Origin of the sequence: Achromobacter sp. NPDC058515, assembly GCF_042721735.1 — a bacterium.
GTDB lineage: Bacteria > Pseudomonadota > Gammaproteobacteria > Burkholderiales > Burkholderiaceae_B > Achromobacter.
Genome location: NZ_JBHXNI010000001.1, coordinates 239,294 through 353,118, shown reverse-complemented (window position 1 = coordinate 353,118; position 113,825 = coordinate 239,294). Strand labels below are relative to the sequence as shown.

The following is a 113,825-nucleotide window of genomic DNA, read 5'->3' as shown; positions in this document are numbered from 1 at the left end:
GCTTTCTGGTGGTCTACGCGCACCAGATGGCGCTGGTGTCGGGCCTGCGCTTTTCATCGGCCGCCAACGGCACGCTCATCATGGCTACCAGTCCCCTGCTGTCCGCCTTGCTGGCCGCCATTTTCTACCGCGAAAGACTGACGCTCGTGCGCATCTCCGGCGCGCTGCTGGGCTTGCTTGGCGTGGGCATGGTGGTGGCGGGCAGCGGCGCGCAGTTCGGCTTGACCGGGTGGGGCGACGCAGTGGTTTTCGTGGCCGTGCTGGTGTTCGTGTGCGGCGGGCTGGTGATCCAGCGCATGTCGCGGATGATGGATCCGCTGGGGATGCTCTGGTACATGTATCTGGCCGGCGGCCTGATGCTGGTGGCGCATGCGGCGCTGACGCCGTCGTCCTATCAGGCCGGCACGTGGCAGATGGCGTGGTGGCCCTGGGCGGTCCTGATGTTCTCGGCCGTGATCGCCTCGGGCGTCAGCAACATCGTCTGGAACGCCGGCATCGCCCGGCTGGGCATCAGCCGCGCGGCCCTGTTCGTGAACTGGCTGCCGATCTTCGGCCTGCTGTTCGCGGCCTTGTTCCTGGACGAGCACGTCACGCCGACGCACGTGGCCGGACTAGCCTGCGTGCTGGGCGGGACCTGGCTGGGCCTGCGGCGCGGCGCGCCGTCCGCGCGCGCCAATGCCGTGAAGAGCTGAGGCCGGCCGCGCGTTGCGCAAGCGGCGGGATGGCCGGTCCGCAACGCTTGTTCAGCGCTGGTTCTTGAGCAGCTTTGCGGCTTCGATCGCGAAGTACGTCAGGATGCCGTCGGCGCCGGCGCGCTTGAACGCCAGCAGCGCTTCCATCATGACCTTGTCGTGGTCCAGCCAGCCGTTGGCGGCGGCCGCCTTGATCATCGCGTACTCGCCGCTGACCTGGTAGGCGAAGGTGGGCACGCGGAACGTGTCCTTGACCCGCCGCAGCACATCCAGATAGGGCATGCCGGGCTTGACCATGACCATGTCGGCGCCTTCCTGCAAGTCGGCCGCCACTTCGCGCAAGGCCTCGTCGAGGTTGCCCGGATCCATCTGGTAAGCCATTTTGTTGGACTTGCCCAGGTTGGTGGCCGAGCCCACGGCGTCGCGGAACGGGCCGTAGAAGGCGCTGGCGTATTTCGCCGAGTACGCCATGATCCGCGTGTGGATATGGCCGTTGGCCTCCAGCGCGCGGCGCACGGCGCCGATGCGGCCGTCCATCATGTCGCTGGGCGCCACCATGTCGACCCCGGCTTCGGCTTGCGCCAGCGCCTGCCTCACCAGGATTTCCACCGTGGGCTCGTTGATCACGTAGCCGTCTTCATCGATGACGCCGTCCTGGCCATGGCTGGTGTACGGGTCCAGCGCCACGTCGCACAGCACGCCCAGCTCGGGAAAGCGCGCCTTCAGTTCGCGGACCACGCGCGGGACCAGGCCGTCGGGGTTGACGGCTTCGATGCCGTCGGGCGTCTTCAGGGAGGGATCGATGGCGGGGAACAGGGACAGCACCGGGATGCCCAGCTCCACGCATTCTTCCGCCACCGGCAGCAGGGTGTCCAGCGAGTAGCGGACCACGCCAGGCAGGGACGGCACCGCTTGCCGCAGGCCGGAGCCTTCCGCCACGAAGACCGGGTAGATCAGGTCATTGACCGTCAGGGCGTTCTCACGCACCAGGCGCCGGGTGAAGTCGTCGCGGCGCAGGCGGCGGGGGCGGGAAACCGGAAAGTCAGGAGTGATGAGCTGCGGGTTCATGGTACGACCTTGGGAGAAATCCAATTTTCGATATGTTCGCCGGCCTCTTCCAGGCCGATGCGTTCGGGCGCCGAGAAGGGGATGGTGTGCAGGGCGCCGATATCCGCCAGGTCCTTGCGCACGGAGAAGACGGTGCGCATGCGCTGGCCGTAAGGCAGCTTGTCGGCCTTGGTGAGCAGCGCCAGCACGGGGCGTCCGGTGGGGGCGATGAAGTTGGCCAGGCGGCGGTCCAGTTCGGTCACGCCGCGGCGGATGTCGATGAGCAGCACGATGCCGGCCAGCGATTCGCGGTCGCGCAGATAGCCGCCGAGGATGTCCGCCCATTTTTCTTTCTCGTTGCGGGCCACGGACGCATAGCCGTAGCCGGGCAAGTCGACGAGAAAGCCGATGTGGCCTTCCGGATCCAGCGGGTCCGGCAAGCCGAACATGTTGATCAAGCGCGTGCGGCCCGGCGTCTTGCTGGAGAACGCAAGACGGCGCTGGTTGCACAGCACGTTGATGGCCGTGGATTTACCGGCGTTGGAGCGGCCGACAAAGCAGACCTCGGGAGCGCCGGCGGCCGGCAACTGGTCGAGGCGAGCTGCGGAGGTGAGAAAGGAGGCGCGATGTAGGAGGGACACGGATGGCTTTGGATACGGTTGGTTTCGAGCCCTATTGTATAATCCGGCGTTTGCTACAGTGGTCCCCGTGCGCGGAGCCGTCTTTTTTGCTTACTGTTTAGCTGCCTGATGCCCGTTATGGGCACGATCGGAGCAGCATCGCAGCAATATCGCAAGCAGGACAAGCAAAACAGGTTCGATACGGTTTTCCTGGGTGTGCGGGCAGGCGTGGGCGCCTTTTTGCGCCTTGATCGATGTGATCGTCGAGGTCTTCATGAAGCGTGTGCTGTCCCGGATGTTGGTTGCGAGCGGGCTGTTGCTCGGCGCCTCCGCCTTATCTGCTACGAGTTTCGCCGCCGACGGCGCTGCGGGCCCGGCCAAACCAGATGCCGCCAAGGGCGGTCAGCTGTTTGACCAGGGGGACGCGAGCCGCGGCATCATTGCCTGTGCCTCCTGTCACGGCGCGGCGGGTAATAGCACCATTCCGGTGAACCCGAACCTGGCCGCGCAGCCCCATGAGTATCTGGCCAAGCAACTTGCCGATTTTCAGGTGAAGCAGGGCGCCAAGCTGCCCGTGCGCAATGGCCCGGGCGGCAATCCGACCCCGATGACGGCCATGGCGCAGAACCTGACGCCGGCCGACATGCAGAACATCGCGCTGTACCTGGCGATCCAGCCGCTCAAGGAGCCCGCCACGGCCGGCCACGAGAAGCTGGTTGAGCTGGGTCAAAAGATCTGGCGCGGCGGTTTGCCCGAACGCAATGTTCCTGCGTGCGCGGCATGCCATTCTGCCAATGGCGCCGGGATTCCCGGCCAGTACCCCCGACTGTCGGGGCAGTTCCCCATGTACATCGAAGAGCAGCTGAAGCTTTTCCGCAGCGGCGACCGCAAGAACGACATCATGCACGCCATCGCGGATCGCATGTCGGATGCCGACATCAAGGCGGTGTCGGATTACGCGGCTGGACTTCGGTAGGCGATTGGCTGCAACGTGCGCGGCTGGTCCGCGTTGACGCAACTAGAGCGTGACGGAACCTCGTTCCGTCGCGCGCTGTCTATGAGGGGGGTAGCCGATCGCGCGGCCCCCCTTTTTTCATGAATTCGACTCGAACCCATACCCGTCCCTCTTTGCGCAGCCTGCCAGGCGACCTCTTTGAACTTCTGGGTTCGATGCGTTTTGCCGTCAGCCTGCTGATGTTCATCTGCGTGGCGAGCCTGGTGGGGACGGTACTGCAGCAGAACCGCTCGTCCAGCAACTACATCGACCAGTTCGGCCCTTTCTGGTTCGAAGTGTTCGACAAGTTCTCCATCTGGCACGTCTACAACAGCTGGTGGTTCCTGCTGATCATGGCCTTCCTGGTCGTGTCGACCTCGGTTTGCCTGATCCGCAACGCGCCCAAGATGCTGCGCGACGCGCGCTCGTTCCGCGAGCATGTCCGGGAAGGCAGCCTGCGCGCCTTTCCGCACCGCGTGGAAACCGAAGCGCCCGCCGATGTGCCGCAGACCGCGGCCGGCCTGAAGGCCCTGCTGGGCCGGCAGGGCTACGCAGTGCGCGAGCGCCGGGACGGAGACGGCGTGCTGCTGGCGGCCAAGAAGGGCAGCGCCAACCGGCTGGGCTATGTGTTCGCCCATGCGGCCATGGTGATCATCTGTATCGGCGGCCTGCTGGACAGCGAATTGCCGGTGCGCCTGCAGGTCATGTTCGGCGGCAAGCAGCCCATCGTCGAGAACATGCTGATCTCGGAAGTGCCGGAAAGCGGACGCCTGTCGGTCAATAACCCGAGTTTCCGCGCCAGCGTGCTGGTGCCTGAAAATGGCCAGGCCAGCACGGCCGTGGTGATGGTGGGCGACGGCGCGCTCGTGCAGCCGATGCCCTTCACGCTGAAACTCAAGAAGTTCATCGTGGACTATTACTCCACCGGCATGCCCAGCCGCTTCGCCAGCGAAGTCGAGGTGACCGACCCCGATACGGGCAAGACCTTTGATTCGACCATCGAGGTGAACGAGCCGCTGCGCTTCAAGGGCATGACGGTCTACCAGTCCAGCTTCGACGATGGCGGCAGCACGGTCGTGCTGAAAGGCTACCCGCTAGTAGGGTCCAGCGACATGACATTCGCGGTCGACGGCACGGTGGGCAAGACCAGCGAACTGACCGCCCAGACCGCGGCAGGCCCGCGCAGCATGGGGATCGAGATCACGGCCATGCGCCCGATCAACGTCGAAGACCTGACCCGCGGCGACCCCAAGGGCCCCGACCAGAGCTTTGCGGACCATGTCGCGTCGGTGTCCGGCAGCGCCGCCGGCAAGAAAAACGAGAACCTGCGCAACGTGGGTCCCAGCGTCGAATACAAGCTGATCGACGACGCCGGCCAGGCCCATGAATTCCAGAATTACATGCTGCCCGTCGAACTGGACGGCGCCAGCGTGTTCCTGGCCGGCGTGCGCAACAATGCCTCCGAATCCTTCCGCTATCTGCGCATTCCCGCGGACGACGACAGCTCGATCGGCGAATTCATGCGCTTGCGCGCGACCCTGGCCGATCCGGCCGCGCGCCAGGAGGCGGCCCGCCGCTTCGCCGAACGCAACAGCCCGTCCGGCACGGACCGCCAGCCCCTGCAGACCGCGGCCGAGCGGGCGCTGGAGACCTTTGCGTCCGGCGGCCTGCAAGCCGTGGCGGGTTTCCTGCAGGCCAACACGCCGGCCGCGGATCTGGAACGCGCCGCCGATGTCGTGATCCGGCTGATCGGCGCCAGCATGAACGAGCTGCGCGCCATTGCGCGCGAGCGAGCGGGGCAGCCCGCCGTGGCCGTCGAAGGCCCGGACGGAGAGCGCGCGGCGGTATGGTCGCGCCTGGCGGTGGCCGCGCTGTCCGACCTGACCGTCTATCCGGCGCCGGTGTTCCTGTCGCTGGCTGACTTCAACCATGTGCAGGCCAGCGTGTTCCAGGTCAGCCGCACGCCGGGCAAGAACACGGTCTACCTGGGCAGCCTGTTGCTGGTCCTGGGGGTTTTCTCGATGTTCTATATTCGAGACCGCCGCATCTGGATCTGGGTCAAGCCGCAAGGCGGGGGCAGCAGCATCCTGGCGGCCATGACGTCCCAGAAGCGTACACTCGACTTCAATCAGGAGTTCGAACGCTTCAAGCAGGCGCTGCTGCGCCAGAAGAGGTCTTAAGGTTTTTTATGTCCACTACGACCACCACGCATCCCTCGTCGCCTGAAACGCTCTGGCAGGACGGCATGTCCGAAACCGGCGACAGCCGCGCGCAGCGCGGCAAGCCCGATTGGACCGATATCGTCTTCTTCCTCTTGCTGGCGGTGGGCGCCGGATTCGCGCTGACCCGCTACGGCAACGCGATGGACTACTACGAGAAGATCATCCTGTGCGGCACGGTGCCCGCGCTGGCCTGGTTGGGCTGGCTGTGGCGTCCCTTGCGCCATCTGATGATCGCCTGTGCAATCGCGGCGGGGCTGGCGTTGGCGCTGTACGGCAACGACCTGGCCCGCGCCGAGCAGGTCTTCTTCCTGAAATACCTGTTCTCTTCGCAATCCGCCATTCTCTGGATGAGCGCGCTGTTCGCGCTGGCCATGGTCTGCTACTGGATCGGCGTCTTCAGTCCCACGGCCGCATGGCTGGGCACGGCGCTGACCTGGGGGGCGGTGTTCGCCGGCGTCACGGGCCTGCTCGTGCGCTGGCGCGAGGGCCACCTGATGGGACCTGACCTGGGCCACATCCCGGTCAGCAACCTGTATGAAGTGTTCGTACTGTTTTCCCTGATCACGGCGCTGTTCTACCTTTACTACGAACGCAAGTACGCCACGCGCGCGCTGGGCGGCTTCGTGCTGCTGGTCGTGACCTCGGCCGTCGTGTTCCTGCTCTGGTATTCGTTCACGCGCGACGCGGGTCAGATCCAGCCGCTGGTGCCGGCCTTGAAGAGCTGGTGGATGAAACTGCACGTGCCGGCCAACTTCATCGGCTACGGCACGTTCTCGCTGGCCGCCATGGTGGGCTTTGCGTACCTGGTCAAGCAGCACGGGCAGACCACGTCCTGGGCCAAGCTTGCCCCGCTGTTCATCCTGGGCGTGCTGCTGTGCGCGGAGCCTATGGTGTTCCGCACCGACGGCCTGTCGGCCACCTGGATGCTGTATTTCGGCGTGGGCGCCGTGATCGTGGGCGCCATTCTGCTGGGACGCCGCCGCATCGCCGCCGCGCTGCCGCCGCTGGAAGTGCTGGACGACATCATGTATCGCGCCATCGCGATCGGCTTCGCGTTCTTCACGGTGGCCACCATCCTGGGCGCGCTGTGGGCGGCGGACGCCTGGGGCGCGTACTGGCAGTGGGACCCGAAGGAAACCTGGGCGCTGATCGTCTGGCTGAACTACGCGGCCTGGCTGCACATGCGCCTGCTCAAGGGCCTGCGCGGCACCATGGCGGCCTACTGGGCGCTGATGGGCCTCCTGATCACCGGCTTCGCCTTCCTGGGCGTGAACATGTTCCTGTCGGGCCTGCACTCCTACGGCCAGCTGTAGCCGCCGACCGGAAGCTCACGCCGCCAGCGCGAACATCGATTTTTGCGGCGTGGCCACCTTGACGCCCGGCGCATTGACGGTGTTCTGCAGCGTCAGGCTGGTCACGCGGACAAGCGGCGCGGCGCGCACGAGCACGGTGAACGCCCCGGTCATGTAGCGCGCCCGGCCCATGAAGGTCTGAGAGATCACGCCTCCGCCCACGCCGGCGGTATCGCCCAGCGTCACGGGAATCATCGTGGCCATGTTGTGCATCGGCGCGCAGCTCAGCCACACGTTCCAGACCACGGGTATGCCCATCGACGAGGTCGACACGTCGATATGCGGCACTGGCGGCACCGGGGTCTTGCAGACATCGGGGAATCCAAGGCCTACGCTGGGCAACTGGCAGAGCACTTGCATGGTTTTTTCTCCTGGCGCGATGGCGATGCAGCGGCGCTGCACCGGGGTCAAATGGTTGCGCGTCCCGCCGACCACAATTCGGCTTCCAGCAGGGGCGCGTCGTTCTCGATGATGCCGTGGCGTTGCGTCCAGCGCACGCCGGGCGTCAGCGCGCGATGCATGCGCGTGCGCATGAAGGCGGCGCCGCGCAGGTCGGCGTGGTCCAGGTCGGCCAGCGAAAAATCGGCGTCGGCAAGATTGGCGCCGCGAAAGTCTGTGCCAGCGCAGCGCGCGCGCTGAAAGATGCACAGGTTCAGGCTGGCGCCTTGCAAGGAGGCGCCGTCCAGGGTCGCCTCGGCCCAGATGGCGCCGTCGAAGCGGCCCCCTTGCAGGTCGGCTCCGCTTAAATCGGCCTGGGGAAAAAGCGCTTGGGGCGCGGATGCGCCGGCAAAGCGCGCGCCGCGCAGGGACGACCCCTTGAAGCCCGCCTGGCGCAGGTCGGTATTGCGGAAGTCCGCCGAGTCCAGTTGGCAATCCGTGAAGTGGCACAGCGGGTAGGCCTGCCCGGCAAAGTCCTGTTCCGACAGATTGCATTCGATGAACATGGTGCTTGCCGCATTGGCGCCCGCCAACGCGGCGCTGCGCAGGTCCAGCTGATGGAACAGGGTGTAGCTGATCCGGGCTTGGGACAGGTCCGCGCCCGCCAATGCGCCACCCGAGAATACTGCGCGTTCCAGCCGGGCGGACCGCAGCGACGCGCCTTCGAGCGAGGTGGCGGTAAAGGTCGATTCATAGAGTTCGGCGTGGTCCAGCATGGCGCCGGCCAGGTCGCACTCCATGAAGCTGGCGCCATGGAACCGGCCGCCGCCGAGCATGGCGCCCGGCGCCTGGCAGCGGATCAGGCGCGCCGCGTCCAGGTTGGCGCCGCCGGCCTCCCAGCGCGTCAAGATGCAGTGGGTGAACTGGCTGTCCTGCAATTGGCAGTTGCTCATCCGCGCGCCGCTGAAGTCCACGTGATCGAAGAACCCGCCAGCCAGGTCCAGGCCGGAGAGATCCGCGCCTGCCAGGCTGATGTGCTGTATCGGTTCGCCATGGCGCACGCGGTCCATCAACTGGTCAAGGTTCATGCGGGGCTCTCCGGCTGTCTGGCGGGCCAGCGCTTCGCGCCCTGCGTGTAGGTGTGGTCCAGCCCGGTGCTGTCGTCCATGCGTGCTTGCGCGACATCGGCGCGGAAGAAATTCGCGCCCGTGAGGTCGGCGCGCAGAAAAATGGCCTTGCCCAGCAGGCTGTTGATGAGGTTGGCGTTGTGCAGGCGGGCGCCGGTGAAATCCGCGCGCACAAAGTGCGTGTCGGGCGCGGTCAGGCCGCTCAGGTCGGCGTCTTGCAGGCGGCATTCGGAGAAATCGCTGGCGCTCAGCGTGGCGGCGCGCATGTCGGCCCCCGTGAACGTGGCGCCGCGCGCGCTGCCTTGCTTGAACTGCATGCCGCGCAGGCAGGCGCCCGCCAGCTCGACGCGGCCGGCGAAGGCGCAGCCGTCCAGCGTTGCGTCCTCCATGCTGAAACGGCCGGAGAACGCCACGTCCATGAAGCTCACGCGCACCAGATTCGCGCCGGCAAAGTCGGCGTGCGCGAGCGCGCCCTGCATGAATATGCATTGGTCCAGCCGCGCTTCGCGAAAGCTGCAGTCTTCCAGCGTGGCGTTCATGGCCGCCCATTGGTCGAACGTTGCGCGGCCGAGGTCGCAGCGCAGCAGCCGCGCCTGCTGCAGGCGCCCCAGTTGCCATGCGCTGTCGAGAAAGCTGCTGTCTTCGCAGTGGGCATGGTCCCAGGTGGTTTCCTTGATCTGGCTCTGTGCAAAGTCCGTATGCAGGCACTGCGCGCGGCCCAGATTGGCGCGCGTCAGGTTGACGCCGCGCATGCCGGCCCGGGTCAGGTCGGCGCCGGTCAGCACGGCGTCGGTGAGATCGCTGCCGTCCAGCCGCGCATCGACGAGCCTGGCTCCGGCCAGGACCGCGCGCTGAAAGTTGACGCCGGAAAGATCCATGCCCGACAGGTCCGCGCCGGTGAGGTTCATGTCCTTGCAGTCGCGGCTATCTTTCAGGCGCGCATCCAGCTTCCGGCGGGTACGCTGCGCGCGCAACGGCGGCATGGGCGGGGGCGGGGCGAAATGGTGCGCCGATTGCTGGTAGGCCTGATGAACCTGCGGCCCCAGCGTTTCAGCCAGCGGAGGCGGCGCTCCATCGCCATCGGCCGATGCGCGCCGTGCCTGCGCATGGGGGCTGGCGTCGAACTCGGCCAGATGCCGCCTGATCTTGCGCGGATCGAAGCCGGCAGAGGGCTTGCCGTCGTCTTCCTGCCGGCGCAGCGCGTCCATATCCACGCCCGACACTTCGGCCATGAGCGCCAAGTTGGGATCGGCCAGCGCGCGCGCCGCGGGTCCGGTGGACAGTCGCCTGGCTTCTTCCATCTCTTGCCGCATGCGCAGAATCGCCTGCGGCAGGTCGGCGAGCCTGGGCGCCGCGGGCGGCGGATCCAGAGGCGCCATGTACAGGTCCGGGTCCAGGCCCTGCGCCAGCAGCGATTCGCGCTCGCGCGCGTGGCGCCGCGCCGCGCCGGCATGAACGTTCCGGTTGGAGGGGCGCTGGGCCCAGGCCTGCGCGTTGTCTTCCGGCAAGTCGCCGCAGACGTCTTCCGGCACCAGTTGCGAGTCGAGCAAGGCATGGACGGCGCCCATTTCCGGGTCCAGGCGTTGCCGCGCCACGTCTTCATAGTGGGCCGCATCCTTCGGCTGGCCGGCGTGTTCCAGCGCGGGCATGATGTGGCGGATGTCGGCCGCGTCGTCCTCGCGCACGTGCAGGGCGCCATGCCAGATCAGCACCACCCGCGACCAGTCGGGGAAGAACCAGGCGGTGTCCAGGCGCAGCGCAAGCTCTTCAAGCGCGCTGCCGTCAGCCTGGCGGCTGACGAAGCAGCGGGCGCGCCAGTCGGGCAGCCGGCCGCGCAGCACTGGATGTTCGGGGTGCATGTTCCACAGCTCGTATTCCGCGCCGCCGGCGAGCTCCGTGTTCGCAGGCCCCCATTGGTCGGGCTGCGCTGCGTTGAAGAAGCGCCAGTCCATATCGGATGCGAATCCGGGGAAGTCATGCTCCAGCCATTCCTGTCCGTACTCCCGGCCCATGTGGGCCGCGCGTTGCGGCCATTCCACGGGCAAGGCGGCAAAGCCCGCCGGCGCAACCTGTTGTCCGGGGGCGCCGACCCGCTGCAACGGATGTTCGATGTTGGGCAGCCGGCGCGCGCGCACGCCGTTGACGTCTTCTTCCTGCGCGCCGATGCCCAGCGGGTTTTCGGCGATGCCCGGCCCGCCATAGGCGCGGCTCCAGTCCAGGCGCATGCGCTCAAAAGGTTGTGGCTCGGTCGCCTTGCCATCCAGCCAAAAGCGGTCGCCGAACACCAGCAGCGACTTGTCTACCGGCCCGGCTTTCAGGCGCACGGCGCAGGCGCCCGGATGCGGAGAACCATGGGGGTAGGCGTGGCCCGAGACCAGGACTTCCGGATACTGCTTGGGCGTGGCCAGGTCCAGCGCGCCGATGCCTTCGGCGGCGGCCAGCTTCCACAGTTCCTGATCCGTGAGCAGCGTGGCCGTCCCTGAGATATCGACCAGCGCGAATACCGACACGCCCAGCATGTCGCGGCGTTGCCATCGGTAGGGCCGCGTGAGTATGCCCAGGCGAAACGGCTTGATGGTCTTCATAGGCTATCCGGTGGGCTGATCGATGGCGATCTCATGCGTGGCGGGATCCACGCGCACCTGCACCGTCTTGCCCACACCGAAGTCGGCCAGATGCAAGGGCGACAGCGGGACGGCGAGCTTGCGGCCAAAGGCGGGCGTGGCGGCAGTGGCGGCGACATCCAGGTCCAGTTCGACGACGAAATACAGGGTTTCGCCGATACGGGTGCGCGTGTCGCGCGCACCCGCGACGCGCGCCGTGCTGGCCAGCCCGCCTGCGCGTATGGCCTCCTGCCGCGCTACGTCCTTGCGCCCCGCCGCGCGGCGCTTCTGTTCGCGCCGGAGCATGAAGCCCGCCTGCGCGGCAGACAGCAGCAAGCCCAGCCATACCCATTTCGCCCAATCCGGCCAGGCATTCAGGAAGTCGGACATGGCGGCTTCAGATGATGGACCAGAGGCCGACCATCGAGGCGCCAAGTCCGACCTTCTTTGCCTCCACGGCATCGAATGAATAGCCGGCGTATGTGGTGCGGAAAGAGTACAGCTGTCCGATGTTGCTGACGAGGGCGTAGTTGGTGAAAGAGGTGTTCAACATGACCGTGGTGCGGAACAAGGCAACGCGGTGCATGCCGAATTCCGCCTTGGCCACCGCCAGGCCGATCGAGAATGGCGTGGCCTGCAGCCAGCTCTCCTTGGAAAGGTCCTTGACGTTGGCGGCGTCCATCACGACGTCCGCGGGCGTTTCCAAGGTGATGTTGCCCTTGGCCTTGATGAGCATGCTGGAGCTTTCGGACTCCACATGCATCTTGCCCTTGGACTTGACGTCCATCGTGGAGGTTTCGGACTGCACGAGCATCGCGGTCTTGGCCTTCACATCCATATCCGCGTCGGTCGACAGCAGCTCTACCTTGCCCTTGGCCTTCTCGGTGAGGGTGCCCGTCTTTACGTGGTGCAGCGAATTGCCTTCGTCGACATACACCTCCTGGCCGGTCTTCAGGGTTTCCTTGAACAGCCCCGTGACCTCGCGCTCCTCGCCCTTGGCGGCAACGGTCGTCTTCAGGCCGTTGTCGAACTTCTCGTCCATCAGGCCGTCCTTCACGTTGACGGTGCGCGAGGCCTTGACGGTGTATTCCTCATGCCCCGTGACGAAGACGTCGCGCCGCTTGCCGACCTTCAGGTTGTCGGTGCCGGTGATCTTGATGTCGCGGTTGCCGCAGATCGTGGTGGTGTCGTTCTCGCCGATGGTGGTGGTGCGGTTCAGGTCCGTCGTGTGGATCTCGTTGGCCTCGACTTCGGTGCAGAGCTCGCGTTCGGCGTGCAGCCAGATGCGCTCGCTGCCGCTCTTGTCTTCGAACATCAGCGCGTTCGCGGTGGCCGGCGTGCCGCTCTTGGAGCGGCTGAGGAATCCGCTCTGCGTGGCGTTGTCCGGCAGGTCCCAGGGCGGCAGGTTGTTCGCGTTGAAGACGCGGCCGATCACGATCGGACGGTCGGGCTGCCCGCCGATGAAGTCCACGATCACCTCGTCGCGCACGCGCGGCAGCTGGATGCCGCCGAAGCCGCCGCCGGCCCATGGGCTGGACACGCGCACCCAGCACGAGCTGTTCTCGTCCTTCTTGCCGTAGCGGTCCCAGTGGAACTGCACTTTGACGCGGCCCATCTTGTCCGTCCAGATCTCCTCGCCCTCTTTGCCCACAACCGTGGCGGTCTGAGGGCCGTGGGTGCGCGGGGCCGGCGTGACGCGCGGCGCGCGGAACTGCGTGCTGGAGGGCAGCACGACGAACTCCAGGTCGAAGTCGCCGGGGTCGGGCTGGCCGCTGGCATAGCCCGATTCGCGGATCCGGTAGTAGGTGCTGACGACGAGGTACTCGCGGTTTTCAGCCTGGCGCGGATGATTGCGCAGCGTGAAAAGATGGCCGGTGGAGAGCCCGCGCGCGTTTGAGGACCCGGCGCTCTGCTCCTGCCTGCACTGCAGGTCTTCCAGCCGGACGCGCGTGTAGTGCTCCGCGTCGTCGGGGTTGGTGTAGCCGCCCTGCCATTCGTACATCTCCAGGTCGCCGTGGTCGTAGGCGCCTGGATTGTTGCGGCGCGCCTCCAGGCTGGCGGCGGGCGTGAGGGGATGGTAGTCGGTGGTGGCGAACGCGCCAGGCGTGATCTGTTCGGCGACTTCCCATTTGTGGATGTAGTCTTCGCGCGGGACGGTGATGCGGTCCGGCCCGTAATAGGGAATCTGCTCGTAGTCGGGCACGGGCTCGTGCTGCGTGATGTCGTCGGTGAGGACCAGCGTGTGCTTGCCGTTGTCGTGCTTGAACCAGAAGTAGATGCCCTCGTGCTCCATCAGCCGGCAGATGAAGGCGTAGTCGGTCTCCTGGTACTGCACGCAGTATTCCCAGTTGCGGTAGGCGTCCACCAGCTTGAACTCGACCGGGTAGTTGTAGTCCTTGAGCACCTCGCGGATGACGTCGGGCACATTCTTGTTCTGGAAGATCTTGTTGTCCGAGGTCTGCGTCAGATACCAGAGCCAGGGCCGGACCGTCGCGCGGTAGATGGTGTAGCGCGATGTGTTGTTTTCGCGGCCGACCAGCGCGCAGCGGGTGATATGTCCGCTGAGGTAGCGCGGCGTGTCCGCGGTGGTCTCGATCTCCAGCGTCAGCGGTTTGCCGAGCAGCGATTTCATGTCGAGCGAATAGGATTCCGAGACCAGCTCGACCTCCAGCTCGAACAGCTGTGAAAGGCTCTCGGAGCCGTGCATGCCCCGGAACTTCAATTGTTCCGGCGGCAAGGGCGTATGCGCCCTGACGACACGTTCGCTCGGCACGTTGCGGTCCATCCCATCGTCTCCTTATGAGAATTCACCTGCTGCTGCGCTTGCTGTTTCCGGATTTCCGCGGGGCGCGAAAAGCGCGCGCCGAGGCGACTGCAAAGGGATTGCCGGCCACGCAATGGGGCCTCTTGCAAAGGGCGGGCTGAGCCGCCCGGGGGCGTTTTGTCTCTGATCTGAATACGCGCCGGTCTATCGCCGGCGTGAGCGCCGATTGTAGGCATCGCGCAAAGCGGCCGAGAAGCGGTATCACATGCTTTTGTGCTTTTTACGCTTCAGTAACACAGCCTCCGCGTAATCCCTATATCCGTAAGGAATATGTCAAAACATCAGTTTTACAGGCCAGAAAGTGTTCAATTATTTACGAGGTTGTTAGCTGTATGTAAGAACAATCTGGAGTTGTTAGTTATCGGTTTCATGCAGAAAGACGTGCCTAGAATTCAACCCTTCCGTGAAGCAGCGCGGAGCGTAGCGGTTGTATCCAGGCAGCATTCCCAGCCATTTAAGCAATGACTATGGACTTCGCCGATATCCTCAATACACTCGATTCACGTCTGCCCTGTGGGGAAGATCTCGAATACGACGCTGACTTCCTGCAGCTGCAGCAAGCCGCGGCCGGCCGGGACGAACAGCAGTTCGGCTCGACCATCATTGCCGCGCAGCCGCCTGACTGGCGCGAGGTCGAACGCCTGGCCCGCGCGCTGCTGGAGCGCACGCGGGACTTGCGGGTGATCGGCCTGCTGACTTGCGCATGGACCGAGATCCGCGGCTTGCCCGGCTACTGCGATGGGCTTGCGCTGGCCGTAGATACCCTGGAACGCTATTGGGAACCCGTCCATCCGCGCCTGGACAGCGTCGGCGAAGACGATCCGATGCCGCGCATGAATGCGCTGGCGGCCTTTGGCGACGTGCAGGGCTGTGCGCGCAGCGTACGCTCGGCCAGCCTGGTCAATGGCGTGCACGGGCAACTCTCCCTGCGCGATACCGAAGCCCTTCTTGATGGCAGCCGCCAGGATGCGGATTGCTATCCGGGCGGACGGCCCCGCGTCGTCGCGCGCCTGCGCCAGGCCTGGACGCAACGCGAAGGCGATCTGCTGGCGCTGGCGTCCTCCGCCGATGCGTTGCGGCGCATACAGAAACTGGTGACGGACAAGCTGGGCGGCACGTGGGCGCCCGACTACGCCGCCATCCTGCGAACCCTGACCCTCGTGCTGGACGCGGCGCGCGACGCGCAGCATGCGACGCCCGAGGCCTTGGAGGCTGTTATTCCCGATGATGCGTCGCCCGCGGCGGACGTGCCGGCCAGCGCCGCCATGCCGGACGCAGGCGTGCGCCGGCAGGAGGCGCCGGTCCGTTCGCGCGACGAGGCCGTAGCCCTGCTGGACCAGGTGTGCGCGTACTTCGAGGCCAACGAACCTGGCCATCCCGCGCCCTATCTCATCCGCCGCGCGCAGCAACTCATCCCTATGAGCTTTCACGACATCATCAGGAACCTGGCGCCCCAAGGCCTGGAGCAGTTCGAGGCATGGCTGCCGCGGGACGCGGGCAGCCAGCCGGATTCGTAGGACAGGCAGGCCCCAACCACCAGCAAGAGGAGATGACACCATGGCGACCAGCCTGAAAGGAAGCGGCCAGAAGTTCATTGCAAGAAACCGCGCGCCGCGTGTGCAGATCGAGTACGACGTGGAGATCTATGGCGCGGAACGCAAGATCCAGCTGCCTTTCGTGATGGGCGTGCTGGCGGACCTGGCGGGCAAATCCGAAACGCCGCAGCCGGACGTGGGCGAGCGCAAGTTCCTGGACATCGATATCGACAACTTCGATGAACGCATGCGTTCGATCCAGCCGCGCGCAGCGTTCCGGGTGGCCAACACGCTGACCGGCGAAGGCGATCTGAACGTGGACATCACGTTCGAGAGCATCGACGATTTTTCGCCGGCCACGGTGGCAAAAAAGGTTGGCGCGCTCAACGAACTGCTGAGCGCGCGGACCCAGCTGGCCAACCTGCTGACGTATATGGATGGCAAGACCGGGGCCGAGGAACTGATCGGCAACGTGCTCAAGAACCCCGCGCTGATGAACGCGCTGGCCGCCGCGCCGAAACCGGAAGCCAAGCCCGCATCCGACGCCGCCGGTACGGATCCGGCCTAGCGCCCCAAGTTTCCGCTCGAATCGCTTTTCGGAGAATGCCATGACCGCAGTGGCCAAACGCGCCGACGCGCGCGCTGTCGAGACCCTGGAGGCGGACGACCTGTCCGCGCTTCTGAAGAAAGAGTTCAAGCCCAAGACCGAGCAGGCGCGCGTGGCGGTGGAGCACGCCGTGCGCACCCTGGCGCATCAGGCGCTGGAGAACAGCGGCGTCGGCCTGTCATCGGACGCCTATCGCACCATTCAGGCGATCATCGCGGAGATCGACCGCAAGCTGTCCGAACAGATCAACGGGGTGATGCATCACCCCGATTTCCAGCAGCTCGAAGGCGCCTGGCGCGGCCTGCATTACCTCGTCACCAACACCGAGACCGACGAGCTCCTGAAGATCCGCGTGATGAACATGTCGAAGTCGGAGCTGGGCCGCACCCTCAAGCGCCACAAGGGCGTGGGCTGGGACCAGAGCCCCATCTTCAAGCGCGTGTACGAAGAGGAGTACGGCCAGTTCGGCGGCGAGCCGATAGGCTGCCTGGTGGGCGACTACCACTTCGACCACAGTCCGCCCGACGTGGAGCTGCTGGGCGAGATCGCCAAGATCTCGTCCGCCGCCCATTGCCCCTTCATCGCGGGCGCCTCGCCCAACGTGATGCAGATGGATTCCTGGCAGGAACTGGCCAACCCGCGCGACCTGACCAAGATCTTCACCAACACCGAGTACGCGGCGTGGCGCAGCCTGCGCGAGTCCGAGGACTCGCGCTATATCGGATTGGCGATGCCGCGCTTCCTGGCGCGCCTGCCTTACGGCGCGCGCACCAATCCGGTCGACGAGTTCGACTTCGAGGAAGACACCGACGGCGCGAACCACGACCGCTACACGTGGGCCAATTCCGCCTATGCGATGGCGGCCAACGTGAACCGCTCATTCAAGCTGTATGGCTGGTGCACATCCATCCGCGGCGTGGAGTCCGGGGGCGCTGTGGAAAACCTGCCGTGCCACAGCTTTCCCAGCGATGACGGCGGCGTGGACATGAAGTGCCCGACCGAGATCGCGATCAGCGACCGGCGCGAAGCGGAACTTGCCAAGAACGGCTTCATGCCGCTGGTGCATCGCAAGAGCTCCGATTTCGCGGCCTTCATCGGCGCGCAGTCCCTGCAGAAGCCGCATGAATACTACGAGGCCGACGCCTCGGCCAACGCCAAGCTGGCCGCGCGCCTGCCGTACCTGTTCGCGTGCTGCCGCTTCGCGCACTACCTGAAGTGCATCGTGCGCGACAAGATCGGCTCGTTCCGCGAACGCGACGACATGGAGCGCTGGCTGAACGACTGGATCATGAATTACGTGGATGGCGACCCGGTGAACTCTTCCCAGGAAACCAAGGCCCGCAAGCCGCTGGCGGCGGCCGAGGTGCAGGTGCAGGAGATCGAGGACAACCCGGGCTATTACTCCGCCAAGTTTTTCCTGCGGCCGCACTATCAGCTCGAAGGGCTGACGGTGTCGCTGCGGCTGGTGTCCAAGTTGCCTTCGCTCAAGCAGAACGAAGGCTGAGTGTCCGACAAGACGGGCGCAGCCGCGCCCGGCAACTCCAGGAGAAAGATGTGGCTGTGGATATGTTCATGAAGATCGATGGCGCCAACGGTGAATCCAAGGACGCCAACCATAAGGACTGGACCGACATCGTGTCGTTCTCGTGGGGCGCCACGCAGCCCGGCAACATGGCCAGCGGCGGCGGCCTGGGCGCGGGCAAGGCGAGCTTCAACGACCTGCACGTGGTTGCGCGCATCGACAAGGCGGCGCCCGCCGTGATGAAGCACTGCGCGAGCGGCAAGCACCTGGGCAAGATCGAGCTGTCCATGTGCAAGGCGGGCGGCGAGCAGGTCGAGTATTCGAAGATCACGCTGGAAGACGTGCTGGTGTCGTCGGTGCAGATATCCGGGGACCGCAGCGCCGAAGGCGTGGTGGTGAACTTCGCGTTCCAGGCCGCCAAGGTCAAGCAGCAGTACTGGGAGCAGACCGACAAGGGCGGCAAGGGCGCCGAAAGCCTGGTGGCCTGGGATATCAAGCAGAACAAGGAAGTGGGCTAGGGCGGATACTCCATGTCTATCGCTGCCGTTCCTTTCGGCGCCATCAGCCTGAGCGGCCAGTTGGACGAGGTGCAGGCGCAGATCCGGCTGCGCCCGGCCGATGCGGACTTGCGCGCCCAGCTGTTCCAGCTGCTGGTGGCGCAGGGCGATTGGGCGCGCGCCGGCGAACAGCTGAGCGTGTGCGGCCAGCTCAGCGCGCAGGCCCGCCCGATGATGGCGCTCTATGCGAGCGCCATCGCGGCGGAACGCGAGCGCGAAGCCGTGCTCGCGGGCAGGGGCGAGCCGGCCATGCTGGACGAACCCGAAGACTGGATGCGGGCGCTGATTTCGGCGCTGCGCCTGGATGGGAGGTCCGCCGCCCAGGCTGCCGCCCTGCGCGCCCAGGCCCTGCGGGACGCCGCCGCACGCGCGGGCTACTTGGGCGGGGCCATGCAGGATGCCCCGCTGCCGTTCCAGTGGATCTGCGACGGCGACAGCCGGCTGGGGCCTGTATTCGAGTTTTTCGGGGCAGGCCGGTACGTCTGGCTGCCGTTCGTGGCGCTCAAGCGGGTGCGCCTGCTCGCCCCGGAGGGCCTGTGCGATGTGGTCTGGGCGCAGGCCGAGATCGAGCTGGATGGCGGCCGGGTGCTGCAAGGCCTGGTGCCGGCGCGCTATCCGCCCGTGCCGGGCGAGCGTATGGTCGACCAGCCGGACCCGGTCAAGCTGGGACGGGTGACCGACTGGCGCGCGCTGTACGGCGACGCGTATGCGGGGGTGGGCCAGAAGATGTGGCTGACCGACGCGGGCGAGTTCGCCGTGCTCGACATACGCAGCCTGGAGCTGGCGTGATGGGCTACGCCGACGACGCCGCCAATTGGGAGCCGCTGGCGCGCAGCCGGCGCGCGGCGCGCGACCGGCTGCAGCCTTCGCTCCTGGATCGCCTGATGGACAACGATCCGGCCAGGCGCGAGGAGCCGCGCGACAGCGCCATGCTGACGCACGAGGAGCTGCGCGCGGCGGTGTTGCGGGACCTGCGCTGGCTGCTCAACACGGTCAATCTGCAGACGTCGCAGGACCTGTCGGCGCATCGGCCCGTCGCGGTGTCGACGGTGAATTTCGGCGTGCGCGCCATGGCCGGCAAGCGCATGTCGGAGATCGACTGGATCGACGTGGAAGAGTCGATCCGCAACGCGATTTCCGCATTTGAACCACGCATACTGGATTCATCGGTCGAGGTTCGCTGCGTGACCGACACCGGTTCGTTGGAGCATCACAACGTGCTGAGCCTGGAGATCAGGGGCATGCTGTGGTGCGTGCCGCATCCTCTTGAGTTCCTGTTCCGCACGGACATCGACCTGGAGAGCGGCCATATGGATTTGCGCGACTTGGGCGGCGTCTGATGGATGCCCGATTGCTCGACTACTACAACCGCGAGCTGGTGTACTTGCGCGAGCTGGGCGCGGAATTCGCGCAAGCCCATCCCAAGGTGGCCGGGCGCTTGGGCATGAACGCCACGGAAGTGGCCGATCCGTATGTCGAGCGCCTGCTCGAAGGCTTCAGTTTCCTGACCGCGCGCATCCAGATGAAGATGGATGCGGAGTTTCCGCGCTTTTCGCAACGCTTGCTGGAGGTGGTGTACCCCAACTACCTGGCTCCCACGCCCGCGATGGCGATTGTGCAGTTTGCCCCCAGCATGAATGAGGGCACGCTGGCCGGAGGCTTCGAGCTGCCGCGCGGCACGCTGCTGCGCGGCCGCGTGCCGCGCGGCGAACAGACGCCGTGCGAATTCACGACGGGCCATGCCGTGCGCCTGTGGCCCCTGCAGGTGACGCAGGCCGAGTTCACCGCCGCGCCGCAGGACCTGCCGCTGGCGCGGTTGGGCCTGGCGGGTCGGGCCGCGCGCGTGCTGAGCGCGCTGCGCATCCGGATGGAAGTCGGCGGCGGCCAGCGGCTGGAGGACCTGGATCTCGACCAGCTGGTCTTTCACCTGAACGGCCAGGACCTGCAGATGCAGCGCCTGCTGGAAATGGTGATGGGCCACACGGTGGCGGTGCTGGGTCATGACGCGGCGCGGCCGGTCGCGTGGATCAACAGGCTGCCGGCCAGCGCGGTGCGCCATGAAGGCTTTGCCGATGACCAGGCTCTTTTGCCCGGCGATGCGCGAGTGTTCCAGGGCTACCGCCTGTTGCAGGAGTACTTCGCGTTCGCGCAGCGCTACCTGTTCTTCAGCGTCAATGGATTGAAGGCGGGCTTGCGCAGTTCCGCGCAACCGCAAGGCGCGCCGCGCGACACGCGCGTGTTCGATCTGACCTTGCTGTTCTCCGTGGCGGCGCCGGAACTGGAGGGCGCGATATCGGCCGCCAACCTGGCCCTGCATTGCGCTCCGGTGATCAACCTGTTTCCCAAGCGGGCGGACCGTGTGGCCGTCACGCCGCGGACGTCCGAATATCACGTGGTGATCGACCGCAGCCGTCCGCTGGACTATGAAGTCTTCAGTGTGACCGGCGTCACCGGCCATGCCTCCGCGCAGCGGCAGGAGCAGGAGTTCCGTCCGTTCTATGGATCGCTGGGCAGCGATCCGGACGACTACGGCGCGTACTTCTCCGTGCGCCGCGAACCGCGGCTGATCTCCGACACGGCGCTGCGCAACGGCACCCGGACCGGCTACACGGGCAGCGAGGTGTTCCTGTCGCTGGTGGACCGGCAGGAGGCGCCTTTCTCCGGCCAGCTGCGCCACCTGACGGTGGAGACCCTGTGCTCGAACCGGGACATGGCGATGTTGCTGCCCTTGGGCACCGAAACCGACATGACGCTGCGCGTGTCGGCGCCCGTCCGCGCGGTGAGGGTGCTGCACGGGCCCACGCGCCCCAGCCCGGCGCTGGCCGAGAACGCCGCCACCTGGCATCTGATCAGCCACCTGGGCCTGAACTACCTGAGCCTGACGGACCTGGACGCCGAGCAGGGGGCGCAGACGCTGCGCGAGATGCTGCACGTCTACGGCAATCTGGCGGATCCCGCGATGCGCAAGCACATCTCCGGATTGCGGCACGTCAGCGCCGTGCCCGTGTTTCACCGCCTGCCCGTGCCGGGACCCATCGTGCATGGACGCGGCGTGCGGATTGCGCTGCAGGTGGACGAGGCGGCCTTTTCGGGCATCAGTCCTTATTTGTTTGGCGCCGTGCTCGAGCAGTTCTTCGCGCGCCACGTATCGATCAACATGATGTCGGAGCTGGTCCTGTCGACCCTGCAGCGCGGCGAGGTCGCCCGCTACAAGCCCCGCATCGGGCGCCGGCCCGCGGTCTAGTCCCGCAACCCGCCACGAACAGGAGAGCATGATGACGTCCGCCGCAAGCTTGAACCGCATGACCTATGACCCGGTCCACCTGCTGGGCGAGGTGCTGCGCCGCGAACCCGACGGCAGCTACGCCGTGGCCTGCGATGGCCGCGCGTGGTCCGCGCGGCGCGCCGCCAGCTGCCTGCTGGCGCCGCAGCCGGGCGACGAAGTGCTGATCAGCGGGCCGGACCCGGCGCGGGTATACCTGATCGCGGTTACCGTGCAGGCGGAGCCCGCGCGCACCATGCTGGAGGCGCAGGGCGAACTGGTGCTGCGGTCGCACGGCGGGAACGTGCTGCTGCAGAGCGCCGGCGAGGTCACGCTGCAGGGCGAGGGAGCCGTGCGCGTCCGCGCGCCGGAATACACGGTCGAGGCTGACGACGAACGCCATGCGTGCAAGCGCGTGCGCGTGGTCGCCGAGCAGTTGCATGCCACCGTGGGGGAAACCAGGCTCGTGGGCAGGACCTACGACGCGGTGCTGGACCGCCTGGCGTTGATGGCGCGCTTGTCGATGCGCAGCGTGAGCGAGGTCGAGCAGGTGCGCGCGGGGTCGATCGACTACCAGGCCGAGCAGAGCGCGCGGCTGCACGCGTCGTATACGCTGGTGACGGGCTCCGACCTGGTCAAGGTGGATGCCAAGCAGATCCATGTGGGGTGACGCGGTGGACGTCGCTCAGCCCGCAGCCGATTCCGCTCTCCCGACCGACGCCGATGTGTCCGACGCGCAGGCGCGGTGGTGGCGCGCGCTGGAGCGCGAGCCCTACGCGCACGACCTGTTCCATGCCTTGCGCTGGATCGACGCGCATTCGGGCGCGCGCAAGCCGCTGGGACGCGATACGGTGGCGCGCTACGAGCCGGTGCGGCTGCGGCAGGAGCCGTCGATGGCGTTCGCGCCGTCCACCGTGGCGCGTGCCCAGGCGGCCCGCGGCGGCCGGCCGGCGGAGCTGTCCATATATGGTTTCGGTTTGTTCGGCCCCAACGGCCCTTTGCCGCTGCACCTGACCGAGCACGCCCATGAACGCATGGCGCATTACGGCGACCGCACCCTGGCGGCATTCGCCGACGTGTTCCATCACCGGCTCATCCTGCTGTTCTACCGCGCCTGGGCCGACGCGCAGAGCACGGTCAGCCTGGACCGCAAGGAAGAGCGCTTCACGCGCTACATGGCCAGCCTGCTGCACATGGGCGAGCCCTCGATGCGGCGGCGGGACGCGGTGCTGGACCATGCCAAGTACTACATGGCGGGGCATCTGGTGCGCCAGACCCGCAACCCTGAAGGCCTCAAGCACATCCTGCAAGCGTTCTTCGCCTTGCCCGTGCGCATTTGCGAATTCGTGCCCCAATGGATCCGCCTGGAGCCCGAGCAGCGGCTGGGCCTGGGCAGCGCCGCGGGCCTGGGGCGCGACACGGTGCTGGGCGTCGCGGTGCGCGATGCGCAACACAAGTTCCGCATCGAGATCGGCCCGTTGACGCTGGAGGACTACACGAGTTTCCTGCCGGGCGGCCTGCGCGCCCGGCAGCTGACGCACTGGGTGCGCCAGTACATCGGCGTGGAGCTGGCCTGGGACCTGCGGCCGGTGCTGCGCGCGCAGGACGTGCGCGGCCTGGCCCTGGGCGCCTTGCGGCCGTTGGGCCTGTCGGCATGGCTCGGAAAGCGCCGGCCGGCGCAAGGCGAGGCGCGCGATCTCTTGCTGGACCTTGAACGCCGGGGCCAAACCCCGGCACGTGGCCGGCGGCCGGCCCAACCTTCTAGTACTTCGCGCGCTTGAACGCGCCATAACGCCATGTCGGATATCGGCCGCATCGATCTATTCGGAAAACTCAATCCGCTGCTCTACCAGTCGCTGGAGGGCGCCACCGCGTTCTGCAAGCTGCGCGGCAATCCTTATGTGGAACTGGTGCATTGGGTGCATCAGATCCTGCAGGCCCAGGACAGCGACCTGCATCGCATCGCGCGCCGCTTTGACCTGGACCTGGCGCGGTTGCAGGCCGATCTGACAGCCGAACTGGAGCGTCTGCCGGCCGGCGCGGGATCGGTGTCCGATCTGTCGGAGCACATCGATCATGCGGTCGAGCGAGCCTGGGTGCTGGGGTCCTTGCGCTACGGTGCGATGCGCATCCGCAGCGGCCATCTGCTGGCAGGCCTGGCCAGGACCTACGCCCTGCGCCACGTGCTGCTGGGCATGTCGCCGCAGTTCTCGCGCATCGCGCCGGACAGGCTGCTCGAGGAGATGGGCGAGATGCTGCGGGGATCGCCGGAGGACGACGACGCCACGGCCGGCGCCGCCGCCGAAGTGACGCAGGCGCAAGGGCAGGGCGGCGCCGCGCTGGAGCGGTTCGCGGTCGACCTGACGGCCAAGGCGCGCGAAGGCGCGATCGATCCCGTGTCTGGACGCGACGAGGAGATCCGCCAGATCGTCGATGTGCTGATGCGGCGCCGGCAGAACAATCCGCTGCTGGCCGGGGAGGCCGGCGTGGGCAAGACGGCGGTGGTGGAAGGCCTGGCGCTGCGCCTGGCGTCGGGCGATGTGCCGCCGCCCTTGCGCGAGGTGTCGCTATATCTGCTGGACATCGGCTTGCTGCAGGCCGGCGCGGGGGTGAAGGGCGAATTCGAGCAGCGGCTGCGCAGCGTGATCGACGAGGTGCAGGCCAGCGAGCGGCCCATCGTGCTGTTCATCGACGAGATCCACACGCTGGTGGGCGCGGGCGGGGCGGCGGGCACGGGCGACGCGGCCAACCTGCTCAAGCCGGCGCTGGCGCGCGGCCAACTGCGGACCATCGGCGCGACCACCTGGTCGGAATACAAGAAGTACATCGAGAAGGACCCCGCGCTGAGCCGCCGCTTCCAGCTGGTGCAGGTCCATGAACCGGACGAGGCGCGCGCATTCGGCATGCTGCGCGGCCTGGCGGAGACCTTGCAGGCCCATCACGGCGTGCTGCTGCTGGACGAGGCGATCACGGCCGCGGTCAGCCTGTCGCACCGCTACATCCCGGCACGCCAATTGCCGGACAAGGCTGTCGCCTTGCTGGATACGGCCTGCGCCCGCGTCGCGATCAGCCAGCACGCCGTGCCGCCCGCCCTGGAGGATGCGCGCCGTCGCATCCAGTCGCTGGAAACCGCGCAGCGGATTGCTCGGCGCGAGCTTCACCTTGGCGCGGGCGACGCGTCGCGCGTCGAACGCCTGGCCGCCGAACAGGCGGAGGCGACGCAAGCCGAGCAGGCGCTGGCGGCGCGGTGGGAGACCGAGCGCGCGCTGGCCGCGGATGTCTTGTCCTTGCGCGAGGCGCTGGACCAGGCGTCCGTGCCCGACCCCGCGGCCACGCGGCAGGCGCTGGCGCGGGCGGGGGAGGCATTGGCGCGCAGCCAGCGCGAGACGTCGATGATCCACGCCTCGGTCGACGCCGCGGCGGTGGCCGCCGTGGTGGCAGACTGGACCGGCATCCCCGTGGGCCGCATGGTGCGCGACGAGGCGCAGGCCGTCCTGGCGCTGGCGGACACGCTGGAGAAGCGGGTGATCGGCCAGCGCGGCGGCCTGGAAGCGGTGGCGCGCCGCATCCAGACATCGCGGGCCCGGCTGACCGATCCGGACAAGCCGGTGGGCGTGTTCCTCCTGTGCGGCCCCAGCGGCGTCGGCAAGACGGAGACCGCGCTGGCGCTGGCCGAAGCCCTGTACGGGGGCGAACAGAACCTCATCACCATCAACATGAGCGAGTTCCAGGAGCCGCACACCGTATCCACGCTCAAGGGCGCGCCGCCCGGTTATGTGGGCTATGGCGAGGGCGGCGTGCTGACCGAGGCAGTGCGGCGGCGGCCCTACAGCGTGGTGCTGCTGGATGAGGTGGAGAAGGCGCATGCGGACGTGCACGAGATCTTCTTCCAGGTCTTCGACAAGGGCTGGATGGAGGACGGCGAGGGGCGCTACATCGACTTCCGCAATACGGTCATCATCCTGACCTCCAACGTGGGCACGGAGCGCATCGCGGCCCTGTGCCGGGACCCGGCGCTGATGCCCGATGCGCAAGGGTTGGCGGCCGCGCTGCGGGAACCCCTGCTGCAGGCATTCCCGGCGGCGTTGCTGGGCCGGCTGGTCGCCGTGCCTTACCTGCCGCTGCCGGACGCCATGCTGGCGCGCATCGTGGATCTGCAGTTCGAGCGGGTGCGCCGCCGCCTGCTGGAGCACCACGGCATCGAACTGGAGGTGGCGCGCGACGCGACGGCGCTGGTGGTGGCGCGATGCACGGAGGTCGAGTCGGGCGCGCGCATGGTGGATGCCATCCTCACCAATGCCGTGCTGCCGCAGATCAGCCGCGAACTGCTGGGCGCGTCGATGCGGGACAGCCGGCTGCAGCGCTTGCGCCTGTCTGCGGCCGACGGGGAGTTTCGCTATGACTATGCGTGAACCGCTAGCGGTCCTTGTCAGGCGTCTTCTTCACGGGCGCGGGGCGCATGAAGCTGCCGAATTCGCGCACGTGATCGGACGCGCTGCGGCCGTCGGCCGCCTCCCGCGATCCGCGCAGGGCGTCATCCACGGGATGGGTCCGGTGCTCGGCCAGCGGGTCGTGGGCCGGCAGCGCGGACGGCGTGCCGTCGGCGAAGACACTGGGCGAGCCGTCGCTGGATATGTCGAACAGCGCCAGCGGATCGGTGACCGGGCGGGAAACCGCGGCGTCGCCGCGCGGCAGGTGCTGCAGGGGATCGTCGGGGTTGCGCGCCTGCGCGGATTCCAGGTCGAAGGGATGGGTGGACACGTCGGGCGCGCTGCCGACAGGCAAGGTGCCCGGTCCGATCAGGTCGCTGAAGATGTCATCGCCCGCCACGGCGGCCGGGGGCGGCGCGTCGACGGCGCGCGCGGCTGTTTCCGCCCGCAGCCGGTAGGCGCCGATCTCCAGCTCGTCGCCCGGATTCAGCGGCACTTCCTGATCGCGCGCGATGCGGCGACCGTTGACGCTGACGGCGCTCATGCCGCTCAGGTTGACCAGAAAGCCTGCGTCGTCGGCGTCATGGACGCGGACAGCCGCCTGCACGCGGCAGATCGCGCGCGTGGGATCGGGCAAGGCGAGATGGTTCTCGGGACTGCGGCCGAGCGTGCCGCCGGGCGCGGTGAACTCGGTGTGCATGGGTTCGAAGGCCGGATCGCCGGCGTGCTGGAACACGGTGAGCTTCATGCCTTTCTCCTTGGCGCCTTCGGCGCGTCAACCGACCTGGGCCGCCTTGGCCGACTGGAATGCCGGGCCCCATTGGGGATGCCCGGTTTCATTGGGGGCGAGTTCGAACGAGGGCTGCAGCTGCAGGATGCGGACGAAGCTGTCTTCGCAGAGCTGGCGGTAGCCGGTGACGCAGTAGCTGAAGGCCTGGAGCTTCAATGCCTCCACCCGCACGGGCGTGGGCGCGGTGTCCAGCGCGTCGGAGGTGGCCACGGTGCGCACCACGGCGCCGAAGCGGCTGGCGGCGTATTCGTCGCGGACCTGCTGCAAGGCATCGGCGGCCTGCGGCGACGGTGCGGAAGCACAGGCCGCAAGCGCCGCGAGGATGGACATCAAGCTGATACGGACGAGCTGTTTCATGGCGCGGGCGTGTTGGTTGCGGAAAAGGAGGTTCGGATATTCCGCCGATGATAGCGGCCCGGTGCGACAGGGGTGCGTCGTGGCGTAACAGACGTGTGTGTTTTTATTTCCGGGGTCTTATGAACGCTTTCCTTCACCGAACTGCCCTGACCGGATATCGCGCCAGAAGGCCTTTGCGGCGCGTTGCGCTGATCGCCGCGAGCCTGGCGGCGGGCGCGCTGCTCGCAGGGTGCTCGTCGACCGCCAAGCGCGTGCCGGCGCCCTACGCCATCGAACTGCGCGCGGATCCGAAGGTGAACCTGAACGCCAACGGCAGGCCCTCACCGGTGCAGGTGACCATCTACGAACTGAAATCGGCCAGCATCTTCGAATCGCGTGATTTCTTCACCTTGCAGGGCGATGCGCACGCGGCGCTGGGCGCGGAGCTGCTCAACACCGACCAGGTGATCCTGCGGCCGGGCGAGACGAAGGTGCTGCGGTACTCCGGCAACCCGGAGGCGCGCGTGGTGGGCGTGGTGGCCGCCTACCGGGATCTCGAGCAAAGCAAATGGCGCCTGCTGGTGCCCCTGCCCGAACCCCAGGACACCAACATCTACAAGGTCTGGCAGTTTTCGCCGAACGAGGAGACGGTGAAGGTCGCGGTCAAGCGCGACGGGCTGGAGGAAGTGGATCGCAGCCGTTCGTGGTGGCCCTTTTAGAAACAGAACAAGAGAACCGGACCCATGGTGAGCAAAGACAAAGTGATCTGGTCGGAGGGCATGTTCCTGCGGCCCCAGCATTTCCAGCAACTTGAGCGCCATCTGCTCCATGTCGCGCAGCAGCGCGCGGCCGCGGCGCAGGGCTTCTTTTGGGGGTTCAGCCATCTGTCGCTGGACCGCGACGCGCTGGCGATCGGCAAACTGGTGCTGACGCAAGCGCAGGGCGTAATGCCCGACGGCACGCCTTTCGACTTCTCGGAGCCGGACGCCGCACCCGCCGCGTTCGAGGTGCCCGCGCAGATCCGCGACGCGCGCGTGCTGCTGGCGGCGCCTCGCGTGCGCCCCGGCGCCACCGACGTCATCTACGAAGGCGAAGAGGACACCTTGGCGCGCTACCTGGTGCACGAGGCCGACGTGGAAGACAGCGGTTCGATGGGGCTGGAGCCGGCCTTGCTGCAACTGGGCCGGCTGCGGCTGCGCCTGATGCTGGAAGACGACCTCACCGACGATTGGCTGGGCCTGGGCGTGGCGCGCGTGGCGGAGCGCCGGCCGGACAACCGCGTGGTGTTGGACGAGGGCTACGTGGCGCCGTGGCTGGCGGCGGGCGAACACCCAGTCCTGCGGGGACTCGTCAACGAGCTGTACGGCCTGCTGGGCGCGCGCAGCGAGGCGCTGGCCGCACGCCTGTCGCAGCCCGGCCGCGGCGGCGTCTCCGAGGTTTCCGACTTCATGCTGCTGGAAACCGTCAACCGCTACGTGGGCGCGCTCTGGCATGCGCGCCAGAGCGCCGCCCTGCATCCGGAGCGGCTGTTCCACGACTGGCTGATGCTGGCCTGCGACCTATCCACCTTCACGTCCGCCACGCGGCGTCCGGACGTGTTGCCCGAGTACGTGCATGACGACCTGCAGGGCAGTTTCGAGCCCCTGATGAATGAGCTGCGCCGTTCGCTGTCGGCGGTGCTGGAGCAGCGCGCCTTGCAGATCCCGTTGCAGGACAGGGGCCAGGGCGTGCGGGTGGCGCAGATTACGGATGCCGAACTGCTGCAGACCGCCGGTTTCGTGCTGGCGGTGCAGGCGGACCTGGGCTCGGACACGGTGCGCGCGCGCTTTCCCGCGCAGGTCAAGATCGGTCCGGTCGAGCGCATCCGCGACCTGGTGCACCTGCAGCTGCCCGGCGTGGCGGTGCGCGCGCTGCCGGTGGCGCCGCGGCAGATTCCCTACAGCGCCGGGCATGTGTACTTCGAACTGGATAAAAGCGGTGAATTCTGGAAGCAGCTTGAGCGCACCGGCGCGCTCGCGCTGCACCTGGCCGGCGACTTTCCCGGACTGACGATGGAGTTCTGGGCGTTGCGCGATTGAGCGCGGAGACAGCTATGCATGCATCGGATCACACCCTGTCCGCGCCGCCGGGAGGCCTGGGCGACAGCCCCGCCCAGGCCTCCGGCCGGCTGCGGCCCCACGACTACGTCATCAGCGGCGCCAATCCGCTGGTGGCGGCGGCCAATCCCCTGCTGGACCTGATTCCGCAGATCCGCGCGACCGCGGCGCATCCGTCGGCCGCCATGCTGCGCGAGCATTTGCTGGACGAGGTGCGCCAGTTCGAGCTGCGCGCGCAGCAGGCGGGCATTTCCAACGAAACGATACTTGGCGCGCGCTACTGCCTGTGCACCGCGCTGGACGAGGCCGCGGCGCTCACGCCGTGGGGCGGGGGCGGGGTGTGGTCGGCGCACAGCCTTTTAGTCACCTTCCATAACGAGACCTGGGGCGGCGAGAAATTCTTCCAGCTGCTGGCCAAGCTGTCGCAAAACCCCGCGCAGCATCTGGACCTGCTGGAGCTGCTGTACTACTGCCTGTTGCTGGGCTTTGAAGGGCGCTACCGCGTGATCGACAACGGGCGCTCCCAGCTGGAAACGCTGCGCCAGCGGCTGCTGCGCATCCTGCGCGGCGCGCGCGGCGAATACGCGCTGGCCTTGTCGCCGCATTGGCGCGACGAGCCCGCGCAGACGCCCTTGCGCCGCTTGCCGGTGCCCTTGTGGGCATTCGGCGCATTGGCCGCCGTTCTGGCGCTGGCCCTGTACTGGGGGCTGGGCTGGAGGTTGGGCAGCCAGTCCGATGGCGTGTTCGCGTCGATCAGCCAGTTGAAGCCGCCCACCGTGCAGATCGCGCCGGCGGCTGCGCCGCGGCCGGCGCCGGCCCCGCGGCTGGCGTTGTTCCTGGCGCCCGAGATCCGCGACCAGCTGGTGAGCGTGCGCGACGAAGTGGACCGCAGCGTGGTGGTGCTGCGGGGCGACGGAGTGTTCGAATCCGGCGCCAGTTCCGTGCGCGACCAATACTTGCCGGTGCTCTCGCGCGTGGCGGACGCCTTGCGCGAGACGCGGGGCAACATCCTGGTGCGCGGCTATTCGGACAATACGCCGATGCGCAGCGCGCGCTTTCCGTCCAACTGGCACCTGTCGCAGGCGCGCGCCGATGCCGTCAAGGAGATGCTGGAGCAGCGCCTGGGGCAATCGGCGCGGGTGCGGGCGGAAGGCCGCGGCGACGCCGATCCGGTGGCGCCCAACGATACGGCCGCGGGCCGCGCGCTGAACCGGCGGGTGGAGATCACGGTGCTGGTGCCGCCCGCGCCGCACGAGGTTGCCGGACAGGGAGGCCAGGAATGATCTACAGGCTGTTCGGATGGTTCTTGAGCCGGCGCGTATGGAACTTCCTGGGGCTGGTGGCCCTGGCGCTGCTGATCTGGATCGCGGGGCCGCTTATTGCGGTCGGGACCGTGCGGCCGCTGGAAAGCGAGGTGGTGCGCATCATCGTGATCGTGGCGATATTCGCGATCTGGCTGCTGCGCTTCTTGTGGCGCAAGTGGCGGGAAGGGCGGCTGAACGCGCAGTTGCTGGGCCAGTTGCGGCCCCGGCCACGCGCCGAAAAGGCGGCCCCCGATGTTCCGGAGAACGACGAGATACGCCAGCTGGAAGCGCGATTCGACGAGGCTGTCGAGCTGCTGCGCAAAACGCGCTTCGAAAACGGCGGCAAGCGCCGCACGCTGGACCGCTTCTCCAAGCAGTACCTGTACCAGCTGCCTTGGTACGTGATCATCGGCGCGCCGGGAGCCGGCAAGACCACCGCGCTGGCGAACTCAGGTCTGAATTTTCCCTTGGCCGAGCGCTACGGGAAGGTGGCCCTGCGCGGCGTGGGCGGCACCCGCAACTGCGACTGGTGGTTCACCGACGATGCCGTGCTGCTGGACACGGCGGGACGCTACACCACGCACGAAAGCGATCCCACGGGCGACGAGGAAGAGTGGCGCGGGTTTCTCGGCCTGCTGACCAAGTACCGCGGGCGGCAGCCGATCAACGGCGCAATGCTGACGGTCAGCGTCGAAGACCTGTTGTCGGCGTCGGACGCGGAGCGGGCGCAGCACGCCGCGGTGCTGCGCCGCCGCCTGCAGGAACTGCGCGAGCAGCTGGGCATCGCGTTTCCCGTCTATGTGCTGGTGACCAAGACCGACCTGTTGTCCGGCTTCGAGGAGTATTTCGCCTCGTTCAGCCGCGACGAGCTGGCGCAGGTCTGGGGCTTTACCTTGCCGTATGCGCGCACGCAGGAGCCCGGCTTCGACCTGTATGAAGCCTTCCACGCGGAGTACGCCCTGCTGCAGCGGCGCCTGGACGATGCGCTGCCGGAGGTGGTGGCGGCCGAAGACAATCCTTCGCGGCGCGCGCTGGCCTACATGCTGCCGCAGCAATTCGCCGGCCTGCAGGCCATCCTGGGCCATTTCCTGAGCGATGTCTTCGCCACGTCGAAGTTCGAGGCCCGCGTCATTCCGCGCGGCGTGTACTTCACCAGCGGCACCCAGGGCGGCGAGACGTTCGACCAGGTGACCGGGCATCTCAAGCGCTACCTGCGCATTGACGGCGCCGCCGCGCCGGCGCCGAGCGTGCCGGGCGAGGGGGAGGGCCGCAGCTACTTCCTGAAGAACCTGCTGCGGGACGTGATCTTCCGCGAGGCGGGCCTGGCGGGCCGCAACCTGCGTTGGGAGCGCCGCTACCGGCAACTGCACTGGGCGGGCTACGGACTGGTCACTGCGATGTTCGTCGCGCTGATCGCGGGGTGGGCGGTGAGCTACGGCAACAACTCGGCCTATGTCGACGAAGTCGCGCGGCGCGTGCCCGCGGTGGAGAAGCTGACGCGCGACATCAAGATTACGCGCACGGGCGACCTGCTGGGCCTGATGCCGTTCCTGGACAGCCTCTGGTACCTGCCGCGGCACGAAGGCTTTGAAATCGACCAGCCGCCGCTCGGCTACCGCTTCGGCCTGTATCAGGGCCTGAAACTGCAGGCGGCGGCGCAGGGCGTATACGGCAATACGCTGGACCAGGTGCTGCTGCCGCAAGTGGCGCGCCGCGTCGAGGCCGCGCTGCGGGACGCGTCGGCCAGCGACCTGGAGTACTCCTACGAAGCGCTGCGCGCCTATCTGATGCTGTACGAGGCCGAACGCTACGACGCGGAGTTCATGCATGCGTGGCTGCTGTCGGACATGCAGGCCACCTTGCCGGAAGGCTATACGCGCCGTCAGTACGAGCAGTTGTCGCTGCATCTGCGCAACCTGACGCAGGGCCGCGTGCTGGCGTCGCCGTTCCCCAAGGACGATGCGCTGGTGGCGCAGGCGCGCGAGAAGCTGGCGCGCTATACGCTGGCGCAGCGCGCCTACAGCCGGCTGCGCCGCACCTTGGCCAATACCGATGCGGCGCCCGAGAACACGGTGGTGACGCTGGGCGGCGCGCAGGCCAGCGCCGTGTTCGTGCGCAAGAGCGGCAAGCCGCTGAGCCAGGGCGTCCCGGCGCTCTACAGCTATCGGGGCTATTGGGACGTGTTCAACAAGCGCGTCGCCAGCGTCGCGGAGGTGCTGAGGTCGGACGATGCGTGGATCCTGGACATCCCCGCGCCCGGCGTGCTGGACCAGGCGGCGCAGCGCCAGCTGGTGGCCGGCATCAAGCGCCTCTACATGAACGATTACGTGGCGCAGTGGGACGGCTACCTGAACGATCTGCAGCTCGCGCCCAGCAAATCCTTGCTGCAGAACATCCAGATGGCGCGCACCCTGTCGGCGCCGGAGTCGCCTTTGGTGCAGCTGGTGCGCGGCGTCGCGCGCGAGACCTCCTTGCTGCGCGACTCGGGCAAGGAGGACCGCTCGCTGGTGGACCAGGCGCGCGACCGCGTCAGCAGCACGCGCGAAGCGCTGGAGCAGATGTTCGGCCCCACGGGGCCCGGCGGCGCCGCGCGTCCCGATGCGTCGGACGACAAGCTGGAAGGCATCGTGGACCAGCACTTCGAGCCGTATCGCCGCCTGGCGCAGGGCGAAGGCGGGGCAGGGGGCGCGCCGGCGCCCATCGCCGCCACCACGGGCCTCATCAATGAGCTCTATACCTACCTGACCGCGGCGGACGCGGCCCTGCGCAGCGGCAGCCCGACGCCCAGCTCGGATTCGGTGACAAAGCTGCGCGCCGAGGCTGGTCGCCTGCCCGGGCCCCTGCGCGACGTGCTCAATTCGCTGTCCGTGAACGCGTCGGGCGAGGTGTCCGATGTGGCGAGGGCGCGCATGGGCGAGACCGTGTCCGCCACCATCGGCGTGTTCTGCGGCCAGTCGGTGGCGGGGCGCTACCCGTTTTCCAGCCGCTCGACGCGCGACGTGGCCCCCAACGACATGGCGCGCCTGTTCGCGCCCAACGGGCTGATGGATGACTTCTTTCAGAAGAACCTGGCGACGCAGATCGACGTATCCGGGCAGCGCTGGCGCTTCAAGCCCGGCGTCGACGGGCGGTCGGGCGCCAATTCGGCCACGCTGGACGCATTTCAGCGCGCCGGCGTCATTCGCGATGTGTACTTCATGGCGGGCAATCCCATGCCGTCCTATCGGGTGGCCATCCGGCCGGTGGAGATGGATGAGCGCATCACGCAGTTCGTGATGGACGTGGACGGCCAGCCGGTGCGCTACGCGCATGGGCCGCAGGTGGCGACCACGGTGCAGTGGCCGGGTCCCCGGGGCAGCAACCAGGTGCGCATCGAACTGACGCCGCAGGAAGGCGCGGCGGGCATGACGACCTCCGGCCCGTGGGCGCTGAACCGCATGCTGGACCGCGCGCAATTGCGGCGCGGCGCCTCGCCCGAGATCACCTTGGCCACGTTCGACCTGGGCGGGCGCAAGGTGGTGCTGGAGATCACTGCCAGCAGCGTAAAAAGCCCTTTTCATCTAGCCGAGATGCAGGGTTTCGCCTGCCCCGGCGCGTCGTGAGCAGGATATGGACATGGAGCCAGGAGTAGAGAGTGGGCGGGTGGGCTGGTACGGCAAGATTCCGGCCGCGGGCGACTTCGTGCACCGGCGCCTGCCGCGTGAACTGATCGCCTGGTGGGACCGCTGGCTGCAGTTCGGCCTTACCGCGCTCAAGCAGGCGCCGGACGCGGCGGCCGCGCGCAGTTTCGCTTCCGCGCCGATCTGGAATTTCGCCATTCCGGCGGGGCCCGGCGCCGGCGTGGCGCAACTGGGCTGCATCACGCCCAGCCGCGACCGCGTGGGGCGCGGCTATCCCTTGTGCGTCGTCGCGGCCTTGCCGCCCGCGCAATATCACAGCAGCATCCTGGACGGCGCCAGCGACTACTACCGGCAGGTGGGCGCGAGCATGCTGGCCGCGGTGCGCCATGGCTGCGCGCCGGAACAGTTCGACCGCAGCCTGCAGCAGGTGCGCATGCCCGCCGCCGCGCCCAGCTCTTGCGCGCCGCCGGGGGGCAACGACATCATGGACATCCTGCGCGCGGGCCGGGAGCAGGAATCCGCGCCTGTGGCGCGCCGCGCATTGGGCGCCTGGCCCGACCTGCCGTTCTGCTTCAACCCCAGTTCGCACACCAGCTATTGGTGGACCAACCAGGCGGACGGCGCGGCATTGCAGACCTACGTGCACGGGGGCGCGCTGAACGCCGCCTTGTTCACCCGATTGTTCTCGTCCCTGCCCACGTGGCGGCCATGAGCCTTATCGACACCGGAGGACCGCGCATGTCCCGACCTTCCGCAGTGCCGCCGGACCCGGGCGCGCCGCGTCTTGACGACCTGATCCGCTTGCCGCCGGGCCTGCGGCGCCAGGAGGAGATCGCGCGGATCGTCGGAGGCCTGGCCGCCGCCCTGGCCGCCTTGCATGAGGCCGGCCGGGTTCATGGCGGCCTTTGCCCGGCCGCCGTCGCCCATGACCCGTCGGGCCAGGCCATCCTGGCGGCGCCGCCCGTGGCGCCCGCGCCTGATGCCGAAGACGCCTCCCGTCACGCCGGCTATGCCGCGTTCGAGCAATACACGGACGACCCTGACTACCCCTGCGGCCCGTGGACGGACGTCCATGGGCTGGCGGCGCTGGCCTATTTCCTGGCCACGGGCAGCGCCCCGCCAAGCGCGCTGGCGCGTCGCGTGCGCGACGACTGCCCGCCGCTGCATGAATGGGGCGCGGGGGCTTACGACCAGGCGTTCTGCGATGCCGTCGATCGCGGCCTGGCGATGCCGGCGCACGCGCGGCCGCAGACGGTGGAGGCCTTTGCCGCGGCGATGGGGGCGTCTCTGCCGCCTCGGGACACGAGCCCGGCAATGCCCTTGGCCCCAGTCGCCGCGCCGATGGCGGAGCCTTCCGCCGGCGATGACGAGCTGGTCAGCTCAACGGCCGGCCATCCGGCTGCAGCGCCTCCGGAACTTCCGTCCTCTGGTCGACGCATCCTGCCGTTGGCGCTGATGTTCGCCCTGCTGCTGGCGGGCGGAGCCTATGCCTGGGTCCGGTTGACGGCGCCGCCGGTCCAACTGGCCGGCGCGCCGCAGGTTTCGTCCCCGGCTCCCGCGCCTGCGCCGCAGCCTCCTCAGGTCGAGCCCGCCGAGGCGCCGCCCGTGGTTCCGGACGCACCGCCCGCAGGAAGCGCCGCCGCGCCAGCGCCGCCGCCCGTCGAATCCGCCGCCGGCGGCCAAGCGCAGGAGGCGACACCCGACGCCACGGCCGGGATCGCCGCCAGCACGCCTGCGCCAGAGGCGCAGGCTACGGCCGAGGCCGTGCCGCAGGAGCCGCCCAAGGCAGCGCCCGTGGCGGTGCGCGTGGCCGTGCGTCCATGGGGAGAGGTGCTGATCAATGGCCGCTCACGCGGGGTGAGCCCGCCCTTGCGCGAGCTTTCCCTGGCGCCGGGCCGCTATCAGGTGACGGTGCGCAATGCATCGTCGGGAGACCACAGCATGACGTTGACCGTGGCGCCGGGCAGGCCTGCCGCCATTACGCACGAGTTCAAATGAAGGATGGCAAGCCGCGCCGGGGGCGGGCGGCTGCTCAAGGCAGCATGGATTCGCCGCGCAGCAGATCGTCCAGGGTTTCGCGCTGCCGCACGACGTAGTATTTGTCGCCGTCGACCATGACTTCGGCCGGGCGGACTCGCGTGTTGTAGTTGCTGGCCATGGCCATGCTGTAGGCGCCCGCGGATTCCACCGCCAGCACGTCGCCTTGCTGGATAGTCAGCAGGCGCTTTTTGGCCAGCCAGTCGGCGGTTTCGCAGACCGGGCCGACGATGTCGTATTCGGCCGCGTCGCCCATGCGCGGGTGCAGGGGTTGCACGCCGTGAAAGGCGTCGTACAGCGCCGGGCGCAGCAGGTCGTTCATGGCCGCGTCGACGACGGCGAAGTTGCGCGCTTCGGAATGCTTCAGGTATTGGACGGTGGTCAGCAGCACGCCGGCGTTGCCGACGAGCGAGCGGCCAGGCTCCAGCACCAGTTGCAGATGGCCCTGGCCGCGCGCGTTCAGGCGGTCGAACACGCGGTCCAGCAAGTCCTTGGGCGAAGGCGGCGTTTCGTCCGTGTAGCGGATGCCCAGGCCGCCGCCGAGGTCCAGGTGCGCGATCTTGATGCCGGCCTGGTCCAGCTTTTCGACCAGGTCCAGCAGCTTTTCAAGCGCATCGAAATAGGGACTGATGTCGGTGAGCTGGGAGCCGATGTGGCAATCCACGCCCACGATGTCCAGGTTCGGCAGCGATTGGGCCGTTCGGTAGGCGTCCAGCGCCGATTCGATGGCGATGCCGAACTTGTTTTCCTTCAGGCCGGTGGAAATGTACGGATGGGTCTGGGCGTCGACGTCCGGGTTCACGCGCAGCGACACGGGGGCGCGCGCGCCCATGTGCTGGGCGACCTCGGACAGACGGTGTAGTTCGGCCACCGATTCCACGTTGAAACACTTTACGCGCGCCGCCAGCGCGTCGCGCATTTCCCAGGCCTGCTTGCCCACGCCCGAAAACACGATCCTGGACGGATCCGCGCCGGCAGTCAGGGCGCGCTTGAGCTCGCCGCCGGAAACGATGTCGAAACCCGCGCCCAGGCGCGCGAATTCCTTCAGGACGGCCAGATTGGAATTGGCCTTCATGCCGTAGCAGACCAGCACCGGCCGCTGGCCGATGGCGCTGCGGTAGGACTGCCAAGATGCCTTGAGGGCCGCGCGCGAATAGACGTAAAGCGGAGTTCCCAACCGTTCGGCCAGATGGTCAAGCGGCACGTCTTCCGCGTACAACACATTGTTGCGGTATTGGAAGTACGGGCTGCCGGCCAATTCAGGCGGGGTGGGGAACGGGGGCGTCATAGGGTCGGCGGCGGGGGAGGGATCTGCGTCGCCGGCTGCTGGCTTGGCTGCGAACGCGCGGGCGGCTTGCCGTCCGGGGTCGGCATGTACAACGGCCCCTTGTACCCGCAGGCCGCAACCATGCCGGTCGCCACTAGCGTGGCTACAATGCGAAGAGCCATGCGGCTAAATGCCAATTGGAACACTGGGAACTCCGTAATTCTTGCAGGCTCGATTATGACCGAAACCGAATTTCTTGCGTTGATCGACCAGGTGCTGGACAGCATCGAAAGCCAGGCCGACGACTGGGCGGCTTCGCTCGACGTCGACGTGGAAACCAGCCGCAGCGGCAATGTGCTGACGATGGTCTTCGAAGACAACACTCACGTCGTGGTGAACAGCCAGGCCGTCATGCAGGAGCTGTGGGTGGCCGCGCGCAGCGGCGGCTTCCACTACCGCTACGATGGCCAGCACTGGAACGATACCCGGGGCGGTCCGCAGTTGCCGGACGCCTTGTCCCAGATATGCTCGGCCGCGGCCGGCGTCCCCGTGACGATACGGCTGTAAGGCAGCCTTCCACCGGCAAAAAAAGGCCGGCCTGCGAGGCCGGCCTTTTCGCGTCAGAACGGGATCTTCTGCGACCAGGGGGCGTTGTTCTGCGTGCCCACGCCCGGCGCAACCTTGATCCGGGTGTCCTCGCCGGTGCTGCCGCCCAGGCCATTGAGGAACTCGCCCAGCGTGTCGGCTTCGGCCAGCCCCAGGCGCGCCACGGCTTGCCCGGGCGGGAATTCCGAGAAGTAGAACTCGCCGTTTTCCACGAGGATGCCGTCGGGCCGCGCGCGGGGCTTCTCTTCGGGCACGCCCTTGAGCACGTCTTGCATGTAGTCCACCCAGATCGGCATGGCCACACCGCCGCCGGTTTCTCGCGAGCCCAGCGACTTGGGCTGGTCAAAGCCCAGCCACGAGGTGGCGACCAGCGTAGGCGTGTAGCCCGAGAACCAGGCGTCCACGGATTCGTTGGTGGTGCCGGTCTTGCCGGCGATGTCATTGCGCTTGAGCAGGGCGCGGGCGCGCGCCGCGGTGCCGTAGGTGGCCACGCCGCGCAGGATGTCGTCCATGACCCAGGCGGTGCGCGGATCGATGGCGCGGGCCGCCGAGTCGCCAGCCAGGACCGGCTTGGACTGCATGATGACCTTGCCGCTGCTGTCGGTGACGCGGTCGATCAGGTAGGGCGTGACGCGGTAGCCGCCGTTGGCGAACACCGAGAACGCGCCGGCCAGCTGCAGCGGCGTGACCGAGCCTGCGCCCAGCGCCAGCGGCAGCACCGCCGGCTGGCGGGCCTTGTCGAATCCGAAGCGGGTCAGGTAGTCCTGCGCATACTGCGGGCCGATGGCCTGCAGGATCCGGATCGACACCATGTTCTTGGACTTGTACAGGCCCTGGCGCAGCGTCAGCATGGGTTCGTACTGGTTGCCGTAGTTCTTGGGGTTCCAGGCCTTGGAGCCGGTCTGCTCCGCGGTCAGCATGAAGGGCTGGTCCGAGATCTGCGTGCCCGGCGTCAGGCCGCGTTCCAGCGAGGCGGCATAGATGAAGGGCTTGATGTTCGAGCCCGGCTGGCGCCATGCCTGCGTCACGCGGTTGAAGTTGCCGCGATAGAAGTCGAAGCCGCCGATCATGGCGCGGATGGCGCCGTCCTGCGGCGACAGCGCCACGAAGGCCGCCTGCACCGAGGGCAGGTTGATGATTTCCCAGTTGTCGCCGAATTTGCGGATGTAGACCACGGAGCCGCGCTTGATGCGCTGGTCGGGCTTGGCCTTGTCGTTCAGCGCGCGGGCGACGACGCCCAGCACCTTCTTGTCGGTGACGGTGATGATTTCGCGCGAGCTGCGCGCCAGCTTCACTTCCGTGGGGCTGGCCGACAGCACCAGCGCGGTCAGCAGGTCGCCGCTGTCGGTGAATTTGTCGAACACGCCGTCCAGGAACTCATCCAGCGCCGCCGGGTTGTTCTCGGTGCCCGGGGGCAGGTCGAGCTGTTCCTCGGGACCGGGGTAGGGGGCGCGGCGCGTGTATTCCAGCACGCCCTCGCGCACGGCGCGGTAGGCGGCTTCCTGGTCCTTGGACTGCACGGTGGTGTAGATGTTGATGCCGCGCGAATAGACGTTGTCCTGGTACACGTTGTACAGCAGCTGGCGCGCCAGTTCGGCCACGTACTCGCCGTGGATGGAATAGCCGCCGGCCGGCGTGCCTTCCGCCGACTTCATGACGATCGGCTGCGCCATCGCCTGCTTGTATTCGGGTTCCGTCAGGTAGCCCAGCGACTGCATGCGGGCCAGCACGTAGCGCTGGCGCAGTTCGGCGCGGGGACGGTTGGAGATCGGATTGAAGCGCGAGGGGGCCTTGGGGATGCCGGCCAGCATGGCGGCTTCGGCGGGCGTGACTTCCGACAGGAGCTTGCCGAAATACGTGCGCGAGGCGGCCGCGAAGCCGTAGGCGCGGTGGCCCAGGTAGATCTGGTTCATGTAGAGCTCAAGGATCTGGTCCTTGGTGAGCTCGGACTCGATCTTGAACGTCAGCAACAGTTCGTAGAACTTGCGCGAATAGGTTTTTTCCGACGACAGGTAGAAATTGCGCGCCACCTGCATGGTGATCGTGCTGGCGCCCTGCGTCTTGGACATGTTGATCAGGTTGGTCAGGCCCGCCCGCGCCACGCCCATCCAGTCGATCCCGCCGTGCTGGTAGAAGCGGTCGTCTTCGGCCGCCAGCACCGCGGACTTCATGACGTCCGGGATCTCATTGAAGCGCAGCACGTTGCGGCGCTCTTCGCCGAACTCGCCGATCAGGACCCGGTCCGCCGTATAGACGCGCAGCGGCACCCGCGGGCGATAGTCCGTCATGGCGTTCAGGTCCGGCAGGTTGGGCCAGGCCAGCGCCAGCGCCATTCCGGCGAGCAGGACGCCGCACAGGAACAGGCCGGCGAAAAGGATGCCGGTTTTTACGAAGAATCGCAGTATGGGGGATCCGCTGTGGGCGGGCTTGTCTTTCTTGGAGGAATTCTGGGGCTTGCTCATCGCGGCGATTTTACGGGTATCTCCGGTCTCGCCTCATGGCGGGGGATCGGTTTCTGTAACAAGATAGTTCTGTGTGGTGCGCGGGCAACTTGGCGGCAGATGTGATAATGCCGACATGAACTTTTCCGCTAACTCATGTCCGGAGGCTGACCCGGACCCGGCTCCCTCGGACGGGGCGCCTGAAAACCTGCCTTGCGCCGTGGAGTGCACAGGCAAGACCGTGGCGTTGCCGCACGACCTGCCCGTCTTCCTGGTTGGGATGATGGGCGCGGGCAAGACGACCATAGGCCGTAGCCTGGCGCGGGCGCTGGGACGCGAGTTTATGGATCTGGATCATGAGCTCGAGGCGCGTTGCGGCGTGCGGGTGCCGGTAATCTTCGAAATCGAGGGCGAAGCCGGTTTCCGTCGCCGGGAGTCCGCCGCCTTGGAAGAGTGTACCCAACGTCGCAACATTATTCTTGCCACCGGCGGCGGCGCCATCCTGGCGCCCGAAAACCGGCAGCGGTTGCACGAGCGCGGCATCGTGGTCTATTTGAGGGCCAGCGTGGACGAATTGTTCCGCCGGACCTGCCGCGACCGCAACCGCCCCTTGCTGGCCACCGCGGACCCGCGCGGCACGCTGCGCGACCTGATGACCTTGCGGGAGCCCCTCTATAAGGAAGTGGCCGACCTGGTGGTGGAGACGGGCTCGATGCCCATCCATACCCTGGTCAAGGCGCTTCTGCCGCAATTACAAGCTTTTGAGAAGCGCATATGAACGTTGTTGACGTCGATACTCCGGGCGGAAGCTATCCGATCCACATCGGTCCCGGCCGCCTGGACGCCCTGGACCAGTGCATACCCGCGGACGCGACCGCGATCGCGGTGGTGACCAACCCGACGGTGGCGGCCCTGTATGGCGAACGCGCCGAAGCCGCGCTGGCCCGCAGCGGCAAGCGGGTGCTGCGCATCGAACTGCCCGACGGCGAGGCCTACAAGGACTGGCAGTCGCTGAACCTGATCTTCGACGCCTTGCTGGCCAACCGCCTTGACCGCCGCTGCGTCCTGGTGGCGCTGGGCGGAGGCGTCATCGGCGACATGACGGGTTTCGCGGCCGCCGTGTACATGCGCGGCGTGCGCTTCCTGCAGGTGCCCACGACCCTGCTGGCGCAGGTGGATTCGTCGGTGGGCGGCAAGACGGCCGTAAACCACCCGCTGGGCAAGAACATGATCGGCGCCTTCCACCAGCCGGTGGCGGTCGAAATCGATACCGAGGTCCTCAACACCTTGCCGGCGCGCGAAGTGTCGGCCGGGCTGGCGGAAGTGATCAAGTACGGCCTGATCCTGGACCCGGCGTTCTGGACCTGGTGCGAAGTCAACGCGCCGAAGCTGCGCGCCCTGGATCACGAGGCCATCGCCTACGCGATCCGGCGCTCCTGCGAGCTGAAGGCGCAGGTGGTGGGCAAGGACGAGCGCGAGTCCGGCTTGCGCGCCATCCTGAACCTGGGCCACACCTTTGGCCACGCCATCGAATCCGGCCTGGGCTACGGCGCCTGGCTGCACGGCGAGGCCGTGGGCTGCGGCATGGTGCAGGCGGCCGAGCTGTCCGCCGACGTGGCGGGCTTTGACCGCGCCGACGTGGCGCGCGTGCGGGCGCTGGTGACGGCCATCGGCTGCCCCGCGGTTGCGCCCGACCTGGGCGCCGACCGCTGGCTGGACCTGATGCAGGTGGACAAGAAGACCGAAGGCGGCTCGATCCGCTATGTGCTCATGACCCGCATCGGCGAGGCCGTGACCCGGACGGCGCCGGACGACGCCGTGCGCGCCGTCCTCGCCCGCACCACCCAGTAAACGCGGAGACAGACGGTGTCGCAGATGAATGAACTGGCTTCCTATGCATCCGACCCGTCTCAATCGCGCGGTCGCACCTATGCCGAGCCGCCGCCGGAGAACCGGACGGAATTCCAGCGCGATCGCGATCGCATCGTCCATTCCGGCGCCTTCCGGCGCCTGGAATACAAGACGCAGGTCTTCGTGAACCATGAAGGCGACCTGTTCCGCACCCGCCTGACCCACAGCCTGGAAGTGGCGCAGATCGCGCGCACGCTGGCGCGCAGCATGCGGCTGTCGGAAGACCTGACCGAAGCCATCTCGCTGGCGCACGACCTGGGCCATACCCCGTTCGGGCATGCCGGCCAGGACGAGCTGAACGCCTGCATGCGCGAACTGGCGCCGGAGGCCGGCGGCTTCGAGCACAACCTGCAAAGCCTGCGCGTGGTGGACGAGCTTGAGGAACGCTACGCGGACTTCAACGGCCTGAACCTGTGCTTTGAAACGCGGGAAGGCATCCTGAAGCACTGCTCGGCGGCGCACGCGCGCCAGTTGGGCGATGTGGGCGAGCGCTTCCTGAACCGCACGCAGCCGTCGCTGGAAGCGCAGCTGGCCAACCTGGCGGACGAAATCGCCTACAACAACCACGACATCGACGACGGCCTGCGCTCCGGCCTGATCACGCTGGAGCAGTTAAAGGAGGTGTCGATCTTCGAGCGCCACCATGCCCTCGTGCTGGACCGCTACCCCGGCCTGGCGCCGCGCCGTGCGGTGGCCGAAACGATACGCCGCATGATCAACACGCTGATCGTCGACCTGACGCGGACCTCGCTGGCGCGCATCCGCGACGCGGCGCCCGCCAGCGTGGACGACGTGCGCCGCGCGCAGCCGCTGGCGGGATTTTCCGATGAAATCCGCGGCGAAGCGGATGCGTTGAAGAAATTCCTGTTCGACAACCTGTACCGGCATTACCGCGTGCTGCGCATGACCACCAAGGCCCGGCGCATCGTGCGCGAACTGTTCGCGGCTTTTCTGGACGATCCCCGGCTGCTGCCGCCCGACTACCGCCGCGCCGCGTTCAATGAGCAGGCGCGCGCCATTTCCGACTACATCGCCGGCATGACCGACCGCTACGCCATCCGCGAACACAAGCGCTTGTTCGACATGGCGTAGCGCCCGCCAGGGCAGGCGCCTCAGCGGTGCTTGCGATAGGGTTCGTCCGCCGCCACGAATGTGGCTTCGGCGCGCGCGTCGCGCATCCATTCCTGCATGGCGGGCAGCGCCAGCATCGCATCCATGTAGTCGCGCACGGGCCCCGCGGCCGCGACGCCGTAGGTGGTAAAGCGCGAGACCACCGGCGCGAAGAAGGCGTCGGCGATCGAGAACCCGCCAAAGAGGAAAGGACCGTCCTGGCCGAATTCCGCGCGCGTGTCGTGCCAGATGGCCTGCATGCGTGAAATGTCCTGCTGCGCGGCGTCCGGGATGTCGATGCCCGGCAGGTGGGCTTCGATGTTCATGGGCATGGCCTGGCGCAGCGCGCCAAAGCCGCTGTGCATCTGCGCGGCCAGCGAACGCGCCCGGGCGCGGGCCTTGGGGTCTTGCGGCCACAGGCGGGCATCAGGATGGCGTTCGGCGGCGTACTCGCAGATGGCCAGCGAATCCCAGACCGCGAAGTCGCCGTCCAGCAGCACCGGCACCAGGCCCGCGGGCGACACCGCGCCCAGCCGGCGCGAGAATTCCTCGGTGAAGAGGCCAAGCTTTTGTTCCGTGAAGGCGATGCCCGCGGCGCGCAGGGCGATCCACGGACGCATGGACCAGGAAGAGTAGTTTTTGTTGCCGATGATCAAGGTGTACATGCCGCTATCCCTTACGCATTGATGGTCTTTTTTACACGCCCGGCGCGCGGCGCAGAAGCTTGCCCAGATACTGCCCGGTGTGGCTGGCCGGGGTAGCCGCGACGGCTTCCGGCGTGCCTTGGGCCACGACATAGCCGCCGCCGTCGCCGCCTTCCGGGCCCATGTCGATCAGCCAGTCGGCAGTCTTGATGACGTCCAGGTTGTGTTCGATGATGAGCACCGTGTTGCCGGAGTCGACGAGCTGGTTCAGCACCTGGAGCAGTAGCTCGATATCGCGGAAATGCAAGCCTGTGGTGGGCTCGTCCAGGATATAGAGCGTTCGGCCGGTGCTGCGGCGCGACAGCTCCTGCGACAGCTTCACGCGCTGCGCCTCGCCGCCCGAAAGCGTGGTCGCGCTCTGGCCCAGGCGGATATAGGACAGGCCGACATCGATCAGCGTATGCAGCTTGCGCGAAATGGCCGGCACCGACTCGAAGTATTCGAGCGCCTGTTCCACCGTCAGGTCCAGCACTTCGCTGATGTTGCGGCCGCGGTAGCGGATCTCCAGCGTTTCGCGGTTGTAGCGCTTGCCGTGGCAGACGTCGCAGGGCACGTACATGTCGGGCAGGAAGTGCATCTCGACCTTGACCACGCCGTCGCCCTGGCAGGCCTCGCAGCGGCCGCCCTTCACGTTGAAGCTGAAGCGGCCGGGATCGTAGCCGCGGGTGCGGGCTTCGGGCACGCCCGCGAAGAGCTCGCGGATGGGCGTGAACAGGCCGGTGTAGGTGGCCGGATTGCTGCGCGGCGTGCGCCCGATGGGGCTCTGGTCCACGCTGATGATCTTGTCGAAGTTCTCCAGCCCCTGCATCGATACATAGGGGGCGGGTTCGCTTTGCGCGTGATGCAGCTGGCGCGACACGGCAACCGCCAGCGTGTCGTTGATGAGCGTGGACTTGCCCGAACCGGACACGCCGGTCACGCAGACCAGGCGGCCCGCAGGCAGGCGCAGTTCCACGTCCTTCAGGTTGTTGCCGCTGGCGCCCGTCAGGGTCAGCCAGGGCAGCTCGTCATTGACGGGACGGCGCGCGGGAATGGCGATGGCGCGCGCGCCGCTCAGGTATTGGCCGGTCAGCGAGTTGGGGTCGCGCTGCACCGTTTCCGGGTCGCCCTGGGCGACGACTTCGCCGCCATGTTCGCCCGCGCCGGGGCCCATGTCCACGACCCAGTCGGCCATGCGGATCATGTCTTCGTCATGCTCGACGACGATGACGCTGTTGCCGAGGTCGCGCAGGTGCTGCAAGGTGCCGATCAGGCGGTCGTTGTCGCGCTGGTGCAGGCCGATGGAGGGCTCGTCCAGCACGTACATCACGCCGGTCAGGCCCGAGCCGATCTGGCTGGCCAGGCGGATGCGCTGGGCTTCTCCGCCGGAGATGGTGTCGGCGCTGCGGTCCAGCGACAGATAGTTCAGGCCGACGTTGTTCAGAAAGCTCAGGCGCGCTTCGATCTCGCGCACGATGCGTTGCGCGATCTCCTGCTTGGCGCCGGTCAGGCTCAGGCCGCGGAACCAGTCCAGGCAGCTCGACAGCGGCATCGCCTCGACTTCATAGATGGCCTGGCCGTGGCGTTCGCCGCCGCGCGGGTCGTGGCCGATCAGCACGTTGCGCGCTTCGGGGCGCAGGCGCGAGCCGGCACAGTCCGGGCAGGTCTTGATGTTGCGGTACTTGCCCAGCTCTTCGCGCACCGTCGCCGAGTCCGTTTCGCGCCAGCGGCGCTCCAGGTTCGGGATGACGCCTTCGAAGGTATGGCGCTTGACGGTGCTGCGGCCTTTCTCATTCAGGTAGAGAAAGGAGATTTCTTCTTCGCCGGACCCGTACAGCACCTTGTCGCGCAGCGCTTCCGGCAGCTCTTCAAAGGGCGCTTCGATGTCGAATTCGTAGTGCGCGGCCAGACTCGTCAGCAGCGAGTGCGTGAAGGCGTTGCGGCGGTCCCAGCCGCGGATCGCGCCCGCGGCCAGGCTGAGCTCCGGAAAGGCGACGACCCGCTTCGGGTCGAAGAAGCCGACCTGGCCGATGCCGTCGCAACTGGGGCAGGCGCCCATGGGATTGTTGAAGCTGAACAGGCGAGGCTCCAGCTCGGGCAGGCTGTGGCTGCACACCGGGCAGGCGTAGCGGCTGGAGAAGACCTGCTCGCGTTCCTTGTCCATGTCCAGCGCCAGCGCGCGGCCTTCCGCCAACTGCAGCGCGGTCTCGAAGCTCTCGGCCAGGCGCTGCTTGCTTTCGGGTTTGATGCGCAGCCGGTCGATCACGACATCGATGTCGTGCTTCTCGGTTTTCTTCAGCGGCGCCATGCCGTCGATCTCAACGAGCTGGCCGTCCACGCGCAGGCGCACGTAGCCCTGCGCCTGCAGGCTGGCGCATTCGTCTTCAAAGCTGCCTTTCTTGCCGCGCGCGATAGGCGCCAGCACCGCCAGGCGCGTTTCGGGCGTCCAGCCGAGCACCGCGTCGACCATCTGGCTGACACTCTGGGCCTGCAGCGGCAGGCCGTGGTCCGGGCAATAGGGGGTGCCGACCCGCGCGTACAGCAGGCGCAGGTAGTCGTGGATCTCGGTGATGGTGCCGACGGTGGAGCGGGGGTTGTGCCCCGCCGCCTTCTGCTCGATCGAAATGGCCGGAGACAGGCCTTCGATCAGGTCCACGTCCGGCTTGTCCATCAGCTGCAGGAATTGGCGGGCGTAGGCGGAGAGGCTCTCCACGTAACGTCGCTGGCCCTCCGCGTACAGCGTGTCGAACGCCAGCGAGGACTTGCCCGAGCCGGACAAGCCGGTGACGACCACCAGTTTGTGGCGCGGCAGGTCCAGCGAGACGTTCTTGAGATTGTGGGTGCGTGCACCCCGGATGCGTATTGTCACGTCGGTCTGGTGTCCATCGGGCTCTTTTAAGCGGTTTCAAAGGCCAACTTGGTACTATAGCGCGCCGAATCCTCTCGCGTTCAAGGCCGTCCGTCTGGACGGACTGGCCGGGGGCCGGCGCCGCACCGCCAGATCAGACCGTGAGCGTATGACATGCAAGCATGCGCGCCGCCCTTGTCATAGTTGAAATTTCCGCATGCCGGCAGACAAAAAACTGAAATTGACCGCTTCCGAGCGCCGCGCCAGCGTGGCGCTGGCCGGCCTGTTCGCCGCGCGGATGCTGGGGCTGTTCCTGTTGCTGCCGGTGTTCGCCGTGGCCGCCAGCGGCATGCCGGGCGGGGACGACCCGGCGCGCGTGGGCCTGGCGCTGGGGATGTACGGCCTGACCCAGGCCTTCATGCAGATTCCCTTCGGGCTGGCGTCCGACCGCTGGGGGCGCCGTCCGGTCGTGCTCTTCGGGCTGTTGCTGTTCGTGGCCGGCAGCGTCGTCTGTGCGCAAGCCACGGACGTGTACTGGATCACCATCGGCCGCGCCATTCAGGGCGCCGGCGCCATTTCCGCCGCCGTGACCGCCTGGCTGGCGGACGCCACCCGCGACGAGGTGCGCACGCGCGCCATGGCCATGGTGGGCGGCTCGATCGGCTTGTCGTTTGCGTTGTCGCTCGTCCTGTCGCCGGTGCTGGTGGGCTGGTGGGGGTTATCGGGCCTGTTCTGGACCATCGCCTGCCTGGGCGTCATCTGCCTGGGGGTGGCGCGCTGGGTGGTGCCCGTGGTGCCGCGCACCCAGGCTCGCACCATGCAGGCCGCCAGGCCCCGCGAAGTCCTGACCCATCGCGACCTGCTGCGCCTGAACTTCGGCGTTTTCGTGCTGCATCTGATCCAGGTTTCGATGTTTGTCGTGGTGCCGGCGCTGCTGGCGAAAGCGGGCGGCCTGGATGCGCGCGATCTCTGGAAGGTCTACCTGCCGGTCATCCTGGTGTCGTTCGTGCTGATGGTGCCGGTGGTGTTCGTGGCGGAAAAGCGCCGCGCCCATCGCGGCGCCCTGCGCGCCGCCGTGGCCGGGCTGGTGCTGGTGTGCGCCTTGCTGCCCGCCGCCAGCCATGGCTTCTACACGCTGGCCGCCGCGTTGACCGGATTCTTTGTCGCCTTCAACGTGCTGGAGGCCTTGCAGCCCTCGCTGGTGTCGCGCGTGGCGCCGCAAGCCTACAAGGGCCTGGCGCTGGGCTTCTACAACACCGCGCAGGCGGCGGGCCTGTTCGCGGGCGGCGCCCTGGGTGGCTGGCTGGCCTCGCACTCGGGTTCCAGCGCGGTGTTCGTCGCCGCCGCCATCCTGTCGGCCGTCTGGCTGGCGGTTACCTGGGCGATCAGGCCGCTGGCCTGACCGGGCCAGGAGGCCTCGCCGGCGCCCGGCTGGAAAGTCGCTGATCGCGACGCCAACGGCGCCCAACGACGGCGAAATCGTTTGCCGGGCTGGATGGCTTTGTCACCATTGCCGTTTGGCGCGACGGGCGCTTTTCGTCGATAATACGTACCAACACGGGCTTCACCGGTATCGCCGGTCATCGCTATGATGACCGGCGTGTTTCATGAAGCCGGTCTTCAACATCGCTTTTTTATGTTGTTGCCGGCGCGCTTGCGGCAACGCACAGGCGCAGGCTGTCAACAACAGAGGGACATCGGCATGGCATCGGTTAACAAAGTCATACTCGTGGGCAATCTGGGGCGCGACCCGGAAGTCCGCTACAGCCCGGAAGGGGCGGCAATCTGCAATATGTCTATTGCCACCACTTCGTCGTGGAAGGACAAGGCCAGCGGCGAGAAGCGCGAAGAAACGGAATGGCACCGCGTCGTCATGTACAACCGCCTGGCTGAAATCGCCGGCGAATACCTGAAGAAGGGCCGTTCGGTCTACATCGAAGGCCGCCTGAAGACGCGCAAGTGGCAAGACAAGGACACCGGCGCCGACCGCTACAGCACCGAAGTCGTCGCCGACCAGATGCAAATGCTGGGCGGCCGTGAAGACGGCGGCGGCGGCGGCGGCGGCGCAAGCTACGGCGGCGGCGGCGGCTACGATGACGCGCCTTCGCGTCCGCAGCAGCAGCGCGCCCCGGCGCAACGTCCGGCGCCCCAGCAGCGTCCGGCTCCCGCGGCGGCCCCGGCCAGCAGCGGCGCCAACCTGGCGGACATGGACGACGACATTCCGTTCTAAGCAGCGCCCGAACGGAAAATTGCACGCAAAAGCCCCGGCTTCCCTTGGAAGGCCGGGGCTTTTTTCTGCCTCGCCAAGTCGCCAGGCCCGCGCTGCCTATGCGCTTGGCCGGCCCGCAGCCGGCGCGTTCGCGGGCGGCTGGAAGGCCTCGACGAGAAAGTCGATGAAGGCGCGGGCCCTGGCCGCCTGGTTGCGGCGCTGCGGGTAGTACACGAACAGATCGGCCGACGGCAGCGTGAAGCCGGGCAGCACCACCCGCAGTCTTCCGCTTTCAAGGTACTTTGCCAGGTCCCATTCGGAACGGACGAGGATGCCGTGGCCGTCCAGCGCCCATCCCAGCACGATATCGCCGTCGTTGCTGGACAGGCCGCCCGCCACCTTCACCACTTCGGCCTGACCGGCGCGGGTGAATCGCCAGACCCCGTGCGCCTCGTCGTTCTGTCTGTGGATGATGCAGCGGTGGTTGGCCAGATCGGCCAGGGTGGACGGCGTTCCAAAGGTCTTCAGGTAGAGCGGGGAAGCGCACAGGAAGCGGCGATTGGTCATCACGCGCCGGGCGCTCAGTCGCTTGTCGGGCAGTTCCCCAAAGCGGATTGCCAGATCGAATCCGCCTTCCACCAGATCCACGGGCCTGTCGGTCACCTCCAGCTCGACCTCGACCCGCGGATAGCGCTTCGCGAATTCGGACACGAGCGGCGCGATGGCCGTGCGGCCAAAGCCCAGCGTTGCGTTCACCCGGAGCAGCCCGCGCGGCTCGGCGCCGCTGCTCGACACCACGTCTTCCATCTCGCGTAGCTCCGCGAGGATCCGCGTGGCGTAGGCCAGGTAGGTTTCGCCTTCGTTGGTGAGGCTGATGCTGCGCGTCGTGCGGTTCACCAGGCGCACGCCCAGGCGGCGCTCCATGAGCGCCAGGCGCTTCGTTGCCGCGGGCGGCGTCAGATCCAGCTGCCGCGCGGCGGCCGACAGGCTGCCAAGCCGGGCGACCAGCACAAAGAACTGCAGTTCGGAGGCCAGGTCGGCTTTCACTCAAAGTAAATAATCAAATGAACATAAGTCAATTCTAGGCCAGGTCCACGCCACTAACCTATCGATTCCCATCGCCGCCGCATAAGGAGACACGCCATGAGAATCGTCGAAATCCGCGAACAGACTTTCCCCATCAGCTCGCCCATCCGCAACGCCTATATCGACTTCAGCAAGATGACGCTGAGCCTGGTCGCCGTGATCACCGATGTGATCCGGGACGGCAAGCCCGTCGTCGGCTACGGATTCAATTCGAACGGCCGCTATGGCCAGGGCAAGCTGATGCGCGAACGGTTCATCCCGCGCATCCTGGAAGCCGAGCCGGATTCGCTCATCGACGCCGCCGGCGGCAACCTGGATCCCCACAAGGTCTGGGACGCGATGTTCGAGAACGAAAAACCGGGCGGGCACGGAGAACGCTCGGTGGCGATCGGCACGATCGACATGGCCGTATGGGACGCCGTGGCCAAGATCGAGGGCAAGCCGCTGTTCCAGCTCCTGGCTGACCGCTACGGCAATGGCCGGGCGGACCGCCGCGTGTTCGTCTACGCCGCGGGCGGCTACTACCACCCGGGCCAGGACCACGCCAAGCTCAAGGACGAAATGCGCAGCTACATCGACCGGGGCTATACGGTGGTCAAGAAGAAGATCGGCGGCGCGTCGCTGGACGAGGATCTGCGCCGCATCGATTCGATCCTGAGCATTCTGCAAGATGGCCAGAAGCTGGCGGTCGACGCCAACGGCCGCTTCGATCTCGACACGGCCATCGCCTATGCCAAGGCGCTTTCCCGGTACGACCTGTTCTGGTTCGAGGAGCCGGGCGATCCGCTGGACTTCGAGCTCCAGGCGACGCTGCGCAACTACTACGACAAGCCCATGGCCACCGGCGAGAATCTGTTCTCGATGCAGGACGCGCGCAACCTGATCCGCTACGGCGGCATGCGCGCGGACCGCGACTACCTTCAGTTCGACTGCGCGCTCAGCTATGGCCTGGTGGAGTACCTGCGCACCCTCGACATGCTCAGGCAGCATGGCTGGTCCGCCAGCCGGTGCGTGCCGCATGGCGGGCATCAGATGTCGCTGAACATCGCCGCGGGCCTCGGCCTGGGCGGCAACGAAAGCTACCCGGACCTGTTCCAGCCGTTTGGCGGGTTCCCGGATGGCGTCAAGGTTGAGGGAGGGCATCTCACCATGCCGGACCTGCCCGGCATCGGTTTTGAGGGCAAGTCGGACCTGTATGCGGTGATGCGGGAACTGTCAGCCTGATCCGTTTGGCGCCGCAATCCCATGGCCCGCGGCCGTGGGATTGCGCAGGCAAGCAAGAGCAATGGCGTCGCTGGGCGCTGTGAAATATTTCGTTTCACAATATCCGCTTGCGCTATCTATCTAGTAGTAGGTAAGATTCATCCATCGACGCAGCGAACCAAACAAAACCGCCGGCGCCGAAACCAGAAATACAGTAGGACCGCTTTTTTATTTCCCTAGATGTCTACCTATAAGTAGATAGTTTATCCGAAACCCACATCGTATTGCTCTCTGGAGATTCACCATGAAGACCCTCGTATCCGCCCTGATTCTGTCCGCCTCCTTCATCGGCGCCGCCCAAGCTGGCGAACTGGACTATCCGCCCGCCCTGAACTCGCAAAGCACGGTCATCCGCGCGCAAGTGCAGCAAGAACTGGCCGCCGCCCGCGCCAACGGTGAACTGGTGTCCGGCGAGGAAGGCTACGCCGCGACCGCGTTTGCCCGTGCCGGCGACAAGACCCGCGCCCAGGTGCAGCAAGAACTGGCTGCCGCCCGTGCCCAAGGCCTGACCGAAAGCGGCGAACTGGCTTATCCGCCCGTGCAAGGCTGAGCGTTTTTTTTGAACTGGCATCTATCTATATATAGATAGCCTTGCCGCCCAACCCTGATGCAGCATCTGATCCTTATTGGAGATCAACCATGAAGACCCTCGTATCCGCCCTGATCCTGTCCGCCTCCTTCATCGGCACCGCTCAAGCCGGCGAACTGGACTACCCGCCCGCCCTGAACACGCAAAGCACGGTCACCCGCGCGCAAGTGCAGCAAGAACTGGCCGCCGCCCGTGCCAACGGTGAACTGGTGTCCGGCGAGGAAGGCTACGCCGCGGCTCCGTTTGCCCATGCCGGCGACAAGACCCGCGCCCAGGTGCAGCAAGAATTGGCTGCCGCCCGTGCCCAAGGCCTGACCGAAAGCGGCGAACTGGCTTATCCGCCCGTGCAAGGCTGATCAGATGTTGAAAAATGCGGACCCCGGGGGGCGGGAGTTTTCCCGGCCGGGGTCCGCACGGAGTTTCGGCCGGCGGCAAACCGCCACCGATGACGAACCGACCTATTAGTAGGTAATATTCAGCCATGGACACCCCAACTTCCAACACCACTCGCGAACTGCTTCTGGCGCATGCCGAGAAGCTGATCCGCACGCGCGGATGCAACGGCTTCAGCTACCGCGACCTGGCTGAGCATGTGGGCGTCAAGACGTCCAGCATCCACTATTACTTTCCGGGCAAGGACGACTTGCTGTATGAAGCGGTCGAGGCCTATAGCGCGCGCGCGCTCGGCGCCGTCCGCGCCATCGACACCGCGCAGCCGGCCCAGGCGCAGCTTGAGCAGTACCTGTCGATGATGGAATCGCGCGCCTGCGGCGCCGGCGAGCTCTGTCTGGGAGGCATGTTGGCCGCCGACATCATGAGCTTGTCCGACCGTGTGCGCGGCGCGTTGCAAGGTTTCTTCCGCGCGCATGAAGCGTGGCTGGCCCGCGTGCTGGCTGAAGGCGCGGCGCAGGGCGCATTGAAGTTCTCCGGCACGCCGGAGGCTGCCGGCAGGGCGGTGTTCGCCACGGTGCAAGGCTGCCTGCTGGTGTCGCGGCTGTTTCAGCAACCGCCTGCCTTGTGCGAAGCGATCAGCGCGCTGTATGTCGGGTGCGAGGGCAAGTCCGGGCAGCCGGGCTGACCTCGCGGACGGCGTCTGGCCGTCTCCATTGCCGCAGTACGCCACGGCCGCCTTGCTCCAGCAGGCGGCCGTTGTCATTGGCGGCGCGGATGGCGCGCCCCGTGCTCAGGAAAGCGCGCGCGCCATGTCCGCGCTGGTGCGTTCCTGCACGCCCAGATCCCGCATGCGCTGCAGGAACGATGTCTGCGCATCGCCAAAGCCGGCGACGGGGCTCATGCAGTCGGTCAGCAGCACGATGCGCGACAGGTTGCCGCCAGGCAGGTGCTCGGCCATGTGTTCGACGGTGGCCCTGACGCAGTGGCTGCCGGCTTCGCCTGCGACGAGGATGAGTTCGGCGCGGTCCAGCGAGCCGAGCAGATTGCGGTTGAGCTGGCTGCGCGGATCGTCGGCGTCGGGCACCTCTGCCATCAGCGCGCTGTAGTGTTCGGTCCAGGGATTGGCGCCCTTTGGCACTTTGCGGACGATGAACTGGCGTTCGTCTTCCCAGCGGGCATAGGCCGCCCGCACGTCGGCGTGCACATTGTGGCCCCAGGTGCCGATTTCGCAATGCACGGGCCACACCATCAAGGTGTAGCGGCCGCGGGCTTCGAGTTCGTCCAGGTAGGCAAGCGTGCGCGGCAGGTCGTCTTCATGGCGGGGCTGGAATTCGCCCGCGCGCACTTGCGCCGCGGTGATGGGCGTGAACGGCGCGACGGCGTCCCCGTTGCCGGCGCGCCAGAAGGTCGGGTGCGCGATGTCCAGGCGGTGGTGCGAATCGAGCGTCACCGTGATGGAGGTGAGCGCGGGCGCCGTGGCCTCGATGAAGCGCGCGAGCCGTTGCATGTCGGCGTGCGCGCCCGGGACAGGCAGCGCGGGCTGGACGGGCCGTCCGGTCAGCGGATCCGTCGGGAGGTAGGCCTTGGGCAGATCGCAGAAATCGTTTTGCGGATCGACGATCAGCAGATGAATGGAGCGCGGCATGACGTTGTGGGCTGGGTGAAGTTCGCAATATAGACCGGGACGCCGCCCGGTTACTAGAAAAGCACCAGATGTTCGGCGCAGTCGGGCAGTTGGCGCAGCAGCGCGCGCCATTGCAGCCAGATGCTGGCCAAGGCGCCCATGGCCACTCCTGAAATAAGAATCCACATGACTCGCTCCTGTCAATATTCGCACGATCGTGCGAAATTAGTCTGAAGAAACGCCGGCGGCGGGCCGGCGCGGGTTGGGGACTACTCGATGTACTTGAAACTGCGGTAAGTGGAAATCAGGCGTTCATAAGCGGCCTTGACCCGCTCGGGCGCTTTCGGGTCGCGCAGGAAGCGGGCGTCATGCATCAGGCCGATCATCAGGCTGTAGATTTCGAACACGAGCTGTTCGGGATCCGTGTCCGGGCGCAGATGGCCGGCCTCCAGGGCCTGGGACGCCGTGCGCACCATCGCGGCGCGCCAGCGCCTGAGGTTGTGCTCAAGCACGGAGCGCAGCGGAGACTCGACGTCGTCGTACTCGAAGGCGCCCGCGACATAGATGCAGCCCGTCAGCGTCTCGACGTTGCTGGCGCGTTCTATCCACAGCGACACCAGGGCGTTCATGCGCGGCAGGCCGCGGGGGTAAGCCATGGCGGGGGTGAACACGGCGGCTACGAAGCGGCGGTCGTACTCGTCCAGCACTGCCTGCTGCAAGGCTTCCAGGGAGCCCACGCGGGAGAACACGCCGCTTTTGCTGATGCCCAATTGCTTGGCGACCTGGCCGAGCGACAGGCTCTCCATGCCCCGTGCGGCGGCCATGTCCAGGGCCGCATCCACAATGGCTGCAAAGGTCAGTTCGCTTTTTTCGGTTTTGGCCGTCATGCGAGCAATTTAGCACGATAGTGCGAAAATGGCGCGCTTATTTTTTGTAGCGGCCTGCGCAGTACGCAATTTGTCGCGGGCAAAGAAAAACCGGACAGCCTGGGCTGTCCGGTCCGGGCGCCGCGCGGGGGCGGACTCAGCCCTGTGCAGCCTTGAACTCCAGGCGGTACTTGTGCAGCAGCGGCTCGGTGTAGCCGTTGGGCTGCGTCAGGCCTTCGAACACCAGCGCGCACGCCGCCTTGAAGGCCAGCGAGGTGTCGAAGCGGCCGGCCATCGGCTGGTAGAGCGCGTCGCCGGCGTTCTGGCCATCGACCACCTTGGCCATGCGCTTGAAGGTCTCCATGACCTGCTCGCGGTTGGTCACGCCATGGCGCAGCCAGTTGGCGATGTGCTGGCTGGAGATACGCAGCGTGGCGCGGTCTTCCATCAGGCCCACGTCGTGGATGTCGGGCACCTTCGAGCAGCCCACGCCCTGGTCGATCCAGCGCACCACATAGCCCAGGATGCCCTGCACGTTGTTGTCCAGCTCTTGCTGGATGTCGGCGGCCGACCATTTGGACGGATCGCCGACCGGCACGGTCAGGAGGCCGCCGAGCAGATCGTCGCGCACGCTGTCGAGCTTGGTGCGTTCCAGTTCCTGCTGCACGGCCTGCACGTCGACCTGGTGATAATGCAGCGCATGCAAGGTCGCGGCGGTGGGCGAGGGAACCCAGGCGGTGTTGGCGCCGGCCTTGGGGTGCGCGATCTTCTGTTCCAGCATGGCCGCCATCAGGTCGGGCATGGCCCACATGCCCTTGCCGATCTGGGCGCGGCCGCGCAAGCCCGTGTCCAGGCCGACCAGCACGTTGTTGCGTTCGTACGCAGTGATCCAGGCGGTGGACTTCATGTCGCCCTTGCGCAGCATGGGGCCGGCTTCCATGCTGGAGTGCATTTCGTCGCCGGTGCGGTCCAGGAAGCCCGTGTTGATGAAGGCCACGCGCGAGGCGGCGGCTTCGATGCACGCCTTCAGGTTGATGCTGGTGCGGCGCTCTTCGTCCATGATGCCCATTTTCAGGGTGTTGCGCGGCACCTTGATCAGGTCTTCGACGCGGTCGAAGAGCTCGCTGGCGAACGCCGCTTCGGCCGGGCCGTGCATCTTGGGCTTCACGATGTAGACGGAGCCCGTGCGCGAATTCAGCTTGGCCTTGCGGTCTTGCAGGGCGGCCAGGCTGGTGACGACGGCGTCCAGGATGCCCTCGGGGATCTCGCGGCCATCGCGGTCCAGGATGGCCGGGTTGGTCATCAGGTGGCCCACGTTGCGCACGAACATGAGCGAGCGCCCATGCAGCGTCAGCGGCGAGCCGTCAGGACGGGTGTACTCGCGGTCGGCGTTGAGCTTGCGGGTGAAGGTCTTGCCGCCCTTGGTGACGTCTTCGGTCAGGTCGCCCTTCATCAGGCCCAGCCAGTTGCGGTAGATAAGGACCTTGTCTTCGGCGTCGACGGCGGCGACGGAGTCCTCGCAGTCCATGATGGTGGTCAGCGCGGCTTCTACCACCACGTCCTTGACGCCGGCGGCGTCGGTGGCGCCGATGGCGCTGGCGCGGTCGATCTGGATCTCGAAATGCAGCCCGTTGTTCTTGAGCAGGATGGCGGTGGGCGCGGCGGCATCGCCCTGGTAGCCGGCGAGCTGCGAGGCGAACTTCAGGCCGGTGACGCCGTTGGCCAGCGCGACGCGCAACTGGCCGCCTTCAATGGTGTAGCCGCGGGCGTCGGCATGCGAGCCCTGGGCCAGGGGGGCGGCGGTGTCCAGGAAGCTGCGCGCGCGCGCGATGACGGCGGCGCCGCGTTCGGGGTTGTAGCCCTTGCCCGAGTCGCCCGGGGTGGCCGGAATGGCGTCGGTGCCATAGAGCGCGTCGTACAGGCTGCCCCAGCGCGCATTGGCGGCGTTCAGGGCGTAGCGCGGGTTGGACATCGGGACGACCAGTTGCGGGCCGGCCTGCTGGGAGATCTCGGTGTCGACGTTGTCGGTGGTGGCGCGCACGGTGGCGGGCTGGGGCAGCAGGTAGCCGATGCCTTCCAGGAACTTGCGGTAGGCGGCCGGATCGGCGATGGGGCCGGGATTGGCGCGATGCCAGGCGTCGAGTTCGGCCTGCAGGCGGTCGCGTTCGGCCAGCAGCTCGCGGTTCTTGGGCGCCAGGTCATGCACCAGGGCCGCAAACCCCTGCCAGAAGCCGTCGGCATCCAGGCCGGTGCCGGGCAGCGCTTCCTGTTCGATGAATTGGTTGAGATTGGCCGCCACTTGCAGGCCGTGGTGCTGGATGCGTTGAGTCATGCGGGTCTCTAGCGGTAAGTAGGGCTGGCCGACGCCGGGGCGCCGGGCGTATCTGTCCTGACATCATCGTTCGCGCCTGCGCCATTGTCCATATCAAAACCCGCTGGTCATACCAGTTTATTTCCTTGCTCCCAGGCAAACGCCGGATTTTTATGGTTTTATATCAGCTACTTACAGCGGGCATGATCAATCGTCTCGAACCAGCCTGGCGCTTGGTCATACCACTGGCCCGGAGAACGCATGTACGCGGAAACAGAAGAAAAGCCCCGCCAGGTGGCGGACGAAGTGGCCGAACGGATTGAACGCCTGATCCTGGACGGCGTGCTCAAGGCCGGCCAGGCCCTGCCGTCCGAACGGCGCCTGACCGAAAAGCTGGGCGTGTCGCGCACCGCGCTGCGCGAAGGGCTCAAGCTCTTGCGCGCGCGCGAGATCATTCATACGGCCCAGGGCAAGGGCTCTTTCGTGGCGCACATCTCAAAGGTGGATGCGGGCCCGTTGATGCATCTGTTCAATTCGCAGCCGCGCACCCTGTACGACCTGCTGGAAGTGCGTTCGCTGCTGGAGGCCGAGTCGGCCCGGCTGGCGGCGATCCGCGGCACCGAGGCGGATTTCATCATGATCCGCCGGCGCTATGACGAAATGGTGGCCGCGCAGGGCGCGGCCACCGATACGGCGACGCATGCGCATCTGGACCATGCCTTCCACCTGGCGATCTGCGAGGCCTCGCACAACCCCGTGCTGGTGCATACGCTGCAGTCGCTGACGGACCTGCTGCTGGGGTCGGTGTTCGCGTGCGTGAACAATCTTTATCACCGCGAGCCCGAGAAGCGCCAGATCGACCGGCAGCACACGCGCCTGTACAACGCGGTCATCGGGCGCCAGCCCGAACAGGCCCGCAAGGCCGCTGCCGACCATGTGGACAGCGTGCGCCAGAGCCTGTCGGATATCGAACAGGAAGAACAGCGCCTGGTGCGTGCGACGCTGCGCCTGGAAGGCTGGACGTAGCGCCGCGCGGCGGCTGGCCTAGCGGTCGGCCATTGCGCCGCCGGCAAGCGCCAGCGGCTTGCCGGCGTAGATCCGGCCGAAGCGGTTGTTGAGCAGAGCGTCCAGGGCGATGGATTCCTGGCCCACGAAACCCTGCTGGGGCAGGACGCCCTGCGCCACCAGGTCCAGCGCGGCGCAGATGCCCGCAGCGGTCGACAACTGGATGGCGCTCAGGCGGTGGCCATCGACATCCGCGCCGAACACGCGGATCGGGTAGGACTCTTCTTCGAGGCGGCCGTGGCGGTAGCCCGAAGCCGACGCCTGGATGACGATCACGTCCTGTTCCGTCGTGGGAATCGCCGATTCGAAAATGTCCTTGAGCAGGTCGCGGCGGTCGCGCAGGCGCAGGTCGTTGAGCAGCAGCTTCATGATGTTGCAGTGGCCGGGGTAGCGCACCGACTTGTAGTCCACGTTGCGCGCGCGGCCCAGCAGGGTGGCGGGCAGCGTGCCCAATCCGCCGGAGGTGTTGAAGGCCTCGTATTCGACGCCGTCCAGCGCGAACGTTTCGTAGCCTTCCAGCGCCGGCACGCTGGTGAGTTGTCCGTCGACGATGGCCTCGCAGGGGTTGCAGTATTCGTTGATCAGCCCCTCGGTGCTCCACGTCAGGTTGTAGCGCAGGCTGTTGGACGGATAGCGCGGCAGGGCGCCGACGCGCATGCGCAGGTCCAGCAGCGTGTCGAAGCGGCGCGCCAGCGCGTTGCCGACGATGCCGATGAAGCCGGGCGCCAGGCCGCATTGCGGCATCAGCACGCTGCGGGCGTTTTCCGCCAGGGCCTGGATGGCATGGGTGCTGGCCACGTCTTCGGTCAGGTCGAAATAATGCACGCCGGCCTTTGCGCACAAGCCCGCCACCGCGGTGGCGCGGTGAAACGGCAACGCGTTCACCACGGCATAGGCGCCTTCTATGCAGCGCGCCACGGAGACGTCGTCGCCGATCTGGCGCGTCTCGCAACCGAGCCCGGCCAGGATGGCCAGGCGGGCGGCATCCTGGTCGGCAACCAGCACGGAATAATCGCCGCTGCGTTCCAGCATCAGGGCGATGGCGAAACCGATTTTTCCGGCGCCCAGCAAAACGATGGGCTTGGTGGTGGTGGACATGGGGCAGCTCCTGCATGTGAGGGGGACGGGTTGGCCTCATCCTATGCGGGAGTGCTGTCGATTTGTAGAACCGAAAGTGTCGTAACGGCTTAATTTAACGTCGTTATGACTTAATAAGATGTCGAATCGTCAAAAACAAAGCCCTTCGACTTGTGGCCGAAGGGCTTTGGGGATGGGGCTGTCACGGCCTTTCGGCCTGTGGATCAGCTGCCCATGGGGGGGTAGTCCATGTTGCCGAAGGTGACCAGGCCTTCCGCCTTGGCTTGGGCCAGTTGCGACTGGACTTGGGCGCGGGTCAGCGACGTGGCCGTTTCAGCGGCGGCGACGGGCGGATAGTCCAGGTTGCCGAAGGTGACTTCGCCGGCGGTCTTGGCCTGGGCCAGTTCAGCCTGCACTTGTTGCGACGTCAGGCTGGACGTCTGGGCGACGGCGGCGGGGTAGCCTTCTTCACCGAACGTGTATTGGCCCGAAACCTTGGCTTGCTGCAATTCGGCCTGGACCTGGGCGCGCGTCGGGCCTTGATCGGCTCCGGCGGCTTGGGCGCCGGCAGCCAGAACGGACATGGACAGCATCAATGCGGTAGCAAGGGTTTTCATAGCAGACCTCCGGTGTCTTGTGAGCTTGGGATCCGAACCTCTGGCCTCATTGCTGGGGGTTCGCTTGCTGTGTCCCGATGAGATGCATTCTGTGCCTAAAGAACCCTGGGATAAACCCTTATTACCTGAAAACATCTTTCCAAAATCCGTACTAATCAATTTGCATTTCACCAAATGACACCATAGGTGGCGATATTTCCATTTGATGACGCAATAGGTAGTGGTCCGCGGCCGGCCAGGCTTGCCGTTTGGGAACAGGGATGGGTAAAGGCAGGGAGCGCAGCGCCTGGGACAGGCCTGGGGCTGGCAAGTGCGGGGAGGGGACGGCCGAGGCGGAACTCCCGGGGGCGGCCCGGGAGCGCGGGAGAGGGCTAGCGGTTCAGTTCGGCCAGCGAGGCGTTGTATTCGGCCTGGGCCTCGTCCAGCTTGCGTTGCGCCTTTTCGATCTTGTCGTCTTTGCCCTTGGCGCGCGCTTCCTTCAATTCCTGCTCGCGCTCGGACACCTTGGATTGCTTTTCGCGCACATCGGCTTCGCGTTGCGACTGCAGGCGGCTGTCCGTGCAATGCGCCTTGGCTTCGGCCAGGGCCTTGCGCAGGCCGGCTTCGCGGCGCGTGTTGTTCTGCGCCTGGGCGGCGGCGATGTCGTTTTCGATCTCGCAGAACTTGGCGGCGCAGCCGCGCTGCGCGGAGCAATCGGCGGCGGCCTGCGCCGGCAGCGCGCCGAACAGGGCGAACGCGGCGGCGGCAGTCAGTGACTTGATCAAAGAGGGCATGCAGTGTCTCCGGGGCGGGTTGCGGAAAGCGCCATCATCCCCCGAGCCGGCGCTGCCCGCAATGCGCGGGGTCAATGCCGCGGCATCGACCCGGCGGCATCAGCGAATTAGCGTGCCGGCCAGCGCGGCGGCGACCAGCAGGGCGCCGAGCCACAGATTGGCGCGAAACAGCATGAAATTGCGGTCGGGGCGCTGGATGTCGAATACCTTGAGCTGCCATGCCAGATGCACCGCGACGGCGGCGATGCCCGCCTGATAGGCCCAGGAAAGGCCCATCGCATGGCCCCCCCAGGCCCACAGCGCGACGGTGGCGACATAGAAGCCGCCGATCCAGAGCTTGCCCTGGTCGCCGAAGCGCATGGCGGTGGAATGCAGCCCCAGGCTGCGGTCGTCGCGCACGTCCACATAGGCGTAGATGCTGTCGTAGCCCACCTGCCAGAGCACGGCGCCCAGCCACATGGCGACAGCGGCCAGCGGAACGTGGTTCTGCGTGTCCGACCAGGCCATGAGCATGCCCCAGTTAAAGCAGATGCCCAGCACCACCTGCGGCCAGTAGGTGACGCGCTTGCACAGCGGGTAGATGAAGACGAAGGGCAGCACGGCGACGGCCAGCCAGCGGCTCATCTCGTTCAGGAAGAACAGCAGCGAGCCGCAGACCAGCAACTGGCCGAGCAGGAACCACACCGCGTTCTTCATCGTGAGCTGGCCGCTGGTCAGCGGACGGAAGCGCGTGCGTTCGACGTGCTTGTCGAAGTTGCGGTCGCACATGTCGTTGACCGTGCAGCCGATGCCGCGCATCAGCAGCGCGCCCAGCGAAAACACGATCAGCCGCCGCAGGTCGGGCAGGCCGCCCGCGCTTTGCACGAGCGCGGCGATGGCCGGCAGCAAGGTCAGCCAGGTGCCGATGGGGCGGTCCAGGCGGCACAGGCGGGCGTAGGGCCGCCAGGATTTGGGAAGCCAGCGTTCGACCCAGTCGGTGAAGACAATGTCGCTGAGGTCGGCGGGAGGTTGTTGCGAGGCGCTCACTGTCACGGTCAAAAAATGGTCGGGAAAGCCGACAGCATAAAACAACAGCGTGGGGAGGGGCGCGCCGCCAATGTGGGATCAAGCGGGGCCGCCGCGGAGCCGGCTTTGCCAGGCCGCGCGCGGCGCCCCTTGAGGGGGAAGCGCCGGAGGCGCTTCGGGGGTGGTGGGTCTACTCTGCCTTCAGCAGTTTGCCCAGGATGGCGATGCCGGCGCGGATCTTGTCTTCCGGCACGGTGGCAAAGCTCAGGCGCAGCGTGTTCCGCTTGCCGGCGCCGCTGTAGAAGGGCGCGCCGGGCACGAAGGCCACGTTCTGCGCGATGGCCTTTTCCAGCAGCTTGGTGCTGTCGATGTGCTCGGGCAAGGTCAGCCAGATGAACATGCCGCCTTCCGGCTTGGTCCAGCTGACGGTGGCAGGGAATTCCTGCTTGATCGCTTCCAGCATGCAGCTGCCCTGCGCGCGGTAGATCTCGCGCACGTTGGGCAGGTGCTCAGCCAGGAAGCCGTCCTTGACGATCTCGTACACGGCCATCTGGGTCAGTGTGGGCGTGTGCAGGTCGGTGGCTTGCTTGGCTTGCACCAGCTTGTTGATCAGGGGGCGTGCGCCGGCGATGTAGCCCAGGCGCAGGCCGGGGGCCAGCACCTTCGAGAACGTGCCCAGGCGCACGACGTTGGCGCCGTATTCGGCGGCCAGCGCGATCAGGCCCGGCTGCGGCTCGCCTGCGTAGCGCAGTTCGCCGTAGGGATCGTCTTCGATGATGGTCAGGTTCAGTTCCGCGGCGCGCTTGACCAGCGCGATGCGGCGTTCCAGGTTGAGCGTGCGGCCCGTGGGGTTCTGGAAGTTGGGCAGGGCATACAGGAAGCGCGAGCCGTCGGCCAGTTCGGGGGTGATGGCTTCCGGGATCAGGCCGCCTTCGTCGGTGGGCACGGGCACGAACTTGGGCTGGTACAGGCTGAACGACTGCAGCGCGCCCAGGTAGCTGGGGTCTTCGACGAGCACCTTGCTGTCCTTGTCGATCAGCACCTTGCCCAGCAGGTCCAGCGCCTGCTGCGAACCCGACACGATCAGGATCTGGTCGGCGGCGACATTGGCGCCGGCGCTGTTCAGGTCGTCGGCAACCCATTGGCGCAGGGGCGCGTAGCCTTCGGTCGGGCCGTACTGCAGGGCCGCGCGGCCGTTGGTGGCCAATACCTTGTCGAATGCGGCACGCACCACTTCTACCGGGAAGCCGCCGGGCGCCGGCAGGCCGCCTGCGAACGAAATGACTTCGGGGCGCTCGGTTACCTTGAGGATCTCGCGGATGGCGGAGCTGGTGAGTTGCTGGGCGCGTTCCGAGAAGGAAAACGCAGGTTCGAAAGGCTTGTCCATGGAGTGCTTCTTGATCAAGAAGGGTGGAAGGGGTGAGGCGTTCGTCAAAAAAGTATTGTCCCACACGGTAACAGCCCGGCCCCTTTAACGCGCGGAACCCCTAAAATCACCTGCATCGATAACCGCCTGTACAGTTACATTTTCCCTATGTTCGAAGCCGCTCCGATCGTCGCCGACTCCAAGGCCGCCCTGTACGCCGAACTGGCCGTCCAGGCCCGCGCCCTGCTGGAAGGCGAGCCCGACCGCATCGCCAACGCCGCCAACCTGAGCGCGCTGGCCTACCAGGCGCTGCCCGACCTGAACTGGGCGGGGTTCTATTTCTTCGACGGAACCGAGCTGGTGCTGGGCCCCTTCCAGGGCAAGCCGGCCTGCGTGCGCATTGCGCTGAACCGCGGCGTGTGCGGGGCGGCCGCGAGCCAGCGCCAGACGCAGCTGGTGCCGGACGTGCATGCGTTCCCGGGCCATATCGCCTGCGATGCCGCGTCGCGTTCCGAAATCGTCGTGCCGCTGGTGCACGAGGGCAAGCTTGTCGGCGTGTGGGACGTGGACAGCCCCGTGCCGGACCGCTTCGACGAAGACGACCGCAAGGGCATGGAAGCCCTGTGCGCGGTGTTCCTGGCTCGCCTGGGCTGATCCGGCGCAACCCGCGAGCCGGCCGCCGTTGACACGGCGCCGGGCGCCCGGTAGATTTCCGCATCCGCCGCTCAACGCGTCCATTTCATTCATGATTCCTCAGGCCATCCAATCCGCTTCCTGCATCCGCGCCCTGTGCGTGGTGCTGGCTGCCGCCGGCCTGAAATCCAAAAAACAGCCGCTCATCTGACCGGAGCATGCTGTTCCGTCAGATGGGCGACGGAACAGCGGCCTCCTGGCGGCGCTTTGGCGCCTCTGCGCGCACCTCTAGTATCCCGAGCACTTCTGTACGGCCCAACCACGGTCCATACCGAAGGAGTGTTCACATGCAATCTCATCAATCTTCGTTCCAGGGCGTCTGGGTGCCCCTCGTCACGCCGTTCTCCGGCGGCGCCGTGGATGGCGGGGCCTTGCGCCGCCTGGTGCGCCACTACGCCGCGGCGGGCGTGGACGGGCTGGTCGTGTGCGGCAGCACCGGCGAGGCCGCCTCGCTGGACGATGCCGAACAGCTGGCCGTCCTGGACGCCGTGCTGGCCGAGGCGGGCGGGCTGCCCGTCATCATGGGGTTGGCGGGCAATCACCAGGGACACGTGCTGCAACGCCTGTCGGCGTTCGGGACGCGTCCGCTGGCGGGCATCCTGGCGCCCGCGCCGTATTACGTGCGCGCGGGGCAGGAAGGCGCCGCCGCCTACTTCCGCTGCCTGGCCGATGCCTCGCGCTTTCCCCTGGTGCTCTACGACATTCCCTACCGCACCGGCACGACGCTGGACACAGGGACGTTGCTGGCGCTGGCCGCGCACCCGAACATCGCCGCGGTCAAGGACTGCGGCGGATCGTTGGAGAAGACGCTGGCGCTGATCGCCGACGGGCGGATGAGCGTGCTGGCCGGCGAAGACCTGCAAACGCTGTCCGCGCTTTGCCTGGGCGGCAGCGGGATGATCGCCGCGGCCGCGCATATCCGGCCCGACCTGTTCGTGGCGATGCATCGGGCGGTGCGCGCGCAGCAGCTGGACCAGGCCAGGAAGCTGTTCCACGCGCTGGCGCCGGTGATCCAGCTTGCGTTCGCGGAGCCCAATCCCGGCCCCCTTAAGGCGCAGCTGGCGCGCCAAGGCCTGCTTTCCGAAGCGCTGCGCCCGCCGATGCCGGCGGCAAGCGCGGCGCTGGCCGAACGCATGGCAGCGGCGGTCGCGGGCCTGAACCGCCAGTTTCCCTGCGGGTAGGCGGAAGTTGGCGCGTGGTCCGTGAGTTTTGTGGTGTTCGGATTCATTTGGTAATAATTGACTTACCGGGAAGCTGACGGATTGCTTATGATCCCGCCATTCTCAGGGTGAAGCAAAACGTTCATGGGCCAAGCTTTTGAAGCCTTGTCCGCCTGGCAGGTCATGCTGGCGGGCCTGCTGTTCTTCGGCGGCATTTATCTGGTTTTCGGCGCGGCAACGTGGCTGCTCACGCAATATGTCCTGCCGGCGCTGGGCATCGGCCGCCCGCTGGATCCGCGGCCCCTGGCGCCCGGACAATTGCGCCGCGAATTTGCCCAGTCCGGCCTGTCCGTCCTGCTGTTCGGCACGGGCATGATCTTTCCCTGGGGTCTGCTGCAATTGGGGTGGGCACGCCTGGATCCGGATGCGGGCTGGCAGAAGATCGTCGTGGAAATCCTGGTGCTGGTGGCCTGGAACGACGTGCATTTCTGGATCAACCACCGCCTCTTGCACACCAGGCTGCTGCGCCGCTTCCACCTGCCGCACCATCGCTCGGTCGTGACCACGCCGTTCTCCACCTACAGCTTCCATCCCATCGAAGCGCTGATGCTGGGCAACGTGATCATGCTGCCGATGGTGCTGCACGATTTCAGTTTCTGGTCGCTGGCGTCGGTGCCGCTGTTCAGCCTGTTCTTCAATTGCATCGGGCACGCCAATTACGACTTCTTTCCCAAGGTGTCGTACGCGCATTGGTTTGCCGCCAGCCGCCGCCACCATCTGCACCATGCCTGCTACAACGGCAACTATGGCTTCCAGTTCACCTTCATGGACCGCCTGTTCCGCACCCGGCTGAGCGCCGGCGCGGCGGAGCGCCAGCTGGATGCCTTCCGGCAGCGAGAGTCGCTTGGCGGACCGGCGTAGTCCGCGGCGCGGGCTGCCGTCGCTGCGCAACCGGCGCGACTGGCAGAGCCTGGCCTACCTGGCCGCGCTGCCGGCGCTGGCGGCCTGGCAATGGATCAACGGATTCTGGTGGCCGCTCTATGCGCTGATGCTGTTCCTGACGCTGGGCGTCGGGGTCATCCATCACAACCATACGCACATCCGGATGTGGCGGGGCCGCTGGACCAACCGCGCCACGGATTTCTGGATCACCCTGCTGCAAGGGCATCCGACCTTCGTGTTCTATCCGGCGCACGTGGCCAACCATCACCGCTACAAGCACGGAGCGCGCGACGCGGCGCGCACTTACCGGTTCGGCGGCGACACGAACCACCTGTGGGGCTACGCCGTTCATCCGGTGCAGGCCGGCTGGGTGCTGTACCCGCTGTTCTTCGCGTGGCTGGGCCGACTGCGCCGCCATTGGCCGGGCGCATGGCGCTATTGCATGGCGCAGTACGGCGCGTGGCTAGGCCTGTGGGCGGGCCTGCTGGCCGTGAACCCGGCGAAGGCGCTGGTGTTTGTGATCGTGCCGCAGCTGCACGGCCTGCACTGGCTGCTTGCCACGAACTACCTGCAGCACGCGCACGCGGACGGCGGTCCGCGGCACCTTGCCGGGTTGAACTACGCGCGCAATTTCGAGGGCCTGGTCAACCCGCTGCTGTTCAATATCGGCCTGCACACCGCGCATCACGAGCATCCGCGCGCGCACTGGTCCGAACTGACCCGTCTGCACCGCGAGCACTACCGCAGCCGAGTGCTCCCGGCATTGAACGAACGCGGGCTGCTGCCCTACATGTTCCGCGTGTTCGTGCTGGGCGCCTTCGCGCCGCGGTTCCGCAGCCGTTCATGCATGGCGCCCGAGCACGTACGCTAGCGCCGCATCCTCACATTCCCACTAGAGACCCGCCATGCCCATTGCGTTTCATCGTGTCTACCTGGAGAGCGCCGGCTATTTCATGCCGGGCGAGCCCGTATCCAACGAAGCCATGGACAGCTACATTGCGCCGCTGAACCGCATGTCCAGCCGGATCAAGAGCCGCATCCTGGCCGAGAACGGCATCAAGCACCGCTACTACGCGATCGATTCCGAAGGCGCCACGGTGTACTCCAACGCGCAGCTGGCGGCCAACGCCATCCGCGACTGCCTGCGGCGCCACGACAGCGACTTGTCGGCCGTTTCCCTGCTGACGAGCGGATCGTCCGGCGGCGATGCGCTGATGCCGGGCTTTTCCAACATGATCCAGGGCGAGCTGGCCGCGCAGCCCATGGAGACCTTGTCGGTGCATGGCATCTGCGCCGCGGGCGTGTCGGCCATCCAGGTGGCCGCGCAGGGCGTGGAGATGGGCGGGCACGCCAGCGCTCTGGCGGTGGCCAGCGAGCTGCCGTCGCGCCTCTTCAAGCGCTCGCGCTTTGCCGCGCGCGGCTACGACGCCGATTTCGACGCGCACTTCCTGCGCTGGATGCTGTCGGACGGCGCCGGGGCGGTGCTGCTGGGCAATAGCGGCCGGCCGCTGCCCGGCGCGTCGCAAGGCGTGCGCCTGCGCTTGAAGTGGGTGCACCAGCGCTCGTTCTCGGGCGACTACCCGGTGTGCATGCAGCTCGGGCTGTCGGCCGACCGCAACAAGGGGCATCTGGACTACCCGTCCTGGAACGAGGCCGAGGCGGATGGCGCGCTGTCCTTGCGCCAGGACATCCGCCTGCTGCCGCATCTGTTCGATATCGGCATCCATGAGTACGCAAAGCTGGTGCGCGATGGCTGGGTGGATCCGGATCAGGTCGATCATTTCCTGTGCCATTACTCGTCCGAGAAATTCATCCCGGTGGTGGAAGGCCTGATGGAGAAGGCCGGCCTGGTGATTCCGCGCGAGCGCTGGTTCAGCAACCTGGCATGGCGCGGCAACACGGGCGCGGCGTCCATCCTCATCATGCTGGCCGAGTTCCTGGAAACCCGCGAAGTCAAGCCCGGCGAGCAGATCTTCTGCTACATCCCCGAGTCCGGCCGCTTCATGGCGGCCTACATGCTGCTGGAGGCGGAAGCCGTCCATGCCAGGCCGGTCGCCGCCGGCGCGCCCGCCTCGGCGGCGGCGCGTGAAGACGCCTTGAGCGGCGACGCCGATGCGATCGCGCCGCCGCACGACCCGGACATGGCGCCGCAAGGCCTGGGGCAGCTGCTGACCGAGCTGGCCGCGATCTGGCACGACTACCGGTCGCGCGTGTGGCGCACGCCGGTGGTGCGGCGACTGCGCAACCGCCAGTTCGAGACGGCCGATTACCTGAACTGGATGGAGAACTGGATTCCGCAGGTGCGCGAGGGCAGCAAATGGATGCGCGAGGGCGCGGCGTCCTTGTCCGCGCAGTACGCGCCGCTGGCCGCGCTGATCGACATGCATGCGGGCGAGGAGCAGAACGACTTCGAGATCCTCTTTCAGGACTACCGCAACGCCGGCGGCGCGGTGGACAGCATCGACGCCTTGCGCCGCAACCCGGGGGGCGAAGCGCTGAACGCCTATCTGCATGGCCTGGCCGCCACGCGCGATCCGATCGGCCTGCTGGGCGCGATCTACATCATCGAGGGCACCGGACAGCGCATCGTCCCGGCGCTCCTGCCGCTGCTCAAGGCCAGCCTGAAGCTGCCGCCCGACGCCTTCCGTTTCCTGGAATACCACGGCCATAACGACGAGCATCACCTGGCGCGGTGGCTGTCGGCCGTGGAGCTGGCGCTGGACTGCGATGAGGACGGCCGCGCCGAGCAGCGCATCGTGGACACGGCGCGCCGCACGGCGGCGCTCTACCTGATGCAGTTTCATCATGTGATGGAGGGCGACGCGGCATGAACAAGGAACCGGACTTTCTTGCCAACGGGCACGATCCGGCGGACCCCAGCCCCTGGCTGGCGCTGTACCTGGACCGCAGCACGCCCTTGCCGGACAAGGTGAAGAAGGCGTGGCTGACGGATTCAAGCTGCGCGTCGCGCCAGTACCTGCTGCCGTTCCTGCGCCCGCTGGCGCGCGCCTTCATCATCCTGATCCAGGTCGTCAAGACCTTCCTGCCGCGCCGCTGGTCGCATTCCCGGCTGCTGCATCGCATCCTGGCCTGGGGCCTGAAGCGGTTCGTGTCGCCCGAGGCCAACTGGCTCATCCTGCGGCACTTCCACCTGGGCGCGCAGGCCCTGGCCTTCATCGCGGCCAACTCGCCGGTGCGTATCACGACCACGCCGCTCGAGCCGATGGAGATCGACGACCTGAAGGACGAACTCTTCGTCAAGCACGACCTGAACCTGTTCAACTTCGTCATCCGGCTGAACCAGGCGCTGCGCGACGCCGGCGTGGAGATGCATGCGCCGCAGCGGGTCGACTTTTCGATGATCCAGGACCCGCCGCTCAAGCTTGAAGACATGCCGCAGGGCAAGCTGAATTTCCTGGACCTGCAAAGCGCCATCGAGCTGTTCACGCCGCTGTACCAGCTGATGCTGACCGACAACGACTTCTGGCGCGCGGCCAATTCGCTGCAGCTCGACGAGACCATCGGCATCTACGCGGCCAAGCTGCTGGGGGCGCCGCAGCATCTGATCCTGGTCAACAACAGCCATCCGCTGGTGCCGATGTCCACCCTGCGCGCGGGTTATCGCCTGGTGCTGCACGGCCTGTCCACCGAAATGCTGCACAGCCTGCTGATGGAAATGAAGGCGGCGCAGCAAGGCGCGGAGCCGCCGGCGCCGATCGCGTAGCCCCTGCGGCCGGCTAAGTGTTGACCCTGCGTTACACGGCCCGGCCCCTGGGCTATATTGCGACGCTTGTCCGGCACGCCCCGCCGGGCGGCGCCCGCGCCGCTTGAAACCTTCTTCCGGAAGTCTCGCACATGCCCCAGACCCTTGAGGTCATCGCCACCGTTCTGTTCGCCGTGGCGGTCCTTCATACCTTTTCGGTTCCCTTCTTTGCGCGGCTGGCGCATCGTGGCGGGCCGCATGCGGGGTTCTGGCATTTGTTCTCGGAGGTCGAGGCCGTCTTCGGCGTCTGGGCCTTTGCGCTGATCGTGACGATGGCGGCGTTGGCGGGGCCCTCGAGCGCGATCGAATATATGGATACGCGCAACTTCACCGAGCCGCTGTTCGTCTTCGTCATCATGGTGGTGGCGGCCAGCCGGCCGATCCTGGAACTGGTGGGCCTGGCGGTGCGGGTGGTGGCGCGCGCGCTGCCGCTGCCGCGCGAACTGGCCACGTTCTTCGTCGTGATGGCGCTAGTGCCGCTGGGCGGCTCCTTCATCACCGAGCCCGCCGCCATGACGCTGGCGGCCATCCTTTTGCGCGATGCCTACTTCCGCACCAGTGGACGGGCGGGCTTCAAGTACCTGACCCTGGGCGTGCTGTTCGTGAACGTGTCGATCGGCGGGGTGCTGACGTCCTATGCGGCGCCGCCCGTGCTGATGGTGGCGACCACGTTTGGCTGGGATTCCACCTTCATGCTGCAGCACTTCGGCTGGCGCGCCGCGGTGGCGGTCTGCCTGAACGCGGGCCTCTTGACCTTCATTTGCCGCAAGGCGCTGATGGAGCGTTCGGTAGGCACGGGCGGCGGCGTGGACGGGCCCGAGGGCGCGGACAAGCGTCCCCCGGTGCCGGCGGTCGTGGTGCTGGTGCACCTGGCTTTCCTGATCGCCGTGGTGCTGACCGCGCATCATCCTGCCATCTTCCTGGGCCTCCTGATGATGTTCATCGGGTTCGCCGAAGCCTACAAGCGGCACCAGAACCGCCTGATGATCAAGGAAGGGCTGATGGTGGGCTTCTTCCTGGCCGGGCTGGTGGTGCTGGGCGGATTGCAGAAATGGTGGCTGCAGGACCTGCTGGGTGGACTTGAGCCGTTCGTGCTGTTCTGGGGGGCGACCGCGCTCACCGCCATTACCGACAACGCCGCGCTGACCTACCTGGGTTCGCTCGTCGAGGGCACCAGCGAGGCCTGGCGCTACATGCTGGTGGCCGGGGCGGTGACCGGGGGCGGGCTGACCGTGATCGCCAACGCGCCCAATCCGGCGGGCTTCGCCATCCTGAAGAACCACTTTCCCGGCGGCAGCATTTCGTCGGGCCGGTTGTTCCTGTCCGCTCTGGGGCCGACCCTGGTGGCGGCGGTGATGTTCCTGCTTCCCGTATAGGGGAAAAGGCCTGCCTGCCGGGGGGCGGGGCCTTCGGGATGGCAGGCCTGGGGCAGGCCCGCGGGACCAGACACCGACGCTTCACGAAAAACCGCTAAAATTCAAGACTTTCCCGTATTTTTCCGGCCTTGCCCAGCCGCCGCGCCAGCCTCTTTCGTGCGGCGACAGGCGGCTTTTGATATGCCGGGCTTGCGCCTGGGAGCCCCTCGATGCCCATCTACGCTTACAAATGCAGCGCCTGCGGCCACGCCAAAGACGTCTTGCAGAAGATTTCCGATGCGCCGCTTTCGGATTGCCCCGAATGCGGACTAAGCACGTTTTCCAAGCAGGTGACCGCGGCTGGATTCCAGCTCAAGGGTTCCGGCTGGTATGTCACGGATTTCCGTGGCAATGGCAATGGCGGCGGCCAGGCCGCGTCGCCGGCAAGCGCCGCGGCGCCCGCTGAAAGCGCCGCGCCTGCCGCACCCGCCGCAGCGCCCGCCGCTCCGGCCGCTCCGGCGGCGCCCGCCGCCGGCAGCGCTGCCTCGTAGAGCGCACGCGATGCGGATGCGCGTCATCAAGAAGTACTTCATCACCGGCCTGCTGATCTGGGTTCCCCTGGTCATCACGGTGTGGGTGCTGGGTTTGCTGGTCGCCACCCTGGAAGGGTTCGTGCCCGGCTTTTTGTCGTCCGAATCGCTGTTCGGCATCGACATCCCCGGCTTCCGCTTCGTCCTGGTGATCGTGGTGGTGCTCCTGACGGGCGTGTTCGCGGCCAACCTGATCGGCCGCACCATGGTGGACCAGTGGGAAAACCTGCTGGGCCGCATTCCCCTGGTGCGGTCCATCTACAACTCGGTCAAGCAGGTCAGCGATACCGTGCTTGCCCCGAACGGACAGGCGTTTCGCCGCGCGGTGCTGGTGCAGTATCCGCGGGCGGGCTCCTGGACCATTGCTTTTGTCACCGGCACGCCCAGCGGTGAAGTGGCCGACCGCCTGCCCGGCGACCACATCAGCGTGTACGTGCCGACGACGCCGAATCCCACGTCCGGCTTTTTCCTGATGGTGCCTCGCGCTGACGCGATCGATCTTCAGATGAGCGTGGACGCGGCATTGAAGTACATCGTTTCCATGGGCGTTGTCGCCCCGGCCCTGGCGGCGACGCCCGCGGACCGGCCGGCTCCGCTCTCTCCGGCTCCCGGCGTGCAAGACGCGCCTCGCGCCGATTCGTAACCCTTACGCTCAAACTAAGCACACAACGGAGTCATCCCGCATGCGTACCTGCTACACCGGCCAGGTTTGCCGTGACCATCTCGGCCAGACTGTCACCCTGTACGGCTGGGTGAACCGCCGCCGCGACCACGGCGGGGTCATCTTCATCGACTTGCGCGACCGCGCGGGCCTGGCTCAGATCGTGTTCGATCCCGACAACGCCGCCTTCGCCACCGCCGAGCGCCTGCGCAACGAATTCTGCGTCCGCGTCACCGGCCTGGTGCGCGAGCGTCCGGCGGGCACCGCCAACGCCGAACTGGCTTCGGGCGAGATCGAAGTGCTCTGCAAGGAAGTCGAGATCCTGAACGCGTCGGTCACGCCGCCGTTCCAGCTGGATGACGACAACCTGTCGGAAACCACTCGCCTGACGCACCGCGTGCTGGACCTGCGCCGCCCGCAGATGCAGCGCAACCTGATGCTGCGCTATCGCGTGTCCATCGAAACGCGCAAGTTCCTGGACCAGCTGGGCTTTATCGACATCGAAACCCCCATGCTGGCCAAGAGCACGCCGGAAGGCGCGCGCGACTACCTGGTGCCCTCGCGCGTGAACGCCGGCCACTTCTTCGCGCTGCCGCAGTCGCCGCAGCTGTTCAAGCAGATGCTGATGGTCTCGGGCTTTGACCGCTACTACCAGATCACCAAGTGCTTCCGCGACGAAGACCTGCGCGCCGACCGCCAGCCCGAATTCACCCAGATCGACTGCGAAACCTCGTTCCTGAACGAATTCGAGATCCGTGAAATCTTCGAGAACCTGATCCGTCACGTGTTCAACGTGGTGCAGGGCGTCGACCTGCCGTCGCCGTTCCCCATCATGCCCTGGACGGAAGCGATGCGCCGCTACGGCTCGGACAAGCCGGACCTGCGCGTGCAGCTGGAATTCACCGACATGACCGACGTCATGTGCGATGTGGACTTCAAGGTGTTTGCCGCCGCCGCGACGGCGCCCGGCAGCCGCGTGGTTGCCCTGCGCGTGCCGGGCGGCGCCGAAATGTCGCGTAGCGAGATCGACGGCTATACGCAGTTCGTCGGCATCTACGGCGCCAAGGGCCTGGCCTACATCAAGGTCAACGACGTGGCCAAGGGCCGCGACGGCCTGCAATCGCCCATCGTCAAGAACCTGCACGACGCCGCGCTGGCCGAACTGGTCAAGCGCACCGGCGCGCAAGACGGCGACATCATTTTCTTCGGCGCCGACCGCGAGAAGGTCGTCAACGACGCCATCGGCGCGCTGCGCGTGAAGATCGGCCACAGCGAATTCGGCAAGAAGACCGGCCTGTTCACGGCCGGCTGGAAGCCGCTGTGGGTCGTCGACTTCCCGATGTTCGAATACGACGAGGAAGACGGCCGCTACACCGCCGCCCACCACCCCTTCACCAGCCCGAAGGATGGCCACGAAGACTTCCTGGAAACCGATCCCAGCAAGGCGTTCGCCAAGGCCTACGACATGGTGCTCAACGGTTGGGAAATCGGCGGCGGCTCGGTCCGTATCCACCGCGAGGAAGTGCAGAGCAAGGTGTTCCGCGCGCTGAAGATCGGCGCCGAGGAAGCCCGCGAGAAGTTCGGCTACCTGCTGGACGCGCTGCAGTACGGCGCGCCCCCGCACGGCGGCATCGCTTTCGGCCTGGACCGCATCGTCACGATGATGACCGGCGCCGAATCGATCCGCGACGTGATCGCCTTCCCGAAGACGCAGCGCGCCCAGGACCTGCTGACGCAAGCGCCGTCGGAAGTCGACGAAAAGCAGTTGCGCGAATTGCACATCCGCCTGCGCAACGTCGAGCCGAAGTAAGCCCAGGGGGTGGGCCCACCCCCGAAGCACCTTCGGCGGGCCCCCCTCACGGGGCCCCGCTGGCGGACCGGCAGAGCCGGCTCCGCGGCGGCGCGCCCGGGAGGGCGGGGTTCGAGGGACGAGAATGGGGCGAGCCTGCTGAAATGGAGTAATCTGGCAAACGCCGCCAGGTCTGGCGGTGTCTGGCCTGCGGGCTCCTTCCCGGGGCGGCGCGGCCAGCGGTTTCTCTGCTTTGAAAGGCGCCATTGCTTCCATGTCGCTCATCCGAGTCGTCAGCTACAACATTCACAAGGGCCGTTCGGCACTGGGCCGGCGCGACTCCCTGAATGAACTTCGCCTGGGCCTGTATGGCCTGCGCCCCGACCTGGTCTTCCTGCAGGAAGTCCAAGGCCGCAACGAGCAGAAAACCTTGCTCGACGCCCAGCACGAATCCCTTGCCGCCGCCTTGCGGCTGGACGTCGCCTATGGCCGCAATGCGATCCGCCATGCGACGGACCACGGCAATGCGCTGTTGTCGCGCTTTCCCATTCTTGACCACGAAAACGTGGATATCTCCGATCATCGCCTGGAGCAACGCGGCCTGCTGCATGCGCGCGTCGAGCTCGGCGACCGGGCGGTCCATTGCTTCGTGGTCCACCTGGGCCTGTTCGCCGGCAGCCGGAGCCGCCAGATCCTGGCGCTCACCGAACGCATCAAGAGCATGGTGCCGGACGGCGAGCCCATTCTGATCGCCGGCGACTTCAATGACTGGAATGACCGCCTGGCGCCCATGTTCGTGCAGCAGCTGGGCCTGTATGAAGTGTTCTCGCACGCCCCGCGCAGCCATGGCGGCGACCTGCCGCGGCTGCGCGACTCGGTCAAGCGCCTGAGCAACGCCCTGCGCGGCCTGCCCAACAGCGGCGTCTCCGTCATGGAGCGCACCAATCAGCTGGGCATGGACGGCAGCTCGCGCCTGATGCTGCCGCCGCCGCGCACCTTTCCCGCCGTTTTCCCGTGGTTTCGCCTGGACCGCATCTACCAGCGCGGCTTTGCCGTGCGCAGCGCGCGCGTGCTGCGCGGCCGCGAATGGGCCAAGCTGTCCGACCATTCTCCTTTGCTGGCCGAGCTGGAACTGCCGTGAAGGTAGAGCAGGACAGGCTGGAGTGGGCGCAGGGCAACGATATCCGCTTGCTTCAGAACGGCGCCGATTTCTTTCCCGCGCTGTGCGCGGCGATCGATGCCGCCGAAGTCAGCGTGCACCTGGAAACCTACATCTTCATGGTGGACCGCACCGGTACGCAGGTGCTGGAGTGCCTGACCGCGGCGGCCGGGCGCGGCGTCAAGGTGCGGGTGGTGCTCGATGGCTTCGGCAGCGCCTTGAACGTCGAGCAGGTGCGCACGGCGCTGACCAACGCCGGCGCGCAATGCCGCATTTTCCGGCCCGAGCCGCGCTGGTTCGCGCGCTTCATTCCGTCGCGCAGCCGCTTGCGGCGCTTGCACCGCAAGGTCACGGTCGTCGACGGCCGCCTCGCCTTCATCGGGGGCATCAACGTCATCGACGACTACGACGATCTCGATCCCACGGACGGCATTTCCGCGCCGCGCTTCGATTTCGCGGTGCAGGTGGAAGGCCCGCTGGTCACCCAGGCGGCCTATGCGCAGGAATTGCTGTGGGTGCGCCTGAACTGGGCGCGCCTGCGGCGCCATCCCCGCGACTGGAACCGCATGCGGCTGATCAAGCCGCGCCATGGGGCGGTGGCGCCTTGCGGAGACCTGCGCGCCGCCCTGGTGCTGCGCGACAACCTGCGCTTTCGCCAGACGTTCGAGCGCGCGTATCTGTTCGGCATCTCGCAGGCTCGGCGCGACATCCTGATCGCCAACGCCTACTTCTTCCCTGGCCGCCAGTTCCGCCGCGCGCTGGCAAAGGCCGCGGCGCGCGGCGTGCGCGTGCGCCTGCTGCTGCAAGGCAAGGTCGAATACCGCATGCAGTACCACGCCACGCGTTCGCTGTATGACCAGCTGCTGCGCGACGGCATCGAGATCTACGAATACATGCCGAGCTACCTGCACGCCAAGGTGGCCGTGATCGACAACGTGGCCACGGTCGGTTCGTCCAACCTGGATCCGTTCAGCCTGCTGCTGGCGCGCGAGGCCAATGTGGTGGTCGACGACCAGCCCTTTGCCTGGGACCTGCAGGAACGTTTGGAGACGGCGATCCGCGAAGGCGGGCGCTTCATCCGGCCGCTGGAGTACCAGCGCCGGGGCTGGCTGCGGCGCTGGGTGGACGCGGTGTCCTACACGCTGCTGCGGATCGGGGTCGCGCTGACGGGGACGTCGGACAAGTATTGAGCGCGCGCTTCAGGTGCGCGGCTTCAACAGGCCCAGCGCCAGCGCGGTGCCGACCAGGATGATGGCGGCGCCGACCGCGATGGACGGCGTGATGGCCTCGTCCAGCAGCCATGCTCCCCACACCACGCCAAAGATCGGCACCAGGAAGGTGACGCTGACGGCGCCGGTAGGCCCGACATTGGCGATCAGGCGGAAGAAGATGATGTAGGCCGCGCCGGTGCAGACGACGGCAAGCAAGATCGTGGAAATCCAGGCCGTCGCCGATGCGGGCGCCTCGGGCCAGGCCGGGATCGCCAGGGGCAGCAGCACCAGCGACGCCGCGATCATGCTGCCGGTAGCGCTGGCCAGCGGATCCACGCCGCTCAGGAAACGCTTGGTCCAGTTGGCGGCGATGCCGTAGAAGACGGGCGCGGACACGGCCGCCAGCACCGCCGGCCCGGTGCCGCCGGCGTGGAATTCCAGCTTGTCCCATACCAGCACGACGATGCCGACCAGGCCGATCAGCAGGCCCAGCGACCGCATCCAGGGCAGCTTGTCCTTGAGCCACAGCCAGCCGACCACCGCGCCCCACACCGGAGTCACCGCGTTGGCTACCGACAGGAAGCCCGCGCCCAGCGATTGGGCGGCATAGGCGTACAAGAGGAAGGGCACGGCGGCATTGAGCGTGCCGACCACCAGCAACGCTTTCCAGTGGCGGGCGATCAGCGGCAGCTTGCCGCGCCAGATCGCCGCGGGCAGCAGGAACAGGGCCGCCAGGCCCACGCGCAGTTCGATCAATGCTATCGGGCCGAATTCCTTGACCGCCACGCGCATGAACAGAAAGGAGCCGCCCCAGACCGCAGCCAGGAGCAGCAGGTCAAGCAAGTTGCGTTGACGCATGATTTGTCTCGGGTATGTCTTTATTTCCGGCTTGTGACCAGATTCTTCATCTTGACCCGATGCGCCAGCAGCGCACAGGCCAGGGACAGGACGATACACAGGACCAGTCCCGTCCGCACTCCGTTTAGTACCGTGCTGTGGGAAATCATGATGCCGACAAGGGCGGTGCCCAGCGCGCTGCCGATGGCGCGCGTCGTCTGCACCAGCGCCGATGCCACGCCCACGTCGCGGCGTTCGCTCAGCATCTGCATGAAAAGCGTCAGGTTGGGCAGCAGGAAGCCCAGCGCGCAGCCGTTGACGAAGAAGGCGCCGAGTATCCACCAGACCGAGGTGCCGGGGGCAATCAGCAGCACCATCAGCGAGCCGGCCGCAAGCAGCCCCCCGCCAAACACCATCAGGCGCTGCGGTTCGGCTTGCTTGGGGAACAGCCGGCCGTTGATGATGCTGCCGACCGAGATCGCGGCGACAAGCGGCGTCAGCAGCAGGCCGGCCTCGCTGGGGGAGTAGCCCAGCACTTGCTGCAGCAGCAGCGGACTGTAGAAGATCAGGATGAACATCACGGCGCCCACCATCATCGCGGCCAGGTTCAGCAGGCGGGATTCCTGGCCGGACAGCACGCGCAGGGGGAAGATAGGCGACTTTACGCGACGTTCGGTGGGGATCAGGATGGCGATTGCGGCCACGCCGACCACCGCCAGCGTCAGGCCCAGCAGGGGATGCGCGTGGTCGCCGCGCGCAAAGGCCAGTTCCAGGGCGGCCAGCGGCGCGCCCACCGCAAGCACCAGCAGGATGGCGCCCACCCAGTCGATCTTGCGGCTGCCGTCATGGATGGGACGGATGCGGGGGAAATAGCGCGCCAGCAGGAAGAACGCGCCGGCCGCCGCGATGGGGGAAATGAAGAAGGCCGCGCGCCAGCCGAGCGCCTGTGTGGCGGCGCCGCCCAGCACGGGGCCTATGCCGCTGGCCATTGCGAATGCCGCCGACACCAGCGCCATCCATCTCACCCGCTGCTTGGCGTCGGGAAACAGGTCGGCGGGCGCCGCGAACGCGGTGGCGATCATCATGCCGCCGCCCACGCCCTGCAAGGTGCGGAACAGGATCAGCTGGGTCATGGACTGCGCCAGGCCACAGGCAATCGAGCCCAGCGCGATGATCAGGACGGACACCAGCATCAGGGGCTTGCGGCCGAACATGTCGCCGAGCCGGCCAAAGATCAGGATGGAGGCCGCGGTGGCCAGCAGATAGCCCGTTCCGACCCAGGCATAGAGCGCCATGCCGTTGAGCGCCTCGGCGACGCGCGGCAGCGTGGTGCTGATGATGGTGGAATCCAGCGCGGCGAGCACCACGGTTGCCGACACCCCGGCCATTGCCATCAGCAGGTCCCGGCGGGAGTGGGGAGGATCGCTGGCTGGCTGGGACGGTGGCGGCGGAGTCATGCCGCCAAGGATATCACCGGCGACCTAGGGTTATCACTTGTAGAACGTGTGATATCCCCAGAAAACCGCGATCACCAGGACCACCAGCATCCATGACCAGCGCGAATTGGCCAGGCCGGGGAGTTCGGGTTCCGCAGGAGGCGGCGGGGGCGCGCTGCGCGGCAGCGCGGCCATGTGGTCGATGAAGGCGGCAAAGAACTTCTCGATGATTTTTTCGCCCGCCTTCAGGAGCAGGCCCTCGCCGCACTCGGCCAGCTTTCCGCCCGCCATGCCGGCGACCGTGTAGGCCACGCGCGTGCCCTCGTCCTTGGTGCTGAGATTGATCTGGGCGGTGCCGATCGCGAGGCAGGCGGCGCGGCCCTTGCCTTCGAACACCAGGGTACAGCTGTCCGGGGCGTTGACATCGGAGAGCAGGATTTCACCCTCGTAGTCGGTATCGATCCCGGCGATCTTGGCGCGCAGCGTGACGGCGTACTCCGTCGGACTGCGCATTGCGACTTCCACGCAGCCCGGGATGCATTTCTGCAGCACCCTCGGGTCGGTCAACGCGTCCCATGTCTGGTGTTGCGTCGAAGGAATCCATTGGGCATCGGCAATGCGCATGGCTGTCTCCTTGTGGAAGCTTTATGGCCCATTCTGGCTCCGATTGCGGCTTTTGGCTACTCCTCGACGGTCCGGCGCCGTGCGAGACGGGGGCGATGGCGCGGTGAGAGGAGGCAATTGATTGCAGGCATTCGTCTGGAAAGGCAGGTGGCGCCAATGTGGCGGATAGTGCGGCCGTAGCCCGGCACGGTAAAATCACACGTTGACCCCGCTGGATGCAGGGCTGCAGGGCCCGCCGAGGAGGGGAGGCCCAAGCCAGCGGGCTTAGGTGAAAATCCAACAAAAACGCCTGCCCATATGCACCAATTGACAATAAATCTTGCTCGGCCCTCCATGTCGAGAGCTTAGCCACTAAAATTGCGCGAATTACAAACCCGGTGTTTTTATGGTTTATGTGCTAGTTGCATTTCTGATTTCGCTGGTGCTCACGCTCCTACTGGTGCGTTACAACACGCTGCACGCTAAATATACTTCTGATCACGACGTTTCCGGCGTCCAAAAATACCATATTATCCCCGTGCCCCGGGTTGGGGGGATATCGATAATCGTTGCGATGTTCGGCATCTGCATAGTCGCTGCGTTCCGGGAGCCGTCGTTGCTGCGGGAATTGCTAACGCTCATGGCGGTGTCCCTGCCGGCGTTCATAGGCGGCTTGGCGGAGGACCTTACCAAGAAAGTGCGCGTGCTTGTGCGCTTGGGCCTGGCAATGGTGTCGGGGGGCGCCGCCTATTATTTTCTCGGGGCGGAATTGACCCGGCTGGATATCATTGGCGTCGATTGGCTGCTTCAATATACCGTTATTTCATTCGTCTGCACCGCGATCGCCATGGCAGGGGCCGCGAATGCCATCAATATCATTGACGGCTACAACGGCTTGGCCGCGGTCATCTCGGCCATGATATTTGCCGGGTTCGCCTACGTATCCTATTACCTCGGGGACCGGCTGCTGCTCGTGACGGCGGTGGGCATGATCGGGGCAATTGCGGGGTTCCTGGTGTGGAATTATCCGCGGGGCCTCATCTTCCTGGGAGATGGCGGGGCATATTTCGTAGGGTTCATGATCGGTGCGCTCTCCGTGCTGATGCTGGCGCGGCATCCGCAAGTGTCGGCGTGGTTCCCGTTGTTGCTCTGTATTTATCCAGTGTTCGAAACCCTGTTTTCGATATACCGCAAGAAGTTTCTGAGAGGCCAGTCGCCCGGCATGCCGGACGGGGTGCACCTGCATATGCTCATATACAAAAGGCTGATTCGCTGGGCGGGCGGCCAGGAAGTGCGGCACCAGGCGCAGCGCAATGCCATGACTTCGCCTTACCTGTGGCTGCTGTCCTCATTTGCAGTAATACCGGCAGTGTTGTTCTGGCAGTACGAGTACATACTCATTTTGTTTGCGTTCCTGTTTTCCACCACCTATCTGATTCTTTACAGAAAACTGGTCCGGTTCGACATGCCTCGGTGGCTGGTGATGAGGCAGCGGAAAAGGCCGCGGCATAAAAAACACAAACCCTGAGAACATGAGTTCGTCGCGGTCCTAAAATTTACAAGTACTACGAATAACAGGAATTAATAATCGTGCTGTCCACAGGGAAGTGCGTCGCCATTTCGGCGATATTTGCGTTGCTGCTGCTGATCATGCTCCCCTTGCGGCCCGTGCTGCAGGCTCCAGGAGGCCTGACGATTACCGCGACGGGCGAGCGCAATCCCTTGGCCAAGTCCACGGAGGTTTGGCTCTCTACATCCCTGGCCGATGCGATACGGGATTCGGCAACGCGCTTTGATAGCGGCTGGGAGCGGCGCGATGGCAGCCTGGTGTCGTTCCGGAATCAGCCCGCAACCATTCAATCGAATATCCAGGTCGAACCCGGGGCTTCCCTGATATTCACGAAGCACGACTATTCTGGAATAGTCGAGATCCGCAGCGGCGATTTTGTGCAACGCTACGACCTGTATTCGGTCACGCCCGGCGCATTGAAAATAGACCTCTCCGAGCTGAGCGTCGGACGCACCATATTGAAAGGCGCGCTGATTTACGCAGGCGCGTTCGCGGCATTCCTGGCCGCGGTACTTTTCTTGGCGCGCATGCCAAGAGCCGGCGCCCCTGCGGCGGCTGGCGAGAATGAAGCCCCCAGGCTCAGCCTCTGGTTCGCGGCTCCAAGCATTTTGATCTACTCCTTCGTGCTTGCGGCGTACTGGCCGGCCCAGATGTCGCCGGATTCGATTGATCAGTGGCGGCAGATTGTGGAGGGGCATTATGGCGACGCGCACCCCGTAATGTCGACTATTCTGTACCAGCTGGCGTATCTGGTATATCCGGCGCCGCAGACCCCGGCGATATTTCAGATCATTGCCTACGCGGCGGTGACCTGGTTCTTCCTGCGGGAAGCGAAGGCCTGGGGCGCGCCTACGTACGTGATTGCGATTGCAGCTGTGCTGTTTCCGCTGTTTCCGGCCAATTTCATGCTCGTCACGACGCTGTGGAAAGACGTTCCGTTCACCATCGGCATCATACTCCTCAGTACCCTCGCGGCTCGAGAAGTAAGGCGGGGCCTCACCCTGGCGTGGGGCTCGGTTATCGCGATGAGCATGGCGGGCATATTGACATTCGGTGTACGCCACAACGGAATCGTCATTGTTGTCTTGTTCTTTGCCCTGCTCTTCCTTTTTGCGAAGGGCCGTGGCAGAAAATTGAGGGTAGGCGCCGCGCTGGTTGCGCAGCTGGGCGTATTTTTGATCCTCAAGACGTTGCTGCTGAGCGCCTTGGGCGCATATCCCATGCCCGCTCACTATCGCTCCATTTTTGCGCTTCATGTGCTCGGCGCGATGGAAACCGCAGGCGTGCAATTCGAGGGCGCAGACAAGACGCTGATGGAAAAGGTCCTGCCGCGCGAAGAATGGGTCCAGGGATATGACTGCCGATCCGTGGTCCCGCTGTTCTGGAACAAGCACATTTCCTACAAAGAGCTTTCCACCAGCACCGGTGACCTGAATGCCTTGATGTTCAAGGAAATCATGCGCCATCCCCAAGTATTCCTGCGCCATCAGCTGTGCGTGACCGGCTTGATTTGGCGGATAGGCGGCGGGAACAACGAGTTCGTTGCGATCTCGCCGGCGGGAATCACCAACATGCCGGAAGGCAAGGCGCTGGGCTTGGCCACGCGCTCGATGCTCCCTGAAGCCAAACAGACGCTGGACACATGGCACAGTCAGATCTTTGCCAAAAGCGGCGTCTACACGCGCCCGGCCCTGTACGTGCTGCTGGGACTCCTGGCCATCTTGATGGTGATGTATCGTAGCGTGCCCGCTGCTGCCCTTATTTTTGCGCCGGCGCTGTTCAATTGCCTGGGCCTCGGGATACTCATGAGTGCGCAGGACTACCGCTATCTGTGGCCTTCAGTGGTGCTGTCGCTGCTCGTCATCGTGCTGGCCATAGGCATGGCCGCCGCGGGCGCGCGGGCGGGTGAAATATCTTATCGGGCTAAATGATGTCTGCCAAAATCGCCGTTGTTATTCCAAGCTATAAGGTGACGAAGCATATTCTCGGAGTTATCGAGAGTATTGGGCCCGAAGTCGGCCGGGTGTATGTGGTGGATGACTGCTGCCCAGACGCCTCGGGAAAGTTTGTTCAAGAAAATTGCAGCGATCCCCGCGTCGTGGTGCTGCGCAATGAAGTGAACCAAGGGGTTGGGGGCGCAGTCATGGCCGGCTACCGCGCAGCCATGGCGGATGGCATGGACATCATGGTGAAACTGGACGGCGACGGCCAGATGGACGCCAGGCTCATCCCTGATTTTGTGGCCCCCATAATGCGCGGCGAGGCCGACTATACCAAGGGGAACCGCTTCTTCAATCTTGAGGAAATCAGGGCCATGCCCAAGGTCCGGTTGTTCGGCAACGCTGTGCTATCGTTCATGACCAAGCTGTCCTCGGGGTATTGGAATTTGTTCGACCCCACGAACGGATATACCGCCATTCATCGCGAGGTTGCGCGGCATCTTCCGATGGAGAAAATCAGCACGCGTTTCTTTTTCGAAACGGATCTGTTATTCAGGCTGAATACGCTCCGGGCCGTGGTGGTCGATGTTCCCATGGACGCAAAGTACGGCGATGAAGTCAGCAACCTGAAAATAGGAAAAATCGTCGGCGAGTTTTTTGTGAAGCATGTCCGCAATTTTTCCAAGCGTATTTTTTATAACTATTATCTTCGGGACATGTCGCTTGCGTCGATTGAGTTGCCTCTCGGATGTCTCTTGATTTTGTTTGGCAGCTTGTTCGGAATTTACAATTGGGTTGAGGCGGCGGACGTGGGTTCGACCACCTCTGCCGGGACGGTAATGCTGTCCGCGCTGCCCATTATCATCGGGCTGCAGTTGGTGTTGGCGTTCGTTGGACACGATATCAGCGCGGTGCCCAGTAGGCCGTTTCACCGGGTGCGTGGAAACTCGGCGTTGGGCTTGAAAGATTCGGAGAAATGAATTGCATAATGAAGACAAGGCATGGGTGGACTATCGGGAGAAGTTTGCCGATGTTTACGACGAGAGCAATTATGAAAGGCCGCTGCAATCATGGGTGATGCGGGCAAGCCATAAGCTCACCGAACAGCCATTCGGCCCCGCCGCCAAGTTCGGCCGGGTGTTGGAAATTGGCGCGGGCACCGGCGAACATCTGTCATTTGTCCAGCATCAGTTCGATGAGTATGTGCTGACGGACATGGACCCAAAGACCCTGGAAATCGCTGCCAAGAAGATCGGCGATCAGCACGGCGGACGGGTTTCATATTCGGTGCAGACCGGTGCGGACATCGATTGCCCCGATAATACCTATGACCGCGTGATCGCAACCCACGTGCTCGAGCATATTTATTATCCCCACCTGGCCCTCAAGGAATGGCAACGCGTCTTGAAGCCCGGCGGCACGTTGTCAATTCTTATCCCCACCGACCCCGGATTCGCATGGCGGCTGGGGCGCCGCCTTGGCCCCCGCAAGGCGGCCTTGGCGATGGGCATCGCTTACGATTACGTGATGGCGCGCGAGCATGTGAATCCGTGCAATAACCTCATGGCGATCTTGCGGCACTATTTCCCCAAGGCGCAGGAAGCCTGGTGGCCCACCAGGCTGGCCGCAATGGATTTGAATCTGTTTGTCGCGTTTCACGCCGTTGTTGATAAACCGGGCGTGGCGGGTAAATGATCTACGTAGCTGCGGTCTTATGCGTCGTAGGCTTGGCGATAGGCCAGATCTTGTTCAAGGTCAGCGCTTCCGCGCTGGCCCAGACCGGTACGTTCTTTTCTGCGAAGCCTCTGGGCGCTTTGTTCGCAGCGATGGTGCTGTATGGGATTACGTCGATTGCATGGGTCTGGGTGCTTCAACGCGTGGAATTGGGACGCGTGTACCCCATCATGGCGCTGGCGTTCATCCTGGTGCCGCTGGGTAGCCACCTGGTTTTTGGGGAACGATTCAACATCCAGTATTTCTTCGGCATCGCGCTGATCATGGTGGGGATCGTCGTAGCGGGAAAATCCTGACTTTTCAATGCGTTGGGGGAGGTTACCCGGCGCTTCCGAACGTATGGATTGGCAAAAAAGCGCAAACTCCGCGGCACGAGGCTTCGGGCATGTGTATTCTCCCTTCGCTCGTTTAGAGACTGGGCAACCGTGCCCGGAACGCAGCGGAGGCGAGATCGGGCCCTCGCGCTTGCGCCGGCGGGCGCCTGCGGGTTGCCGGAAGCACGGCGGTCGGAGTACGCCGCCTTTTGATCTAAAATGTGATCGCTCTAATCGACGCTTGTCACGGGATGGTTCGCGCGGCGCATCCCGATCAGACTCCCCTCCCCGGACCGTCGCGGCGACGCGTCGCGTGTGCCCAGGCCAATCGGGGGGCCATGCATACTAGCAATTCGATTCCTCCACTTTCATGACAATTCATTCGACGAATTCAAGGTCGGCGCCAGAACTTAGCGATTCCATTGAGGAAGCCCCGCTCGCGACGGGTGTCGCGGTCGACGCAGAAATGGCAAGGTTGCGGATGGAATTGGCGAGCACGACGGCTTTGCTCGCCGATGCGACGACTCGATACCGCGAGATCGAAGGGTCCATGGCCTACAACGTCGGGCTGCGGTTGTCGAAGGGGCCGGTGGGCAAGATGTATCGCGCGTTTGCGCGGCGCCGGGCGGCAAAGTTCGTGCCGCCCACGGCGGGTATGCCGGTCAGCGCCGACATCCCCGGCGGTGCAGCGGAAGCGGTGGCGGCGCACGCGGCTCCCCGCAGTATCTGCTCCGATGCGGCCATACAGGCCTTGCCTTTCAACGTGCCCGTTGCCATTGCCCATCCGGATTGGCTGGGCATACGCAGTTCGGCCGCGCAGATGTTTGATCATCTGCTGCTGCTTACCGATGAATTGACGCCGGACGACAGCGAGTCCATTGCCGAGCGCCTGCTGAAGAGAAGTCCCGCCGTTGTCGTGCTGCAGGGGTTTCCGTTCTCGTATCAGCACCTGGTCCAGGCGCTGAACCGGCAGGCCCCGGACCTGCCCATCCATGTCGTATGGCACGGCACGTTCATGCAGGCGACGGAAGACTATGCCTGGCGCAGCTTCCGCCTCATGTGCTCGTTACAGAAGCAGGGCAAGATCCGTCGTATCGGGTTGGTGAAGAAAGGCCAGGAGCAAATTCTCCGGCATCGTGGGCTTGATGCGCATTACCTGTTGAATATGTATCGCGCGATTCCCGACAAGGCGACCACCGTACCGGTGGCGCCGATCAAGCTCGGGATCTGGAGCATCTCGGAACTGAGGCACAAACCGCCCTATGAAATGCTGGCGGCTGCCTCCACCATCAAGGATGCGCAAGTGGTCGGGTCCGTCGCTTCCGAACGCATGCTGGATTTTTGCAGGGAGTTCGGCCTTGCGCAGAATTTTCTCGGGCGCATGGTGCCTCAGGCGGAAATGCCCGGCCACCTGGCAACCACACACCTGAATCTCTACGTGACGCTCAATGAATGCGCGCCCATGCTGCCGCTGGAGAGTTTTGCCGCGGGAGTGCCGTGCATCGTCGGCCCCAATACCCCTTACTTCGAGAATCACCCGTATCTCCAGAGCCGGTTGGTTGTTCCCGTGCCCGATGACGCGCATGCCATCGCCCAGAAGATTCAACTGGCGCTGGCGGAGCGCGACCGGATCATCTCGGAGTATCGCGAGTATGCGATCGAGCACAACGCCGAATCAGCCCGGTCCTTGCAGCGGTTCCTGAACTGATGCAGACCACCTGCTTCGTCAGCTATGAATTGTTCCCCGTCACCCGTGGCGGGTGCGGCGCCTTGCTTCATAACCTTGCGGTGCAGTTGCTTCAGTCGGGCGGGCGTGTTGTCTTCCTGCTGGACGTCGATGCTGATGTATTTGCGCGCTTCGACGAGGACGAAAGGCTCAAGCTTCCCAATCCGCAGAACTGCGTCGCGTATCGGGTGGAGGATATGTGCGGCAAGGATCTGCTGCCGCGCGAGAGCTTCGCCTCATGGTACGAGTGGCGCTCGTATGTGCTGAACGTCGCGGCGCTGAAAGTCCACCAGTTGGAGCGGCCCGCGCTCATCGAGTTCTTCGACTATCACGGCGTTGCTTACTACGCATTGTGCGAGAAGCTCGCGCTCGGCGGCTATGAGGGCGCCCGCATAGCCGTCCGGTACCACGCCACGATCGAAGCGATGGATCGCGTCGATCTGACGAATTCCCTTCATCCCGAACTCTATCTGCTCTACTCGCTTGAGCGCGCGGCCTTGGCTTTGGCGGACACGGTGATCGTTCCTTCGGAGTCGGTGTCCAAGCGCTCGCTGGCGGATCTCTATCCGACCGTGGCCGATCGGCAGGTGGTGGCGGTGCCGCCCTTGCAGAAGACGCTCAACAAGCGGGCCTCGGACGGGGTTGAGAACGGCATCCTGTTTTATGGAAGGCTGTTTTCCATCAAGGGAGTCGACCTGCTGGTGGATGCCGCCGTCCTGTGGATGCGCCAGCGTCCGGAGTTGTCCCCTGATTTCTATTTCGTTGGAGGGGATTCCAAGCAGCCGCCAGATGGGGGCGGGCTTTACGCGGATTACTTGCTGCGACGCATTCCTCTGGACCTGCGCGGGCGATTCCATATCCTTGGCCATCTGTCGCACGAGGAAACGGAGGCGCTGCTGGAAAAGGTGCGTTTTGCGGTTTTTCCGAATCGCGCCGAGTCATTCTGCTATGCGGCGCACGAGCTGTACGCGGGCGGCGTCCCTGTCATCGTGTCGGATATCCCTGGTTTCGAGGACTTTTTCCAGCACGAACGCAACAGCCTGGTATTCGACTGCACATCGTCCGACGCGTTGACCGCGGCAATCGGCCGGCTCTGGGATGATGGCGGACTGCGCAAGCGCCTAACGTTTCCCTATCCCGTGGTGCCCACCGGCGTTGCGCCCATTTACGAGCACGCCGCGGCGGCGCCGGCGGGTGGAGCCGTGTCCGCGGCAGCGCCGGGCTTCGCGCTGTCGGTGATCGTCCAGGCCGAAACGCTGGCTCAGGCTCAGCCGCTATGCATGCGGCTCGCGGAGGGCGGTCATAAGGGCATCGTCCTGTTGCCCGCCCTGGGCGCCGATTCCGGGGTGTCGGCGTTCTTGCTTGGCCGGAACGTGCGCTGTGTGGATCCTGCGGGAGCGTCCGTCGATCTGCATGCGTTGCGCACGACCGACGCGCTTGTCGTCCTGAATGCCAACGACGTGGTCGACCCGCTGTATCTGGATATCGCCGTGCGTGTCCTGAGCACGCGTGCCGACGTGCCCTTCGTTTCGGGCTGGTCGATCCGTAACGGCAGCGGAGAGCGCCGCGCCGACACTTACTCGCTGCCTTTGGCGCTGGATACGGCGCCCCTGAGCGGGCGGAACCCGGGAACGCGGGCTGTCTTCAGAACCCAGCCGGGCCAGCTGATCCTGGATACCTTCGACACCGGCCTTGCCGAATACGCGGAACTCAAGCACCTGTGGAAGTTGACGCGCAACGGCGAGATAGGCCTGTTGATTCCGCGCGCCCTGCTGGAACTGCCCGTCGAAGAGGCTCACTACCCTAGCGCAAAGCAGGTGTCCTATCTGCTGAACGGCGACGATAGTGTGGATCGCCGAAAACGGCTGTCGCAGAGCTCGATCGCCGTGTGGAACTGCAATGCATTTTCCAACACGCCGGCAGCGACCCGAAGGATGCTTCAGGACGTAAGCGCCTTGCCGCCGGAGCTGTTGCGATTGTTGCTGCGCATGGGGAACCTTGTGGTGGCGATATACCAGCGATGCCGGCCCGTGCGCCCGATCATGGGTTTCGCCAAACGACTACTGCGCCGCGGCTCCGCGCGCGTGCGCCAGTCATGAAACAGAACGCGAATGTGAGAGGTAATTCTTGATTTCCGAAGTGGTGAACGTAGTGCGCGATATGGCGACTCGCCATCGCCAAATGATATTGCAGATGGTCAAGCGGGAGGTCCTGGGCCGTTACAGGGGGTCTGTATTTGGCCTGGCCTGGTCGTTTTTCAATCCGCTGCTGCTGCTGATCGTCTACACGTTTGTGTTCTCGGTCGTCTTCAAGGCGCGCTGGGGAGGCGCGGGGGCAGCCGCTCCGCAGTCGCACGGGGATTTTGCGGTGATCCTGTTCGCAGGCCTCATCATGAATAATCTCTTTGTCGAATGCATCAATCGCGCGCCGTCGCTGATCCTGTCAAACGTCACTTACGTCAAGAAGGTGGTTTTCCCGCTGGAGACGCTGACCGTCATCGCATTGGGATCCGCGTTGTTCCATTTGCTGGTAAGCCTGATAGTCCTGATCGCGGCGCAGCTGATATTCATGGGGAGCGTTCCCTGGACGGTGGTGTATTTCCCGCTGATTCTCCTGCCCCTCATGTTTCTCTGCCTGGGACTTTCATGGTTCCTGGCGGGGCTGGGTGTGTACATCCGGGATATGACGCAGGCGGTGTCGCTCATTACCATCGTGCTTACGTTCATTTCGCCTATCTTTTATCCCCTGTCAGCCATTCCGGAGCGGATGCAGAAGTACGTGAAATTGAACCCCATTACCTTTGTCGTCGAAGAGACGCGCAACGCGGTCATTTTCGGGAAGCCGTTCAACTGGTCCGGTTGGTGGATATATACAGCGGTTGGCTTGGTCGTGGCGGGGATTGGATTGGCTTGGTTTCAGAAAGTGAGAAAAGGGTTCGCGGATGTGCTCTGATACGGTTTCCATACACGTCGAGAACCTTGGCAAGCGTTACTCGATATATTCAAAGCCGCAGGACCGGTTGAAGGAGGCCCTGATCGCTCGGGGGGCTGGCCTTTTTGGGCGAAGCGTGAAAAGCTATGCCCAGGAATTTTGGGCATTGTCCGATGTTTCCTTCGATGTGAAGAAAGGCGAAACCGTAGGCATCGTCGGCCGGAACGGCTCCGGAAAGTCCACGCTGCTGCAGATGATTTGCGGCACGGTCACGCCCACCACCGGCTCGGTCAAGACTTACGGCCGCGTTGCGGCGTTGCTCGAATTGGGCGCGGGCTTCAATCCGGAATTTACGGGCCGCGAGAACGTCTATCTGAACGCGTCTCTGCTCGGCCTCACGCACGAGCAGATTGACCAGCGGTTCGATAGCATCGCCGGATTCGCCGACATCGGAGAATTCATCGAAAGCCCGGTCAAGAAGTATTCAAGCGGCATGTTTGCGCGGCTTGCGTTTTCGGTGGCCATCCACACGGAACCCGATATCCTTATCGTGGACGAAATCCTGGCGGTCGGCGACGCAGCCTTCCAGCGCCGGTGCCTCAAGAAGTTCTATGAAATCCGGGACATGGGATGCACGATATTGTTCGTCTCCCACGATCAATATCAGGTCAAGTCGATCTGCCAGCGCGCGCTTTATCTTGAACGTGGCGTTCAGAAGGCCTTCGGGCCGGCCGGCCGTGTGATTGACCAGTACACGATCGATATGCAGGCGGCGCTGCGCGAGTTCGAGGCGAAGGAAGAGGCCGCGGGCAAGCACGCAGTCGTGCCCGCGGAGCTGGACGAGCTGGACACGTCCAATCCTCCGGGCACCGAGAGTTCCGATGCCAGCGTCAAGACGGGCGCGGGAGTCGCCAAAGCTAACGGCAAGGCAGGGCCGTTGTACCGCAAGGAACCTGACAGGCTGTACGAGATAGATGAGGTCTGGCTGTCGACGCCCGGCGGCGAGCCGGTGGACCGGATCAGCACGGGCGACCCGCTGAAATTGAACGTGCGGTTCCATGCGGTCAGCCCTATCGTTCCGGAAGATATGAGCTTTGTTTTCAATCTCTATCGCCACGACGATCTGTATATTTGCGGCACGACCACGCTCATGGATGGATACCAGGCCCACGCGGGAGCGCCATCCGGTCAGTTCAGCATCAATTTCCCCAGTGTTCCTCTCTTGAGCGGTTCATACAAGTGGAGGGTTGCGATCAATGACGGCGGCGGGTTTGTGGTGCATGCGGAAGCCAATAACGTCTGCCCGTTTCATATCTCCGATGACTTCGAGGCCGTTGGCGTGATGAGCCTGCCGCGCGAATGGGCGTTTGAGTTCAGCCAGCAACGCGACTAACCCTGACATAAAAGCATATCTACAAAATGGAACGACTGAGTTTTGGACAGAGCAGCCGCTACGACGGGCTCGAAGCGGCAATTCACATCGCGCGGTATTCCTTCGCCAAGGAACTGTGCGCGGGAAAGCGTGTGCTGGACGCCGCCTGTGGCGAAGGCTACGGTTCGCGGCTGCTGGCGAACTGGGGCGCCAGCGAGGTTGTGGGCGTCGATATTTCCGCCGAGGCGATTGCCAGCGCGCAACAGCATTTTTCCAGCGAAAACGTCAAATTCATCCAGAACGACGCCGAGACGCTGCCGCGCCATTTCGAGCCCCACAGCTTCGATCTGATCGTTTCGTTCGAGACCATCGAGCATGTGCAGGATCCCGAGCTGTTTTTGCGCAACATCCGCGACCTGCTGAAGCCGGGCGGGGTCGTCGCGATCAGTTGCCCCAACGACTGGTGGTATTTCCCCACCGAAGCGGAACGCAACCCCTTCCATCTTCGGAAGTATCGCCTGGATGAATTCCGGGCTTTGGCGGAAAGCGTCCTAGGTCAGGCATCCGCCTGGTTCGTCGGCGGCCCGATTGCGGGGTTCGCGAATCTGCAGCTCAACGAATACCTGACCGACGATAATCGCTCGGGCCAGGTTCAGATGCTCCAGACATCCGAGACCCTGCATGCGCAGTTTGTGCCCGCGGAGTTGGACGCGGGCCCGGGACCGGACAATGCCAGTTACTTCCTCGGGATATGGGGAATGCCGGCCTATGGCTCCAGGCCCAATGCCGGCACGGCCATCCTGCCGTTGTCCATGGACTGCTTCAAGAAGGGGATCTTCCAGGGGCATCTGCCCCGCGATGAGGCGCCGCAGCAGGCCCCGGATCCGGCAGCTTCGGCGATTGGCGTATTCGATGCGATTTCGTCGGGCGACGTCGACCGCCTTGCCAGGGATGCCGCCCTGAGAGCCCAGGCCGCGAACACTGAACTTTCCCTGGTCCAAGGGGTTATCGGCGAGCGCGACGCGCAACTGCGGGCGAAGGACGATGAAATCGCGCAGTTGAGGGCGCAGATGCGCACGCTGAACGAGCAGGTGGACGAACTTAGCGTGCCCGCTGCACGGTATCTGCGCTTGCGGGACAAAATCCCGCACTGGGTCCGCGCCGTCGCTTTGAAGTTCTTCAAGGGCGCTGGGGACCGTTGATCGTGGGATATAAAGCGAGTCTGGCCCCCGGCGTTACTGCTTATTCGTATGTTTCCGACCCGCGTCACCGCATTCTCGCCAGCGATGCGACAAATATTGCGGGTCCGAATATCGGAGAAAATGGTGAAAACCTCACCATTACCTGTCTTTCGCTCAATCGCAGCGAATTGACGCTGCGTCTTATCCATTCGATTGCCGCGCAAGTGCCATACTTCGCGGGCGAAATACTGATTGTCGACAATGGATCCACGCCGGAAGAGCTGCAGGCGCTGTACGACGGATGCGCACAGCTTAAGCTGAACTGGCGTGTGTGCGAGCTGGACAGGAATTACGGCGTGGCCGGCGGCAGGAATCGCGCTTTCGCGCAGGCCAGGAAGGATTGGGTATTCTGCCTGGACAATGATATTTATTTCCTGGCGAACCCGCTGCCCAAGATTCAAAACGATATCGCCGTTCTGGGATGCCACTTCCTGAATGTGCCTCTTCTGGACCCTGACCACCAGACAATCTTCTCGTTTGGGGGGCACCTGCATGTGGGCATAGGCATCGGCGCGCTACACGTAGGCGCGAGCAGCGCCTTGGCGCAGGGGCCGGCCGAGGATCGCATTGGCGATCCTTTTCTTTCGACGTTCCTGCTTGGCGGGGCATGTGTCTGCAAGCGTTCGACGTTTGAGAGGCTGGGAGGCTACGATGACCACATGTTCATCGGTTTCGAGGATATTGATTTCTCGATACGCCTGTTCCAGGAGGGGTACAAGGTCGGCGTGACGGGCCATGTCGTTTTGGTGCACGATCATCCCGCGCCGCAGAATGACACCGACCACGCCTATGAGCGCCAGCGGTTTTCACGGCAGATGATTCATGATTCCGCCCGCTATATGGAGAAGAAGCACGGCTTCGACGTCTGGAACGATGGAGTTGAGGGTTGGATCGCCCGTCGCCATGAGCAGCTGGGAATCGTCTCCGATGCGCTGCCCGTCGCCAGCCGCCGCTTGGGGGCTGTCAGCAGCGGCAAGCCAAGGATAGCCTTGGTGATTGATACGGATAACTGGGCGTTCGGAAACATAGCGCGTCAGCTCAAGCTGCACCTGTCTCACCGCTTCGATATAAAGATCATTCCCTCCGACGTCCTTGAGCATGTCGACCACATTTTCATGGCCGCCGAAAAATGCGATCTGGTGCATTTCTTTTGGCGTGAATATTATCGGATCATCGACAGCCAATGGTGCCGGGATCATGTGGAACGCATGGGCGTTCCGTTTGATGTGTTCGACAAGCGATTTGTCCGCAACAAGCCGGTGACGACCAGCGTATACGACCACCTTTATCTCAGCCCGGAAGAAATTGCAGAGCGCGCGGCGTTTTTCAAGGATCGCGTGACGGCGTATACGGTGTCCTCGAAGCGGCTGGAGGGCATTTATCAGGGGCTGGACGATTTTCCGCCGCCGAGCATCGTGACCCATGATGGCGTGGATCTCGAACGGTTTGGCCCGGCGAACCTGGACCGGTTCGGCGAAATCGGAAACCGTCCGCTGGTGATCGGCTGGGCGGGCAACAGCAAATGGGCTTCCGAACTTCAGGATGCCAAGGGCTTCAATTCAATTTTGATCCCCGTCATCGAGCAACTGCGGACGGAAGGCTATCGCATCGAGACCCGCTTTGCTGATCGGCAAAAGGGCTTGATCCCGCACGAAGAGATGCCAGCCTTCTATGGGGCTCTCGACCTGTACGTTTGTCCTTCGTTGTTTGAAGGCACGCCAAACCCGATCCTGGAGGCGATGGCCTGCGGCGTTCCGGTAGTCACCCACGATGTCGGCGTGGTGCGGGAGGTGTTCGGCCCGATCCAGAGCGAATTTATCGTCACCAGCCGCACGGTGGATGCCTTCGCCGGAAAAATACGCGCGTTGTTGGAGCATCCCGAGACATTGCGGCGGCTTTCCGCTGAAAACCTGGAACGGATCCAGGCCTGGAACTGGGCCGAAACGACCAAGGCCTACGAGAAATTCTTTGACGACGTATTGGCTAAACACACGGCGCAATAAAGGGCCGCACGCTCGGTCCGCATATATATGAGCTTAAAAAGTATCGGCGCATTCGCCAATTTCGGAATTCATGGCGGCGGCGTGCTCGGAAGCCCGGGTCGTCCGCCGTCGATCCCCGCAACGCCATACTGGTCTGCTGGCCTGGATCAGTACATAACTGAAAAAGGGTTCAGCAAGGCGGTACTGATCGGCGCGTTCAGCCCCGGTGCGCAGACCGTGCCTGCGTCAGTCCATGCCCTGGGAGGAAGCGCCGACTTGAAGGCCCCGCCCATGTCCTGGATGCTGGATAACTGGACGGGGCAGGTGGACGCGCTCGTCCGCTCGCACGCCGCGCCCGCCACCGCCTGGATCGTATCCGCCAGCCTGCTCGCGCAGCTATCGGACCCCAGGCCGCTGCTCTTGGCGCTGAAACGGCTGAGCCTGGACGAAGCGTGCCCGATCCTGTTCGTGGTCGAAAAAGAGCTGGGGAACGCCCAAGCCTGGACCGCCCGGCAATTCTCGGATTTCCTCGAGAAAAGCGGCTTTCTGCTTCATCGCCGGACAACTGCTGACGAGGCGATGCTCATCGAGGCAAGCATCGAACGCGAGGCGTATGGCCGGTATCTGGAAGCACAGGGCTTTTCCGCCGGGCTGCTGGAGGCTGACCAACTGCTGCTGACGACGGAGGACGCGACCGTGCGCGCCACGGGCGGCATCGGCACCTACGTGAAGAACATCAAGGCGGTGGATCCGCGTTCCTGTGCCCTGATGTGCGATGTGGACCTGAGCCCTGCCGGCCTGGATGGACGCACGTTTGTGCCGCGCATGTTTTTCGAGGGCATCGGCCGCGACAGTTTTTTTGACGGGCTGGGCCTGTTGGAAGCGGTGAAGGGAATCCTGTATCTCTTGCCGCGTATAACGACGGTAGAGTCTCAGGATTACAAATCGATCGGCTTTCGCGTCGTGCAGGCCAAGCGGACGGGCGTTTTGCCGCAGTGGCTGCGCATACGCATATTCATGCATGGCTCCATAGACTACGTGAAGTATGGGGTCCAGAACGAAACGTCCATGGACTATACGCCGCATGAGTTGGCTTGGGCGGTCCGGGACAGTTACCTCTTCAAGCATGCGGACGAATGCTATGCCCCGTCCCGCTATCTGGGCGAGCGCCTGCTGCAGCAGGAGTTCGGCTATGAGCTGAACAATCTCTCCATCACAAAGCTGCCTTTTGACTTGGCGCTTGTGCCGCCGGCGCAGACCACGAGCTTCAAGAAAGTAAAGCGCATCGTTTTTATTGGAAAGTACAACCAGTTGAAAGGATGGCCGGATTTCGTGACGGCCATGGAGTCGCTTGCCGCCGAAGGCTATTTGCGGGACGTTTCCGAAGTCGTGTCCCTGGGGCCCTTGAGCCCGGGCAACGAGGACCGCAAGCGCCTTGATGCGATCTGCAGCTACAAGGACCTGCATCTTACGCACGAGCAGTTGCTGGCGTTCGTGCATGAAAGGCTGTCGGATACGCTGTTTGTCGTGCCGTCGCGTGGCGAGAATTATCCGTTCGTGATTCTTGAGCAGTTGTTGCTGGGCTCTCTGTTCGTGGCGTACAACACGGGCGGCGCGATCGAGGTCGTCGACGATCCTCAGCATGTCGAGCGCTTTTTTTCGGCGCCGGATGCGGTGTCGCTGGCAAAGAAGATTGGGGAAGTCCTGCGGATGTCCCCGCAGGAATACGGCGCCGACCTGAACGCATCGCGAGAGCGTACGAGAGCCAGGCAGATTTCCATCAACGAAGGGTGGAGCCGCTCCGGCCAGCCCTCGCGGTCTCCCGATAGGCGGGCTTTTGCCATCGTCCCGGAATGCGATGTTTCCGTAGTCGTGCCGGTGTTCAACACCCCGACGGATTATGTCGAAGAGTTGCTTCTTTCGATACGTCACTCGCGGTTGAAGCCCACGGAGCTCATCGTGATCGACGACGGCTCTGCCCCGGACTACCACGCCGGTCTGCGGGACCTGATTGATCGCGTAATCGGCGGGACGATTGCCGTTCGCCTGCATCGGCAGGAGAACCGGGGCCTGGCGGGCGCCCGAAATGCGGGTCTGGAGTTGTCGGGATCGCCGCTTACGTTCTTTATCGATAGCGACGATATCCTGTTGCCGCACACATTGGACGAGGCCTGGGCCGCGATGTCGCTGGACGCGTCGCTCGTTGCCGCCACGGGCTTTGCGCTGCATTTCACGGAGCTCAAATCGCTGCCGAAGAGCGCGGAGCCGCTGCTGGATGGATGGTTCTGGAAACCGCTGGGCGTGCCTGAGGCCAAGGCGCTTGCGCTGCTGGAAAACCAGTACATCACCGCGAACGTCATGGTGCGCACGGCTCGCTTGCGCGAGCTTGGCGGGTGGGATGACTCGGACCGGTCGGTTTGGGAGGACTGGGCATTTTTCGCCCGCCTGGCGTGGTCGGGCCAGCGATTCTCGCTGATCCCTTCACTGGGGTATTTGTATCGCAACACCCCGGGCAGCATGTCCAAGACGTATAACAAGTATTTCGGGCGCCGCCGGCTTGTACGGAATCTGGCCGGCTTCAGCCGGCTTGACGCCAATATCCTGTTCAGCCTGGCGAACACGGATGGCGGCAAGGGAGGGGCTCAACTGGCGGGAGCCAGCCTGTCCGAGAAGGAAATCGAACTGATCAATCTGATCCGCTCGATGATCCAGAAGCCGAGGTTGCGCCGGATGATCGTCGCGGTCTACCGCGGATACACGAGAGTCCGGAGACTGTTCCGGTGAACCATCGCGAAGAGCCGGCGACCGTGACAGGGGCTGGGCGGGAACAGTCGGCGCCCGGCGTCATGTTTTCTGTCCTGATGTCGGTGTATCGCGGCGAAAAGGCGGAGTTTCTCGACGCGGCGTTTTGGAGCTTGCGGGCGTCCACTGTCGCGCTTCCGGAGGTTGTCCTGGTGCAAGACGGTCCGCTGCCGGATGCCCTGCACGAAATCATCGCGCGCCACGAGGCCGCCTTGAATTTGCGGCGGGTCGCCCTGGCCGAGAACGTGGGGCTGGGACCCGCCCTTACGGAAGGGTTGAAACAGTGCCGCCATGGATGGATTGCCCGCTTCGATACCGATGACCTGATCGTCCCCGACCGGTTTGCGCGGCAACTGGAATTGATCGAATCTGTTCCCGAAGTCGATCTGTTCGGGGGTTGGATATGGGAGTTCGATGCCGATCCCGCCACCGATGAAGGGCGCCTGCGCCGTGTGCCTGAAAGCCATGAGGCCATTCTTGCCTACGCGAAGCGGCGTAACCCCTTCAATCACATGACGGTCATGTTCAGGCGGGACCTGGCGTTGTCGCTGGGCGGCTACCGCAATGAGCATCTGTATGAGGATTATGCGCTCTGGGTGCGGATGATCCTGGCGGGCGCCCGCACGGCGAACTTGCCGGCGGTTCTGGTCAATGCCAGGGCAGGGGCGGGAATGTACGCGCGCCGGGGCGGCTTCGGCTACGCTGCGGGAGAGTTCCGGGCCCAATGGGCGTTCTACAAATCGGGATTCATCGCATTGCCTCGGCTTGCCTTGAACCTGGCGTCGCGCTTGCCCATTAGAATTTTGCCTCATCGGTTCCGGCAGTTCTTGTACGAGCGCGTCTTGCGCGCCAGAAAAAGACATTAGGCATTCAATATGATGAACAGAACATTATTGGTGACGGGCGGAGCAGGTTATATCGGCTCGCACACGCTGCTTGCGCTGATCGCGGCAGGTTACCGGCCGGTCGTGCTGGACAACTACTCGAACAGCGTTCCGGAAGTTCTGCGGCGGGTCCAGCAATTGAGCGGAGTGCCGATAGAGTTTGTTGAGGGCGATATCCGCGACGGGAAACTGCTGGATGGCCTGTTCCAGCGCAAGGCCCAAGATGGCAGTCCCGTCGAGTGCGTGGTCCATTTTGCCGCGTTGAAGGCGGTTGGCGAGTCCGTGGCGAATCCGCTCGCCTACTACGACAACAATGTGGGCGGAACGACGACGCTGCTGTCGGCCATGGACAGGGCTCAGGTGCGTCATCTCGTCTTCAGCTCCTCGGCCACGGTTTACGGCGAACCCATTGAGCTGCCTTATTCCGAGCAGCACAGGATCGCGCCCACCAACCCCTACGGGTGGACGAAGGCGATGGTCGAGCAGGTGCTGAAAGACTGGGCCGCGACCGGCGAAGCGCGCAGGGCGGTGGCGCTGCGCTATTTCAACCCGATTGGCGCGCACGCGAGCGGAGTCCTTGGCGAGGCGCCTCAAGGCACGCCGAACAACCTGTTTCCCTTCATCACCCAGGTGGCCGTGGGAAAGCGGGAAAAATTGATGGTTTTCGGGGACGACTACGACACGGTGGACGGTACGGGCGTGCGCGACTACCTCCATGTGGAAGATCTGGCGGACGGCCATGTGCGGGCCGTGCAGTATGCAGGCCAGGCGGCGGAGCCCTTTTCCGCGATTAACCTGGGAACGGGCAGGGGGACGAGCGTGCTCCAGCTGGTGCGGGCGTTTGAGCAGGCCAGCGGCAAGACAATCGCCTGTACGATGCAGCCCCGGCGGCCGGGGGATATCGCTTCCGCCTGGGCGGATCCGGCGCTGGCCTACCGGTTGCTGGGCTGGAAAGCGGAAAGAAGCATTGAGCAAATGTGCGCGGATGGATGGCGCTGGCAATCGCAGAATCCTGACGGATACGGTGGCTGAAAACGGCGAGACGCGGTTTCAGCGGGTTTGGACGCCCCGCGGGGTAAGTAACCGCGCCCTTCGTGACTAGCGATGTTTGTTGTACATTCGCTGCTTCAATTGCACGATCATCAGCTTTGATGCCCACCCGCATTCTCATTGTTCGCACGTCCTCCCTGGGCGACCTCGTCCACATGCTGCCGGCGATCACGGATATCGCCCGGCATGTGCCCGACGCCCAGATAGACTGGGTCGTCGAAGAGGCATTCGCCGAGATCCCGTCCTGGCATCCCGCGGTAAACGAAATCATCAAGGTGGCGCATCGCCGCTGGCGCAAGTCCTGGTGGTCCGCGCAGGTGCGGGCCGAACGGCGCGCGCTGCGCGAGCGCCTGCGCTCGGTGGAGTACGACGTGGTCCTGGACATGCAGGCCCTGCTGAAGTCCGCGTGGCTGGTGCGCCAGGCGCGCGGCGTGCGGCATGGCCTGGACTGGCGTTCGGCGCGCGAGCCGCTGGCGTCGCTGTTCTATAACGTGCGCCACCGCGTGGAGTTCTGGCAGCCCGCGGTGATCCGCCAGCGCAAGCTGGCCGGCCTGACCTTCGGCTACCAGCATGCCGGCCTGCCGGACTTCGGCCTGCAGGCCTTCGCCCGCCAAGCGACGCAACCCGTCGAGCCCACGCTGGAAGTGGGCAGCGCCGGCTTGAACGCCAATGAGCTCCCGCGCCTGCATCATCTGGATACCGACCGCGGCTACGCGGTGATCATGCCGTCGGCCAGCCGCGACGACAAGCTTTGGCCCGAGGAGGACTGGCGCGTGGTTTTTCGTCGCCTGCGCGAGGCCGGCTGCACGCTGAAGCTGCTGGCAGGCAACGACCAGGAGGCCGAGCGCGCAAGCCTGCTCGTGGCGGGCATGGACGGCGCCGAGGTGATGCCCCGCATGGACCTGAGCTCGGTCGCGCGCCTCTTGGCCGGCTCCCGCCTGATGGTGGGGCTGGACAGCGGCCTGACGCATCTGTCCGCGGCCCTGGGCCGCCCGACCATCGGCATCTACCGCGCCTCCACCCCCGTGAGAACGCCGCTGGTCGGTTCGAACTACACCGCCAGCCTGGGCGACCGTGGCGCCTCGCCATCGCGCGAGGCCGTGATGGCCTCGGTGGAGCAGGCGTTGGCCGCCCAGTGACATGAACCGCGGCGTCTACACTCTGGCGCTCAGAGCGTTGGCGCCGCTGGTCTGGCTGTGGATGGCCCGCCGCGCCAGGCGCGCGGGAGGCCAATGGGAGATCTTTTCCCCCGAGCGCTTCGGCCACGCCCCATCCCCTTCCTCCGCGCCGCTGGCGGCCCCCGTCTGGGTGCATGCCGTCAGCCTGGGCGAGACCCGGGCCGCGCAGCCGCTGCTGCAGGCGCTGCTGGACCGCGGCCTGCCGGTGCTGCTGACGCATGTGACGGCGACCGGCCGCGCCGAGGGCGCACGCCTGTTCCAGGACGCCATCGGCCGGGGCCAGCTGCGCCAGGCCTGGCTGCCCTACGACTTCCCTGGCGCGACCCGCCGTTTCATGGTCCGCCACCAGCCGCGTTGCGGCTTGCTGATAGAACGCGAGATCTGGCCCAATCTGCTGGCCGCCGCCCGGGCGGCAAAGGTGCCCATGGTGCTGGTCAGCGCCCGCTACTCCGCGTCATCGCTGCGTCAGGCGGGCAGGATGGGCAGCGTGATGCGCGAAGCCCTGGCCGGGCTGGACGCGGTGCTGGCGCAAACAGCGGAGGATGCCGCGCGGCTGGCCCAGGCGGGCGCGCCCGCGCCTGTCGTGACGGGCAACCTGAAATTCGATCTGGTGCTGCCGGCGCCGCAGGTGCAGGCGGGGCAGGCGTGGCGCGTGCAGCTGGGAAGACAGGTCGTCGCGGTGGCCAGCACCCGGGAGGGCGAAGACGGCCCGTTCATCGACGCGATCAAGCGGCATGCGGGAACGCCCGGCGCGCCGCTGTTCCTGCTGATTCCCCGCCATCCCCAACGTTTTGACGAGGCCGCCCGCCTGCTGGCGGATGCCGGCCTGCCGTTTGCCAGGCGGTCCGAGTCCGCGGGCGCCGGACAGGACATCGCCGTGCTGCTGGGCGATACGCTGGGCGAGATGGCGTTCTATTACGCCGCATCGGACGTGGCGATCGTGGCGGGCAGCTTCGCGCCGCTGGGCGGGCAGAACCTGATCGAAGCCTGCGCGGCCGGCGTGCCGGTCATCGTGGGTCCGCATACGTTCAATTTCAAGCAGGCGGCCGAGGATGCGATCGAGGCGGGCGCCGCGCAGCGGGCGCCTGACGCGGGGCAGGCGGTGGGGATGGCGGTGGCGATGCTGGCCGACGAGGCCGGGCGGCAGCGCGCCAGCCAGGCGGCGCGGAGCTGGTTCGCCACGCACGCCGGCGCGACCCGGCGCACGCTCGAGGCGCTGGCGTCCCGGCTGGGCTGACCTGCGCGCGAGCGGCCGCTAAGGGGCCTTGCGGGGGACCAGCGTCACGGCTTGGGGATTGAGCTCCTGGCTGAAACGGCGCGTATCGCGTCCTTCGTCCTCGGGGCGGGCGCCGAGCCAGCCCTGGCCCAGCGCATAGACCCCCAGGTTCGCCAGCAGGATCAGGATGAAGAGCACGCGCATGCCGGGGCCTCGCTCAGGCGTTGGCGTCCAGGGTGGCGCGCGCTACCGCGGCCAGTCCGTCCAGGACGGGGTGATCCAGATACACCGGCACCGGGACGGCGCCAAAGGCCCCGCCCGCGTCCGCCAGCAGCCGCTCGATTTCCTGATGGACTTCGGGCCAGCCGCCGCCCGCCGCGTAGATCTGGGGGGTCTGGCCGTAGCGCTGGCGGCCGGCCAGCCATTGGCGCACGACGGCGCCGGCCTGGGCCGCCGCGATGCCCGAGGCGATGGCCTCGTGCGTATCCGTGGGGTAGGGCACGACCTGGCCGTGGGCGATGGGCAGGTTGGCGGTGCCATGGGCCAGCGCATGGCGCATCATGGCGGGACCGGGCAGTATCAGTCCGCCGGCAAAGACGTTGTCGGGGCCGACGGTGTCTATGGTGGTGGCGGTGCCGAAGCTGGCCAGGACGAAGGGCGGATGAGCGCCGGGCAGGCGCGACAGCACGCCCAGCAGCGAGGCCCAGCGGTCGGCGCCCAGTTGCGTGGGGGTGCGGTAACTGTTGACCAGGCCGAGCGTCGTGGCCTGCGACAGCGACCAGGTCACCGCGCAGCCGTGCTTTTGCAGGATGGCCGCGATGGCCGTTCCGCGGGCTTCGCCGGCCACGTTCACGCCCAGCGCGCGCAAGGGCGGGCGGGGCAGCGCGGTCAGCCAGCCGTCCAGCGCGTCCAGGTCCAGACCGTCGAAGGCGACCGCCGCCGGCTCGCGCGGCATGTCCGGGTTGCTGGCGTCCAGCCAACCCACTTTGAGACGGCTGTTGCCGGAGTCGATGAGAATAATCATGCTTGGCGTCGAATCGAAATTTCACCGATGGAGATCGGTGTGGCGCCCTCGGGCGTTTGCACCAGCAGGCGGCCTTGCTCGTCCACGCCGCAGGCGGTGCCGCTAAGAAGGATAGCGCCCTTGTCCAGCACATTCACCTTGCGGCCCGCCAGCGCGTCCACCTGGTCAAAGCGCCGCTTGAACGCGCCAAAGCCTTCGCGCTCCAGCGTCTGGACGGCTTCGTGCCACGCGGTCGCGCTGGCGCAGACCAGATCCGCGGCGAGCGCGGCGTGGGCGCAATGGGCCTGCACCTGGGTCCAGTCGGACACCTCGCGGCCCAGCGCAAGCGACAGTTCGGCCGCGTCGGTCAGGTTCACGCCCATGCCGATCACCACCGTGTAGCCGGCTTCGCGCCCGCCGGGATTGCGGGTGGTCTCCACCAGCACGCCCGCCAGCTTGGCGTCATGCCACTGCACGTCGTTAGGCCACTTCATGCACAGCCCCGAAGCATCGGGGCCGGCCACCGCGCGCAGCGCCTCGCAGGCGGCGACGCCGGCCAACGGGGACAGCGCCGGCAATTGCGTGGCGGGCAGATGCACGTCGAACGCGCAGGAGAACATCAGCGTCGAGCCCGCGCGGTTCTGCCAGGGGCGGCCGGCGCGGCCGCGGCCGGTTTCCTGCAAATGCGTCCCGAGCAGCCACGGCTTGCCGGCGCCCGCGCCCGCGCGGGCCCGGGCAAGCAGGTCGGCGTTGGTCGAACCGGTGCTGCCGGTCCAGGCTATGTCTTGAAAGGCGGGCAGGCGCGTGCCCAGCGTCCGGGCTAGGGTTTCCGGCGCGGGCAGGTCGATGGGGCAGACGTGAGCGGGCATGGCGGCGATTGTAGGGCACGCGCGGTCCGCGCTCGCGGTGGCGGGGGCCCTGCGTATATGATTGGCGATACATTTTGCATCGGTATCCTGACTTCATGCCGCATTCCGCTACATTCGCGACCACCGCCGCGCCTTTTCGCTACGAAGGCGGCGTGTGCCATGTGGGCGGCGACTGGAGCGTCCTGGCGCTGGCCGAAGCGGGCGAAGTCGAACGCCGGCGGGCGGCGCTGGCGCGCGCGTCCAAGGACGGCGCCCGCTGGGACCTGCACGGCATCAACCGGCTGGACACCATCGGCGCGCTGCTCATCTGGCAGGCCTGGGGCGAACGGCTGCCCGAACGCGTGCGCTGGGCGGCCGGGCAGCAGGACGTATTCAACGCGCTGGCCATGAACAAGGGCGAGGCCCAGGGGGCGGCGCCCAAGGCCGAATCCTGGGGATGGGTGCGCGCGCTGGGCGCGACCATCTTCCGCGGCGCCGAAAATGGCCGCGCCCTGCTCATCATGCTCGGCCAGCTGATCCTGGACCTGGGCGCGATGCTGCGCCGGCCCCGGCTGGGACCGTGGCGCGAGATCTCCGCGCAGGTGTACCGCACCGGCGCGCAGGCGCTGGGCATCACGGCGCTGGTGGGCTTTCTGATCGGCGTGGTGCTGTCCTACCTGTCCGCGCAGCAGCTCCAGATGATCGGCGCCGACCGCTTCATCGTGCGCCTGCTGGGCGTGTCGATCGTGCGCGAGCTGGGGCCGGTGCTGGCGGCCATCCTGGTGGCCGGCCGGTCGGGCTCGGCCATCACGGCGCAGATCGGCGTCATGCGCGTCACGCAGGAACTGGACGCCATGCTGGTCATGGGCATTTCGCACGGGCAGCGGCTGATCCTGCCGCGCGTGGTGGCGCTTGCCCTGACCATGCCGCTGCTGGCGCTGTGGACCAGCGCGATGGCGCTCCTGGGCGGCATGCTGGCCGCGCAGGCGCAGCTTGGCGTGTCGGCGCAGTGGTTCCTGCAATCGCTGCCCGACGCCATTTCGCTGACCAATTACTGGATCGGCCTGTTCAAGGGGGTGACGTTCGGCATCCTGATCGCGCTGGTCGCCTGCCATTTCGGCCTGCGCATCCAGCCCAACACCGAAAGCCTGGGGCGCGGCACCACGACCTCGGTCGTAACGTCCATCACCGGCGTGATCCTGCTGGACGCGGTGTACGCCGTCATTTTCAGCACGGTGGGCATCTGATGAACAGCGCCACCCAGCACCGGCTGTTCACCGAAGACGGCGTCACCGTCGAGCCCGTCATCACCGTGCGCGGCCTGCGCACCGCCTTTGGCGACCACGTCGTGCACGAGAACCTGGACCTGACCGTCTTTCCCGGCGAGATCCTGGTGCTGGTGGGCGGCTCGGGCACGGGCAAGACCGTGCTGCTGCGGCAGATCATCGGGCTGGACGTGCCGGCGGCGGGCACGGTGAAGGTGCTGGGGCACGCGCTGTCGGAGCTGACGCCGGGCCAGCGGCGCCGCCTCTCGTACCGCTGGGGCATGCTGTTTCAGGCCGGCGCGCTGTTCTCCGCGCTGTCGGTGTTCGACAATGTGGCGCTGCCCTTGCGCGAGCTGCGCTCGGTGCCCGAGGACCTGGTGCGCGACGTCGTCATGTGCCGCCTGGCCATGGTGGGCCTGTCGTCGCGCGACGCGGACAAGCGCCCTTCGGACCTGTCCGGCGGCATGGTCAAGCGCGTGGCGCTGGCGCGCGCGCTGTCGCTGGACCCGGAACTCCTGTTCCTGGACGAGCCCACGGCCGGCCTGGACCCCTTGCGGTCCGACGAGTTCGTGGATCTGGTGCGCAGCCTGCACCGGCAGTTGGGGTTTACCGTCGTCATGGTGACGCACGACCTGGACACGCTTCTGGCGTTGGCCACGCGCGTCGCCGTGCTGGCGGACAAGCGGGTGATCGTTTGCGACACGGTGCCTGAAGTCCTGAAGGTCGATCACCCGTTCATTCACACATTCTTCCTGGGCGAACGCGGTCTGCGCGCCCTGGGGGACCTGGCGCCGAAGGGAATGCATCATGGAAAACCGTAGTCATGCGCTCATGGCGGGCATCTTCACGCTGGTCCTCTTGGCCGCCGCGGCATTGGTGGCCATCTGGATCGGCCGCGACCGGACCCACCTCCAGACCTACGAGATCGTCTCCGCCACCGCCGTCTCCGGCCTGAATCCGCAATCGTCGGTGCGCTACCAGGGCGTGCCCGTCGGCCGCGTGCAGTCGCTCGCGCTCAACCCCGACAAGCCGGGCCAGGTCCGCATCCGCATCGGCGTGGCGCCGAACACCCCCATCACCGAATCGACCTGGGCCGAGCTCGGGGTGCAAGGCGTGACCGGCATGGCCAATGTCGAGCTGCGCGACGACGGCACGTCGCTCAAGCGCCTGGCGTCCTCGGCCGAGCATCCCGCCGCCATCCCGCTGCGCCCCGGGTTCCTGGACCGCATCGAGCAGCGCGGCGGCAAGCTGATCTCCAACGTCGAAGAAGCCACCGAGCAGCTGCGGCGCGTCCTGAGCGAACAGAACGTGCAGGCGCTGACCGCCAGCCTGCAGAACGCGACCGACATTACGCAGTCCTTGAAAGAGGCCAGCCGCGATCTGGCGCCCACCTTGAGCAAGCTGGGCCCTCTGCTGGAGTCGCTGGGCAATACCTCGCGCCAGGCGGATCGCGCCGCGCGCGAGGTGGCCGACCTGGCCCAGCAGGCCCGCCAGTCGCTGGCGCGGCTCAATGCGCCCGACGGCCCCCTGGCCGGCGCCACGCGCAGCCTCAACGATATCGCCCTGGCCGCCGCGCGGCTGGATGGCGAAACCCTGCCGGCGATCACCGGCATGGCCGCAAGCGTCAGCGCGGCCGCGCGCGGCGCGGCCGTTACCCTGCGCCGTGTGGACAGCACGCCGCAATCATTCTTGTTCGGTCCCGCGCCCGTTGCGCCGGGACCCGGCGAACCCGGCTTTGCCGGCTTCGGGAGGCAGCCCAAATGAAGATGCGTAGCGCCATTCTGATCCTGACCCTGGCCCTGGCGGGCTGCGGCATCGGCCGAGTTGGCGAGCCGCCCAAGGTATTCGACCTGGGGCTGGACGCGCGGCCCGTGCCCGCCTTGCCGGCGCGCGAGGCGGTCGCGCTGACGTTCCAGGCGGTGCCCGCCTTGTCCGATACCAGCATGATCTGGCGGGTGGGCGACAGCGCCGCGCCCAAGTCGTACGCGACCTACCGTTGGGCCTCGTCGCCGTCGGAGCTGGTGCGCCAGCGCATTACCGACCGCCTGTCGCGCCAGGGGCCCGTCCTGAACGACCGCGTCAGCCTGCAGACGCCCCAGTTGCAGGTGTCGCTGACGCAGTTCGAGCAGGTGTTCGCCGAGGACGGCCAGTCCAGCCAGGGCCTCATCGTGCTGCAGGCGGTGCTGCTCAATGGCCGCGCCGTGGTGGACCAGAAGCGCATCATGGTGCAGGCGCCCGCGCCCACCCAGGATGCCGCAGGCGGCGTGGCCGCGCTGCGCCAGGCCAGCGACGAGGCCGCCGACCAGCTGGCGCAATGGCTGGCCGCCGTGACTTCCCCGGTGTCAGACACCCGTGGCGCCGTGACTTCCCCGGTGTCTGACACCCGTGGGAGACGATCTTCTCCCTGAGCAGGCTTTTCTAGGGTGTCAGACACCTGCAGCATCTGCCGCCAGACATCTGCCCGGCAACACGGGCGGTTAACATCGTTCCTTTTTCCGCACGCTGAGTCACGCCATGTCCGCACGCACTGAAACCCACGCATTCGTCGGCGCCGCCGGCCGCATCGATTGCGCCATCGACTGGCCTGGCGGCACGCCGCGGGGCTGGGCGCTGGTGCTGCATCCGCACCCGCTGCAAGGCGGCGCGCGCGAGAACAAGGTGGTCACGACGCTGTCGCGCGCCTGCGTGCAGCACGGCCTGGTGGCGGTGCGTCCGAATTTCCGCGGAGTCGGCCAGTCCGAAGGGGCGTTCGACAAGTCCGTGGGCGAGACCCAGGACATGCTGGCCGTGGTGGCGCAGATGCGCGAGCTGCATCCTGAGCTGGCCCAGGCGCCCTGGGTGCTGTCGGGCTTTTCCTTCGGCACCGCCGTCGCCGCGCAGACCTACGCCGCGCTGGCGGAACAGGGCGACCCGGTGCTGCCCGCGGCCCTGATGCTGATGGGGCCGGCCGTGAACCGCTTCCAGTCGCACGAAGTGCAGGTGCCCGACGACACGCTGATGGTGCACGGCGAAGAAGACGAAGTCGTGCCGCTGTCCGAGGCCATGGACTGGGCGCGGCCGCGCTCCATTCCGGTGGTCGTGGTGCCGGGCGCATCGCATTTCTTCCACGGAAAGCTGCTGGTGCTGCGCCAACTGGTGCAGGCGCGCCTGAAGGTGGCGCTGGACTGAACCGCTGCCGCGGGGCAGGCCCCAGGTTGCATCAGGTTGCATGTTTGTATGAACGGGGAACCCTGCCCGGGGCAGAGGGGTCCTATCGACTGCCTATAATTGTCAGCCACTTGCCCCGCGCCGGCGGGCGTCATTCCTGGACCCACGTTGCCGATGAAGAATTTGCCTTACTCCGCTCAATCCCCTGTTGTCTTTACCCGCCGCCTGTTGTCCGGCGCGGTGCTGTCGGCGATGCTCGCGGCCTCGATGCCGGTCTGGGCGCAACAGGCCCCCGCCGCCGCGCCCGCCGCGACCGGCGCCGCGGCGCCGGCTCCCACGGCCACGGGCGCGGTGCCTGTCGGCGATGTGTCGGCCGTGCCGGCGCCCACCATCGCGGCCAAGGCGTGGATCGTGGTCGACGTGAACAGCGGCCAGACGCTGGCTGCGTCCAACCCCGACTCGAAGGTCGAGCCGGCCTCGCTGACCAAGATCATGACGGCCTACGTCGTGTTCAACGCGCTGGAAGAAAAGCGCCTGACGCTGGAGCAGACCGTGCCCGTGTCCGAGCACGCCTGGCGCACCGGCGGTTCGCGCATGTTCATCGAACCGCGCAAGCCGGTTACGGTGGACGAGCTGAACCAGGGCATGATCGTGCAGTCGGGCAACGACGCATCGGTGGCGCTGGCCGAAGCCGTGGGCGGCAGCGAAGCGGCCTTTGCCTCGCTGATGAACCAGGAAGCCGGACGCCTGGGCATGAAGAACACGCACTTCATGAACGCGACCGGCCTGCCGGATCCGCAGCACATGACGTCCACGCGCGACCTGGCCACCTTGTCGTCGCACCTGATCACGGATCATCCGGACTTCTTCCACTACTACAAGCAGAAGAGCTACACCTACAACAAGATCACCCAGCCCAATCGCAACCGCCTGCTTTGGGCCGATCCCTCCGTGGACGGCATGAAGACGGGCCACACCGACTCGGCCGGCTATTGCCTGGTGTCGACCGCGGTGCGCGGCGACCGCCGCATCCTGGTGGTCGTGGTGGGCACGGACAGCGAAGCCACGCGCGCCGAAGAAAGCCTGAAGCTGCTGAACTGGAGCTTCCAGAACTTCGACACCGTGAAGCTGTTCGACAAGAGCCAGCCCGGCATCGACGCTCGCGTATGGGAAGGCACGGCCGAGAACGTCAAGCTGGGCCCGCCCAACCCGGTGTCGATCGCGGTGCCGCGCGGCAAGGCCGGCGAGCTCAAGCCGGTGGCGCAACGCACCGATCCGCTGATCGCCCCGCTGGCCAAGGGCCAGCAGGTCGGCACGCTGCAGTTCACGCTGGACGGCAAGGTGCTGCGCACCGAACCGCTGGTGGTGCAGGACGCCGTGGAGCGCGCCGGCTTCTTCGGCCGCATGGTCGACACCGTCAAGCGCTGGTTCCAGTAAACGGACGCGCCACGGGCGCGGCCGCGGGTGTAAGCTAGCAGCGGGCGTTTCGTGCGCGAAACGCCCGTTTTGCATTCATGGGGGCGGGCCCTGCGGCCCGTCCCTGTCCTTTTTATATTCAGGAGTGCCTCATGATTCCGGGCGTGCCGGGCGAAAGCCAGGTGTATCTCAACGGTGAGTTCCTGCGTGTGGACGAGGCCAAGGTCTCCGTCCTCGATCGCGGCTTTATTTTCGGCGACGGCATCTACGAAGTCGTCCCCGTCTACCAGGGCAATGCCTTCCGCATGGCCGAACACCTCAACCGCCTGGACCGCAGCCTGGCGGCCCTGCGGATCGCGCAGCCGTTCGACCGCGCCGCCTGGATCGACCTGATCCAGCAGTTGCTGGCGCGCTCCAACCTGGACACCTGCATCGTCTACCTGCAGGTGACGCGCGGCGTGGCCAAGCGCGACCACCAGTTCCCGTCCACGCCGGTGGCGCCGACGGTATTCGGCATGGTCTCGCCGTGGTCGCCGCCGCCCGCCGCGCAGCGCACCCAGGGCCTGACCGCGATCAGCATTCCCGACGAGCGCTGGCTGCACTGCGAGATCAAGTCGGTATCGCTGCTGGGCAACGTCCTGGCCAAGCAGCAGGCGGTGGACGCGAACGCCGATGAGGTCGTGCAGTTCCGCGACGGCTGCCTGACCGAAGGCTCGTCCACCAACATCTGGGTGGTCTCCGGGGGCAAGCTGCTGGCGCCGCCCAAGAACAACCTGATCCTGGAAGGCATCCGCTATGGCCTGCTGGGCGAACTGGCCGCCGAGGCCGGCATCCCCTTCGAGGCCCGCCCCATCTCGCAGCAAGAGGTGGAAGAGGCCGACGAACTGATGCTGTCGTCCGCGACCAAGGAAGTGCTGGCCATCGTCTCCCTGGATGGAAAGCCCGTCGGATCCGGCAAGCCCGGCCCTGTTTTTGAGCAATTGCGTGCGGGTTATGATGCCCGCATCGCCGCGCTGTAACCCTGGTGCCCGGGCGGCCGCCACGGCCGCCCGCTGCCGCCGGCAGGCACTTGCCAGCGCGCCGCTTGCCCCCATATAACAACATTCAGGGGCAACACTTTTTAGGCACATCATGCATATTCCGCCCGAAGATTCTTTGATCGAGTATCCCAGCGACTTTCCCATCAAGGTCATGGGCAAGCAGCACCCCGAGTTTGCGCAGACGCTGACCGAAGTCGTGCTGCAGTTCGACCCGGGGTTCGACGCCGCGACGGTAGAGATGCGGCCCAGCAAGGGCGGCAACTACATGGGCCTGACCTTCACCGTGCGGGCCACGTCCCGCGAGCAGCTCGACGCGCTCTACCAGGCGCTGCACGGCCATCCGATGGTGTCCATCGTCCTGTAAGGCAAGACGGCTGTGATCAAGTGGCTCGCGCGGCCGGCGGATTACCTGTCGGTCTGGCAGGACATGCAGGCATACACCGACCTGCGCGGCGCCGATACGCCCGATGAAATCTGGCTGTGCGAACACGCGCCGGTCTATACGCTAGGCCAGGCCGGCCTGCCGCAGCATGTGCTCAACGCCGGCGACATTCCCATCGTTCATTGCGACCGCGGCGGCCAGGTGACCTACCACGGGCCCGGCCAGGTCATGGCGTATGCGCTGTTCGACCTGCGCCGCGCCGACATGTACGTGAAGGAATACGTCTCCTTGCTCGAGGCGGCCGTCATCGACACGCTGGAGCAGCTGGGCGTGGGCGGCGCCTGCCGCAAGCCCGGCGCGCCCGGCGTCTACGTGCCCGACCCCGCTGGCGGCGAACTGGCCAAGATCGCCGCGCTCGGCATCAAGATCCGCAATGGAAGGGCCTACCATGGCGTGTCGCTGAACGTGGCGATGGATCTGGCGCCCTTCCTGGGCATCAATCCCTGCGGCTACGAAGGGCTGCGCACCGTCGACATGGCGGCCTGTGGCGTGAGGCGCACGCCCACCGAAGCGGGCGATGCGCTGGCGCTCAACCTGGCGCACGCCTGGCGCCGCCGAAGGAGCACGACTTGAAGACCTACACCGCGGCCGATGTCGCCGCCACCACGCCCGAGCAGCTGGCCCGCCTGCGCGAATCGGGGCCGGCCGAAGACTACGCCGCCTGGATACGGGCGGCGGCCGAACTGGGGCTGGTCGAGGCGCAGACCATCTACGGGCAGATGCTGCTGGACGGCGTGGGCGTCGAACGCCAGCCCGAGGAAGGGCTGGCGTGGTTCAAGCGCGCCGCGAACGCCGACCACCTGATGGCGATCAACATGGTGGGGCGCTGCTACGAGAACGGCTGGGGCGTGCCGGCGGACGATACCGTCGCGGCCTACTGGTTCCGGCTGGCCGCCGACGGCGGGCTGGACTGGGGCATGTACAACTACGCCCATATGCTGCGCAGCGGGCGGGGCGGCGTGACGCAGAACCTGGCCGCCGCGCTGGCCTTGTACCAGCAGGCCGCGCAGGCCGGCCACGTGAAGTCCATCGGCGTGGTGGGCCGGTTCCATGAGGCGGGCGACGTCATCGCGCAAGACATGGAGCGCGCGTTCGACTGCTACCTGCGCTGCGCCGAAGGCGGCGACTTTCGCGGCATGTTCCACCTGGGCCGCCTGCTGCTGTTGCGCGGCCAGAAAGAGGAAGCCGTCCAGTGGCTGGTCCGCGTGCCCGAGACGTCCACGCCGGCCTTCCTGAAGGAGGCCAACGCCATGTTGCAGGACTGCGGCTTTCCGGCGCTGTACGAGGAACATCCGCAGGAGCCGTGACGCCAGGCCTTCGGCCGCGTCCCTGCCTGCCATCCGCCGGCTCAGGTGCTGAGCCGGGCCTCGAACACCACGTCCATCGTGTCGTGCTGCCCCGCGCCGCGCTCGCCCTCCAGGCGGTCCAGCAGCAGCTGGCCGGCGCGCCTGCCCAGCGCGGCGGCGTCCACGCCCAGGGTGGTCAGCCCTTGCACCCACTGCGCCGCGCTGCCGTCGTCCGTGAAGCCCAGCACGGCCAGGTCCTGCGGCACGTGCAGGTCGCGGTTGTGCGCTTCCGACACGGCGGCGGCGGCCAGCAGGTCCGAGGTGCAGAACACCGCGTCGAAGATCGTATTGGTGGCCAGCAGGCGCAGGAAGGCCATGCGGCCGTCGTTCATGTGCTGCACCTCGGGCTGCACGATGTCCGCGACCTGTTCCAGCCCCAGCGCGGCGGCGCTGCTGATAAAGCCTTCGCGCCGGGCGCGTTCCCAGGGGTTGTCGGCGCTGACGCAGGCCACCAGCGCGTGGCGCTTCTCCGCCAGGTGCCGGGCGGCCATGCGGCCGGCTTCGGCGTTGTCGATCACCACGGCGCTGTCCAACGCCTGCGCGGATGCGCTCCAGGTCTCCACCACCGGAATCTCCAGCGACGCCAGGGCGGCGCGCAGGGCGGGATCGTCCAGCGGGCCGATGACCAGGGCGGCCGCCGGGCGCAGTTCGCCCAGCAGGGGCAGCGCCTGGGCGTCCTGCCAGGGGGCGGCGGCCAGATAGTAGCCGGCGGGGGCGAGCAGCCCGGCGCAGGCCTGCACGGCCTGGGCGGCGGGTCCGGCGTCCAGCCGGGGGGCGATCAGGGCAACGGGGCGTAGGGTAGGCAGGGCGGGCATGGAAAAGTCTGCGGATGCGTCAGGCGTGACGATAACCCAGGCAGGCCGGTTCCCGGGCCGTCCCGGCCCGGGTCGGGGACGCGCTCGGGGCGGATCCGGGCGGCGGAGGGTAAAATGCCTTTTTTGTCCCAGACCCGGCCCTGTTGCGCGCCGGTCATGAAGGTGTCCAATGTCTACGCTCGCCGAGTCTCCTGTTCCCTCGAACGAATCCGCCGCCGCGCCCGCGGACGCGGCCTACGATCCGACGCAAAAGCAGAAATCGCAGGCCAAGACGGCGCGCATCCCGATCAAGATCATTCCGGCGGAACGCCTGAAGAAGCCGGAATGGATCCGCGTGAAGGCCGCGGCCCCGGGCTCGCGCTTCTACGACATCAAGCGCATCCTGCGGGAGCACAACCTGCACACGGTGTGCGAGGAAGCGTCCTGCCCGAACATCGGCGAATGCTTCGGCAAGGGCACGGCCACGTTCATGATCATGGGCGACAAATGCACCCGCCGCTGCCCGTTCTGTGATGTGGGTCACGGCCGCCCGGACCCCCTGGACACCAAAGAACCCGAAAACCTGGCGCGCACCATCGCTGCGATGAAGCTGTCCTACGTCGTGATCACCTCGGTGGACCGCGACGACCTGCGCGACGGCGGCGCCGGCCACTTCGTGGACTGCATCACCCATATCCGCGAACTCTCGCCCACCACCCGCATCGAGGTGCTGGTGCCCGACTTCCGCGGCCGCCTGGACCGCGCGCTCACCATCCTGAACGCGGGCCCCCCGGACGTGATGAACCACAACCTGGAAACCGTGCCGCGCCTGTACAAGCAGGCGCGCCCGGGTTCGGACTACCTGCACTCGCTCAAACTGCTGGCCGAGTTCAAGAAGCTGCATCCGGAAGTCCCCACCAAGTCCGGCCTGATGCTGGGCCTGGGCGAGACGGACGAGGAAATCCTGCAGGTGATGCGCGACATGCGCGATCACAACGTGGACATGCTGACGATCGGCCAGTATCTGCAGCCTTCCGAGCATCACCTGCCCGTGCTGCGCTATGTGCATCCGGACACGTTCGCCATGTTTGAGCGCGAGGCGTATGCCATGGGCTTTTCCCATGCGGCCGTGGGCGCAATGGTGCGGTCTTCGTACCATGCGGACGAACAGGCGCATGCGGCCGGCGTGAACTGAGTCCCGGGGTGGGGGGGGGCGGGGGGGCCCGCGCCACCCCCCGCCCACAACCGCGTGATTGGGGCCCCCGCCCGGCCCCGGGGCTGGGGGTTGGGGGCCCCGGGGGGGGGGGGGCGCCGGGGGCG

At 66.0% G+C, this 113,825-nt stretch carries 101 protein-coding genes (1 of these 101 cut by a window edge); 70 read left to right on the top strand and 31 right to left on the bottom strand.

Translation table 11 applies throughout. The annotated features are described in order from the left end of the window. On the top strand, positions 1–692 hold the 3' portion of the coding sequence (locus ACFWP0_RS01635) for a DMT family transporter (RefSeq protein WP_377839639.1). It extends 190 nt beyond the left edge of the window; only the last 692 of its 882 coding nucleotides appear in the window; the start codon falls outside the window, past its left edge; it ends in the stop codon at positions 690–692. A gap of 51 nt (positions 693–743) precedes the next feature. On the opposite strand, the gene hemB is transcribed toward ACFWP0_RS01635, so the two are convergent. The 3 genes from hemB to ACFWP0_RS01620 all read right to left on the bottom strand — a co-directional run bounded on the left by hemB (position 744) and on the right by ACFWP0_RS01620 (position 2,635). After that, positions 744–1,760 carry a porphobilinogen synthase gene (gene hemB / locus ACFWP0_RS01630; protein ID WP_377839271.1) on the bottom strand — a complete coding sequence of 339 codons (1,017 nt, stop codon included), beginning with the start codon at positions 1,758–1,760 and terminating at the stop codon, positions 744–746. Next, positions 1,757–2,380: a ribosome biogenesis GTP-binding protein YihA/YsxC gene (yihA, locus tag ACFWP0_RS01625; protein ID WP_377839270.1), complete on the bottom strand. Its 624-nt coding sequence runs from the start codon at positions 2,378–2,380 to the stop codon at positions 1,757–1,759. Before yihA ends, hemB begins: the two co-directional genes overlap by 4 nt. Before the next feature lie 90 nt (positions 2,381–2,470). Then, on the bottom strand, positions 2,471–2,635 hold the full coding sequence (locus tag ACFWP0_RS01620) for a hypothetical protein (RefSeq protein ID WP_377839269.1): 165 nt from the start codon (positions 2,633–2,635) through the stop codon (positions 2,471–2,473). Here ACFWP0_RS01620 and ACFWP0_RS01615 point away from each other — a divergent pair. The 3 genes from ACFWP0_RS01615 (at position 2,634) to ccsB (ending at position 6,888) form a co-directional block, all read left to right on the top strand. Continuing rightward, on the top strand, positions 2,634–3,335 hold the full coding sequence (locus ACFWP0_RS01615; RefSeq protein WP_377839268.1) for a c-type cytochrome: 702 nt from the start codon (positions 2,634–2,636) through the stop codon (positions 3,333–3,335). The two genes, ACFWP0_RS01620 and ACFWP0_RS01615, sit on opposite strands and share 2 nt — an antisense overlap. A 119-nt stretch (positions 3,336–3,454) precedes the next feature. Further along, a complete protein-coding gene (locus ACFWP0_RS01610) occupies positions 3,455–5,533 on the top strand; it encodes a cytochrome c biogenesis protein ResB (RefSeq protein ID WP_377839267.1) in 2,079 nt (692 codons plus the stop codon). 8 nt (positions 5,534–5,541) lie between these two features. After that, positions 5,542–6,888 (top strand): c-type cytochrome biogenesis protein CcsB, encoded by a 1,347-nt coding sequence (ccsB, locus tag ACFWP0_RS01605; RefSeq protein WP_377839265.1) that lies wholly within the window; start codon positions 5,542–5,544, stop codon positions 6,886–6,888. Between the two features lie 15 nt (positions 6,889–6,903). Here the strand turns inward: ccsB and ACFWP0_RS01600 are convergent, their stop codons facing one another. The 5 genes from ACFWP0_RS01600 to ACFWP0_RS01580 are packed head-to-tail and all read right to left on the bottom strand — an operon-like array spanning position 6,904 to position 13,820. Continuing rightward, entirely contained in the window at positions 6,904–7,287 is a 384-nt protein-coding gene (locus ACFWP0_RS01600) for a DUF4150 domain-containing protein (RefSeq protein ID WP_377839264.1), read from the bottom strand. 47 nt (positions 7,288–7,334) lie between these two features. After that, complete coding sequence (locus tag ACFWP0_RS01595) at positions 7,335–8,393, bottom strand: pentapeptide repeat-containing protein (RefSeq protein ID WP_377839263.1); 1,059 nt, start codon at positions 8,391–8,393, stop codon at positions 7,335–7,337. Then, positions 8,390–11,017: a DUF2169 domain-containing protein gene (locus tag ACFWP0_RS01590; RefSeq protein WP_377839262.1), complete on the bottom strand. Its 2,628-nt coding sequence runs from the start codon at positions 11,015–11,017 to the stop codon at positions 8,390–8,392. The genes ACFWP0_RS01595 and ACFWP0_RS01590 overlap by 4 nt, the downstream gene beginning before the upstream one ends. Before the next feature lie 3 nt (positions 11,018–11,020). After that, entirely contained in the window at positions 11,021–11,425 is a 405-nt protein-coding gene (locus ACFWP0_RS01585) for a hypothetical protein (RefSeq protein WP_377839260.1), read from the bottom strand. 7 nt (positions 11,426–11,432) lie between these two features. Next, the gene (locus ACFWP0_RS01580; RefSeq protein ID WP_377839259.1) at positions 11,433–13,820 is read right to left on the bottom strand and encodes a type VI secretion system Vgr family protein; all 2,388 of its coding nucleotides are present in this window, start codon (positions 13,818–13,820) and stop codon (positions 11,433–11,435) included. Between the two features lie 506 nt (positions 13,821–14,326). Here ACFWP0_RS01580 and tssA point away from each other — a divergent pair. From tssA to tssH, 10 genes are read left to right on the top strand one after another with little or no spacing between them, the layout of a single operon-like run. Then, positions 14,327–15,376 (top strand): type VI secretion system protein TssA, encoded by a 1,050-nt coding sequence (gene tssA, locus ACFWP0_RS01575; RefSeq protein WP_377839257.1) that lies wholly within the window; start codon positions 14,327–14,329, stop codon positions 15,374–15,376. 40 nt (positions 15,377–15,416) lie between these two features. Then, the gene (gene tssB, locus ACFWP0_RS01570) at positions 15,417–15,962 is read left to right on the top strand and encodes a type VI secretion system contractile sheath small subunit (RefSeq protein ID WP_377839256.1); all 546 of its coding nucleotides are present in this window, start codon (positions 15,417–15,419) and stop codon (positions 15,960–15,962) included. A 40-nt stretch (positions 15,963–16,002) separates the two neighbouring features. Next, a complete protein-coding gene (gene tssC / locus ACFWP0_RS01565) occupies positions 16,003–17,505 on the top strand; it encodes a type VI secretion system contractile sheath large subunit (RefSeq protein WP_377839255.1) in 1,503 nt (500 codons plus the stop codon). Between the two features lie 50 nt (positions 17,506–17,555). Next, positions 17,556–18,041, top strand: a complete 486-nt coding sequence (locus ACFWP0_RS01560) for an Hcp family type VI secretion system effector (RefSeq protein ID WP_377839254.1) — start codon at positions 17,556–17,558, stop codon at positions 18,039–18,041. A gap of 12 nt (positions 18,042–18,053) precedes the next feature. Next, positions 18,054–18,869: a type VI secretion system accessory protein TagJ gene (locus ACFWP0_RS01555; RefSeq protein WP_377839252.1), complete on the top strand. Its 816-nt coding sequence runs from the start codon at positions 18,054–18,056 to the stop codon at positions 18,867–18,869. Beyond that, positions 18,869–19,420 (top strand): type VI secretion system baseplate subunit TssE, encoded by a 552-nt coding sequence (gene tssE, locus ACFWP0_RS01550; protein WP_377839638.1) that lies wholly within the window; start codon positions 18,869–18,871, stop codon positions 19,418–19,420. Before ACFWP0_RS01555 ends, tssE begins: the two co-directional genes overlap by 1 nt. After that, positions 19,420–21,324: a type VI secretion system baseplate subunit TssF gene (tssF, locus tag ACFWP0_RS01545; RefSeq protein ID WP_377839250.1), complete on the top strand. Its 1,905-nt coding sequence runs from the start codon at positions 19,420–19,422 to the stop codon at positions 21,322–21,324. The genes tssE and tssF overlap by 1 nt, the downstream gene beginning before the upstream one ends. 28 nt (positions 21,325–21,352) lie before the next feature. Then, complete coding sequence (locus ACFWP0_RS01540) at positions 21,353–22,012, top strand: DUF3540 domain-containing protein (protein WP_377839249.1); 660 nt, start codon at positions 21,353–21,355, stop codon at positions 22,010–22,012. Next, complete coding sequence (gene tssG, locus ACFWP0_RS01535; protein ID WP_377839246.1) at positions 22,002–23,123, top strand: type VI secretion system baseplate subunit TssG; 1,122 nt, start codon at positions 22,002–22,004, stop codon at positions 23,121–23,123. The genes ACFWP0_RS01540 and tssG overlap by 11 nt, the downstream gene beginning before the upstream one ends. 15 nt (positions 23,124–23,138) lie before the next feature. Further along, on the top strand, positions 23,139–25,754 hold the full coding sequence (gene tssH / locus ACFWP0_RS01530; RefSeq protein WP_377839244.1) for a type VI secretion system ATPase TssH: 2,616 nt from the start codon (positions 23,139–23,141) through the stop codon (positions 25,752–25,754). A gap of 4 nt (positions 25,755–25,758) precedes the next feature. Here tssH and ACFWP0_RS01525 read toward each other — a convergent pair whose 3' ends face one another. Continuing rightward, positions 25,759–26,520 (bottom strand): FHA domain-containing protein, encoded by a 762-nt coding sequence (locus tag ACFWP0_RS01525; protein WP_377839243.1) that lies wholly within the window; start codon positions 26,518–26,520, stop codon positions 25,759–25,761. Between the two features lie 27 nt (positions 26,521–26,547). Further along, on the bottom strand, positions 26,548–26,919 hold the full coding sequence (locus ACFWP0_RS01520) for a TssQ family T6SS-associated lipoprotein (protein ID WP_377839241.1): 372 nt from the start codon (positions 26,917–26,919) through the stop codon (positions 26,548–26,550). A gap of 119 nt (positions 26,920–27,038) precedes the next feature. On the opposite strand from ACFWP0_RS01520, the gene tssJ reads away from it, so the two are divergent. From tssJ to ACFWP0_RS01490, 6 genes are read left to right on the top strand one after another with little or no spacing between them, the layout of a single operon-like run. After that, positions 27,039–27,617: a type VI secretion system lipoprotein TssJ gene (tssJ, locus tag ACFWP0_RS01515; RefSeq protein ID WP_377839240.1), complete on the top strand. Its 579-nt coding sequence runs from the start codon at positions 27,039–27,041 to the stop codon at positions 27,615–27,617. A 24-nt stretch (positions 27,618–27,641) separates the two neighbouring features. After that, positions 27,642–28,976, top strand: a complete 1,335-nt coding sequence (gene tssK / locus ACFWP0_RS01510; RefSeq protein WP_377839238.1) for a type VI secretion system baseplate subunit TssK — start codon at positions 27,642–27,644, stop codon at positions 28,974–28,976. A gap of 14 nt (positions 28,977–28,990) precedes the next feature. Further along, complete coding sequence (locus tag ACFWP0_RS01505; protein ID WP_377839236.1) at positions 28,991–30,277, top strand: DotU family type VI secretion system protein; 1,287 nt, start codon at positions 28,991–28,993, stop codon at positions 30,275–30,277. Then, complete coding sequence (tssM, locus tag ACFWP0_RS01500) at positions 30,274–33,900, top strand: type VI secretion system membrane subunit TssM (protein ID WP_377839235.1); 3,627 nt, start codon at positions 30,274–30,276, stop codon at positions 33,898–33,900. The genes ACFWP0_RS01505 and tssM overlap by 4 nt, the downstream gene beginning before the upstream one ends. 13 nt (positions 33,901–33,913) lie before the next feature. Beyond that, positions 33,914–34,630: a type VI secretion system-associated protein TagF gene (gene tagF / locus ACFWP0_RS01495; RefSeq protein WP_377839234.1), complete on the top strand. Its 717-nt coding sequence runs from the start codon at positions 33,914–33,916 to the stop codon at positions 34,628–34,630. Between the two features lie 26 nt (positions 34,631–34,656). Beyond that, positions 34,657–35,916 (top strand): hypothetical protein, encoded by a 1,260-nt coding sequence (locus tag ACFWP0_RS01490; protein WP_377839232.1) that lies wholly within the window; start codon positions 34,657–34,659, stop codon positions 35,914–35,916. A 34-nt stretch (positions 35,917–35,950) separates the two neighbouring features. On the opposite strand, the gene lysA is transcribed toward ACFWP0_RS01490, so the two are convergent. Beyond that, positions 35,951–37,243 carry a diaminopimelate decarboxylase gene (lysA, locus tag ACFWP0_RS01485; RefSeq protein WP_377839230.1) on the bottom strand — a complete coding sequence of 431 codons (1,293 nt, stop codon included), beginning with the start codon at positions 37,241–37,243 and terminating at the stop codon, positions 35,951–35,953. Further along, complete coding sequence (locus tag ACFWP0_RS01480) at positions 37,240–37,365, bottom strand: lipoprotein (RefSeq protein ID WP_377839636.1); 126 nt, start codon at positions 37,363–37,365, stop codon at positions 37,240–37,242. The genes lysA and ACFWP0_RS01480 overlap by 4 nt, the downstream gene beginning before the upstream one ends. A 94-nt stretch (positions 37,366–37,459) precedes the next feature. Here ACFWP0_RS01480 and cyaY point away from each other — a divergent pair, with 94 nt between their 5' ends. Beyond that, entirely contained in the window at positions 37,460–37,789 is a 330-nt protein-coding gene (cyaY, locus tag ACFWP0_RS01475; RefSeq protein ID WP_171667044.1) for an iron donor protein CyaY, read from the top strand. 53 nt (positions 37,790–37,842) lie between these two features. Here cyaY and ACFWP0_RS01470 read toward each other — a convergent pair whose 3' ends face one another. Further along, complete coding sequence (locus ACFWP0_RS01470) at positions 37,843–40,290, bottom strand: penicillin-binding protein 1A (protein ID WP_377839228.1); 2,448 nt, start codon at positions 40,288–40,290, stop codon at positions 37,843–37,845. A gap of 115 nt (positions 40,291–40,405) precedes the next feature. Here ACFWP0_RS01470 and ACFWP0_RS01465 point away from each other — a divergent pair, with 115 nt between their 5' ends. The 3 genes from ACFWP0_RS01465 to ACFWP0_RS01455 are packed head-to-tail and all read left to right on the top strand — an operon-like array spanning position 40,406 to position 43,272. Next, the gene (locus tag ACFWP0_RS01465; protein ID WP_377839635.1) at positions 40,406–41,047 is read left to right on the top strand and encodes a shikimate kinase; all 642 of its coding nucleotides are present in this window, start codon (positions 40,406–40,408) and stop codon (positions 41,045–41,047) included. Continuing rightward, positions 41,044–42,120 (top strand): 3-dehydroquinate synthase, encoded by a 1,077-nt coding sequence (aroB, locus tag ACFWP0_RS01460; RefSeq protein WP_377839227.1) that lies wholly within the window; start codon positions 41,044–41,046, stop codon positions 42,118–42,120. The genes ACFWP0_RS01465 and aroB overlap by 4 nt, the downstream gene beginning before the upstream one ends. 24 nt (positions 42,121–42,144) lie before the next feature. Beyond that, positions 42,145–43,272, top strand: a complete 1,128-nt coding sequence (locus tag ACFWP0_RS01455) for a deoxyguanosinetriphosphate triphosphohydrolase (protein ID WP_377839634.1) — start codon at positions 42,145–42,147, stop codon at positions 43,270–43,272. Positions 43,273–43,292: 20 nt separating this feature from the next. Here the strand turns inward: ACFWP0_RS01455 and ACFWP0_RS01450 are convergent, their stop codons facing one another. Together ACFWP0_RS01450 and uvrA are read right to left on the bottom strand one after the other, a co-directional pair. Continuing rightward, positions 43,293–43,955 (bottom strand): glutathione S-transferase N-terminal domain-containing protein, encoded by a 663-nt coding sequence (locus ACFWP0_RS01450; RefSeq protein WP_377839225.1) that lies wholly within the window; start codon positions 43,953–43,955, stop codon positions 43,293–43,295. Between the two features lie 31 nt (positions 43,956–43,986). After that, the gene (gene uvrA, locus ACFWP0_RS01445; RefSeq protein ID WP_377839224.1) at positions 43,987–46,842 is read right to left on the bottom strand and encodes an excinuclease ABC subunit UvrA; all 2,856 of its coding nucleotides are present in this window, start codon (positions 46,840–46,842) and stop codon (positions 43,987–43,989) included. 196 nt (positions 46,843–47,038) lie between these two features. On the opposite strand from uvrA, the gene ACFWP0_RS01440 reads away from it, so the two are divergent. Both ACFWP0_RS01440 and ssb read left to right on the top strand, forming a co-directional pair. Continuing rightward, a complete protein-coding gene (locus tag ACFWP0_RS01440) occupies positions 47,039–48,223 on the top strand; it encodes an MFS transporter (protein ID WP_377839223.1) in 1,185 nt (394 codons plus the stop codon). 300 nt (positions 48,224–48,523) lie between these two features. Next, complete coding sequence (gene ssb, locus ACFWP0_RS01435; protein WP_377839221.1) at positions 48,524–49,051, top strand: single-stranded DNA-binding protein; 528 nt, start codon at positions 48,524–48,526, stop codon at positions 49,049–49,051. A gap of 96 nt (positions 49,052–49,147) precedes the next feature. On the opposite strand, the gene ACFWP0_RS01430 is transcribed toward ssb, so the two are convergent. Then, the gene (locus ACFWP0_RS01430) at positions 49,148–50,077 is read right to left on the bottom strand and encodes a LysR family transcriptional regulator (RefSeq protein WP_377839220.1); all 930 of its coding nucleotides are present in this window, start codon (positions 50,075–50,077) and stop codon (positions 49,148–49,150) included. Between the two features lie 96 nt (positions 50,078–50,173). On the opposite strand from ACFWP0_RS01430, the gene ACFWP0_RS01425 reads away from it, so the two are divergent. The 4 genes from ACFWP0_RS01425 to ACFWP0_RS01410 all read left to right on the top strand — a co-directional run bounded on the left by ACFWP0_RS01425 (position 50,174) and on the right by ACFWP0_RS01410 (position 53,046). After that, positions 50,174–51,340, top strand: coding sequence for a mandelate racemase/muconate lactonizing enzyme family protein (locus ACFWP0_RS01425; protein WP_377839219.1), 1,167 nt, complete (start codon positions 50,174–50,176; stop codon positions 51,338–51,340). Between the two features lie 283 nt (positions 51,341–51,623). Beyond that, complete coding sequence (locus ACFWP0_RS01420; protein ID WP_377839217.1) at positions 51,624–51,929, top strand: DUF4148 domain-containing protein; 306 nt, start codon at positions 51,624–51,626, stop codon at positions 51,927–51,929. 89 nt (positions 51,930–52,018) lie between these two features. Next, positions 52,019–52,324, top strand: a complete 306-nt coding sequence (locus tag ACFWP0_RS01415) for a DUF4148 domain-containing protein (protein ID WP_377839216.1) — start codon at positions 52,019–52,021, stop codon at positions 52,322–52,324. A 125-nt stretch (positions 52,325–52,449) separates the two neighbouring features. Beyond that, on the top strand, positions 52,450–53,046 hold the full coding sequence (locus ACFWP0_RS01410; RefSeq protein WP_377839215.1) for a TetR/AcrR family transcriptional regulator: 597 nt from the start codon (positions 52,450–52,452) through the stop codon (positions 53,044–53,046). Between the two features lie 105 nt (positions 53,047–53,151). Here the strand turns inward: ACFWP0_RS01410 and ACFWP0_RS01405 are convergent, their stop codons facing one another. From ACFWP0_RS01405 to ACFWP0_RS01395, 3 genes are all read right to left on the bottom strand, one after another. Then, the gene (locus tag ACFWP0_RS01405; protein WP_377839214.1) at positions 53,152–54,006 is read right to left on the bottom strand and encodes a cysteine hydrolase; all 855 of its coding nucleotides are present in this window, start codon (positions 54,004–54,006) and stop codon (positions 53,152–53,154) included. Positions 54,007–54,254: 248 nt separating this feature from the next. Further along, a complete protein-coding gene (locus ACFWP0_RS01400; RefSeq protein WP_377839213.1) occupies positions 54,255–54,872 on the bottom strand; it encodes a TetR/AcrR family transcriptional regulator in 618 nt (205 codons plus the stop codon). Between the two features lie 136 nt (positions 54,873–55,008). Then, positions 55,009–57,183, bottom strand: coding sequence for a malate synthase G (locus tag ACFWP0_RS01395; RefSeq protein ID WP_377839212.1), 2,175 nt, complete (start codon positions 57,181–57,183; stop codon positions 55,009–55,011). Positions 57,184–57,423: 240 nt separating this feature from the next. Here ACFWP0_RS01395 and glcC point away from each other — a divergent pair, with 240 nt between their 5' ends. Next, complete coding sequence (gene glcC / locus ACFWP0_RS01390) at positions 57,424–58,188, top strand: transcriptional regulator GlcC (RefSeq protein ID WP_377839211.1); 765 nt, start codon at positions 57,424–57,426, stop codon at positions 58,186–58,188. Positions 58,189–58,206: 18 nt separating this feature from the next. On the opposite strand, the gene ACFWP0_RS01385 is transcribed toward glcC, so the two are convergent. The 5 genes from ACFWP0_RS01385 to ACFWP0_RS01365 form a co-directional block, all read right to left on the bottom strand. Continuing rightward, complete coding sequence (locus tag ACFWP0_RS01385; RefSeq protein WP_377839210.1) at positions 58,207–59,325, bottom strand: saccharopine dehydrogenase family protein; 1,119 nt, start codon at positions 59,323–59,325, stop codon at positions 58,207–58,209. A 203-nt stretch (positions 59,326–59,528) separates the two neighbouring features. Next, positions 59,529–59,921 (bottom strand): DUF4148 domain-containing protein, encoded by a 393-nt coding sequence (locus tag ACFWP0_RS01380; RefSeq protein ID WP_377839209.1) that lies wholly within the window; start codon positions 59,919–59,921, stop codon positions 59,529–59,531. A 371-nt stretch (positions 59,922–60,292) separates the two neighbouring features. Then, positions 60,293–60,694 (bottom strand): DUF1090 domain-containing protein, encoded by a 402-nt coding sequence (locus ACFWP0_RS01375; RefSeq protein WP_377839207.1) that lies wholly within the window; start codon positions 60,692–60,694, stop codon positions 60,293–60,295. 99 nt (positions 60,695–60,793) lie between these two features. Beyond that, positions 60,794–61,720 (bottom strand): 4-hydroxybenzoate octaprenyltransferase, encoded by a 927-nt coding sequence (gene ubiA / locus ACFWP0_RS01370; RefSeq protein WP_377839206.1) that lies wholly within the window; start codon positions 61,718–61,720, stop codon positions 60,794–60,796. A gap of 169 nt (positions 61,721–61,889) precedes the next feature. Then, the gene (locus tag ACFWP0_RS01365; protein ID WP_377839204.1) at positions 61,890–63,086 is read right to left on the bottom strand and encodes a PLP-dependent aminotransferase family protein; all 1,197 of its coding nucleotides are present in this window, start codon (positions 63,084–63,086) and stop codon (positions 61,890–61,892) included. A gap of 147 nt (positions 63,087–63,233) precedes the next feature. On the opposite strand from ACFWP0_RS01365, the gene ACFWP0_RS01360 reads away from it, so the two are divergent. The 12 genes from ACFWP0_RS01360 (at position 63,234) to clsB (ending at position 76,367) form a co-directional block, all read left to right on the top strand. Beyond that, on the top strand, positions 63,234–63,719 hold the full coding sequence (locus ACFWP0_RS01360) for a GAF domain-containing protein (RefSeq protein ID WP_377839203.1): 486 nt from the start codon (positions 63,234–63,236) through the stop codon (positions 63,717–63,719). Between the two features lie 326 nt (positions 63,720–64,045). Beyond that, a complete protein-coding gene (gene dapA, locus ACFWP0_RS01355; protein ID WP_377839201.1) occupies positions 64,046–64,939 on the top strand; it encodes a 4-hydroxy-tetrahydrodipicolinate synthase in 894 nt (297 codons plus the stop codon). A gap of 123 nt (positions 64,940–65,062) precedes the next feature. Further along, positions 65,063–65,839, top strand: a complete 777-nt coding sequence (locus tag ACFWP0_RS01350; protein ID WP_377839200.1) for a sterol desaturase family protein — start codon at positions 65,063–65,065, stop codon at positions 65,837–65,839. Then, positions 65,823–66,731, top strand: a complete 909-nt coding sequence (locus ACFWP0_RS01345) for a fatty acid desaturase (protein WP_377839199.1) — start codon at positions 65,823–65,825, stop codon at positions 66,729–66,731. The genes ACFWP0_RS01350 and ACFWP0_RS01345 overlap by 17 nt, the downstream gene beginning before the upstream one ends. A gap of 34 nt (positions 66,732–66,765) precedes the next feature. Continuing rightward, entirely contained in the window at positions 66,766–68,691 is a 1,926-nt protein-coding gene (locus ACFWP0_RS01340; protein WP_377839198.1) for an iron-containing redox enzyme family protein, read from the top strand. Then, a complete protein-coding gene (locus ACFWP0_RS01335; RefSeq protein WP_377839197.1) occupies positions 68,688–69,584 on the top strand; it encodes a DUF6999 family protein in 897 nt (298 codons plus the stop codon). The genes ACFWP0_RS01340 and ACFWP0_RS01335 overlap by 4 nt, the downstream gene beginning before the upstream one ends. Positions 69,585–69,715: 131 nt before the next feature. Beyond that, complete coding sequence (locus ACFWP0_RS01330; protein ID WP_377839196.1) at positions 69,716–70,999, top strand: putative Na+/H+ antiporter; 1,284 nt, start codon at positions 69,716–69,718, stop codon at positions 70,997–70,999. 209 nt (positions 71,000–71,208) lie between these two features. Beyond that, positions 71,209–71,529 carry an FmdB family zinc ribbon protein gene (locus ACFWP0_RS01325; RefSeq protein WP_377839194.1) on the top strand — a complete coding sequence of 107 codons (321 nt, stop codon included), beginning with the start codon at positions 71,209–71,211 and terminating at the stop codon, positions 71,527–71,529. Between the two features lie 16 nt (positions 71,530–71,545). Beyond that, entirely contained in the window at positions 71,546–72,211 is a 666-nt protein-coding gene (locus ACFWP0_RS01320) for a DUF502 domain-containing protein (protein ID WP_377839193.1), read from the top strand. 40 nt (positions 72,212–72,251) lie between these two features. Then, the gene (aspS, locus tag ACFWP0_RS01315) at positions 72,252–74,039 is read left to right on the top strand and encodes an aspartate--tRNA ligase (RefSeq protein WP_377839191.1); all 1,788 of its coding nucleotides are present in this window, start codon (positions 72,252–72,254) and stop codon (positions 74,037–74,039) included. 253 nt (positions 74,040–74,292) lie between these two features. Further along, positions 74,293–75,159, top strand: a complete 867-nt coding sequence (locus ACFWP0_RS01310; protein ID WP_377839190.1) for an endonuclease/exonuclease/phosphatase family protein — start codon at positions 74,293–74,295, stop codon at positions 75,157–75,159. After that, positions 75,156–76,367 carry a cardiolipin synthase ClsB gene (gene clsB, locus ACFWP0_RS01305; RefSeq protein WP_377839189.1) on the top strand — a complete coding sequence of 404 codons (1,212 nt, stop codon included), beginning with the start codon at positions 75,156–75,158 and terminating at the stop codon, positions 76,365–76,367. Before ACFWP0_RS01310 ends, clsB begins: the two co-directional genes overlap by 4 nt. A gap of 9 nt (positions 76,368–76,376) precedes the next feature. On the opposite strand, the gene ACFWP0_RS01300 is transcribed toward clsB, so the two are convergent. From ACFWP0_RS01300 to ACFWP0_RS01290, 3 genes are all read right to left on the bottom strand, one after another. Beyond that, on the bottom strand, positions 76,377–77,246 hold the full coding sequence (locus ACFWP0_RS01300; protein ID WP_377839187.1) for a DMT family transporter: 870 nt from the start codon (positions 77,244–77,246) through the stop codon (positions 76,377–76,379). A 20-nt stretch (positions 77,247–77,266) separates the two neighbouring features. Beyond that, positions 77,267–78,619, bottom strand: coding sequence for an MFS transporter (locus ACFWP0_RS01295; RefSeq protein ID WP_377839186.1), 1,353 nt, complete (start codon positions 78,617–78,619; stop codon positions 77,267–77,269). 96 nt (positions 78,620–78,715) lie between these two features. Beyond that, positions 78,716–79,285: a carbon monoxide dehydrogenase subunit G gene (locus ACFWP0_RS01290; RefSeq protein WP_377839185.1), complete on the bottom strand. Its 570-nt coding sequence runs from the start codon at positions 79,283–79,285 to the stop codon at positions 78,716–78,718. 385 nt (positions 79,286–79,670) lie between these two features. Between ACFWP0_RS01290 and ACFWP0_RS01285 the strand changes: the two genes are divergently transcribed. From ACFWP0_RS01285 to ACFWP0_RS01210, 16 genes are all read left to right on the top strand, one after another. Further along, positions 79,671–80,792 carry a glycosyltransferase gene (locus ACFWP0_RS01285; protein WP_377839184.1) on the top strand — a complete coding sequence of 374 codons (1,122 nt, stop codon included), beginning with the start codon at positions 79,671–79,673 and terminating at the stop codon, positions 80,790–80,792. Positions 80,793–80,854: 62 nt separating this feature from the next. Next, a complete protein-coding gene (locus ACFWP0_RS01280) occupies positions 80,855–82,765 on the top strand; it encodes a hypothetical protein (protein WP_377839183.1) in 1,911 nt (636 codons plus the stop codon). After that, positions 82,762–83,754, top strand: coding sequence for a glycosyltransferase family 2 protein (locus ACFWP0_RS01275; protein ID WP_377839181.1), 993 nt, complete (start codon positions 82,762–82,764; stop codon positions 83,752–83,754). Before ACFWP0_RS01280 ends, ACFWP0_RS01275 begins: the two co-directional genes overlap by 4 nt. Position 83,755: 1 nt before the next feature. Then, positions 83,756–84,469, top strand: a complete 714-nt coding sequence (locus ACFWP0_RS01270; protein WP_377839180.1) for a class I SAM-dependent methyltransferase — start codon at positions 83,756–83,758, stop codon at positions 84,467–84,469. Further along, positions 84,466–84,804, top strand: a complete 339-nt coding sequence (locus ACFWP0_RS01265; protein ID WP_377839179.1) for an EamA family transporter — start codon at positions 84,466–84,468, stop codon at positions 84,802–84,804. Before ACFWP0_RS01270 ends, ACFWP0_RS01265 begins: the two co-directional genes overlap by 4 nt. Positions 84,805–85,192: 388 nt before the next feature. Next, entirely contained in the window at positions 85,193–86,530 is a 1,338-nt protein-coding gene (locus tag ACFWP0_RS01260; protein ID WP_377839178.1) for a hypothetical protein, read from the top strand. Continuing rightward, a complete protein-coding gene (locus ACFWP0_RS01255; protein ID WP_377839176.1) occupies positions 86,530–88,647 on the top strand; it encodes a glycosyltransferase family 4 protein in 2,118 nt (705 codons plus the stop codon). The genes ACFWP0_RS01260 and ACFWP0_RS01255 overlap by 1 nt, the downstream gene beginning before the upstream one ends. Positions 88,648–88,675: 28 nt before the next feature. Next, positions 88,676–89,500, top strand: a complete 825-nt coding sequence (locus ACFWP0_RS01250; protein ID WP_377839175.1) for an ABC transporter permease — start codon at positions 88,676–88,678, stop codon at positions 89,498–89,500. 115 nt (positions 89,501–89,615) lie between these two features. Beyond that, positions 89,616–90,872 carry an ABC transporter ATP-binding protein gene (locus ACFWP0_RS01245; protein WP_377839174.1) on the top strand — a complete coding sequence of 419 codons (1,257 nt, stop codon included), beginning with the start codon at positions 89,616–89,618 and terminating at the stop codon, positions 90,870–90,872. A gap of 26 nt (positions 90,873–90,898) precedes the next feature. Further along, positions 90,899–92,053, top strand: a complete 1,155-nt coding sequence (locus ACFWP0_RS01240) for a class I SAM-dependent methyltransferase (protein ID WP_377839172.1) — start codon at positions 90,899–90,901, stop codon at positions 92,051–92,053. A 2-nt stretch (positions 92,054–92,055) separates the two neighbouring features. Further along, a complete protein-coding gene (locus ACFWP0_RS01235) occupies positions 92,056–94,095 on the top strand; it encodes a glycosyltransferase (RefSeq protein ID WP_377839171.1) in 2,040 nt (679 codons plus the stop codon). Positions 94,096–94,122: 27 nt separating this feature from the next. Continuing rightward, positions 94,123–96,858 carry a glycosyltransferase gene (locus tag ACFWP0_RS01230; protein ID WP_377839170.1) on the top strand — a complete coding sequence of 912 codons (2,736 nt, stop codon included), beginning with the start codon at positions 94,123–94,125 and terminating at the stop codon, positions 96,856–96,858. After that, positions 96,855–97,742: a glycosyltransferase gene (locus ACFWP0_RS01225; protein ID WP_377839168.1), complete on the top strand. Its 888-nt coding sequence runs from the start codon at positions 96,855–96,857 to the stop codon at positions 97,740–97,742. The genes ACFWP0_RS01230 and ACFWP0_RS01225 overlap by 4 nt, the downstream gene beginning before the upstream one ends. Positions 97,743–97,751: 9 nt before the next feature. Continuing rightward, the gene (gene galE / locus ACFWP0_RS01220; protein WP_377839167.1) at positions 97,752–98,792 is read left to right on the top strand and encodes a UDP-glucose 4-epimerase GalE; all 1,041 of its coding nucleotides are present in this window, start codon (positions 97,752–97,754) and stop codon (positions 98,790–98,792) included. A gap of 119 nt (positions 98,793–98,911) precedes the next feature. Next, positions 98,912–99,949 carry a lipopolysaccharide heptosyltransferase I gene (gene waaC, locus ACFWP0_RS01215; RefSeq protein WP_377839166.1) on the top strand — a complete coding sequence of 346 codons (1,038 nt, stop codon included), beginning with the start codon at positions 98,912–98,914 and terminating at the stop codon, positions 99,947–99,949. 1 nt (position 99,950) lies between these two features. Next, positions 99,951–101,225, top strand: a complete 1,275-nt coding sequence (locus tag ACFWP0_RS01210; RefSeq protein ID WP_377839164.1) for a 3-deoxy-D-manno-octulosonic acid transferase — start codon at positions 99,951–99,953, stop codon at positions 101,223–101,225. A gap of 18 nt (positions 101,226–101,243) precedes the next feature. Here ACFWP0_RS01210 and ACFWP0_RS01205 read toward each other — a convergent pair whose 3' ends face one another. Genes ACFWP0_RS01205 through ACFWP0_RS01195 form a run of 3 tightly spaced genes read right to left on the bottom strand, consistent with a single transcriptional unit; the run spans position 101,244 to position 103,076 of the window. Continuing rightward, positions 101,244–101,408: a hypothetical protein gene (locus ACFWP0_RS01205; RefSeq protein ID WP_377839163.1), complete on the bottom strand. Its 165-nt coding sequence runs from the start codon at positions 101,406–101,408 to the stop codon at positions 101,244–101,246. 13 nt (positions 101,409–101,421) lie between these two features. Continuing rightward, entirely contained in the window at positions 101,422–102,228 is an 807-nt protein-coding gene (locus ACFWP0_RS01200) for a type III pantothenate kinase (protein WP_377839161.1), read from the bottom strand. Further along, entirely contained in the window at positions 102,225–103,076 is an 852-nt protein-coding gene (locus ACFWP0_RS01195) for a biotin--[acetyl-CoA-carboxylase] ligase (RefSeq protein WP_377839160.1), read from the bottom strand. Before ACFWP0_RS01195 ends, ACFWP0_RS01200 begins: the two co-directional genes overlap by 4 nt. A gap of 95 nt (positions 103,077–103,171) precedes the next feature. Between ACFWP0_RS01195 and ACFWP0_RS01190 the strand changes: the two genes are divergently transcribed. The 10 genes from ACFWP0_RS01190 (at position 103,172) to ACFWP0_RS01145 (ending at position 111,672) form a co-directional block, all read left to right on the top strand. Further along, the gene (locus tag ACFWP0_RS01190; protein WP_377839159.1) at positions 103,172–104,302 is read left to right on the top strand and encodes an MlaE family ABC transporter permease; all 1,131 of its coding nucleotides are present in this window, start codon (positions 103,172–103,174) and stop codon (positions 104,300–104,302) included. Next, the gene (locus ACFWP0_RS01185; protein ID WP_377839157.1) at positions 104,302–105,141 is read left to right on the top strand and encodes an ABC transporter ATP-binding protein; all 840 of its coding nucleotides are present in this window, start codon (positions 104,302–104,304) and stop codon (positions 105,139–105,141) included. Before ACFWP0_RS01190 ends, ACFWP0_RS01185 begins: the two co-directional genes overlap by 1 nt. Beyond that, on the top strand, positions 105,128–106,084 hold the full coding sequence (locus tag ACFWP0_RS01180) for an MlaD family protein (protein ID WP_377839156.1): 957 nt from the start codon (positions 105,128–105,130) through the stop codon (positions 106,082–106,084). The genes ACFWP0_RS01185 and ACFWP0_RS01180 overlap by 14 nt, the downstream gene beginning before the upstream one ends. Then, complete coding sequence (locus ACFWP0_RS01175; protein ID WP_377839155.1) at positions 106,081–106,728, top strand: ABC-type transport auxiliary lipoprotein family protein; 648 nt, start codon at positions 106,081–106,083, stop codon at positions 106,726–106,728. Before ACFWP0_RS01180 ends, ACFWP0_RS01175 begins: the two co-directional genes overlap by 4 nt. Before the next feature lie 106 nt (positions 106,729–106,834). Further along, positions 106,835–107,488 carry an alpha/beta hydrolase gene (locus tag ACFWP0_RS01170; RefSeq protein WP_377839153.1) on the top strand — a complete coding sequence of 218 codons (654 nt, stop codon included), beginning with the start codon at positions 106,835–106,837 and terminating at the stop codon, positions 107,486–107,488. Between the two features lie 153 nt (positions 107,489–107,641). Then, positions 107,642–108,904, top strand: a complete 1,263-nt coding sequence (locus tag ACFWP0_RS01165) for a D-alanyl-D-alanine carboxypeptidase family protein (RefSeq protein WP_377839152.1) — start codon at positions 107,642–107,644, stop codon at positions 108,902–108,904. A 131-nt stretch (positions 108,905–109,035) separates the two neighbouring features. Next, complete coding sequence (locus ACFWP0_RS01160) at positions 109,036–109,902, top strand: D-amino acid aminotransferase (RefSeq protein WP_377839151.1); 867 nt, start codon at positions 109,036–109,038, stop codon at positions 109,900–109,902. A 112-nt stretch (positions 109,903–110,014) separates the two neighbouring features. Next, positions 110,015–110,287 (top strand): YbeD family protein, encoded by a 273-nt coding sequence (locus tag ACFWP0_RS01155; protein WP_377839149.1) that lies wholly within the window; start codon positions 110,015–110,017, stop codon positions 110,285–110,287. A 12-nt stretch (positions 110,288–110,299) separates the two neighbouring features. Continuing rightward, positions 110,300–110,938 carry a lipoyl(octanoyl) transferase LipB gene (gene lipB / locus ACFWP0_RS01150; protein ID WP_377839148.1) on the top strand — a complete coding sequence of 213 codons (639 nt, stop codon included), beginning with the start codon at positions 110,300–110,302 and terminating at the stop codon, positions 110,936–110,938. After that, positions 110,935–111,672 (top strand): tetratricopeptide repeat protein, encoded by a 738-nt coding sequence (locus ACFWP0_RS01145; RefSeq protein WP_377839147.1) that lies wholly within the window; start codon positions 110,935–110,937, stop codon positions 111,670–111,672. Before lipB ends, ACFWP0_RS01145 begins: the two co-directional genes overlap by 4 nt. Before the next feature lie 41 nt (positions 111,673–111,713). Here the strand turns inward: ACFWP0_RS01145 and ACFWP0_RS01140 are convergent, their stop codons facing one another. Then, the gene (locus ACFWP0_RS01140) at positions 111,714–112,526 is read right to left on the bottom strand and encodes a substrate-binding domain-containing protein (RefSeq protein WP_377839145.1); all 813 of its coding nucleotides are present in this window, start codon (positions 112,524–112,526) and stop codon (positions 111,714–111,716) included. A 169-nt stretch (positions 112,527–112,695) separates the two neighbouring features. Between ACFWP0_RS01140 and lipA the strand changes: the two genes are divergently transcribed. After that, the gene (lipA, locus tag ACFWP0_RS01135; RefSeq protein WP_377839144.1) at positions 112,696–113,700 is read left to right on the top strand and encodes a lipoyl synthase; all 1,005 of its coding nucleotides are present in this window, start codon (positions 112,696–112,698) and stop codon (positions 113,698–113,700) included. Positions 113,701–113,825 lie beyond the last annotated feature (125 nt).

Bases quoted from the DNA above. Each gene is read 5' to 3' on its own strand.
- ACFWP0_RS01615 (WP_377839268.1), top strand. From the start codon at position 2,634: ATGAAGCGTGTGCTGTCCCGGATGTTGGTTGCGAGCGGGCTGTTGCTC.
- ACFWP0_RS01205 (WP_377839163.1), bottom strand. From the start codon at position 101,408: ATGCGCGTGCTCTTCATCCTGATCCTGCTGGCGAACCTGGGGGTCTAT.
- aroB (WP_377839227.1), top strand. From the start codon at position 41,044: ATGAACGTTGTTGACGTCGATACTCCGGGCGGAAGCTATCCGATCCAC.
- tssH (WP_377839244.1), top strand. From the start codon at position 23,139: ATGTCGGATATCGGCCGCATCGATCTATTCGGAAAACTCAATCCGCTG.
- ACFWP0_RS01480 (WP_377839636.1), bottom strand. From the start codon at position 37,365: ATGGTTGCGGCCTGCGGGTACAAGGGGCCGTTGTACATGCCGACCCCG.
- ACFWP0_RS01155 (WP_377839149.1), top strand. From the start codon at position 110,015: ATGCATATTCCGCCCGAAGATTCTTTGATCGAGTATCCCAGCGACTTT.
- ACFWP0_RS01320 (WP_377839193.1), top strand. From the start codon at position 71,546: ATGCGCGTCATCAAGAAGTACTTCATCACCGGCCTGCTGATCTGGGTT.
- ACFWP0_RS01325 (WP_377839194.1), top strand. From the start codon at position 71,209: ATGCCCATCTACGCTTACAAATGCAGCGCCTGCGGCCACGCCAAAGAC.
- ACFWP0_RS01365 (WP_377839204.1), bottom strand. From the start codon at position 63,086: ATGGACAAGCCTTTCGAACCTGCGTTTTCCTTCTCGGAACGCGCCCAG.
- ACFWP0_RS01420 (WP_377839217.1), top strand. From the start codon at position 51,624: ATGAAGACCCTCGTATCCGCCCTGATTCTGTCCGCCTCCTTCATCGGC.
- ACFWP0_RS01540 (WP_377839249.1), top strand. From the start codon at position 21,353: ATGATGACGTCCGCCGCAAGCTTGAACCGCATGACCTATGACCCGGTC.
- tssG (WP_377839246.1), top strand. From the start codon at position 22,002: ATGTGGGGTGACGCGGTGGACGTCGCTCAGCCCGCAGCCGATTCCGCT.
- tssB (WP_377839256.1), top strand. From the start codon at position 15,417: ATGGCGACCAGCCTGAAAGGAAGCGGCCAGAAGTTCATTGCAAGAAAC.
- lysA (WP_377839230.1), bottom strand. From the start codon at position 37,243: ATGACGCCCCCGTTCCCCACCCCGCCTGAATTGGCCGGCAGCCCGTAC.
- ccsB (WP_377839265.1), top strand. From the start codon at position 5,542: ATGTCCACTACGACCACCACGCATCCCTCGTCGCCTGAAACGCTCTGG.
- ACFWP0_RS01425 (WP_377839219.1), top strand. From the start codon at position 50,174: ATGAGAATCGTCGAAATCCGCGAACAGACTTTCCCCATCAGCTCGCCC.
- ACFWP0_RS01375 (WP_377839207.1), bottom strand. From the start codon at position 60,694: ATGCCCTCTTTGATCAAGTCACTGACTGCCGCCGCCGCGTTCGCCCTG.
- ACFWP0_RS01400 (WP_377839213.1), bottom strand. From the start codon at position 54,872: ATGACGGCCAAAACCGAAAAAAGCGAACTGACCTTTGCAGCCATTGTG.
- ACFWP0_RS01165 (WP_377839152.1), top strand. From the start codon at position 107,642: ATGAAGAATTTGCCTTACTCCGCTCAATCCCCTGTTGTCTTTACCCGC.
- tssF (WP_377839250.1), top strand. From the start codon at position 19,420: ATGGATGCCCGATTGCTCGACTACTACAACCGCGAGCTGGTGTACTTG.
- ACFWP0_RS01470 (WP_377839228.1), bottom strand. From the start codon at position 40,290: ATGAGCAAGCCCCAGAATTCCTCCAAGAAAGACAAGCCCGCCCACAGC.
- lipA (WP_377839144.1), top strand. From the start codon at position 112,696: ATGTCTACGCTCGCCGAGTCTCCTGTTCCCTCGAACGAATCCGCCGCC.
- ACFWP0_RS01525 (WP_377839243.1), bottom strand. From the start codon at position 26,520: ATGAAGCTCACCGTGTTCCAGCACGCCGGCGATCCGGCCTTCGAACCC.
- ACFWP0_RS01265 (WP_377839179.1), top strand. From the start codon at position 84,466: ATGATCTACGTAGCTGCGGTCTTATGCGTCGTAGGCTTGGCGATAGGC.
- ACFWP0_RS01180 (WP_377839156.1), top strand. From the start codon at position 105,128: ATGGAAAACCGTAGTCATGCGCTCATGGCGGGCATCTTCACGCTGGTC.
- ACFWP0_RS01610 (WP_377839267.1), top strand. From the start codon at position 3,455: ATGAATTCGACTCGAACCCATACCCGTCCCTCTTTGCGCAGCCTGCCA.
- ACFWP0_RS01295 (WP_377839186.1), bottom strand. From the start codon at position 78,619: ATGGCAATGGCCGGGGTGTCGGCAACCGTGGTGCTCGCCGCGCTGGAT.
- ACFWP0_RS01585 (WP_377839260.1), bottom strand. From the start codon at position 11,425: ATGTCCGACTTCCTGAATGCCTGGCCGGATTGGGCGAAATGGGTATGG.
- ACFWP0_RS01230 (WP_377839170.1), top strand. From the start codon at position 94,123: ATGAGCTTAAAAAGTATCGGCGCATTCGCCAATTTCGGAATTCATGGC.
- ACFWP0_RS01160 (WP_377839151.1), top strand. From the start codon at position 109,036: ATGATTCCGGGCGTGCCGGGCGAAAGCCAGGTGTATCTCAACGGTGAG.
- ACFWP0_RS01285 (WP_377839184.1), top strand. From the start codon at position 79,671: ATGGTTTATGTGCTAGTTGCATTTCTGATTTCGCTGGTGCTCACGCTC.
- ACFWP0_RS01385 (WP_377839210.1), bottom strand. From the start codon at position 59,325: ATGTCCACCACCACCAAGCCCATCGTTTTGCTGGGCGCCGGAAAAATC.
- tagF (WP_377839234.1), top strand. From the start codon at position 33,914: ATGGAGCCAGGAGTAGAGAGTGGGCGGGTGGGCTGGTACGGCAAGATT.
- ACFWP0_RS01140 (WP_377839145.1), bottom strand. From the start codon at position 112,526: ATGCCCGCCCTGCCTACCCTACGCCCCGTTGCCCTGATCGCCCCCCGG.
- ACFWP0_RS01505 (WP_377839236.1), top strand. From the start codon at position 28,991: ATGCATGCATCGGATCACACCCTGTCCGCGCCGCCGGGAGGCCTGGGC.
- ACFWP0_RS01440 (WP_377839223.1), top strand. From the start codon at position 47,039: ATGCCGGCAGACAAAAAACTGAAATTGACCGCTTCCGAGCGCCGCGCC.
- tssK (WP_377839238.1), top strand. From the start codon at position 27,642: ATGGTGAGCAAAGACAAAGTGATCTGGTCGGAGGGCATGTTCCTGCGG.
- ACFWP0_RS01335 (WP_377839197.1), top strand. From the start codon at position 68,688: ATGAACAAGGAACCGGACTTTCTTGCCAACGGGCACGATCCGGCGGAC.
- ACFWP0_RS01465 (WP_377839635.1), top strand. From the start codon at position 40,406: ATGAACTTTTCCGCTAACTCATGTCCGGAGGCTGACCCGGACCCGGCT.
- tssA (WP_377839257.1), top strand. From the start codon at position 14,327: ATGGACTTCGCCGATATCCTCAATACACTCGATTCACGTCTGCCCTGT.
- ACFWP0_RS01275 (WP_377839181.1), top strand. From the start codon at position 82,762: ATGATGTCTGCCAAAATCGCCGTTGTTATTCCAAGCTATAAGGTGACG.
- ACFWP0_RS01580 (WP_377839259.1), bottom strand. From the start codon at position 13,820: ATGGACCGCAACGTGCCGAGCGAACGTGTCGTCAGGGCGCATACGCCC.
- ACFWP0_RS01595 (WP_377839263.1), bottom strand. From the start codon at position 8,393: ATGAACCTTGACCAGTTGATGGACCGCGTGCGCCATGGCGAACCGATA.
- waaC (WP_377839166.1), top strand. From the start codon at position 98,912: ATGCCCACCCGCATTCTCATTGTTCGCACGTCCTCCCTGGGCGACCTC.
- ACFWP0_RS01350 (WP_377839200.1), top strand. From the start codon at position 65,063: ATGGGCCAAGCTTTTGAAGCCTTGTCCGCCTGGCAGGTCATGCTGGCG.
- ACFWP0_RS01360 (WP_377839203.1), top strand. From the start codon at position 63,234: ATGTTCGAAGCCGCTCCGATCGTCGCCGACTCCAAGGCCGCCCTGTAC.
- ssb (WP_377839221.1), top strand. From the start codon at position 48,524: ATGGCATCGGTTAACAAAGTCATACTCGTGGGCAATCTGGGGCGCGAC.
- ACFWP0_RS01310 (WP_377839190.1), top strand. From the start codon at position 74,293: ATGTCGCTCATCCGAGTCGTCAGCTACAACATTCACAAGGGCCGTTCG.
- ACFWP0_RS01330 (WP_377839196.1), top strand. From the start codon at position 69,716: ATGCCCCAGACCCTTGAGGTCATCGCCACCGTTCTGTTCGCCGTGGCG.
- glcC (WP_377839211.1), top strand. From the start codon at position 57,424: ATGTACGCGGAAACAGAAGAAAAGCCCCGCCAGGTGGCGGACGAAGTG.
- tssE (WP_377839638.1), top strand. From the start codon at position 18,869: ATGGGCTACGCCGACGACGCCGCCAATTGGGAGCCGCTGGCGCGCAGC.
- ACFWP0_RS01200 (WP_377839161.1), bottom strand. From the start codon at position 102,228: ATGATTATTCTCATCGACTCCGGCAACAGCCGTCTCAAAGTGGGTTGG.
- ACFWP0_RS01620 (WP_377839269.1), bottom strand. From the start codon at position 2,635: ATGAAGACCTCGACGATCACATCGATCAAGGCGCAAAAAGGCGCCCAC.
- ACFWP0_RS01195 (WP_377839160.1), bottom strand. From the start codon at position 103,076: ATGCCCGCTCACGTCTGCCCCATCGACCTGCCCGCGCCGGAAACCCTA.
- galE (WP_377839167.1), top strand. From the start codon at position 97,752: ATGATGAACAGAACATTATTGGTGACGGGCGGAGCAGGTTATATCGGC.
- tssM (WP_377839235.1), top strand. From the start codon at position 30,274: ATGATCTACAGGCTGTTCGGATGGTTCTTGAGCCGGCGCGTATGGAAC.
- ACFWP0_RS01185 (WP_377839157.1), top strand. From the start codon at position 104,302: ATGAACAGCGCCACCCAGCACCGGCTGTTCACCGAAGACGGCGTCACC.
- ACFWP0_RS01490 (WP_377839232.1), top strand. From the start codon at position 34,657: ATGTCCCGACCTTCCGCAGTGCCGCCGGACCCGGGCGCGCCGCGTCTT.
- ACFWP0_RS01455 (WP_377839634.1), top strand. From the start codon at position 42,145: ATGAATGAACTGGCTTCCTATGCATCCGACCCGTCTCAATCGCGCGGT.
- tssC (WP_377839255.1), top strand. From the start codon at position 16,003: ATGACCGCAGTGGCCAAACGCGCCGACGCGCGCGCTGTCGAGACCCTG.
- ACFWP0_RS01405 (WP_377839214.1), bottom strand. From the start codon at position 54,006: ATGCCGCGCTCCATTCATCTGCTGATCGTCGATCCGCAAAACGATTTC.
- ACFWP0_RS01255 (WP_377839176.1), top strand. From the start codon at position 86,530: ATGCAGACCACCTGCTTCGTCAGCTATGAATTGTTCCCCGTCACCCGT.
- aspS (WP_377839191.1), top strand. From the start codon at position 72,252: ATGCGTACCTGCTACACCGGCCAGGTTTGCCGTGACCATCTCGGCCAG.
- ACFWP0_RS01450 (WP_377839225.1), bottom strand. From the start codon at position 43,955: ATGTACACCTTGATCATCGGCAACAAAAACTACTCTTCCTGGTCCATG.
- ACFWP0_RS01555 (WP_377839252.1), top strand. From the start codon at position 18,054: ATGTCTATCGCTGCCGTTCCTTTCGGCGCCATCAGCCTGAGCGGCCAG.
- ACFWP0_RS01590 (WP_377839262.1), bottom strand. From the start codon at position 11,017: ATGAAGACCATCAAGCCGTTTCGCCTGGGCATACTCACGCGGCCCTAC.
- ACFWP0_RS01395 (WP_377839212.1), bottom strand. From the start codon at position 57,183: ATGACTCAACGCATCCAGCACCACGGCCTGCAAGTGGCGGCCAATCTC.
- ACFWP0_RS01210 (WP_377839164.1), top strand. From the start codon at position 99,951: ATGAACCGCGGCGTCTACACTCTGGCGCTCAGAGCGTTGGCGCCGCTG.
- ACFWP0_RS01240 (WP_377839172.1), top strand. From the start codon at position 90,899: ATGGAACGACTGAGTTTTGGACAGAGCAGCCGCTACGACGGGCTCGAA.
- cyaY (WP_171667044.1), top strand. From the start codon at position 37,460: ATGACCGAAACCGAATTTCTTGCGTTGATCGACCAGGTGCTGGACAGC.
- ACFWP0_RS01170 (WP_377839153.1), top strand. From the start codon at position 106,835: ATGTCCGCACGCACTGAAACCCACGCATTCGTCGGCGCCGCCGGCCGC.
- ACFWP0_RS01190 (WP_377839159.1), top strand. From the start codon at position 103,172: ATGCCGCATTCCGCTACATTCGCGACCACCGCCGCGCCTTTTCGCTAC.
- ACFWP0_RS01300 (WP_377839187.1), bottom strand. From the start codon at position 77,246: ATGCGTCAACGCAACTTGCTTGACCTGCTGCTCCTGGCTGCGGTCTGG.
- dapA (WP_377839201.1), top strand. From the start codon at position 64,046: ATGCAATCTCATCAATCTTCGTTCCAGGGCGTCTGGGTGCCCCTCGTC.
- ACFWP0_RS01340 (WP_377839198.1), top strand. From the start codon at position 66,766: ATGCCCATTGCGTTTCATCGTGTCTACCTGGAGAGCGCCGGCTATTTC.
- ACFWP0_RS01520 (WP_377839241.1), bottom strand. From the start codon at position 26,919: ATGAAACAGCTCGTCCGTATCAGCTTGATGTCCATCCTCGCGGCGCTT.
- ACFWP0_RS01380 (WP_377839209.1), bottom strand. From the start codon at position 59,921: ATGAAAACCCTTGCTACCGCATTGATGCTGTCCATGTCCGTTCTGGCT.
- ACFWP0_RS01290 (WP_377839185.1), bottom strand. From the start codon at position 79,285: ATGCGCATTGCCGATGCCCAATGGATTCCTTCGACGCAACACCAGACA.
- ACFWP0_RS01175 (WP_377839155.1), top strand. From the start codon at position 106,081: ATGAAGATGCGTAGCGCCATTCTGATCCTGACCCTGGCCCTGGCGGGC.
- hemB (WP_377839271.1), bottom strand. From the start codon at position 1,760: ATGAACCCGCAGCTCATCACTCCTGACTTTCCGGTTTCCCGCCCCCGC.
- ACFWP0_RS01410 (WP_377839215.1), top strand. From the start codon at position 52,450: ATGGACACCCCAACTTCCAACACCACTCGCGAACTGCTTCTGGCGCAT.
- ACFWP0_RS01260 (WP_377839178.1), top strand. From the start codon at position 85,193: ATGACAATTCATTCGACGAATTCAAGGTCGGCGCCAGAACTTAGCGAT.
- tssJ (WP_377839240.1), top strand. From the start codon at position 27,039: ATGAACGCTTTCCTTCACCGAACTGCCCTGACCGGATATCGCGCCAGA.
- ACFWP0_RS01415 (WP_377839216.1), top strand. From the start codon at position 52,019: ATGAAGACCCTCGTATCCGCCCTGATCCTGTCCGCCTCCTTCATCGGC.
- ACFWP0_RS01600 (WP_377839264.1), bottom strand. From the start codon at position 7,287: ATGCAAGTGCTCTGCCAGTTGCCCAGCGTAGGCCTTGGATTCCCCGAT.